The organism is Kiloniella sp., from assembly GCF_048259265.1.
Taxonomy (GTDB): Bacteria; Pseudomonadota; Alphaproteobacteria; order Kiloniellales; family Kiloniellaceae; genus Kiloniella.
The window spans coordinates 1-114444 of record NZ_JBLXHT010000007.1 but is presented as its reverse complement, the minus strand read 5'-3'; the positions used below and the strand labels follow the sequence as shown (position 1 = coordinate 114444).

The window sequence follows — 114444 nt, the reverse complement described above, 5'->3', positions numbered from 1 at the left end:
TCACGTTCCAAATCGCGGATAGCTTGCTGGACGTAAGCAAGGTGATCTTGCGATGCCTTTTGGGCTTCGTCGGGGTTGCCAGCCATAACAGTGTCATAGATGGCGTGATGTTGGGCGAGCAGACGTTCACGTGACCCTTGATGGGTATAGAGCTGCTTTCGACTTAGGAAGACGCCCTTTTTCAGAACTTCTACGAGGGAACGGATAACGTGCAAGAGCACGACGTTGTGCGCTGCTTCGGCGATGTTCAGGTGAAAATCAGCGTCGATACTGGCTTCCAGTTCCAAATCCCCTTTTTCATGGGCCGCATCCATGGCCGCTATACAGGCGGTGAGTATTTCCCGGTCGGCATCGGTGGCGCGCACTGCGGCATAATAGGCGGCATTACCTTCGGAAATAGCCCGGAATTCCATAAAATCATTTACGGTGTCAGGGTGGTTTTGAAAGATCGCGGTCAAAGGGTTGGTGAGGGATGGCCCTAGAAAGTTTTTAACCAGGGTGCCACCACCCTGATGGGTTTCCAGCAATCCCTGAGCTTCGAGCTTTTGCAGGGCATCGCGGAGAGAGGGGCGGGAAACATCCAATTGTTTTGCCAGATCACGTTCAGCCGGCAGGTACTCACCCGGCGGCAGTACGCCTTCGAGAATATAGTTCTCTAGTTGTTTTGCCACAGTATCCGATAGTTTTTCAGATCGTATTTTGTTCAGTGCCATCTTGCCCAAATATTTATTGAGATATTTTGGTAATAATAATTTACCACTTTACATAATTGGTAAAATTATTTATCCAATATGTCAATATTTCATCTGGTCCCAAGAAGATGGCCCCAAAAATGGCCATCAGCAAAGGGGAAAAGGGATAAGGAAAGCGTGTCATGGTTCAGGTTCTGGAAATTGGCGATCTAAAAAAACTGGCGCAACGTCGTGTGCCAAAGATGTTTTTTGACTATGCAGATTCAGGGTCCTGGACCGAAGGAACCTATCACGCTAATGAAAGCGATTTTCAAAAAATAAAGTTCCGTCAACGGGTTGCCGTGGATATGACCAATCGCACCCTCGCCAGTGAGATGGTCGGGCAGGATGTGTCTATGCCTGTTGCGATTGCCCCGACGGGGCTGACAGGCATGCAGCGCGCAGATGGCGAAATTTTGGCGGCGCAAGCCTGTGAAGAGGCTGGGGTGCCCTTTACGCTTTCGACCATGTCAGTTTGTTCTATTGAGGCCGTTGCCGAGAAAACAACTAAGCCTTTCTGGTTTCAGCTTTATGTCATGCGCGACAAGGATTTCGCCGGGCGTTTGATTGACCGCGCAAAGGCTGCGGGCTGTTCGGCGTTGGTCCTGACCCTCGATTTGCAAATTCTGGGACAGCGTCACAAGGATTTACGAAACGGTCTGTCCACGCCGCCCAAGTTTACGCCTCACCATGTCTGGCAGATGGCAACACGACCGGGCTGGTGTCTTGGAATGTTGGGTACAAAGAACCGTACCTTTGGTAATATCGTTGGTCATGCACAGGGCGTTGAAGATCTTAGTTCTCTGTCGTCATGGACGGCAGAACAGTTTGATCCCAAGCTTTCTTGGGATGACGTGGCGTGGATTAAGGAACGCTGGGGTGGGAAGTTGATCCTTAAAGGTATTCTTGATCCGGAAGACGCCAAGATGTCCCTGAAAACCGGGGCCGATGCTATCATTGTCTCCAATCATGGTGGCCGTCAACTCGACGGAGCGATTTCTTCTATCGAAGCATTACCAGAAATTGTCGAGGCCGTTGGCGATAAAGTCGAAGTGCACATGGATGGCGGTATTAGGTCCGGGCAGGATGTGTTGAAAGCCGTGGCCCTTGGCGCAAAGGGAACCTACATCGGCCGACCGTTCCTTTATGGTCTGGGCGCGATGGGCAAAGAAGGTGTGACCAAGTCGATAGAAATTATCCGCAATGAAATGGATATCACTATGGCCCTGTGCGGCAAGCGCGATATCAAGGACGTGGATCGGTCAATCTTGCGGTAATGCTTGTGTGTTGAAAACGAGCTCACAACACAAGCATTACAACTGGTTTATAAATCAGGTTTATCGTGACTAAGGCAGCCTTATGAAGCAGGCTCATCAACCAGGTCTGTCAGGATGTGGTTGCCGCTGTTGTCAAATTTGAAAACGCCGTATTTCGCATTTTGATAACGGTCTGCGTGGCCTTCTTGAAAAAAGAAAGAGTCCGGAACGATCTTTAAACCGTTATAGGATCGATGGTAATAAAGCCGCTTTTCATTCTCAGCTAGTGGGGTTTCATCATCAAACCTGACAAAGCTGGCTATGTGTTGTTCATTGACGCTGACGATCATGTAACCACTTTCGACATCAGGTGCTGCACTGGCTTCGTCGGCAACTCTTTCTATAACATAGCGCAGACGCATATAATCCCCTTGGATTAGTGAGCGCGGGTCAACCGGGGCTAATTCAAGCAAGACGGACTCGCCCTTGTCGATAATTTCTTCCTTTTGATAAATGCTATAGTTCAGGACCAGAAGGATAACAACGGTCAGGCCTATCATGATTTTCAGGCGCATGATGTGTCTCCTTGTTCTGTAGCCTTGTTGTTCAAGGTTACGTCTTCATTTGAGAATTGTGGCGCTGTCCGATCCCACCCCCTAAATTTAAGATAAAATTTCCCGGCAATCATAACGCCACCGCTAGCGACCAGAATGATTGATTTTTGAAGCAGGGTAATGTCGAGATTATAGTAATAAAGCCAGAGGAAAACAGGCAGAAGTAAGAAGCCAAGCAAGGTAAAGAGCTTGTCATGGCGCGCGTAGCCAAAAATCATCAAGCCGAGGGACAACAGGATACCGGGTGCAGATAACAAGGCGAGTAGTATTGTCCCGATAATGGCGACAATAATTGGTTCTCGTTTTATGTGTTCTTTCCCGCCAGCGGCCCAGATAATCAAGAAGATAAGGGCTGCCGCAAATAAGATGTTACTAGTGGATGAAGAGATAAAGAGCGGATTGTCCAGATAGTTAAATTCGGTGTGTGATGACAGAAAAAGGACCGAGATTGCGAGGCCAGTAATGAGGGCCTGTGCCACGGGCTGAAAGAAAGCGGCTACTTTGGGGTGGAGCAAAAGACAGCCCGCGGCGACAAGCTGAATCAGTATAAACAGGTTGAAGGCTATGTCGGTTGGCAGGCCGAGTTCATCTTCCCAAAGAATGTTGAGCAGGATAACGATCAAGACCCCCGTACAGGACATGAAGCGTTCGACATGCAGCCGATAAAAAGGATAGGTCAGTGCCGTGATGAGTAAAGAGGACAGGGCAATCGCAAACAGGTTTTCGCCAAAAGCTTCCAAGGTTGCAAAGACAAAAAGGAACTTACCCGTACCCATCAGGGCAAAGGAAACCTGGAGAAAGAAGTTTTTTTCCGTGGAGTTATCATCTGACGTAGCGGTGTACAGCCCGATTGCTACAACAATGAAAATAACGCTGGTGGTTAGTGCACCCACGGCGTTGTTAAAGCTAATGACTTCGATCAGGATCAAAAAACCAACAAAACAGATAGAGGCAATAAAGGCCCCGATGCCCGATAGAATTTTGAGGTAGATTGGAATGTCCGGCGTTTGTTGCTGTGCTTGAATGAAGCTGTTAATACCGTTTGGATCAGTAATCAGGTTCTGGTTTGACAGATGATCAACAAGATCTGCTGCAGACATTTTCTTTGGGTGTTGTTCCGTCTTTACGTTAATCATTTGAGGGCCCCGTGTCTTCTGTGGTTACACTTGTTGCTGTATTCTTTGCGGGGAGCGTTGTGACGGATACTTTATTTTCGTGCTGCAGCGTACGGGTAAGGTACCGCAGATACATGGTAAATCCCGTGATAATGCCGATGGTAACAATGCCCATCAGTAAAACGCCAAGCTCTTCTTCGTCCATGAGTATTTCAAATAGCACCCGGATTGTGAGGATTTCGACAATGATCAGGGCCGAAATGGTGATTGCAGCCAGTGACCAGATATCCTTTACGATTTTGCGGTAATAGACATAAACACAAATATGTCCAATTGCCCCGACAAAAGAGCCAATGAAAACGCCTTCATAAGCCAGATCAGGAGAAACAATTAATAGAAGGATGGGAATATTTAACAGGGTGAGGATCGGGATCAGAATGATCCAGCGGGTCCATTTTGCGCTCAACCAGTCATAGGCAGAGGCTGATCTTTGCGATAAGAGTTCACGTGTACAGAGAACAAGGCCGTTGAAACAGGCAAGAAGCGGTAATATCAATGGCGACCAGTCTGGTCCAATCCATGATCTTGCAGTCGGGACCTGTTCCCACCAAAGACCCAAAAAGACATTAAAAACAACAAGCCATAACACCCAATGAGCCGCAAATCTGGAGAGGATCGTCCAGCCCAGTATCAACAATGACCAGACCATGAAAAGCTGATAGGCGTCGGCCCCGGTTTGATAAATTTGTCCAAAAACAGCCAGAAAAACCCCGACAAAAACACTTGCAGATATAAGCGCAAGCTGCCCGGAAAGACGGTTCAGTCCGCAAACACAGGCGGCGATAATGCTGGCGATAATCGCAAACTGGATGCCCCCCAGCTTATGGGCGGGTAACAATTTAGCCCAGTTAAAGGCAAAGAAATATATGACGCCGGAAAGGACCAAACAAACCCCAAGCCCCAACAGTAACCTAGATGCCCAAATGCCCCATTGGGTATGAGGGATCAGGTGTTGCAAAGCTGCGTTACGGGTCTGCCGATTGATTTTGCCACAGCTATAGAGCTGATCAATCAAGGCGCGCGTAGCTGGAATTTGATCCAGCGACTGCTGGGGATCTTCAATTTGATCTGTGATGCTCATATGCTTCTCAAGCTTTGATAATCTATCAAGGGCTGTACCCAGTATTTCGTTGGTATATGTTGTTATTAAGTCGCTTTAACTTGATGACACTAGTTTATATAGATAACTCTTTTATCATCGGTGGTTGCAGAAGGAAGGTCAATTTTCTTTTTGTATCAATGTTGTCTGTTGTTTCTGAGAGGGAAAATGAAACGTAATAGGTCTTTGTTTGTTTTGTATATGCTATTTATCGGCGGGTTCTTGTCCGCTTGCTCTCAACCTAAGAGTTTTTTGTCGGATATTTGGTATTCTTCGCTAACAAGCACTCCAATACCGACCTATTCTAAAGACAACAGCTCTTCACAGTTTGCAACTTTCAGAGACAATCAATTATTAAAGGCAGAACAAAAGCTTGAAACAAAAATTACATTGCTTATTGAGCAGTATGATTTTCAAAGTGTAATTCTCAATTTAAAAGAAAACTCTTTTGTTTGTGAAGAGTATGAAACAGAAATAGCTGATACAGAATACACAGGTTTTGCGGTTTGTGTCGCATTATACTCTTCGGGATATGATCCTAAAAGTGATTGGAGAAGGCGCACTCCGCCAGCTATGATTTATGGAATTGGACCTCTAATTGTATCTAATGACGTTGAGTGGTCAGTTATATTGTTTAAGCGTAAAAATGGAATTGATCAGTACGTTTCTGTGAAAGATCTTGCTGTTGATGAATTTCATGAAGCATTAGATGCTAAAAAGAAAAAGCGATAATGTACTTCGATGCGAAGTGGTGTTGAGAATATGTATAAATAATTTCGATCAGTATTTTTAACGTGTAATTTTTATCGTAGATTAATTTATGTAAATGTTAGGAATTAAATTTTGGCGTGTGTTTATTTGATTGTCGGAAACACGGGGGCAGGGAAAAGCACCTATGCGGCGAAGTTGGCCGAGCGGGAAAATGCGATTATCTTTTCCGTAGATGAGTGGATGAAGACCCTGTTTTTTATGGATATGCCGGACCCGCCGCTTTATTCTTGGGCGCTGGAGCGAACGCAGCGGTGTGAAAGCCAACAGCTGACTGAAACGCGTAAGGTCGTGAGTAAAGGCGTTCCGGTTATTCTCGACTTGGGTTTTTTCGGTAAAAGTCAGCGCGAAAGGGTTGCTGACTTTCTGAAAGATCATGGCTGTGATTATCAGGTGCACTATCTGGATGTGGATAAAGAAACCCGCTGGGATCGTGTGAGCCATCGCAACGAAGCGCAGACGGAAACCTTTCAGTTCGAAGTCTCTCGCGAGATCTTTGATTTCTGTGAGACGATTTTCGAGTCTATGGATGACGAAGAGCGCAAATCGGCCGTTATCGTAGGGTGAACTCTGGGATCAAAACCAAGCGATATAGGGTGAATAAGGACTTCTGGAAAAATAAAGATAGAGGCCAATTACAACAAGACCTGCCCAGAATTGAAGGCCGTTATTTTCCCGATGAGCAATCGTGGTGTTTAGGCTTTTATCCCATGAGGTTGCTTTATCCATCGTCAGATCAAAATAGCCGTACATTTGGGTGATGAGGGACAAGACGGGCAGACCAAGCGCAAAACCTTTGGTGTACACTAAGGCCTCACGTTTGGCTGTCTGCTTCATGGAAAGTCGTAATCCGTCTTTAGAAAGAACTTTTATCCCAAGAAGGTACTTGCCAATTGTTGTACCGAATATTCCGGTTAAAACCGTGTTTATGATGGCAACAGAGCTAAAAAAGAGAACAGGTATCCCAATCAGGATTGCGACTAAATCAATAATGGAAAGCTGTTGCATATATTGGTTAAGGTCGTTCGGGGTAAAGTGAGCCATTGCGGGGGAAAAAATCAGATTGGCATAGATTGATATATCAACCCAGCGGGCAAAATATCTCCGCCAGGGATGTGGGGAGAGATCATTCCAGATGCCTTTTCGGTTGTTGTTATCTTGTGCCCTTGAAGCTGTTTCGGAAGCTGTTGATTGTTTGGGGGCATCTTCACTTGAGGCTTCGTCATTTAACTCTGAATTATCTAGCTCTGCCCCGTTTAATTCATCCCAAGTGAAATCACTTCTACGGATCTTGAGTTCTTTATAGGCAAGCCATGTGTCGCTGTCCTGTGTTTCTGGGGCATGCGGACGTACAAAGCTGTAGCCCGCAATAACATTGGCTTTGAAAAGCTTATAGAGTTCCAATTTCGTTACAGGGCCAAATTCCTGATTATCTGCCCAGTAGTACCATGTTTCCATAAACAAGCCTGGTGTTGAACGTTAGTGTAATCGTTACATGTGATGGGGTGATTTATGACGGATATTTGCCATTTTGACCAGCGTTAGAGATTTGCGACATCCTTTGAAGCATCGACGTTAAATATTTTGACGCTTATAACTTTCTTGATGGCATCAATGTTTTAGTATGCCCTGATTAAAGGCTTGGTAAGCTGGGTCAGATTCCATGGCCAGATAGTCGGCTTCGGGCACAAGATCCAAAATGTTTAAAAAATATTTGCAAAATTGCCATTGTTTTGCGTTTTAGAAGGCACCTAATATCGCAGTTGTTTCCCTGTTTTACAGCTAGCCAGCGCACGTGGATAGGCGCGCTCTATGCTTCTATAAGCGACGTTGAGCTTCGCAGACAGATTCTTTGTCGCGCAATCACATGCTTCTACTGATTGAGTATCTAAACATCTTTTATGATGACGATCCATTTTGTCTTGATAGTCTAAAGCCGTTAAGCCCAAGCGCACAGAAGGTGAAACACCCTGCGTCTTTGCAACTATTTCCATGACTTCTTTATGGGATGTATTGCATGCCTCAACAGTGCGCTTAACCTCTTCTTTTGATGGTGGCGTGCCGTTCATAGATCGCAGATAATAAGTATCTGATGCGGAACAAGAATGTATGCACGTTTTATAAGCCGGCACCTCAAGGTCTTCAATTATATAACGCTTAGCGCGACACTCATCACTCTTACGCTTCATCTCATTCACTGTTGTTTCACCGCCGTTTGATTGTGCCTGTACAGGCGTACCAAACAAGACCAGACCTGTAATTAAAACACTGAATAAAACGCGCATAATATAGCTTCTCTATAATAAATTTTCATTATAGAGATTAGACAAACCTTCAAGATTGTTCCAGTCTAAAAAAACAGCATGTGTTCTTTAATTGGCGCATGAAATTTTCATTCATATACCCGTTTTGATTGTTTTGCTATTTGCCATGCCAAAAATGGTCTTCCATTTTCTCTACCAGATTTTTGTTGAATGGAGGGCACATTTACACCCGCAGGTTAACTTGAGATCAAGCGAAGTAGGTGGTCCCGCCATAGAGCAACGATTTTAAATGAAAAATAAGAGTAGAGAGAAGTACCATGCTGAGAGATCTACAGGGAAATTTCAAAGCATGGCATCAGTAATTGAGACACCGTGAGTTCGGGGCCTTTGAGTTTTGATCCTGTGTTTGGGGCTTGTGGGATCAGGCTAGTTTGAACCAGAAGTCCAGATCGACGCTTTCTGGATCAAAAATATCCAAAAGTTCCAGACAGGTATCATCCTGAACATAGCCGTTACAAATGCGTCGTGCCATGCCGAGGTTCTCAACAAAGGCTATTTCGGAATAGGTGGTTTCATCAACCTTACTCATGAAATGAGCCCGTGGTTCGTCAAACTTGCTCAGGTATTTTTGTTCAATCCGGGCAGATATTTCCAGCATGGATTTCTCATCAAACTGCTCAGGTGATTTGGGGCTGAAGGTGCCAAATTCAATACAGGAAAAATCTGTCGGCACACCCACATTTTCCTTGAGGATCATATTGGGGGTGAGACGAATGCTGTCTGGCTTGAGTAACGCCATGAACTCTTGAGAACTTTTGGCTTTGGGGTGGGCTTCGCACATCGACATAAAAGACTGATGGTCGTTTGCCATAATGGCATCGGCAAAATGCCCTTTGTCATTCCCCAGAAAACAATGCATGGCGATGCCTTTCTGGGTGGACAGAAAATCCTGTCGCCAGTTCAGGGCCGCTTCGATGATTTCGGCGGTTTCGACACCGTCGCGTTTTTCATAGCGGGCAAAGCCCATTGCTTTGAGGGGGCCAAGATCTTTTTTGAACATGCCGTTTCTTCCATTTCTATCGCTATAAATTTTATATCCGTGGCTGAATTGCCTGTGTTTCTTGCAGCCATATGCGAACAGAAGTTTGAGCACAGAAGTTGGCATATGGGCTTACAATCCGACTTATACTGGATACTCCTGACAATTTATGTCAGGGTGGTTTGGCTACGTTGGAAAAAATGATGCGTGTTCAAAGACTCTTCTCCATTCTCGATCGCTTGCGGGCAAGGCGACAGCCTGTCTCGGCTGAAAGTCTTGCCGAAGAACTGGGTGTTTCGTTGAGGACAATCTATCGTGACATGGTGACTTTACAATCCATGGGGGCACCAGTGCGCGGTGAAGGAGGCATCGGGTATCAGATAGAAAAGGGATATTTTCTGCCGCCCCTGCATTTTGATGCGGATGAACTGGATGCGATCATTATTGGAATGCGGCTGGTTGCAGCACGCGGGGACAAGCCGCTGGCAGATGCGGCAACACGGGCATCCGCGAAAATATCGGCAGTGCTGCCCGAAGATATGGAAGACAGCTATTACGATGCGCCATTGCTGGCCTATTCCGTGCAGCCAAAGTCCGAAGAAGAAACCATTGATTTTCTTAGCCCCGTAAGGACAGCCGTTCGCGACAGAGCTTTGTTGGATATCAAGTATCTGGATTTAAAAGATCAATCGAGTGAACGGGTTATTCGCCCGCTTGGTCTAACAGCCTTTGACAAGGTATGGTTATTAACCGCGTGGTGTGAAAAAAGCGATGATTTCAGATCCTTCCGTATCGACCGTTTGCAAAGTGTCGGGCGAACAGGGGAGAACTTCCGCAGAGAAGCAGGCAAGGAATTCCGTGATTACCTCAAACAGTTATGATTTATTTAATGGGCATTTCATGGCTCTCGGCTTAGTGATTATCTCTCTGTTTCCAAAAGGGATATTTGTGGATAGCATGCTAAACAATTCAAATGTTGTATGACGATAAGCGAAAGAAAATGGGATGAAATATTTACACACCATGGTCCGGGTCACTGACCTTGATGCTTCTATGGATTTTTATTGCAACAAACTGGGCCTAGTCGAAACCCGGCGTTTTGATAATCCCGAAGGGCGTTTTACCATTGTCATGCTAGCGGCACCGGGGCAACCAGAAGCAGAGCTGGAGCTGACTTACAATTACGACCCAGAAGAGCTGTCAGGTGCCCGGAATTTTGGTCATCTAGCCTATGCCGTCGATAATATCTATGATTTTTGCCAGAAACTCATGGATCAAGGGGTGACAATCAACCGTCCGCCACGGGATGGACGTATGGCCTTTATCAAATCACCTGACGGAATTTCTATTGAGCTTTTGCATGTCGATGGATCTCTACCTGCTCAAGAGCCTTGGGCATCTATGGAAAATATTGGCAGTTGGTAAGTCTTGGCTCGTCAGACAAAGGGTAGTGACCTTATTCTTGATATCTAAACTTTCTACCTGAAAGCCCCGGTATGGGCTTTTTCTTTCGGCGCAGATATTTGTCTCTCGAGATTCCATGTTGATCGCGATGATATGAAGCGTGGTGTTTTTGTTTATGAGGTACTTGACTTCCTTTCTTTTTGGGTTCTTTGCTTAGGTATGAAAATCTGACAAGAAAGTGTGAAGGTATGTTTGATATCGCGATAAACCTAAACCTGTGGTTGGCTTTTGTTTTGGCTACAGCAGTATTGGCAATTATTCCGGGACCTATTGTGACGCTGGTTATTGCGAACAGTCTTAATCAAGGAACACGTGCGGGTGTCGCCAATGTCATGGGCACCGTTTTAGGGAATGTGGTGCTTTTCCTTATCGGCGGTTTGGGGATGGCGTGGGTGCTAAGTGCGTTGTCGAACTGGTTTGATGTTCTGCGGCTTGCGGGGGCGCTTTATCTCATATATCTCGGTATTAAGTCGTGGCGCAGCAAAGGGCAGGGACTGGAAGATCAGGTTGCAACAAAGCGGGGAAAATCGTTATTTTTACAAGGGGTTGTTGTCGCGATCACGAACCCGAAGACAATTATTTTTTATGCTGCCTTTTTCCCTCAGTTTATGGATCCGGCCTTACCGGCACCCGGACAACTTTTTGTTTTGAGCATTACCTTTCTTGTCGTTGCAGCCTTTTTGGATACGACCTACGCTTTTCTGGCGGGCAGTTTACGGCCCTATCTTTTGGGCGCGCGTCGCGCCGCCATTAGAAATAAAATAACAGGTGCCTTGCTTGTTATTACCGGGGTAGCGTTAGCGATGACTAAACGAACATGAGCGTAGGTTTACTAGATTGTTTCTAAACATCATAGGGATGTAAAAGCCTATTACACCAAATATAAATTACAAACTGGCATAATACATTTGTGAATTGATACATCAGGACAAAACTATTGATTGACCACATAGACTCGCTTAGCACCCATGCTGGCTATGATGCTAAGAAATACGCCTAATATAAGTATAATTACACCAAAATATGCCAAAACACTGAATACTGAAATTTGCACAATACTGCCACCAAAACCATAAAGAAAATTTGTTGCTCTAAAGTTTTGGATAATTAAAAAGAGGCCTATGCATATCCCTATAATCATAAGAATAATACCATTTAAAATATCGCCATTTTCTGCAATTGAATTTAAGCGCCATTCATTACCAATCAATAATAAACCAACAGCAATTCCAACTATTATAAATGAAAGCTTTGTGAAAAATTGGTATCCGAATTTCTCAGTACAGTGATTATTAAAAGTTAGAAAAGCCCATAAAACTCCAATGAAAACTGCTAACCCACCAAGTATTTGCAATACAAGCATATTCATCTCTCCGCTAGAATAAATGCGAAACTTCTTTTTATTGAAAAACATATAAATAATTAAATTAAAAGTTGCAAATTCAAATTTGTAAGGTCAGTAGGTTGGGTACGTATTCGGCCTTGCCAAATACACATTTGATAAACCTGTGTTATTTGCAATGTTACTTTGCGGAGATAGCATGTCCGTATATTATATGACGAAAAACCAAAAGGCCCGAGCAAAGATCTGCTCGGGCCTTTTGATTTTAGATTTACGCAAACTGTTTGAATGGCTCGTCTAATGGTGTCTCTGCCAAGTGGTTTGTGTAGTTGCTGATCACTTTTTGAGAAATACCAAGTACAATTTCCAGAAGCTGTTTGTTTTCATAGCCAACGGTTTTGAATGCCTGAACATCTGATGGAGCAAGACGACCACGGTTTTTTACAAGGGCCAGTGTTGTTCTGCGCAGGACCTGAAGCTTTTCCGTCGGCAAGTCTGTTTTGTTTCGCAGGGCATCAATAATGCCGGCATCGACCTTCATCATGTGGGCAATCGCTGTGTGCGCAGGCACGCAATAGTGACATTCGTGCTCAACATTGATGGTCTGCCAGACAACGGTTAGCTCTTCGGCATCAAAGCTTGTCTGCTGAAAAAGAGAATGTAGGGTTTGGTAAGCTTCCAAAGTGGCCGGAGCCTCAGCCATAACCGCAATTAAATTTGGCACCATGCCAAATGCTTCAATTGCATTATCAAGAAGTGGTTGGCTTTGTTCAGAGGCAGTTTCTTTGGTGTGCAGGGTAAAGCTCATCTTTTTTGTCCTTAGAAAATAGTAATATTTGTATTCGATTTTTAAATTAGTACCAATCGGTTTTAAACATATTTAGACCGATTGTTCTATTTTCAATGGGGGGCTTTTAAATAAATCAATGCCTCACACTTTTGTGAACACACACTGCCAAAACTGAATAGCGAACAGAGAAAAAGACGTGGGTAAATAAGGATGTCGTATTTTTTTGAGAACTATCATTTTTAGGGCATACATGGTTTTATACTTTGGATAGAAATATGCCAATTGTGAAGAATGCTATGTGCAGTAATGTGCTGGATATTTGGGAAACAACCGCAGTCAGCAATGACCAGAGCCTTATTATTCCCGACGGCTGTTGTGACCTTATTTTTAAATTTCGAGAGGGGCAGGCACCTGTATGGTTTCTGTCTGATTTATCCGATACCAGTCAAATTGTGCCTGTCTTCAAGGGGGACTATTTTACGGGGTATCGATTACGACCGGGGACAAGGGTTCAAGCCGCGCAGCTTTTGAAATCTGTTAGGGGACATTTGCCGGGTGGCAAGGTCCTTGATTTGATTGATCATTATACAACCCATCACCTTCGGACCGAGGATGCTTTAAAATGCTTGGCTTCTGGCGTTGTAACCGTCAATCATGCTGCGTCTGATCTGGGGGTGTCTCCCAGAACGTTGCAACGCTTTATTGTAAATGAAACCGGAAAGTCCCCGGTTTTCTGGCACAGGTTGGCCCGTGTGCGCAGGGCCGGACGGGATATAATAAACGCAGGATCGCTTGCAGAATTTGCTTTTGATTACGGCTTTTCAGATCAGGCGCATATGACCCGTGAATTCCGGCAGTGGTTTGACCTTAGCCCACGCACCTTTGCCAAGGTATCCCGGCATCAGGAAATTTTTCAAACAGGTTATGGGTGATATTTGTGCCTAATGGGTTGTTCCTGCTGGTACATTTTGGGAGGATGTCATCTTATTGAGGTGGCTAAATTAACCCTTTAAAAATATCAATTGTTATTGATATTTTGCATGAATTTTGTCGTAAGTTCCATCCGCTTTAATTGCAGCCAGCCCCTTGTTGAACTTTGTTAGTAAAAAATTGGATGACGGCCAACCTTGACTAAAGCAGAGATGATATGATGTTTGCTTCACGTCAAAATATTGTATTTGTGACGCGATTATTTTACCCGATGTTATGTATTGGATGAATTCTCGGGTTGTGTAGAAAAAATCAAAATCTCTTTTTAACAAAACATTGAGAGCAGCTGCATCATTTATCACCGCGTGATAGGGAATTCCGGCATTTTTAAGTTGTAGCTTGGTCGTGTACCCGTCAACAACAGTAATTTTTTTGCCGCGGGCATCCTGCAAACTTCGAGGGGCTTTTCCCTCATAGTTTTTTTTTGCAACGAAGCTGTGGGTTGCGCTGCTGATGGGGGGTGAATAGGAAATGAAATGGCCTCTTTTTTTTGCTTTGGCGCAAGATAATGCCGCAGCTATTTTACCTTGTTCAGCCCTCAACATAATTCTGGCCCATGGCATATATTCGACGGCGGCGTTGATGCTAACCCTTTCAAAAGCTTCTACGACGACCTCTGCATCAAAACCCCTTAGTCCGTCTTGCTTTGGGGTTTCAATAGAATAGGGGGGATAGTTCACAGCATAGATTGTGATTGTTTCTTGTTCAGCAAAAACGGCGGTAACAAACAGCCCTTGTAAGAGGGCTACTATAAAAAAGGTTTAAAAAAAACGTGATCTAATCTGCATTATATCCGGGTGACAGATATAAAAACTGTGCACCCTGTTTATCCTTTCCCCTTAAACGATATTTCGCAATGAACTTTATACGGGAAGTATTGATAATTGCTAAATTTGTGCTGGATTTTTGATTCCAATAAAATCAACAAGTTATTAATGAATGTTTAGAACTTGGTAAGGTAAAATTTTGTAACCACAAAAAGCTTTAGGTATTTGAACAGGAGCATTAATGTTTAATCGATTAAGTTTTCGAATATGTATTTTCCTGTTCATGATGAGTGGTGCGATCGGGAAAAGCCAGGCATCTGAAAATTTTGTTTGGTTGGATGATTCCGATTATGAACCCTTTATATACAATGGAGAAGATAATCGTCCAAAAGGTTTGTTTATAGAGGTTATTTCAGAAGTTTTCAATCGGATCGATAAACCGTTGACTATTGAATTGTACCCCTGGAAACGGACGCAATCATTGGTTAAGAGCAAGAAGGGGGACGCAATGTTGACAATAGCAACTCCTGAACGCTTATCGTATCTGTCCGCTAGTGATCCGGTCTTTACATTTACCTGGCGGTTGTTCGCAAATAAAAAAAATCCAAATAAAAATATTTTGTTGAAAGCGCGAACGGCAGCTGATCTTCGGGGCTATAGGATTTTGTCCTATTTGGGAAATGGTTGGGCGGAAGAAAATTTAAAAAATCTGAAAGTGACCTATGCGCCCAAATTTACACAGGCCTTAATTATGTTGGTTCAAAGAGACACATCTTTTGATGGGATGATCGAGCACGACTTTATCTTGAAATATAATATAAATCGCCTGATCAAAGAGGGGAAGCTTAACCAGGAACACAGTGAAATACTCGAAGAGGGCACCTATCCCTTTGACGAAGTTGAATTCAGATTTCTTATTCGAAAAGATTCTTCTTATGCTGACATTTTACCCGCTTTTAATGCGGCGTTGTCCGAGATGCGTGAAGACGGAACGTATCATCGTATCTATAATAAGTACCTGCAATAAGAGATACTTATTATAGATGATAAGAATTGAAATTTTTGTCGCAGATTAAAATATTCTGATTTAAGTCGGTGTTTGTGATTACTACATTATTATTGGCGTACAGATTTCCACCAGAAACCCGTTAAGATCGCTTACGTAGGCTGTTGTTTGCCCCCATGGCATTTCTGTTGGTTCTTGAACGGATACTGCACCAGATTTCAAAGCGCGATCAAATGCTTCTGGGACATTATCCGTGGTGAACGCAACCTCAAAACAGGGATGTTCTTTTTGTGGGGATGACGGGTTCTTACCCAATTCCTTCATGAGGGAAAGAGACGAGAAAGACAGGGTTGTCTGCCCCGTATCAAGTTCGCCGTAATCATTACTTTCGTGAAGCATTTTCTGCTTAAAGCCAAAGGCTTTTTGGTAAAATACCAATGTTGCGGGAACGTCCTGAACATAAAGAATAGTATAGGCGAGTTGCACTTGTTTCTCCTTTGATCTGATGTTTTCAAATAATGAACAAGCAGATTAAGGGCGTGTTTTCTTTCGGTCTTGAATATTTCGGACAGGTTTTCGTTTTAATGATTAGCGGGTAAAGCCGTCAAGGCAACATCAATAAAGTTGCTCAACTCTTTTTCGTTGGTACCTGTTCGTCCCATAACACCCAGAGCAAGGGACTGAGCCGCAAAAAAATCTGCGAGTGCTTGGGCATTCACTTGGGTCGGGATTTCGCCGTTCTTCTGGGCATCAGCAAATCGTTGGGAAAAAACATCCCGGCGTCTTTGATCGTATTCTTTCCCAATTGCTTTTAATGCGGGATGTTGCGAGGCACCTTCGATAAGACTGTTCACAACAAAGCAGCCGCTTGGGCAGCTCTCATCCAGCATTGAATGGGCGACAGTTTCCAAAAAGCGACGGACGACTAGGGGTAAGGGATCGGTCGAGTGTTCCAGATCATCGAGCAGCGGCGTGCCGAGATTATTAAAATATCGAGTTAAAGATTTTTTATAGAGAGTCTCTTTATCACCAAAACAGGCGTAAAGTCCCGGTTTTGCCATACCGGTCGCGCAGACCAAGTCGCTCATCGATGTGCCTTCGAAGCCTTTGTTCCAAAAGACTTTCATCGCTGTGTCGAGCGCTTGTTCCGGATCTGTTTTGCGTGGTCGGCCGCGTCCCATTGTCATCTCGATCAAATATATATACCGAATGGTATTTTATCAGGTAAATTTATTTCTTCAAGTCACAAATAGAGCGAACCAAGACGAATCTCAGAGTCGCCGCAGGCGCGCTATAACGTTGCGATTAAAATTAATACCGCTTGGTATTTTAATTTGACATTTAGTTGTGTGTTCTTATTTTAATACTTATCGGTATTTAATTTGACCTATATAATAGGCATCGTTTTTGAGGAAGAGATAATGAGTAATATTAAGGGTAAAGTTGCGTTTGTAACCGGTGCTAACCGTGGCATTGGCCGTGCTTTTGTCGAAGAATTGATTACTGCCGGGGCTTCCAAGATTTATGCCGCAGCGCGTGACGTAGATAAGTTGTCAGATCTAGTGAAGCAAAGTGAAGGCAAAGTTATTCCGGTTACTTTGGATGTGAACCAACCTGATGCAATCAAGTCCATAGCGAATGATTTTAAAGATATTTCTTTGCTGATTAACAATGCAGGGATTGCTCGTTTTACCAGCTTTATGACCGCACCGTCGCTTGATGATGCGCGGGATGAAATGGAAACAAATTACTTTGCACCTTTGAATATGATCCGTGCCTTTGCACCTGTTTTGAAGGCAAATGGCGGTGGCGCAATTGTTAATATTTCATCCGTTGCAGGGTATCTTAATTTTCCTGCTCTTGGGTCTTATTCAGCTTCGAAAGCGGCTGTTCACTCTCTTACTCAAGGGGTGCGCGCAGAACTGGCGGCACATGGAACCCATGTTGTTGGTGTATATCCCGGACCGATTGATACGGATATGACGGCTGGTTTACCATTGGATAAAACGGCCCCGAGTTCAGTCGTTAAGGCGGTTCTTGAAGCTGTAGAAAACAATATTGAAGATGTTTATCCCGATCCGATGGCTGTTGAATTCCATGCTGGCTTCTTGAGCGATCCAAAGGCGTTGGAAAAACAGGTTGGCGAGATGTTGCCAGAGTAAGTAAATTCTCTTGGGAATTATGCTTTTAAGTTCCTGCTAAAATTTTGGAGTGGTGGACTGCGTAGATCCGTCCATCACTTCATTTCATTCCGACTGATGTATACGCTTTTATCCTGCCTGCGTTTGCCCCTCTGGTTTCGATCTTTTCCGGTTCAGTCCTCGCGGTTTCGACGATCGACTTGGTTCCAGTCCTTCAGAGCACTAGGGATCATCAGGTCCATTAGCTCGAAAGAGTTAAGACAAGCGCGGTGCAGGTTGGCTTCGAAATCTTCGCTGGCACTGTCGGAAGAGGAATCAGATAAAGCCCGGATAACAACAAATGGCAGGCCGTTAAGGCGGCAGGTCTGTCCAAAGGCTGCTCCTTCCATTTCTGTCGCAAGTGCTGCAAATTCACGTTGGAGCCAACGGAGTTTGTCGCGGTCCTGCACAAAGGTATCGCCGGACGCAATCGTGCCGAGCATAAGGTTCGGGGCGTCTTCGACATCTTCAAATGCAGTATCAAAAGCTGTGGTAGCTTTGCCGACAAGATCGGGATCACATTCTATCAGCCTTTCACGCCCGGGGGTTTCGCCGTGTCGGCGTCCAAAAGCCGTCAAATTCATATCGTATTCCACGACATGACTGGCAATGATAATATCACCGGCTTGCATATTGGGAAGCAACCCACCTGCTACGCCACTGAAAACCAGTTTCTCAGGCTTAAAGAGATCAATTATCATTTGGGTACAGATCGTGGCATTGACCTTGCCAATGCCCGATTGTGCTAGGGCTATATCTGTTCCCTTGTAATTTCCCATGGTTACGGTAATCCCGGCATGGATACTTTCGCTTTTATCGTTAAGTTGACCTAGTAAAAGGCGGACCTCTTCGCTCATTGCGCCAATAACGCCTAACATGGTGATCTCCTTATACGGACGGATTGCTGATTCCCCGGAAAATAGGCCAATAAAAAGGCCTATAAACACACACACCAAACTAGGGATGAAGAGAGTCTAAGATATCAACCTAAAGGAATAGTAAAGCAGCGAGTGCTTGAAAGCTTGTAGAACGACAGGGGGTGTACCGTTTTGACCTTTTGTTCAGGAAACTTGAATGGGGGGGATGATAAAAAGGGAGCGGCGATCATAATAAGTCGTTATTTGCTAACAGGGGATGGAAAAAATAATTAGCATAATTCTATCGGATCACTGGTGCGGCGTTAATGGTTTCTTTGACACTTCCTACCTGTATTATCTTTGGACAAGGATAGGTGGTTCGGTGCTATTTACTGTTGTGTTTTAAGTTTCTGAGGGAGATTTGATATGTCACCAACACAAGAAGAAAAATACCTGGCATTTAAAAAGCTTCATGAAAGACCGGGGGCCTTTGTTATTCCCAACCCATGGAACGCGGGGACAGCAAAGATTTTATCTTCTCTGGGGTTTGAAGCGCTTGCAACAACATCTGCCGGGATGGCTTTTGCGACGGGACGCAAAGACGGCCTTGCAGCCCTTAATCTTAAAGAAACACTTGCGAATTGTCGTGAAATTGTTGCTGCGACGGATCTTCCGGTGTCTGCTGATCTGGAAGATGGTTTTGGCGCGGCACCGGAAAACTGTGTGGAAACGATAAAGGGCGGCATAGGGGCCGGGCTCGTGGGTGGTTCTATCGAAGATGCCACGGGCGATCCTGAAAATCCGATTTATGATTTTGATCTGGCTGTTGAGCGTATTCATGCAGCCAGTGAAGCCTGTCGAGGGCAGCCATTTTTGCTTACCGCGCGGAGTGAAAACTTTATCCGTGGACGGCTTGATCTGGATGATACCATCCGACGGTTACAGGCCTTTGAACGTGCGGGGGCAGATGTTCTCTTTGCGCCGGGATTACCCGATCTGGACGCGATTAATACTGTTTGTGAGGCTGTATCAAAACCTGTGAATGTGGTGATGGGGCTTGTCGGGGCGACCTTTAGCGTAGACGAACTTGCAGATGTCGGGGTGAAAAGAATATCGACGGGTGGCTCAATGGCCCGTGCTGCACTGGGCGGCTTTATGCAGGCCGCAACCGAAATAAAAGAGCAGGGTACATTTACCTATGGCGAGAGAGCCTTGTCGAACAAGGTGGCGAATGATTTGATGTCCTAGCCCTTAGGGTAGGGGGGATGGCTGACTTGCTCGTTGGCTGTAAATCACAGCGACCATAATCACAGTGCCCCCGATCATAGCATGAACAGTTGGGGTTTCAAAAAGGATCAACCAGGCGAGTAAGGGGGCAATGGGTGTTTCAAGCGAACTGACCAGTGCGGCTTGACCCGATGGAATTAGCTTGGCGCCTTCGGTCAAGGAAATAGCCGCAATTGCAAAGATTAACCCAAAAACGGCAAGCAAAAGCAGTTCGGAAAAATCAATGTGCTGGGGGGATCCAAAATAAAAGCATACGGGAATTAACAATAACGACGACAAAGCTGTTGGTCCGGCGGATGGCGTATCGGGATAGCGGCGATAAATCACCATAATCAGAGCAAGTGAGCAGGTCATGACAAGGGCAAGCAGGTCACCTTCTAAATTTATTTGTCCTAGCGACCCACTGACCACAATCAGAACCCCGGTAATAGCACCCAAGCACCCCCACGCAACAGGCTTGGTAATTTTCTCTTTGAGCCATATCCAAGCAATCATGGCTGCGAGTAAGGGTGCGGCGGCATAGATCAGGGAAACATTGGCGACAGAAGTTAGCTTGAATGCGGATAGAAAAGCTGCTGTTCCTAGTGCACCGATTATAGCGACCGAAAGCCCGTTTCGGCCCATTCGCAGGAAGCTGCGGGTAAAGCTTTTTTGATAGCCGATCCAAAGAAAGAGAAAAAGAGCTGCGAAAATACCGCGCCACGCTATGATAGACCACGTTTCTGCCTGAATACTTTTGGTGAAAATACCAGCCAGACTGAAAAGGGTAGCGGATAAAACAACAAGAAGAATGCCCCTTTTAATACGAGCGGTATTTTCCTGATCTACTGCGCCGCTGTTGTCTGCTTTTCCGGTGTATTGATTGGAAATGGTCCGAGGTTTTGAAGTCGTTGCTTCTGACGTGTTTTGAGTTGTCATAGGTGGGTGCTTTTCTATGCGATGGTTGTTTAATGTAAACACCATATCACTTGCTTTGTCGATATGTTTTGGATAAAACCGAAATATGGATGTGGAACCTTCTATGGCCTCTATCGGGGCGTTGATCGGATCGCCAGCACGATCGGCAATGTTGGCGCTGCTTTTTGACGGGCGCGCCTTGACAGCGACAGAGTTATCGCAAGCTGCGGGTGTTTCTGCTGCAACGGCAAGTGAACATCTGTCCAAGCTTGTTTCTGGTGGCTTACTGCTTTGTGAAAAACACGGACGCCATCGGTATTATAAACTGGCTGGGGACGAAGTTGCCGAAGCGTTGGAACCGCTGATACATCTGGTTCGTCATAAGCCTGTACCCATCCGGCAAGTATCAGTAGAACAGAAACAGGCCAGATGCGCACGGCTGTGTTATGACCATATAGCGGGTGAATTAGGCGTTTCAATAACGACAGCGTTGGTTGATCTGGGGTATCTGATCGAAGATGACCGCCACTATGATGTGACGAAAAAGGGTGAAAACTTCTTTGATCAACTGGGCATTGATCTAGAGGACTTACGGAAAACACGCCGCCAATTTGCGCCGCAATGTCTGGATTGGAGTGAGCGAAAGCCCCATGTGGCCGGGGCATTGGGGGCTGCGATATCGGAACTGGCTTTTAGGTCGAAGTGGATAGAGCGAACCAAACATCGCAGAATTATCAAGCTAACGGCTTTAGGTCGTCAACAGTTTGAGCATAAGCTTGGGGTGAAACTATGACCGTGACAAACCCTGATGTCATTATTGTCGGGGCCGGAATAGCAGGGGTGACAGCCGCCAGAACGCTGATGCAACACGGGGTGTCGGTGCTCGTTCTTGAAGCACGGGATCGTATCGGGGGCAGGGCTTATACGGAACAGGAAACCTTTGGTGTGCCCTATGATCATGGCTGTACCTGGTTGCACTCTGCTGATGAAAATCCTTTGTCTTCTTTGATCCGGGATCAGACGGGATATGATACCTTTGACTTTGGGGCTAGGGAGCCAATTTATTTTGTGCAGGGGCAAGGCGAGGGCGGCAGAGGCGCGCGCCGAGCAACTGAACAGGAAATTCAGGAGATCGAGAAGGCCGAGGACGCGCTTTATGATGATCTCTGGGCTTATGATGTTGTTACACACGGTGATACTTCTATCCACAATCTGCGTCCGCCAAAGAATAAGTGGGATGAGTTGGCACAACTTCGGAAAGGCCCGTTTGAGGCCGGTGTGCATTCTGATCGCTTGTCGGTGATCGATTATCAAACACAGTATGAAACCGGAACAGAGTGGATGGTTCCGCAAGGCTTTGCCGCAGGAATTTTTAAAGCTCTTGGGTCTGTGCCCGTAAAACTGGGAACTGTTGTCGAGAAAATTGATTGGCAGGGGCAGGAAGTTAAAGTGCGATCCAATCAAGGGACGATGACTTGTCGTGCTGTTGTCGTAACGGTACCGACTGAAATTATTGCCGATGAAACACTGAAATTTTCCCCGGGATTACCACAAGACAAGATGGCTGCTTTTCACGCGTTGCCGATGGCTTTATTGGATAAAATCAGCCTTCAGTTTGATTTGGGCTTTAAAGCACTTATCCCTGATGCGGATACAAATGAAGCCTATATCGAAGCACCGCAAGGCATGGACCAGATCGACAGTTGGCACAGTCATCTTCTGTGCCCCTTTGGGCAGGCCATGAGCACGATGTTTGTTGGTGGACAACTGGCGCGCGATCTCACGGAAAGTAACCAAGAGGCGGTACAGGATTTTGCTGTGTCGTCGCTGGCGTCTGTTTTGGGAAATGATGTCAAAAAGCTTGTTGGCAAAGGACATGCAACAAAATGGTTGGCTGATCCTTTTGCACGCGGGGGATACGCCTATTCAAGTATTGGTAAAAACCATCTAAGGGAAGTCGCACGTCAATCTGTGGCTAATCGTTTATTCTTTGCTGGTGAAGCGTTGCACGGTAAATGGGCAACCATGGCACCGGGGGCCTATCTGACAGGGCAACAGGCTGCACATGAAATTATGGATCATGTGATATTATAAATATTAACACCGATATTATCACCAGGTGATTTGGGGAATGTCGTGGACTTTTTTTGATAGAGAGCTTATGACTAAGAGACTTGTTTTAAGCTATTGAAAGTTCTGGAAAATGTCCTGGTTCGTAGAAGGTATTCACCCTGAAATTCGGCAATCTATCCGCCGGGATCAGGTTCTTTTCGAAGGGAAAACAGACTTTCAGCAGGTCGAAATTTTCGCAAATGATCTGTTGGGGCGCGTGCTTGTACTTGATGATGCTGTTCAGATTACAGAACACGATGAAGAGATCTATAGCGAGAGCATTACCCATGTACCGTTGCTATCCCACCCAGATCCAAAATCCGTTTTGATTATTGGGGCAGGGGACGGCACCGTTTTACGGGAAGTATTAAAGCACAAAACAGTACAACAGGTGACAATGGTGGAACTGGACGGTGTCTTGGTCCAGGTTTGCCGGGATCATCTGGCAACGCTTCTTGATGGGGCATATGACGATCCCCGGTTGAATTTTATTATCGGGGACGGCGCAGAATATTTGTCATCCAGTCAAAATCAGTACGATATTATTATCATTGATTCCACAGATCCTGATGACAATTCAACCAGCCTGTTTACAGATAATTTTTACCAAAGCTGCAAGGGCCGACTGGCCGAAGGCGGAGTTATGGTTGCTCAAGCGGGGTGCCCGTCTTACCAGCCTTCTATTCTAAAACATATGCACGAGCGCATGCTGTCTTTGTTTGGCTTTGGTGGTTTTTATCATGCTGCAATCCCAACCTATGTGGGGGGGCTTCATGCTTTTGCTTGGGCGAGTGACAGAAGTGATCTGTCAAAACTGGCCGAACAAGATGATCCGGGTTTTCGGAAAGCAGAATTCCCCACACGCTATTACAGCGATCGGATGCACAAAGCTTCTTTTTATCTAGAGCCAGCTAAAGCCTAAGTTTGATGGTTTTAAGGGGCTATTTTGGTGCCCCAATCGTTTGCCCCAATCGTTTGCCCCAATCGTTTGCCAGTGACCTGCCCAGCAATTTGGCCCAGTAATCTGACCCAGTAATTTGATCCAGTAATTTAGTCTGTAATCTTTATCAGTATTTGGGGTGGTTTTGGCCCTTTTAAATCGATGTAAGGGCTATTGCGTTTCGGCATTACCTTCGTTATTGGCAATCCAGTCCTTAGCTGCTTTTTCAGCTTGTTCTATTTCCTCGGGTGTCATTTCTTTGGCAATGTCATTTCGCATCTGTTTGGCAAAGAGCTGTAGTTTCTTTGCGCCTTCAATTTTTCGTAAGGTAATCACATTTAACCATTTGTGGGCTTTGACTAATTCATTGGTGATCAGGAAATAGATACGTCCGACTTGAACTTGAGAAAGCAAGTGCCCCTGATCCGCTGCTTTTTCGTACCAGCTTGCCGCCGTTTTAACATTCTGCTCTGTGCCCAGACCTTTGCTATACATTTGCCCTAAAGCATACTGAGCTTCTTGGTTTTCCTCTTCCGCAAGGGGAAGATAGAGGCTAAACGCGGTATTGTAGTCGCGCTGTTTAACCGCTGTTTCTGCGTCTTCCAAGTTATCTGCAAACGCAGGAAATACCAATGTTAGCACCATCACTAGCGATAATATAAAACGTGCAAATAAGCGGCCCAAGTCGGCTCTCCAGTAGTTCTTTTATGTCGTTTCCTAATTTGATTAGGCGTTTATAAGGGGATCTTGCCTTTATCTTTGGTAGAGATCAAATACTCTTTTTCCAACCCTTCTTAAGAAGCTACACGATGCTCTTTGAACCTAGTCCTTGGATGTGGCTTGAAGATAAGGCGGTCGAGAAGAAGAGATAAATTGTTGTTATGCAGGATAAAAATTCGACGAAAATCATATACGAAAATGATATGATGTAAAACGAATCGATACATGTTTTGTTTGACATAATTAATGTAAAACGATAATTAGTTTTATATTAAATGAATATGGAATGTGAGTATCATGATGTTTTTAACAAAATTATTAGCACCTTTGTCCCGCGTGCTGGCGATACTGTTTCTAGCAATAAATATCGCGCTGTGGATGAGCCCGGACCTTGTCGAATTTCCTGCGCGTGCTTATTCGGGCATGGTCGAGACTGAATTCAATGTTGCCATCAGCAATCGGTTGTTCGGCGGCCTTATTTCGACAATTCATCTGGGGATATTGGCTGTAGGTTTGTTGGCCGTGGCGCGGATCTTTAAACAAATTAACATGGGGGAATGGCATCTACCTTCTTTCAGCCAATCGCTAAGGCGGTTTGGATTGTCACTGGTGGTCTTTACGCTTCTTATCCCCGTGGTTCAGGCGTTGATGAGCATTGCGTTAACTTACAATAATCCCGTGGGGCAGCGGATGATTACATTAGATCTGGATGCTGCGACGGCCCCAATCGCTTTTGTTCTGTTGTTGGTTGGTGTTCTTTTGTCCCTTATGGCATCTGTTATGATCCGGGCGGGAGAAATTGCCGAAGAATATGAAAAGATTGTGTAAGAAGATGGATAATGAACACAAAAGTACGGATGGCTCGCAAATAGAAATCCAAAAAGAAATAATTGTGACCTTGGATGTGATGCTGGCGAGGCGAAAGATGCGATCAAATGAACTGGCCGCGGCCGTTGGCATCACAGTACAAAATCTATCTCTTTTAAAGTCTGGGAAAGTCAAAGGGATACGGTTTAATACCTTGCAAAAAATCTGTGAGGTTCTCGACTGTAAGCCCGGTGACATTCTGGACTATGGGTAATGGTATATCCTTGTACACTAAATTAGAAGCAACAGTTCATGGTATGTTTATGTGTTAATTTTCTCGCATAAGTGGCTGTTTTCTGTTATGGTACGTATTCATTTACGCCTCATCGTTTAGTGTAAAGGTCAAATCTGTTACGAGGCCTGTTTTTAGAATATTACGGGACTGTTGTAAGAATTGAAGGCGGTATACATGTGTTTGGGGTATTGCCGATTACAGAATTCAGTATTAAGGCTTTGGGATAAAGTATTTCTGAAATTTTTCCTTTGCCTATTTCTGGTTATAGGGTTTTCAGCAGGGTTACTGGGGCTTTCTTCCTCGGCACTCTGGGCGCAAACATCAATTTCCCCTAAAAGCAAAAAAGTTGTTCATATCAGTGTCGGGTTTTCGGTGCCGCCCTATGTTATTGCAAGTGAAAACCGTGGGGCCGAGCTAGATATCGTTCGAGAAGCCATGGCCTTGGAGGGATACAATATTATTCCGTTCTATGTCTCGAACAAACGCCGAAATGCTGAATTTCTTGACGGGGTGACTGACGGGGCCATAACCGTTTCTTCGCAGGAAGAATTGGATGGGTTTTATTCCAAGAGCTATATCACTTATCAAAACGTTGCGATATCGTTGGCCGCTAATAATCTGAGGGTTAACCGCCTTACGGATCTGAAAGGAATGCGGGTTGTCGCTTTTCAAACTGCTTCAAAGGTTCTGGGGCAAGAGTTTGCACCGCTGATCACGACGTTTGAGTTCTATCAGGAAGTTGCCAAACAACGGGAACAGATTACCCGACTGTATGCCGGGGATGTTGATTTGGTTATCGGAGATAAAAATATCCTGGCATGGTTTGTCAAAAATGCCCGCTTTCCCACCGGGATTGATACTTCACAAGCTATTGCTATTCATCAGGTGTTTTTGCCGGGCCATAAATATGCCGTTTTTCGAGAACATGAACTGACCTTAGCTTTTGATCGGGGTGTTGAGATTCTGAAGGAAAGTGGTCGATACGATGAAATTCTTTCGGAGTATGGTTTTAATAATTCGAAAAATAACGACCCGAGTTAATTTTTAAGAGCTAGTTCTTAACTTATTTACACCCAGACTTGATCACATATTTTAGTATTAATAAGTCATATCAGCGTTTTACATGTTGGATCGTTATCTTTGATTCACTGTTTTTTCAAGATCGCGTCTATGGCATTTTGTCTATTCTTCCTTTTGTTGGTCTCGCCCCTTTTGTCACAGGCTTGAAAGGGCCGTGACAGAAGCTTTGTGCTTTATTATAACAGCAGGTGAATCCGATCTTTTACTAATAAAATGATGACTGTTTGAACATGATCAAAATCTTTGGCCATTTGGCACCTGACACAGATGCGACATGCTCGGCCCTGATCTGGGCTTGGTATCTTAAAGAAATCAAGGGGCAAGCGGCGCAAGCCTTTGTTCTGGAAACGCCGAATACAGAGGCGCAGTTCGTTGTTAAGCGCTGGGGCTTTGATGTGCCGGCCCTATTGGGTGATCTGGATGCAGGTCAGGACGTGGTTATCGTTGATACCAACAACCCGGCTGAACTCCCGGCCAATGTCAATGATGCCAATATTATTGAAATTATCGACCATCACCTGTTGGTTGGCGGCATTAAAACAAAACAACCGATCAATATTACCATTAAACCCTTGGCATCTACCGCAACGATTATGATCGGTATGATGGGTGAAGATATTACAAAAGCGCCAGAGGGCATTAAGGGGTTGATGCTGTCATGTATTCTGTCTGATACATTGGAATTCAGAAGCCCGACAACCACAGATGTGGATCGGAAGCTTGCGGCTGACCTTGCGAGTGATCTCGGGCTGGACATCCCGACCTATGCTGGGGAAATGTTCGCGGCAAAGTCGGATGTTTCACATTTTTCGGATGCTGAACTACTTCGCCTTGATAGTAAAAAGTATGAAATTGGCGATACCAAATTCCGCGTTTCTGTGTTGGAAACCACGAGCCCTGAAACGATTTTTGCCCGTAAAGACAGCCTTATGTCTTCTATGGGGGCGGTTGCCACCGAAGATGAGATTGATCAGGTTCTTCTTTTTGTCGTGAATATTCTAAAAGAAGAAGCGACTTTGTTGATCGCGAATGACTTGGTGAAACAGGTTGCTGAAAAATCTTTTGGGGTAAAGGTGTCTGGCGATAGTGTTGTCTTGCCGGGGGTTGTATCCCGTAAAAAACAGATTATTCCAAATCTAGCAATTTGAAATCCTGTTGATTGATGAATATGAAAGGGTGTTGGTCAGGCACCCTTTTTTTGTGGCTAATAGTAAAGTTAGCCTGACATCTTGAGGTCAGAGCGTTACTTTGGGACGCAGGATCGTGTTGGCGACCAAAAGCCCCGCGGCAATTGCCAGCGCTACAACGAACATTTGAATGAATTGATCAATACCCTGATCTGTTTGTCCCGCAGCGACAACGACCAATCCGCGAAAGCCGATAGAGCCACTGACGAGAACAGTAATCGAGGGGATAAGAACAATGGATGTTGGTCGTCCGGTTGTTCTGGCCCAAAGATTAGCAAAGAGACCTGCGGCTAAAGCCCCAAAAAGAGTACCAAGGTTTGCAGATAACAAAGTGCTACTTAAGTTTACGGCACCAAAAGATAAGGCGCAGCTGATCACAACCCAGGTAAAATCCCTCAGCAGCGTTTGATAAGCAAAACACAGACCTAGAAAAAGCATGGCAATATAAAGCCAGATCTCGTTGCCAATATTGTAAGAGCCGCTGGCCCCATTTTCAGAGGACCAGAGCAACCCAATTGTCGCAATACCAAGCCATGCCCCTGTGAACTGTTTAATCAGATAAACCAGCCCCCCCATCAAACGCGCGGACCCTGCGACAACATGGTTTTCGACAATTTCAATGATACCGGCCGAGACCATAAAACCAGGAATAAGAATAACGATCGCGGAAAGGGTGACGACTGTGTGGTTGAGTTCGGGTAAAAATAGCTTGATGGCGGCGGCACTAACCCCGGCGAAGTAGGCGGAAACAAAAGGTAAGGCGTCGGCAAAACGTCCCCCGATTTTATCGGCGATCACGACAATAATATAAACGGCCAGACTGAGAAGGCCGGATATCGCAACATCCCATAAATTACCCTGAACAAGTCCGGCAAAGCCAAACCCGACGAGAACAAAGCTTAGGGCATAGGTCGTAACACCCCAAGGATTGGACATGTTTTCGATTTCGTCCAACCTGTCATAGGCTTCTGATAGGTTATATTCTCCGGATACCAGTTTTTCGACCAGATCGCCAACGTAGGCGAGTTTGGCCATATTATATCCACCCACTGGCACGGGAGCGATATGTGTTCTTTGCCAAAGTTGACCGGGTTTAGAAAAGGCAAAGGTTATTTCCGAAGGCGTAGATCGGAAGACCCCCTGATACCCCAAAGTTTCTGTAACGCCATTGAGGTAAGCTTCAAGACGCGCCGCAGAGGGACCATAACTATGAACCGCTGTGCCCAGCTTGATGATAAAACGACAGGCATCATTATAGGCGGGATCATCATCCCGGCGTCTGGTCATCGTATTGTCTTGGTATGGTTTGGGAACAGAAGGTATTTCTATGGTCACGGTTTTCGTTTGCCTGTTCGATCATTATTCACACAGGATAACAGATTTTATCAGTTCTGTGATGCGCTAAACATTTTTGGTTATTTTGTTAAAGCCCGCCAATCCAACATAGCCGCGCAACAGAGGCAAGCAAAACCCAGTAGTTCCAGGGTTAAGTAGTAATCAAAATGCATTACATAGTTTACAAGCCCACAGCCAAGACCACCCATTACCACTGGCAAGACATGTTTATGACGGTAAAGGTTAGCAAGCAAACCAAGAATAGCTAACAAAGAGGCAAAAGTAATGGCGCCAGCCCAGAGGGTTTCGTTGACAGTGATGTCAAAACCCATTTGCCCTAAAAGGTTAATGAGCATCAAGGTACCGTAACAGAGAATAATGGAGCAGGTCGTCGCTGTTGAAGCAATAAGGTTTATTCGGGGACGTTTATGCCCTGTATATGCCGGGGTATATGCCGGAGGTTGAGAGAGTGTCTGTTGCGCAACATCATTAATTGATTTGCTCGTTAAAGCAGTATGTTGGTCGCTGCTGTTATCAGGGCTCACGATAACCTATCCCCCGGGTTGATCTGGTCTGAGTATCAAAAAGTATGTATAGGCAAATAGCCCTAGAAATCGTTATGATTTCAAGAGCTTGTCAAAAACTGTTCTTGGTGGTGCTTTTATTATGTGCCTTTGAAAACAAGCTTTTAGTTGCGTTATGTTTCGCAGTAGTTTTCTGGCTTCTTATATTGTGGCGGGGATATTACAGTTAGAATAAGAGAAAAGTAAATCCCATTATTCAACTATGACCTTAAAATATTTTAGAAAATTAGAACGTTTGATTTTAAGTCAATGATAAATAATGAGTTTATGGTGATTATGAAAGTTTCATAAGCATTATTTTATGATCTTTGTTCGCGCTAATTGGAAGGGGTTTCTGTGTTGGCTAGGGTTGGGGCCTATGGGACTAATATGATTCTAACGTTACGATGATAATTGATGAGAAAGTTAACATTGTTGTGAAATAAGCTTTCTACAGATCGAAACAAGAGGAGTATTGTTAGGAAAACGACGGTTTTCTTTCAACTGGATGGGTGAAAACACAATGCGATTAACAGCGATATGTGTCTGGGTAAGCCTCTGCCTAATGTTAAGCAGTCATATAGCCCAAAGTGGCGATGGCCCGATAGAACGTTATGTGAGATATGAATTTAAAGGACAGGCACACTACGGGATGCTAACTGGACAGATGATCACACGGTTAGAGAAAGGGCTCTTTCCTTTGTCTGGACTGTCGAATGATACGGTGGCCTTAAAAGATGTTTTGTTATTGCCGCCGTCAGAACCTGAAAAGGTTTTTGCTGTGGGAATGAATTTTGCCAGCCATATGTCTTCTTCTACTGATGCGCCGCCACCACTGTTTTTGAAATTGCCGTCTTCTCTTATCGGTCATGGTCAGGACGTGTTTGTGCCTGATGATGCTAGGAATGTTCATTTTGAAGGGGAGCTGGTTGTCGTTATCGGTAAAGAAGCTAAAAATATTTCAGAAGGAAAAGCCAAAGAGTATATCTTTGGGATTACTGCTGGAAATGATCTGACTGAAAGATCGTGGCAAGGTCGTGATCTTCAGTGGATGCGATCAAAGGCAAGTGACGGTTTTGGTCCGGTAGGCCCTGTTCTTGTTACGGGGCTTGATTGGAATAATCTTTTGCTGACAACCAGATTGAACGGTGAAATCGTTCAACAGGAAAAAACAGCCAATATGATCCACAAACCTGCAAAAGTCGTTAGTTATCTCAGCAATTATTTCACCCTTAAGCCCGGTGATCTGATTTTTATGGGCACGCCGGGAAGAACATCTGCCGTTGTTTCTGGTGATGAAATCTCTGTTGAAATCGAAGGGGTGGGGTTATTGCGTAACAAGATCAAGTGGCCTTGATTTGCGTTAAGGTAATGGATAAGAAAGAAATTTATATGGATAATATTGTTGTTTTTGGTGGTTCAGGGGCTATTGGCGCAGCGTTGGTGCAGCAGCTTTCAAAAGAAAATCCATCAGCACAGGTACATGTATTTTCAAGGCGTGTGCCTGACTATTCTTTACCTCAAATGACATACTATTCATTGAATTTTTCGAACGAAGCGCAGCTTGAAGAGCACGCTCGCATGATTAAACAGCCTATTGATCTTCTTATTGTTGCGACGGGCACACTTCATGACAACGATCATAAACCTGAAAAATCCTTACGTGATCTGACACCTAAAAACCTGATGGAGCTCTATACCGTGAATACGATAGGGCCTGCGATGATTGCCAAACATTTCTTGCCAAAGTTAAATCAAAAGTCACGGTCAGTTTTTGCTGCGATATCTGCACGTGTTGGGTCCATCGAAGATAATCGTTTAGGGGGCTGGTATGCTTATCGAATGTCAAAATCAGCACTGAATATGTTTCTTAAAACGGCGAGTATTGAGCTGAAGCGAACACATAAGAATGCGGTGGTTATTGGTCTGCATCCTGGAACGGTTGATAGCGACCTTTCAAAGCCCTTTCAATCAAATGTCCCAAAGGGCAAGTTATTTACGCCGGACTATTCCGCAAAAAAACTACTGTCAGTTCTTAAAGGCGTAACATCGTCAGATAGTGGTCAAATCTTTGCGTGGGATGGGCAGGTTATTCCCTATTGAGTTTATAAGCCTCCTTTAATCACCTTCAAAAATGCCGGTGGGGTGACCGTCAATGCTTTTGACATTTTTGCGCCCCCAATACTTTGCCACTCCCTCTGATCCCATTTCTTCGTAAAAGGGGAGTAGTTCTTTTTCTGCACGGCTTTTGACAAAAGACATTTCCGGGACACCAGTTCCGCATGATGTCTGCACAAGATCAATGGTCATGTCAAAAATCTGGCGACTGCCGGCAACCTTGGGGAAAAGAGCAAGTACTTCGTCCCATTGGTCGTCGCGGGGGTGAATTATCTTGGCCTGACCATAAACGCGTAAAATCAATGCATCGCCTTCGAAGGCACAAAACATCAGGGTCATTCGATTGATATCACGCAGATGCGCCGCTGTTTCGTTGCCGCTGCCGCTGACATTAAGCCAGATAATACGATTTGAATTTATGATTCGAAGACTATCCAGACCCTTGGGGGAGACATTAACGCGACTGTCTTTCCCTGCGGTTGCGACAAAGAAAAGAGGTTGTTGCAGGATGAACTCTTTATGTTTTTTTGAAAGGGTGTGCATTTTAGCCATATCATATCCCATAAACGAGCTTGCGTTGAACGGATTGGAACATATAGTGAACGTAGTAAGTGGCTTTAGCAACTTAAATGTAAGTACTTGGGGGTAACTATAATTAATACACCTAAAATGACGCGTGGTAATACTTGCGATGTTGTGGTGGATATTATGCAGTGCTTATATAGGGTGACTAGTCCCTACATGAGGGATTGTTTCGGGTATAGCCGAGTTTAATTTATAATTAATGTTCAGGTTTTAAATAATGTCGTCTGAAAGTATCTCTATTTTGTGGTTTCGCCAGGACCTTAGGCTGGAAGATAATCCTGCTTTGTGTGCGGCGGTCAAATCAGGGCGATTTTATCCCATTTATATTTTAGACGATGACAGTGCCGAGGACTGGGCCATGGGGGCCGCCAGTCGTGTCTGGCTGAATAACTCGTTACAGAAACTGGACCAGTCGCTCGATGGTAAGCTCTCTCTTTACCATGGAAAAGCAGAAGAGGTGTTGCCGGAACTGGTGAAGCGGTTGGGAGTAAAAAGTGTTTATTGGAACAGATGTTATGAACCCTGGCGCATAAATCGTGACAGAAACATCAAAGAAATTCTGACTGATGTAGATGCCGCGGTTAAAAGCTTTAATGGGTCTTTGCTGTGGGAACCCTGGGAAGTTCTAAAAAAAGATGGCACACCCTATAAAGTTTTTACACCTTATTTTCGGGCCTGCCGTGCGGCAACGTTGCCCGCTAAACCTGTTCCTGTTCCCGAAGGAATAGACGCCATAAAGGATAATGGATCGTTAAATTTGGCAGAGTTGCCTTTACTGCCCAAACAGAAGAGCTGGGTAGAACAGATGTGCTCTTATTGGTCTATGGGGGAAAAGGCTGCACACCTTGCGTTGGATGAATTTATCTCGAACGGCTTGAGTAGATATAAAAAGGGGCGGGACTTTCCATCCGAAAGAAGTGTTTCCAGAATGTCGCCCCATTTGCACTTTGGGGAGGTTTCGCCAAATTATGTTCTGAACGTGATTTTGGAACAAAGCGCTGGGGAAAATAGGGATCATTTTTATTCCGAGCTCGCTTGGCGTGAGTTCTCTTACTACTTGCTGTATCATTTTCCAAAGCTTCCAGATCAGAATTTTCAGCCTAAGTTTGATGGCTTTGAATGGTTTGGATCTGATACTGATCTGAAGGCCTGGCAACGGGGAATGACCGGGGTTCCCATTGTCGATGCTGGCATGCGTGAGTTATGGCAAACTGGTTACATGCACAATCGGGTAAGAATGATTGTCGCGTCCTTTTTGACCAAGAACCTAGGCGTTCACTGGCGCGAAGGGGCAAGGTGGTTTTGGGATACCTTGGTTGATGCCGATCTCGCCAGCAATAGTGCCAGTTGGCAATGGGTGGCGGGGTCAGGTGCAGATGCTGCCCCTTATTTTCGAATTTTTAATCCGGTCACACAAAGTAAACGTTTTGATGGGGATGCGGATTATATATGTACGTATGTTCCCGAACTTGCCAAGCTACCAGTACGTTATATTTTCGCCCCTTGGGAGGCCCCGGAAGAGGCCCTTGATGCTACTGGGTTTAAGCTGGGTCGGGATTACCCGAATGTGATTACCAGCCTTAAGTCATCAAGGGAAAAAGCACTGTTAACATATAAGAATTTAGGCAAGAACTTAGGCGAGGGATTGGGGTGATTTTTTCTATTTGATGAAAATGATGTGCATTTCTTCATTCTTTTTAAAGTCCTATGTCATAAAATTTCGAAGTGTGTTTTGGGTTTTCTCAAGGGGGCAAGAGTAAATATCGGAGAGCAGCTTTTTGGCAGAAAAAAGTAATGCGGCTGAACAAGATAAGGCCGGATATAAAACAAGATATGATACCCTGAAAACGCAGATACAAACCGTTTTCAGGACGGGATATTTACGCGGAATATTTATCGTCTCCCTTTTAATCGCGGTCACCTTTCCTATGGCGGATTATTTTATTGTACTGCCAATGTTTTCCGGGTTTGTTACACAGCATACGGAAGAAGAGGCTATACGCGCTGCTAATCATCTGGCCGATGATCTTATCATACCGAATAATGAAGATTTTTCTTCGGGCTCTTTATCGCAAGACATGCATCAAAATGCCTTAATTGTTGCGAAGGGTATGGGGCTTTTGAAGTTCAAGCTGTTTGCCCCGGATGGGACAACTGTTTATTCAACGGATGCAGAAGACATCGGAAAAATTAACAAAAATGATTACTTTCATAATATTGTGGCCAAGGGAGGTATTTATACGCATCTGGTCCGCGATAATAAGATAAACCATGAAAATGAAGTTGTTGTTCAGGATGTCGTTGAAACCTATGTTCCTTTGATGGAGGTTGACGACCAAGGGCATTTCCGTGGTGCTTTTGAAATACATTATGATGTTACAGAGCGAATAGCAGAGATTGATCGCCTCATTCTGTTGTCGACACTTGTTTTAGGCAGCGTAGCTCTTGGGTTACTGTTTATTGTTTTCCTGACGCTTCGATCTGCGGTTCTGGTTAGTATTCAACGGGATATTTCTTCACAAGCCTTGCTTGATATTAATAAGAACTTGGAAGCTCGGGTCGCAGAGCGTACCGAAGAGCTTATGCTTGAAAAGGACCGTGCGGAAATGGCCAGCCGTGCCAAATCTGAGTTTTTGGCGAACATGAGCCATGAATTGCGAACGCCCCTTAATTCAATCATCGGTTTTTCAGAAACCCTGAGCCATGAGATTTTTGGCCCGTTGGGTAGCAGCAAAAATATAGAATACGTGGATGATATCCAGAAATCGGGTAAGTTTTTATTAGAACTGATTAACGATATCCTTGATATTTCTCGTATCGAAGCTGGCGAGCTGGAATTGGATGAAGAGATCATTCCCGTAGAGAAAACTATCGAAAAGGTTCTTTTCCTCGTCAAAGATCGGGCGGAATCTGGCAGAATAAAGATTGTTACCGAGAATAAAACAACTGATCTTTATGCTTTGTTGGATAGACGACAATTCAAACAAATTCTGCTTAACCTGTTAACCAATGCCATTAAATTTACCGACCCCGGCGGGAAGGTGTTTGTGCGTCTGGAATGCAATTCACAGGGCTTTCGTGTGCAGGTAGAAGATACGGGGATTGGTATTTCCCCCGAATATATCGAACGTGTGCAAGAAGCTTTTGGGCAGGTTGCTGAAAGTATGACGCGTAACCACGAGGGTACGGGGCTGGGCTTATCAATTGTCAAAGCCTTGATTGCCAATCACGACGGGCAATTTAACCTGGAAAGTAAGCTGAATAAAGGAACAGTTGCTACTGTAACTTTCCCGGTGGAAAGAATTGTTCCTAAACCAGATAATTGAAGCTGTTCAGTCAATTAAGAGAAAAGCCAATCTAGTATAAAAAGAGAGAGAAGATCCCGGCTAGATAAGGCGTCGATATCTTCTCTCTTCGAAATTTCTATTTTGCCGAAATTGAGGTCAAAAATTTCATTGCTTCATCTGACGTATAAAGGTCGCCTGTTTTTGAACGACAGAGAAAACCTCGTAGAACACCGTTTTTATTTCCATGACCGGATAGACGGCCAGTTTTGTTTAGATTTCGATCAAACCATAAACATTCTGCAAAATCATCTGGCATTTTAAAAGAAAAGCAAGTGTGGTCTTTACAAGATATTTCCGTAATATCACTCAATTCAACCTTCTCAAAAATTGTCCAGTTCTTTACATGCTTTTTTTCAATTTTTGGCCTTTTTGTCCAGTATTGATTGCCGCCGATTGGCTGATAATAAATACTGCTAAAAAGGGATTCTTCTTTGGATACCCATGAACTGAGGTAATAGTGACTTTTATTATCACTTGCCGTATGTTTTACGCAGGATTGACGTGATTTTTTTTCTACAAATTTGCTGTCTACCTGAACCGGGCAATCAGCCGGCGAAATCTCATTCGCACTTGATGTCGCGGCATTGCCAATAGTTGCGATGCCAAAAAAGATGAGTGCAAGAACTGGAATATGGTTTTGAATTTTTATCATGATTTTCCGTAAATAAGTTCAACTTCAATGTTGCGAGTGCTTTCTCTGTCTTGGTCATACTTTATGTAATAAAATCAATCAATAGTATTGTTTGTTCACTTGTTTTTGTTGTGTGAATACTATGGTATTCGTTTTGAAAATTACTCTTTTTCTTTGAAGTCGTTACGGCAGTATTTAATGAAAGAAGTAAGGATTTCAGGCTGTAATATATTTTGTTTGTGGGCAATCACAATTTCGGTCGGATTGATGCTTTCTTTAATTTTAATTGGAACGACAAGGTGACCATCATAGGTTTGTTTCGTTTGTGGACGCATTGTAAGAAGGGAAAATCCCAAGCCATGTCCGACAGCACTGCGGACAGATTCCAGTGACGTTGATTTAAAAGCAACTTTTGGGGTGATTTTATGTGCTGAAAAAATAGCAAAGAAATATTCGCGACTACCAGGAGCGTCGAATAGTACGTAGGGTTCATCTGCTAAATTTTGTAAGCTTAACGATGATTGGTAGGCCAGTGGATGATCTTCTGGTAATAGAATATAGGGTTGTGGTCTAGTAAGAACGTGCCAAGACAGTTCAGAAGGGTCTAGATCTAGATTATAGAGGATAGCCAAATCTATTTTTTCTTCCAATATTCCAGAAATAAGTTCTTCTTGTAAATGCTCTTGGGCATCAATCCTTATTTGGGGCATATGTTTGCTATAACGACTGACCAGTCGGGCGATGTGGAATGGGGCAATTGATTGAAAGCAACCTAACCTGATCGTGCCTTGTAAATTTGAGGCAATGTTTTCAGTACTTCGATTAAGAGCTTCGGCATGTTTGAGGAAACCGTGAATTTCTTTAAGGAAACTCCGCCCGGCGATGGTTAGTGACATGCCCTTTGCATGTTGTCTGTCAAACAATTGAAGTCCGGTAATTTCTTCTAATTTGTCAATTGCTTGGGCGATTGCCGGTTGCGAGATATTTAGGACACGGGCAGCTTGGGCAATACCACCTTGTTCTGCGACGATCGCAAAATAATGACATTGTTTGATTGTATATCTAACCATATTTTTCTTTCTTTTTGGTAAGATTATACAATGTTTTTCTTATTCATAAAATGCAATAGGGTAATGCAATAACACTAAATAAAGGAACGCAGGATGAGTGTGGCAAATATAATCGATTTACAAAAACACCCAATTTCGGATCAGGCTTTTGTAAAGTCCTGCAGAGAAACGCTTGATCAGGATGGGGCCTTGGTTCTGGAAGGTTTTTTGTTACCTGATGCTGTTACTCAGATAAAATCAGAGGGCGAGCGAAGCGAAGGGCAAGCTTATTTTTGCGAGCAAAAACATACTGTATATCTGAGCCCTCAAGACCCGAATTTTGCGAATGATCACCCTCGAAATCGTCTGGTTACTTCCTCTAAGGGGTGTATTACAGATGACCAAATTCCCCCGAACTCGCCTTTGCAGACGCTTTATCATGATACGGAATTTCAAAAGTTTCTGTGTACTGTATTAAAAGAAAAGGCGTTGTATGAATACGCTGATCCTCTGTCGTCGATTAATCTGCATTATGCCCGGAAAGGTCAGGAGTTGGGGTGGCATTTCGACAATTCGTCTTTTGCGACAACCCTTATGATACAAGAACCCGAAGCCGGTGGTGCTTTTGAGTATGTAGAGAATTTACGCGATGCCGATCGTGGGGAAATGAATTTTGATGGTGTTGGGAACGTTCTTGACGGAGAAACGCCCGTTAGCCGGCTTTCGATGGGGGCCGGTGCACTTGTTCTGTTTCGTGGTCGAAATGCTATTCATCGGGTTGCCCCGGTCGAAGGTAGTCGTACCCGTATGTTAGTGGTATTGGCCTATAATTCTGAGCCGGGAATAGCACTTTCAGAGTCCGCGCGATTAACCTTTTATGGCCGCCTTGGGTGAGAAGCGACCCAGTCGATTAGTTAAATTGCCAAATTCAAAAGGCCACCAGTTCATTAGGTTTTGGGGGTAAGCTAAAATCAGTAGATCACGTGGGGGAGAAAGCGGGAGCTATCTTTGGTAATGGGGGAATTGTCTTCACGTATGCCCATGCCGCAAGGTTTACTCGCGACAAGCCAGGACCCGATCACAGTGTGATTGCCTTCAAATACTGGCAGGGGGTGCAACGCTTGGACGATGTGGCCTTCTTCCCCATATGGGCCTTCTATTTTTAGGGGCTGTTCTCCCTCGCGCACCATTTCTATATTGCTGCCTTCGCGGGAAAATAGTGGTTTTTTGACGTAGCCACCATCAAGATCTACAGCGCGGGGGTCGTTGGCGAAAAAAGCTGGCAAAAGGTTAGGGTGATCTTCGAACATTTCCCATAACAGCGGAAGCAGACCTTTGTTCGATAGAATTGATTTCCATGCTGGTTCGATAAAGGTCACACCGCTTTTGGGAACAGCCTTACCGAAGTCATCGGTCATAATCCATTCCCATGGATACAGCTTGAACAGGGTTCGGATGCCCATATCGTCAAGGTCGGTGAAGTGGCCGTTTTCATCTATGCCGATTTCTTCCATATGAAGGAAGCTGGTTTCAAGTCCAGCCTGGACGGCGCATTCCTCAAGGTAACGAACAGTTCCTTCATCTTCAGGTGCGTCCTGGCAGGACGCGAGATGTAACTTTCCATCAATGTCTTTGTTGCGGTGAAGATTTTGGAAAGCCTCGACAAGTTGTTCATGAATGGAATTGTACTGATCACAGCCCTTGGGAATCAGATCAAGCTCCATTGCCTGTTCAAGCCAAAGCCATTGAAAGGCAGAGCTTTCATAAAGTGATGTTGGCGTATCGGCGTTATATTCCAAAAGCTTGGCGGGGCCTTTCCCATCATAGGAAAAATCTAGACGACCATAGAGGTTCTTTTCCTGATTAAACCAGCTTGCACGTATGTAGTCCCAAAAGTTTTCAGGAATGGCCAGCTTGGTCAGTATTTCTTCTGAATTGATGGCTCTTTGAACAACTTCGAAACAGAGGTTTTCAATCTCTTCGCTTGGATCTTCGATGTCGTTTTCTATTTGCTCTAGACTAAAGCGATAGCAGGCGCCCTCATCCCAATAGGGTGCATCGTCAATTGTGTGGAAGTTAAAACCAAGACTTTCCGCTTGTGTTTTCCAGTCTTCGCGTTGTTCCAGCGAAATGCGTTGCATTTATTCTATCCCTAAAATTTGGGGGCCTAAAATTGGGTGTGCCTAGTGATGTGCCTAGTATCGGACGTTTTGTACAAGGCGAGAGTAGTCGGGTCTAAGAGCTTTAAGACCCGAAAATATTAGAGTCGAGGGTGCTGAGGCGCGAAAAGCCTTAGCCACCAAAGCTGCGGCGTGAAGATGACATCTTGGGGGCACTGGCACCAAATCCGCCACGTCTGACTGTACTTGTCTTCGTTGTGGGGGCTTTTGCAACATTGGCAGGAACTTTTGAAATGCCTGTTTTCCCGGCAACTTTTTGGTTATCACCTGTTCTGAAGCTTTTCGGGTCATCCGCAGATCTATAAAGGGGTTGTGTTGCAACACGGGACCCGCCGCTGAGCATGTTGCCCATCATATAGCCCATCATTAACGGCATAAATACTGAACCGCCGCTTGATGTCTGTACGGGTGCAATTTCACACTGTGTTGAGCCAAAATCGGCTTCGCAATCTTCTACGGATGTATATTTAGGCGAAACTCTCAGGTGTTCGTCTTGGGCCAATTTCATGTTTTCTTCGCAAGCAGAGCGATCAAAACCATCTTGCTGAGAACATTGGTCGACGTTCTCAAAGATAGCGACATCCTGGGGTTCTTCACAGGCACTTAGAGCCAGAACGCTTGCTCCCATCAGGGCAAGTTTTAAGGATTTTGATCTTTTCATGAAATGAAATTCCGCAAAGTTATTTATTGAGAGTTATTCGTTGTTGTTTATGCCTGTCAATGTAGGATTTACAGCCGTAGTTGCAAGGATAAAATCACATAATTCCCTGTGAGATATTCGGGCAAATGTGAAATATTCAGATAAATTCGTCTTAAGCGGCTACTTTGTTACGATATTAGTGTTTTCCCGCATTAATTCTTTGCGCTTGATCTTGTTTCCGAATGTGTTCAGGGCATGAAATTTTACATTTTTACATAGGGGCAAAGTGTTACTGACTTTGTGCCTAAGTCTCAGTAGAGGCTGTTCGTTGGTGGCACACAAATTGCTTGTTACGTGGTGTGTATTTTCTATTCATACTGATGGATAAGAGCAATGCTGCTAAGTAGAACAGACGCTGTGATAGAGGCAAACCGCAGGGTTAGCCAAGTCGAAGAGCAATTGAAGTTAACAAAGGTTCAAGCCGCCAGAGATTATAACCTGGCAAAAACTGCCTACTCTTCGAATAAGAGTGCGGCAGAAAGTGTAGCTGAATCTTATAAAGATCTTACCGCGCAGAACATTGTGGGGGGTAAAAATGACCCGGTTGCGACAACAACCGATGCCATTAACCTTGCCGGAACACAGACGTCGCAAACTCTTTTCTATGCCCAGCAAATTGCATCGGCTGTGCCGGATGCCGATGTGAGCCAATATCTAAACCCAGCGGCACCGGACGAAGGGCAGTACGAACAATCAGTAGCGGCTTTTAAAGATATCATCGGGCAGACACCGGGTGAGCGAATGCGTGCCCAGGTATTAAGGTCTCTTGGATTGACCGAAGAAGATCTCAAAAATATGTCACCGGAAGACCGTAAAAAGATCGAAGAGAAAATTGCCAAGCTCATAGATGAAAATGTTAAGAATTCAGTCGCAGAAAACTTTACGCCAGCAAATGAGACTGATGTTGAAAACGGTGATAGCAGTCAGTTACAGGCGAACCTTAATCTGGGTAATGAATTGAGTGACAAAAGCTTAGCAGGCGGCGAAACCAAGAACCTTTCAGTTGATGAGCAGCAAAGGGACGGTATTCGTAAAGCTATTTTACAAAATATTATCTAAGGTCGGGGTGGAGTACGATACCTGACCTTTATTTAATAATAGCGATGCTATTTAATAATAGTGATGCAACCCTATAGTTGAATTTTAACTTTTATAAAATCCAAATATTACCTATATTATTCAAAAAGTGGTTCTGTTTTTTTTGGGTGGCATGGGATTTCATTGTGGAACAATTCGCTGATCTTGATAATTTGGCACCTCCGGTTCTTGGAATGTACAAGTACTGGCTGTCTTTGCCAAAATGCGCAGAATTACCGTTAAAGTCTTGTCTCGATCCTGTTGATATACCAACAAAACTTTTACCCCATGTCTTTCTTGTTCAGTTAGAAGCAAACCCTTTTGCCGCTTTAATACGTTTGCAAGGTACTTATATTAATCATTCTCTTGGGGAATACTTCACCGATAGATATATTGATGAAAGTACCTTTGGTGATAGCGCCTCAGCTATTTTGGCGGGGTACGAGGAAGCAGCACAAAAACGTGTGGCCTATGTATCCCACGAAGAGGTTTATGGTTTATCCGGGCAAACCATGCTCATCGAAGCCATTCATTTGCCTATGGTTGATGAAGAAGGGCACGTTAATTATTTTCTTGGGGCTTTATCTCGGATTTCCGGGGTGACAAACCATGATCATGAATTTAGAGGGCGTCGTTGGGACGTCAAGGCGATTAGTAACATCGCATAATCCCTGAGTTATTAAACTTTATTATTGTAGACGCCAAATGAACCTTGAGGCTAACCCTTAAAGGGGTGAGGGCTATGTTTACTTTAAGTTTCGTAATATCAATCGCTTATTTCTAAAATGTTACTTTTGGGTAGAAATCTTATTTATAGTTAATACTATATTGTAGTATACTGTCACATCGCCCGAAACGAAAAGTGATTGCAGGACGTTGCTTCGTGGAAAACCCCAATAATATCCTTAAACTGACGCCCCCTGTGAAGGGTATTTATGATTATTGGCGATCTTTACCGACCTGTGAAGGCTTACCCCTGAAATCTGCGCTTGATCCCGTTAGGATACCGTCGGGATTTTTGCCACATATTTTTCTTGTACAGCTGGAATATAATCCCTTCGCTGCTTTTGTGCGGTTGCAGGGGACTTATCTGAATTATTCTCTGGGACAGTATTTTACAGATAAATACGTTGATGAGAGTACTTTCGGGGATAGTGCTGCAATCATTCTTGCCAGCTATGAAGAGGCAGCAGCCAAGCGTATGGCTTATGTTTCTCAAGAAGAAATTCAGTCATCTAAGTATCAGTCAATTTTGATTGAAGCTATTCATCTGCCAATGGTTGATGACGTTGGTGACGTTAAGTTCATACTTGGGGCCTTATCCCGCATTTCAGGGGCAGATAGTACTGACTTGGAATTCAGAGGACGTCATTGGGATATTAAAGCCAGAAGCCAGATTGCTTGATGATTTTAGCGTGACCTACTTAGATAATAGGCTCGTATGCACATGTCCTGGGGATATGACATTTGATTTGATGCTGGTCGACGTTATGGTTAGTTCTAATTGTAGCTAAATTTGCTATTCAGCAAGTGTTCACAAACATTAAAATGAGTATGAGAAGTAAGCGAGTAAAGCAAAATGAAGAAGACTTCTGCCCGTCCAGAGATAAATCAATCTATTGTTTTTACCTATTGTGATGATCTTGATATTGCATCGAAATTCTTTCGCGAAACGATGGAACTGGAATTTGTCGTTGATCAGGGGGCATGTCATATCTATCGGCTGACTGATTTAAGTTTTCTGGGGGTCTGTTGTTTGCCTGATCGACCGCGTTCTCAGGTAGGAGTTATGATTACGATTGTGTCCAGCGATGTGGATGGCTGGCATGAGTTCCTGACCTCAAAGGGCGTTAAATATATCAAAGACCCCGGACATTCAGAGAAATTTTCAGTTTATAGTTCTTTGTTCGAAAGCCCCCATGGTTACAAAATTGAAATTCAGAATTTTGATGATAAAAATTGGCACAAAAGAAATATTGGTTTGTAAGTTTGAATAGACTGATCTGACCTTACTCGAAAGCAATTGCTTCAATTATTGTTGAGACAGGTTTCTTAAATTCCTTTCTCGTTTTTTTGTCTCGGGCCTTTGTCTAGGGCTTTTTTCAAGTTTTGTTGCCAAATCTTTCTTCCAAGTCTTTTTCCAAGGCTTTTGCAGTGGGGGTCATTGCCAAGCCACCTTTGCCCGTACAACGCAGCTCGCAGGGCAGGGACTGTCCGACCTTGTGCATTGCGATGATGACTTCATCAAGGGGGATAAGATGATCAAATCCTGCCAGCGCCATGTTGGCTGCGGATAAAGCGTTGCCAGACATCATTACATTTTTACCAAGACAAGGGGCTTCGACGCGATTTGCAACGGGGTCACATATAAGACCAAATGTATTTTGCAAAGCCATGGACGCAGCAGCAATACATTGTTCCAGAGAACCATCGAGCAAAGTGACCAATCCAGCCGCTGCCATGCCAGACCCGGACCCTGTTTCAGCCTGACAACCGCTGATTTCAGCAGAAAACGTGGCCATGCGAGCAATGAAAACACCAATAAGCCCTGCGGATAGCATGGCTTTGACCTTTTGGTCTTCGTTCATGTTCAGGGCTGTGGCGATGCCAAGACAAGTACCGGGAAGAGTGCCGCAAGATCCTGCGGTTGGTGCCGCTACAATAACACCCATAGAACTTTTAACATCCATCAAGGCTGTAACCGCAAGAATTGCATCATTGTACAGACCCATATTGAGGAAGCTGTTACTTGATTGTTTTTCTTTGAAAGCGGGGGCCTGTGCGGGATAAATCCGATCCATGTATTGTGTGCCCTTGATACCGTCCGCGATGGATTTTTCGAGTATGCGAACAATGTCGCGCATTTTCTCGAATACTTCTTCTTCAGGTATATTGCCCCGGGCACTTTCATACTTTAGGGCCAGTTCCCAAAGTGAGAGATTTTTATCTTTGTTGTAGGACATCATCTCTTCACTGATTGTGAAGGGAAGATCCATTTTAGTGGAGCTACCAACAGGCAGAATAGGTTTGAGATTTTTTAAGGCTTTTATATCTGTTCCGACGGGTAAATCTTGTGCTGAAACGCCTCTTTGTCCTTTTATTTGCAGGACACGACCTTGCAGTCCTTGGTGCGTGTGAACACTATCTACATAGGGCAAGTCGTTTAGATATTGATCAAGGGTCGTATCTTCGGTCCAGATAAAGGTTTCATGGTAATCGCCATAGAGCGAAAGTTTGATATTATCAATGGCAATAATTTCAATAATGCCGCCGCCGATTGAAATCGCCAAAATACAACAGCTTTCAGTATCATTTATCAGCGTGAGTTTGTAGGTGTTGGGGTGTGTTGCGCCATAGTCTGTTATGGCGATTTCAACATCTGTACCTGTAGATTCAAGATGTTTTCTGGCATCAACCATGCGGTCATCGGTAATGTCCCAGCCCATCAATCCGGTAAAGAGCCCCATATCAGAGCCTTGACTGTCATGGGTGGGTTCCAGGGAACCGTTAGGGTCGTATTCAATTAGGACTTTGGATAAATCGCCATTCATATAATCGCGGCCCAGCCGGCCAATTCTATAGGCTGCGGCAACGTGGGAACTGGATGCGCCGCGCATAACAGGGCCGATGGCGTCATTGAGAATAGAGGGAAAATAATTATCCATGATATGACCTGTCTCTGACCTGATTATGCGTGTGGGTTTCTCACGAACCCTTGGCAAATGGAGCGATTTTATATATCCGCGTTTTGTTATGTCGTTATTGTATCTGAATTGCGTCTTTTTTTTATACTGATTTATATAAAAAGGTGCTGGACGAGACAGCAGAACTCGCCCAGCCAAGTTACTCTCAACAAGTTACCTCAAGTGATAGGGGGACCTTGAGAATAGATATTTATGCGAGAGAAGGAAGTTCCGGACGGCAAGCAATAGCATCGCGGATAATCTTTTCTGCTCGTTCACGCTGTGCGCCAATCAATGGCATACGTGGCATACGACAACGATCGTTAGAGCCGAGTTCAATCTGTTCAGCGAGCTTGATGTTCTGAACAAGGTACGTGGAAACATCAAGATCAAGCAGAGGACGGAACCAACGATAAATTTCAAGCGCTTCCTGATTACGGCCAGCCTGCATCAAGCGGTAGATCGCAACTGTTTCTTTCGGGAAGGCAACCACAAGTCCGGCAACCCAACCGATTGCACCAACACTGAGAGCTTCGTAGCCAAGGTTATCAACACCTGTGAAAACATCAAAACGGTCACCGAACTTATTGATGATTTCAGTCGTGCGACGAATGTCATCAGAGCTTTCTTTGATCGCAACAAAACGCTTTTCATCTGCCAGCTCTTCCATGATTTCCGGCGTTACATCAACACGGTAAGCAACACGGTTTGAATAGATCATGATCGGCAGATCGCTTGCTTCGGCAACCTGACGCATGCTTGCAACGGTTTCGCGCGGGTCTGTGTGGTAGATCGGGCTCGGGACAAGCATAATGCCATCTGCACCAGCTTCCTGCGATGCTTGAGCCATAGCACAGGCGTCACGGGTTGCAGCTTCGTTGATGGTCATAATCGCGGGCTTGTCACCTGTGGACGCTTTTGCTGTTTTTAGAACGGCAATTTTTTCGTCCTTGGAAAGCATAGAGCCTTCGCCAAGAGATCCTGCGACGATCAGGCCATCACAACCTGCATCCATTTGATAATCAAAGCAGCGTTTCATTTCTGCATGATCTAGATTATCGTTTTCGTCAAATTTTGTCGTGACGGCTGGGATAACGCCTTTCCACATGGTCTTATTCCTGTACTGATTATAAAAACTGTTAATGGGTGGTGTGTCCGAAAGAAGAATACTCCCTATCGGACGTTCGCTAAAAACTTTTGTGTATGAACTGATTGGGGGCCAGCAAAAATCTGTTCTGGTGAACCCACTTCTTCCATGACGCCCTGATGGAAATAGGCAACACGATCAGACACATCACGGGCAAAGCCCATTTCGTGCGTGACACAAATCATGGTCATACCTTCTTCGGCCAGAAGTCGCATGGTATCCAGAACTTCACCTACCAATTCGGGGTCCAATGCCGACGTTGCTTCGTCAAACAACATGTATTCTGGTTCCATAGCCAAGGCACGGGCAATGGCCAAACGTTGCTGCTGTCCGCCAGATAAAGCAGAGGGATAAACATCCAGCTTATCACCCAGACCAACATGCTTGAGTTGTTTTTCAGCAATGGATTTTGCTTGGTCTTTTGATACTTTCTTGACGATCTTGGGGGCCAACGCAACGTTTTCCAAAGCGGTGAGGTGAGGGAACGAATTCCATTGCTGGAAAACCATGCCCAAGCGTTGGCGTAGCTTGTTTATGTCGGTTTTTTTGTCATGAACGGTGGTTCCGTCAACGACAACCTGACCTTGCTGGATTTCTTCCAAGCCATTGATACAATAGAGCAGGGTTGATTTTCCAGACCCGGAAGATCCGATAATGCTCAGAACTTCGCCTTTGCTGACATTCAGGTCGATCCCCTGTAGGACATGGAGAGCCCCGAAATATTTATGGAGTTGTTTGATCTCTATCATGAGGTCCAACCTTCTTCGAGCTTTTTGGAGTATTTGGATAGCGGGTAAGACAAGGCAAAGTAAAATGCCCCGGCACATGCCAAAATTATAAAAGGTTCTTGAGTTCTGGTGATCAAAATTTGGGATGCGCGCAGCAATTCCAGATATCCAAGAACAGATACCAACGCACTATCCTTGATTACGCTTAACGCAACGCCAACCCAAGATGGGAAGACGGCCCGTAATCCAATGGGCCAGACCACATATCTCAAATCCTGCCAATAGGACATACCCAGTGATCTTGCCGCACGACGCATGGGGATACCAACGGCATCAATGCCACCGCGAACAACATTGGCAACAAGGGCTGCGGTGTAGAGGCTCAAAACAAAAGCACCAGCCGCAAAGGGACCCATTTTCCACCCAATGATGGGGAAGAAGTTGTAAAACAGGATTAATTGAATAATCAAAGGGACGGATCTGAATACGTCCAGAATAGTTCCAATAGTTGCCTGGGCAAACCATCTTGATGCTTGAAGCGCCCAGCCAAAGATACAACCAAGTATTGTGCCGATAGTGATTGATACGGCTGAAATGCCCAGTGTGCGACCTGCGGCTTCTCCGAGGAATAGTAGGTCTGTTGCCTGGAAGTCAGTGAAAAAGGATGCAGAGTTACTCATCTATTTGTCCTTTCTCAATATTTGAACAGACGTCGGGCAACGAGGTTTGATGCCAGAAGAATGATTTTGACGATGACGTAGTAAATTACGGCCGTCACGGCGAAGTATTCGAAAATGCGATAGGTCTTAGAAGCAAAGAACTGCGTTTCCCCAGATAGTTCGCGGAAGCCAACCAGCATTCCAAGCGAGCTCATCAACACAGCCCAAACCATTTGGTTTGTCATGGGGTGATAAACTATTTTCAAAACCTGTGGGATGATGATGCGTACGTACGTCTGTACCGCGGTCATACCCAATGATCTTGCCGCGCGAACCTGTGTTTCCGGTACGGCAAGAAAGCCACCGCGAAAGTTTTCTGCCAGATACCCGGCATTGTTAAAGGTCAATCCCGCCAAGACAATTAAATAGGGGGAGAGGTGTAGGCCAAATGCGCCCAAGCCAAAGCCAAAGAAAAACAGCTGAAAAAGGGCCGGTGTATTTCTGGCGATCTCAACCCAGGTTGTTGCAATCTGGCGCAGCGGAGTTGGTCCTTTCATACGAAGAAGTGCTAATCCTAGCCCGATCGTGATGCCGAGCACCATTGATAGAACTGCGACTTCCAACGTTAAGAGGCCAGCTTCTAGCAATTCCGGTAGTTTTCTGAATACCGGACGCCAGTGAAAATTATAATCCACAAGTATTACTCCGACTATTTCCGGGGCGATTATCGGGGCCAATCCCGGCAAAATACCGATCAATCACACTCAATCTTGTTTTTCCTGAATGTGAGCCAAAATCTGGGCCGAAAAGAAAGTCAAGAAGAGGGATGTCTGGTGTGTAATCAGATATTGTCATGATAGCCAAACATCCCCTTAGATCACATATGTCAGATATAAACAGGTTTAGTACAGAACGCCGGGGATGCGGAGTTCTGGTGCTTCGCCACCGACATAAGTGTTCCACAATTCCTGATAACGGCCTGAACGTACCTGATGGGTCACAAAAAGGTTCAGATAGTTAAGCCATGTAACGTCCTTGCGGGGGCCAACAACCGATGTGTAGTCCGTGGTCCACGGCATACGCGGTCCTGCGGAAATTGTGTCATACTTTTCAACAATGGGCTTAACCGCCGTATTTGTTGTGATGCCAACGTCTGCTTTACCCTGGGCGACAGCCAGAAAAACTTCGTTTTCGCTTTGGTATCCCTGATAAAGATCTTCTGTTCCCCATTCTTTTGCAATTTTGAGGAATTCCTGTTCCGGAACCGTACCAACCGCAGCGGCAACACGTTTGCCCTTCATGTCTTCGAAAGTTTTGATGCCGGTGTCTTTACCTACAACAGCCTGTGCAAAGTAAATTGCATAGGGAATAGAGAAGCCAACGGTTTTGGCACGGGCGAGGGAATCAGATGTACCACCAAAAACAACATCAGCAGAGTTGGTTACGATAACAGGCAAACGTTCTGCCCATGTTACCGGTAAGATTTCGTGTTCAACTTCCAACGCAGCGGCGAGGTCTTTGCAGTATTCAACATCGAAGCCAGCTGGTTCGTTATTGGCATCGCGGTATCCAATTGGTGGAAAGTCTAGAACAACACCACAGCGCAGAACGCCTTCGTCGATCACGTCATCCAGTTTGTCTGCGAGTGCCGCGGGTTGAGCAACAAATGCAGCCAGGCAGCCGCCGAGCGCAAGTGTCTTCATCATATTTTTAATCATTTCTTTCTCCAACTGTTGAGCTTGTTTCTTGTCGTTATCTTTTTAAGTCCGGTTAAATCCGGGGCCTTTAAATTCCGAGTTAAGGCCCCGTGTGTCTGTTGAACTTCCTTAGTAAGGCCGGGGCCAAAATAAGGGAGAGGCCTGATCCAGATCTTTTTGGCTGGTTTTGGTGACCTACACATTGTATAATGCAGATTGTATACAATATTCAATATAAATTTTTATATTGTCCTTCAGGTTTGAATAAATTTGGCCAAGATTTGACCAAAATTTGGTGGGTGAAAATGAGAAAAATAAAAATATGCCTTTGTTAAAAAAGAGATTTTTGGCGGCACAAAAAATAATTTCTGGAGAGGAAAAAAGATGAAAATTTTTGCGACTAATTTGGCAAAAACAGCGTCTTCGTCGGATATTATTTACGATGCATTGCGGGATTCCATTATTAGCGGACAGATTCAGGCCGGGGAGTCGATGCGACAGGCGCATATCGCAGAACTGTTCAATGTATCGCGTATTCCGGTTCGTGAAGCATTAAAGCGATTAGAAGCACAGGGGCTTGTGCAATCGCTTCGGTATAAGGGCTATGTCGTATCTCCGTTATCCCACGCTGAAATGGAAGAGATTTACGAGATCAGGGCCAATCTGGAGCCAATAGTGATCGAAAAGTCCGTTGCCAATATGAGCGAGGAAACACTGGAAGAGGCTAAGGAGTATTGTGATAGTTTCTCAACCGAAACAGATGCATCAAAATGGGGAGAGTGGAACCGTCTGTTTCATGAAACTTTGTATAGAGATGCCGAACGTCCTTATCATCTAAAGCTGGTTGGCGAGGCGATTGATCGGGTTGATTCCTATTTACGTGCGCAATTGGTTCTGACCAATGGGATGGAGGTCGCCAGACGTGAACACAATGATATTCTGGAAGCTTGTTTACAAAGGGATGGCGCTTTGGCGGCCAAAAGAACCAGAGAACATATTCTTGGATCTTACCGTGTCCTGATGGATTACCTTGGAAAACAATCTAAATAAACATAGGATAAGCAGTCCCAATTCCGAAAGTTTCAAAGGCGCCTTAATTTTAGGGTAATAAAATTCAAAGATTTTGATTACCAGCCTAACTGGGGTAATTAGGCTAAAGTATATCCAGACCTATGACGAACCTTTGGTTTGTAGAACAACGCTGAGAAGTAGGCGGTCAACATTAATTCCATTTTCCGACAAGGGCAGCATCAGGCGTGAATATTTGATGTAATCCTTGTCTAGCCAGTTCGCATCAAGGTCGTGCAATGTTGGCTCTTTGTTATTTACAATATGTCTGAACTGTTCCGTGACTTGATCATAAACGGGGCCGAGAAGGACATCTTCGACAAATTTTCCTGTGTAATCTACGCCCCATATTTCCACGACTCTTGTCCCCATTAACGTAACTTCATATCGTAAAGGGTTTCTGTGAATTTTATAAATGCAAAGATTGGGAAGAAGGTGAGGGAAGTCGATGGGATCGATGTCTCCTCTGCTTGGGGCAAAGCGATCCTCGCGTTTTGAATTCCAGTAATCATAGAGTTGTTGTTGTTCGGGGTAAGAAAACTCTAGCATCTGTATCCTAAATATGAAGTACAGTCATAATAACTGTAAGGCTTGATAATGACACAAATGATTTGAATTGGAAATTCAGTTTGTGTCAGATCTATACAAGAACTTGTGATCAGGCATTAGGGGTGATATTTAAGCCAAATCATAACCGGGATCTGATGTGGTGACACAGATACCCTGTGCAAGAATACAATCTGTAGGGATATCATCGCGATGGGTGACAAAAATCGGGACTTTCAACAGGCGCTAGTAAATAGGCTTACTGACGCGACTTACCCTGAGCTTCCAAAGCACTATCAAGGCAAGGTACGTGATGCTTATGATCTGCCGGATGGTCGCCGTATTATGATTGCGACGGACAGACAGTCTGCTTTTGATCGTATTCTTGCGGCAGTACCCCACAAAGGGCAGGTTCTTAATCAGACGGCCCGTTTCTGGTTTGAACAAACTGAAGATATTTGCCCTAACCATGTGATTAGCTTTCCAGATCCTAATGTTGTGATTGGTCGCAATTTGGAAATGTTGCCGATTGAGATGGTTGTACGCGATTACATGACGGGGTCCACCGAAACGTCTATTTGGCCCATGTATCAACGCGGCGAACGCAAGCTTTACGGGCATGATTTTCCTGAAGGCCTTAAAAAGAACCTGAAGCTGCCGAAAACCATTATTACCCCGACAACAAAAGCCGCGCAGGGTGATCATGATGCCCCGATTACGGCGACTCAAATTGTTGAACAGGGGATTTTATCCAAAGATGTTTGGGACGAGCTGGCGCGTTTATCCCTTGCTCTTTTTGCGCGTGGTCGCGAAGTCGCCGCGAAAAACGGATTGATTTTGGTCGATACAAAGTATGAATTTGGCGTTGATCAGGATGGCCGCATTACTTTGGCGGATGAAATCCACACGCCGGATTCAAGTCGTTACTGGATTGCAGAAAGCTATCAGGAGCGGATGGATAGCGGGCACGAGCCGGAAAGCCTTGATAAAGAGTTTCTGCGTTTATGGGTTAGTCAACGTTGTGACCCTTATAAAGATGATATCCCTGCAATTCCCGACGATACGTTGGAAATTTTCAGTGAAAAATACATCAATTTGTTTGAGCGTGTAACTGGTCAGGCATTCAAGCGTGAAAGCTTTGATCAGCCTTTACGGGAACGCATCCGGGATAATTTGGCCAAGATTTTGCCCGAATATTTCTAGAATACAGGAAATCATTTAAACTATTTTGAAGGCTGGGGTTTTTGTCTATGCCCAACAGGTATCAGAGATTCCAGACAAGTATAGAGTTTGTTGCGCCATTCTACGGTGAAGGGGGCGTATGATGCCCGAGCAGTCATATTGTTATATATGGGAATTTATCGTCAAAGATGGCGCGAATAACCATTTTGAAGATTTTTACGGTGATGAAGGGGATTGGGTACAGCTCTTTACCATGGGCGCTGGCTATATCCGAACAGAGCTGGTTCAGGATCAAACAGACCCTCAGCGGTATCTGACGGTGGATTATTGGAATACGGAAGAAGATTTCCACGAGTTCAAAAAAATCTTTGGTAAGGAATACCTGGCCCTTGATAAGGAATGCAATGGCCTGATCCTAAAGGAACGAAAAATTGGCGAGTTCGCTAATCTGAACACTGCTTTTCATTAAATATCTCGCTAATCTGTAACGGTTTGCAAACATCATAGCTTGGGCCTGAGTTTATTCACTAACCTTGTCATCTTGTGTATTACATCTATTTGTTTTGGAACTAGTGCAGCAACTGCACGGGGCAAAGTGTAACCTCGTCCTGTGCAATCGTTGTTAATTGTTAGGTTCTAAGCAGCTTTTACCTGATCAATGAAACTTGAGACATAAGAATTAAGCTTGCCTGATTCTCCCGACAGTTCGACCGATGCCTGTTTGACTTGATTAGCGGCGACTTCACTTTCTTTGGCGGTGTTACTGACATTGTTGATATTATGGGTCACAGTTTCAGTTCCACTTGCTGCTCTTTCAACATTGCGGGCAATTTCCTGGGTCGCAGCCATTTGTTGTTCAACTGCCGCAGCAATAGCCGAAGCAATTTCATCCATATTCCCAATGGTTTTACCTATAGAGCCGATGGCTGCAACGGCATCACTGGTGGCATTTTGAATACCCGTTATTTGAGTACCAATCTCGTCCGTTGCCTTGGATGTTTGGCTGGCAAGATTTTTAACTTCAGATGCAACAACGGCAAAACCTTTGCCAGCTTCGCCAGCACGCGCAGCTTCGATTGTTGCGTTCAGCGCTAAAAGGTTAGTTTGTTCTGCGATATCGTTAATAAGGGAAAGAACTTCGCCAATTTTTTGAGCAGATTGGTCCAGTCCCTGAATCACAGTATTTGTCTCGTTGGCCTGGGTAACTGCATCTGAAGCAACTTGGGTTGATTTGCTGACCTGCATGCCGATTTCTTTAATGGAGGCTGCCAACTGTTCTGATGCCGAGGCAACGGTCTGTACATTTGCAGATGCTTCGTTGGCGGCATTGGCCACGGCAGTGGATTGTTGACTGACCTGATCCGCGGAATTGTTCATTGAACTTGCCGTATCTTCCATTTGATGAACCGCACCATCAACAGATCCAAGTATCGCTTTTATTTGGGCTTCAAAGTCTTCGGTCAACTGGTTAATACTATTGGATCGTTTCAACCGCTCTGCTTGATCTGCAGCCTGGGCAATCGCAAGTTCTTCGGCTTTAATCATATTCTCTTTGAAAATAAGAACAGCTCGGCCCATTTCGCCCAACTCATTTGTTCTTTCTGTTATGGGAACGTCTGTTTCTTTATCGCCGCCGGCCAACTTTGTCATGCTATCTGTTAACAATTGAAGTGGTGTCGTGATGCCTTTGCCGATAATCATTCCAACTGCAAATACGATTAAAGTAATGACAACGATCATTGACAGGGTTTGGAATTGACTGTCGGAAATTGCGGTTGTTCCTTCTTTCACAGCTTGATGAAAATTTTCTTGGGTGTAGTTGAATACGATATCAAAGTGCGGGGCCATTTCCGCGAAAATCGCACTGAGTACTTTAATGTCAGCCTCTGTTTGTAATCGTGTTGCAGCCAATTCTTTAAAGTCAGTAATGTATGATGAAATGAGCTCTGTTAGCTCTGTTTTGGCATTAGCAGGGATATCTGCTTTTGCCAGATCGGCGCTGAATTCTTCGAAACGTGTATCCATACGGCCGATGTATTTATCTTCTAAACGCAATAGAAAATCTTTTTCATGACGTCGCATCATCAACATGGTTACAAGCAAGAGATCGTTTTTAAATTCTTGTAGTTTGGTTTCGACATTACTTACCGAATTTCTAAGCTTTCCGCGTAGCCCTTCTTCTTCGGTGAGGCCCATTTTTTTCCAGTCGTGGGTGACCGTTTCGAACTGTGTTTGATATTTTTCGATGCCCTCTTGGGTTTTGTCGAGTTCTGTTCGTACTTCTGGTGAATTAATCAGTCCCTTAAGCTCCGCCAATTGGGTACTTGCCTTGGTAATGACCTCTGCATGCTGACCAATGTATTTTTCATCCAACCTTATCAGGAAATCTTTTTCCCGACGCCGTGCGTTCAGGAATTCATACTTAACACTGGCGACCAGTTCCATGGCATTGGATGACCGAGTTTGTGTTTCCTGTGAGGAAAGGATAGTTTGTGAACTGGTAAATAGAATGCCACCAACAATAATAAAACCGATTAAGGCAATAATTCCTGTTAAATTGACTTGGTAAGCCAGCTTTATATTTCGTAATGACAGTTTTGACAAAGACATGAAATGACCTCTTTTAAACAAATTAAAAGACAACTACGCATGTTTGTGGAAAAGTGGGGGAACAACTGTCTTCAACCCCAGTAATGAAAAAATAATACCTTTTTTTACTGGGGAATTCAATTCAAAGTGTTGATCTGCCTGACCAGAGAATATTTTTATCTAGTTGAAAATTATAAAATTGATGATTTATGGCTGTAAAATATTTTTGAAATACGATCATGGGGGGTAATAATAATGAAAGCTTCGTTTTCTAAACTTAGGGCCTGACATAAAATTTTCACGTAAATCTATTGGGGTGTCGTGTAAGTTAAATGAGTTATTCTCGAATCAGAGAGGCTTAAAGGAGAATTTGGTTATGATTAAGTCCGTAGTGGAGATTGTGACACAAGCAAAGAAGCAAGTGCCAACAATTAGTCCCGCCGGGTTAATGGAAGTATTAGGTCAAAGCAACGTTGTTGTTATTGATGTCAGGGATGCACAGGAACTGAAGGCAACAGGTATCGTGCCGGGGGCGATTAATATTTCCCGCGGCATGCTGGAATTTAAGGCCGACCCTACAACGCCGATGCATCAGAAAGAACTAACCCATGATAAAATGATCGTACTCTACTGTGCATCAGGCGGGCGATCTGCGTTGAGTGGTAAGGTGCTGATGGATATGGGGTATGAAAATGTTCGCAATTTGGGTGCGATAAAAGACTGGATCGATGCTGACGGCGAAATTGAAGTGGTTGAGTAATTTTTCCCCGATTATATCTATACAAAACCTTTGATGGTCAAAACAGGCCAAATTCATATGATTTGGCCTGTTTTCTGTTATTATTTACCTTATGAAGCTCTCAATCCTTGAATGAAGTTATCCACTTCAGATCTGAGTGTTTCTGATTGCTTTGAAAGTTCACCCGCAGCTTCGAGAACCTCGTTTGATGACGCGCCGGTCTGCTCCGCAGCTCTTTGAACGGTTGTTATATTTGTTGATACTTGTTGCGTACCAATGGCTGCTTCCTGGACATTTTTTGATATTTCCTGAGTTGCACTTGTTTGCTGATCTATTGCTGCGGAAATGGATGTCGTGTTTGTACTTATGTTCTTGATGATTTCGGTAATTCCTTCGATAGAACGTACGGTGCCATCCGTTGCATTTTGCATCTGAGTAACTTGAATTGAAATGTCTTCTGTTGCTTTTGCCGTTTGATTGGCAAGAGACTTAACTTCACTGGCAACAACGGCAAAACCTTTTCCAGATTCTCCTGCTCTTGCCGCCTCTATCGTTGCATTTAAGGCGAGTAAATTGGTCTGTTCTGCAATATCTGAAATTAACCCAACTACTTCGCCAATCTTTTGAGCTGCGTCTGAAAGCCCCTTAACATTTTCATTTGCTGTATCTGCATCATTAACCGCCTTTTGTGCAATTGTTGTTGATTCTTCTATCTGGCGATTAATTTCTCCTATCGAAGCTGAGAGTTCTTCCGTTGCAGATGCAACAGTCTGGACATTTGAAGAGGCATCCTCTGAAGCTGAACGAACAGTGTTCGACTGCGTATTTGTTTCATCGGCAGTCGAAGACATTGATTGAGCCGTATGTTGCAGCTCGGTAGCCGCAGAAGATACTGTGCTGATAATAGATCCCACACTACTTTCGAACCTATCTGCCATTTCGTTTGTTCTACGGTTATTTTCTTCTTCTATCAGTTGATCCTGCTCTATTTTTTCTGCCTGCATTTTTTTCACAGCAATGGCATTATCCTTAAACACTTGAACAGCTTCTGCCATATCGCCAATCTCGTCTTTTTGGCCGACCGCTGGAATTGCAGTTTCAAGGTCTCCGTTAGCTAGTTTGTTCATAGCAGAGGTCATGTTGTTAACTGGGCCTGCGATCATCCGTCCTGTTAAAAAGGATAGAATTATGCCGATGACAATTGCGCCAATTGAAATAATTGCAGTAATCAATACTGTTTCGTGCATGGATTTTAGCGCACGTGGTCCGAGCTCGTCTTGGAGAGCTTTGTTCTGTAATTTAAGCTGCTCAGTTTCGTCCGCAAGAGCAGGACCAATTACATCTAGAGTTCCTTTGATTATGGTATTGCGCTTGCTGATAATAACAACAGTTTCCTTGAATGTGACAAGATATTGGCTTGCTAGGTCTTTTACTTTCTGGGCTAATTTTCTTCGAGTTGGATTTTGAAGCTCTTGTAGCATTTTTTCTGCTGTGGCGTTGAAGCTTGTCAGTTCAGATATAGAACGTTCTGCACTAGCATCGGTATTATCAACGAGATAACGGGTTGCATATAGTCTCGCGAGTAATAAATGTCTTAAGGTTACGCCGGCCATATGGCTGGCAGAAGCATCCCCATCTGCATAAGCACTTTCCATGATGCTTGTCAGGCTTTTTTCTGACAGAGGCCCAATGGTGTTCATTTTTTCAACATGATTATTCCGTTTATTAACGTACTCTCTGACTTCCTGAAATGAACTTTGATAGGTGAGCATGTCTTTTTCGGCTTGCTTCATCTGCTCTAAAGCTTCAGGACGGTTGAATAGCTCGCCAGAGTCTTCGATTAAGTTTACTGTTGTCTGAATACGTTGTGAAACTTTCTCGGCAGAGGAGTCTTTGTTCGTTTTAATGTAATCTTTTGCGAAAAGCCTTGCTGTAAGGAGGTTGGCCTGAATTCGTCCCATTTGATTAGTTTGTAAGGCGTATGAACGATACTCTGAAAAATTTTTCTCAGCTTGGGATGTTCCGTAATAAGAAATGAAACCAACAACAGCGAGAAGAAAGAGGGTAAGGGCTGATCCCAATCCTATTTTCTTGCCGACTTTCATATTCACAAAAAAGTTTTTGCTGGAAGAGTGGGGAAGAGTTGATATTTCTATCTCTCTGTTTTTAACGTTATCGGTAGTCATGTATTCGCCCTAAATCAATTTCTACTAAAATTCTTACATACCATTGTATGCAGAAGTGTTAATGTAGATTTAATCTCAACAAATTTGATTTGTTTGGGTTTGTACGGCTTCTTATGAAAATATTTACGTAAACACCAGCTAGGGCCTGGACCCTAGTTATGTGCAAGTAATATTTACGGAAGTCCTATGTCTTAAAATATAAAAGTATGTTTCTGCTCAGAAGGTTTTTTTGGGATTTGATTCTCTTCATGCTGGTGAGCTGTGGCCAAGAATCATGTCCGCGAATCATGCCGGTGAAAAAACTTTTAAACCAACAATGCCTGTTACGATTAACAGCAGGCAAATGATGCGCATGATGTCGTGACTTTCACCAAAAAGCATCATTCCTAAAACGGCTACACCAACAGTACCAATACCAGTCCAAACCGCATAGGCAGTTCCAACCGGAATGGTTTTCATTGCGGCAGATAGCAGCCAAAAACTAATTGCCATGGCGATAATTGTCAGAAGAGAGGGAACCAGCTTGGTCCATCCCTCTGAGTACTTCAGGCCAATCGCCCACCCACATTCAAAAATACCGGCTAAGATCAAATAAACCCAAGGCATTTCTGCTATACTCCACAGTATTATGTACAGATTTTTATTATATTAGGTATTTCATTGCACGGTGTTATCTTTGCTTCAAGTCGATTTTTTTTGGATGTTTCTAAAGTATAGGTTTATAGAGGCATCTGTTTCAGGTAGGGCAAATCTGATACTTTATTTCATTGTTAGCAACTTGAAGCCAGCAAATCCAAATATCAACGCGGCTGTACCTTCTATCCAGCGTCTGAATGAACGATAGAGATCAATCATTCTTTGTGTGGAAAAGGCCAATGCGTAACCTCCAAAGACAAAAACGCCCAAGAAAACGCAACCCCCAACGATTATAAAGCTAAGATCCGTCGATGCGTCGGGTGTGATCCCGATAGTTATGATGGATAGCCACGCGAAGATGGATTTTGGGTTTGTCAGGTGAATACCCAGACCGAGAAGAAGATATTGTGTATTGCTCCGGTTTTTATCCGTTTTCATCGCCTGTGGTGTTTGGGACCCCAAAGCGGATTTTAATGACTTATATCCAAGCCATAACAGGTAAGTCCCGCCAACTATACGAAAGGCTGTCATCAACCAACCAAAAGACGACAGTAGTGTTGAAAGTCCAAATGCGGCGAGAAGACCCCATGTCATTGACCCGATAATAACGCCGCATGCCATCATTAGTCCCGGCGTGCGTCCTTCGCGCATAGAGGTGGACATGATTGCCAGATTGGCGGGGCCGGGGCTTATTGTCGCGATAAGATAGGCAGCATAAGAAACCGCGATGGTCGAAAGATAAGGGGGTAAGTCTTGATATGACACTACATAATCCTGCTATTGAGACATAATCCTACTATAGGGCATAAGCTTGATGATGGGTTGTTTGTTTCTTGGAAAAGCTTATTCGGTGCCACGAACATTCGCGAGTTTGGGCATGGCTGGTTCAGTTGAAACATTCTTTTGTGCAAAACGTTTGGCCCCGGCAACACATAGAACCACAGCCAGTGTTACAATCATCATTGCCAGATTAACGGTTTCGTTCAAAAGAAGCGCGGCCAAGATCAGGCTGAAAAACGGTTGCAGTAGTTGGAGTTGACCGACAGAGGCGATCCCGCCTTCGACCAGTCCGCGATACCAGAAGATAAAGCCAATCAACATGCTAAAGAGGGACACATACGCCAAACCGATCCATGCTGGTGTTGTAACACCTACAAAACTGGTGGGCATGGTGTAGAAAGTGATTGGAATCATAATTGGGAGAGAGAGCACAAGCGCCCAGGAGATTACTTGCCAGCCCCCAAGTCGCCGTGAAAGTTTTGCTCCTTCGGCATAGGCAAGCCCACAGAGAACGATTGCGGCAAACATCAGAAAATCCCAAAGGCTGAATGATCCGACACTTTCGATAAGGGCGTAACCGGCAACCAAGCCGGACCCGAGGATTGAAAACAGCCAGAATATCGCCTGTGGTTTTTCATTCCCGCGAAGAACGCCAAAGATAGCTGTGGCAAGCGGCAACAAGCCAATAAAGACAGTCGAATGTGCGGCTGTGACATGTTCCAACGCATAGGCCGTGAGCAGGGGAAAGCCAATAACAACACCAAGAGCAACAATTAACAAAGAAAGCAGGTCTTTTGCCTGTGGGCGTTTTTCCCTGAACATCAAGAGAAGGGAGAGACCGAGTAATCCTGCAATGCTTCCCCGGGCCAACGTCAGAAAGATAGGGTCAAAAGAACCAACAGCAGCACGTGTTGCAGGCAGGGAAGCACTGAAAATTGTCATGCCAATAAAGCCGTATAGCCAGCCTTTGTTTATGTTCTTCATAACCTAACATCCTAACAATTGTTGACCCATGAGGAATTGGGGGCCGAAATGCAATTAAGGGGGATAAGGGTGTTACCCGGGCCTCGGTACTTATGTAGGTTGCTAAAGAAAAGTGTACCAGATACAGTTAAGTACAGTTTGATTGAACTGTACTGGTTACAGAATAGGTACAGATATGATGTTGGTAGAAGAAACGACACTGGTTGAGCGGGTCATGGATGCGATCAGACAAAGAATTGCGGGCCGCACACTTGCGCCGGGGGCCAAGTTACCCTCTATCCGACGGTTTGCTGATGATATGCAGGTTTCCAAATCAACGGTTGTCGATGCCTATGATCGTCTTTCTGCCGAAGGAGTTATCACCTCGCGACCGGGATCAGGGTTTTATGTTGCGGGACAGTTGGCACCTTTGTCTTTGGCAGAGATCGGCCCGAAACTGGACCGTGAGGTTGATCCCCTGTGGGTATCGCGCCAGTCGCTGGATGCCGGAGGGAACTTCCTGAAACCGGGGTGCGGGTGGATGCCTGCATCGTGGATGCCGGAAACGTCTATCCGCAAGGCGCTTCGTTCGTTGTCGCGGGCAAATGATACGATCCTGACTGAATATGGATCTCCATTGGGATTGTCAGAATTGCGCCAGTTTCTTGCCAGACGGGCAGGGGGATATGGTATTGATGCCAGCCCGGATCAAATAATCCTCACAGGGTCGGGCACCCAGGCTATTGATCAACTTTGTCGTTTTTTGCTGGAACCGGGGCATTGCGTGGTTGTCGATGATCCCTGTTATTTTAACTTTCATGCACTGTTAAGGGCACATCGTGCCAAGGTGGTCTCAGTCCCCTTTACCCCAAACGGACCTGATGTGGGGGCATTTGAACAGGCGTTGATTGAACACAAGCCAAAGCTCTATATCACCAACTCTGGTCTGCATAACCCCACGGGGGCAACGTTGTCCCCTGTTGTGGCTCACCGGATTTTAAAGCTTGCTGAGCAACATGATCTCACCATTATTGAAGATGATATCTTTGCAGATCTGGAACATGAACACGCGCCGCGCTATGCTGCCTTTGACGGATTAGAACGTGTTGTTCATATTGGCAGTTTCTCTAAAACACTCTCTGCCTCTGTACGGTGTGGTTATATTATTGCGCGGCCGGACTGGATCGATGGTCTGGTGGATTTGCGTATCGCTACGTCTTTCGGTGCGGGGCATTTTTCTGCCGAGCTAGTGTTATCTGTTCTGAAAGATGGCAGTTATCGCAAACATCTGGATACTCTGAAAACAAAGTTGGCCGATACAATGGGCACCACGGCTGCCCGCCTGACCAAGTTTGGGATCAAGCCGTGGATCGAACCGCGTGGGGGCATGTTTCTCTGGTGCGAACTGCCCGAAGGTGTGAATGCAGCGGACTTGGCACAACGAGCCTTGGCCCGTGATGTCATTCTGGCACCAGGTAGTGTTTTCAGCATCACACAGTCGGCTGATAATTATATTCGTTTTAATGCAGCGCAATCTCAGAACCCAAGAATATTTGATGTACTCGAAGATTTACTTATTGATATTAAAGATTAATTGGTTTCAGGGGCTATCATATTATTTTACGTTTTATTTTCTAACGGATGTCTTTGAGTAGGCAAACTATAATTATCGTTCAAGTGGTAAATTATAGGCATGATTTTTCATAGCGACGGGTTTTTATATCGCAGACGTTTTAACTCTATACTCATAAAAAGAGAGGCGTCTTATGAAGCTCTATCAAGTTATCTTACCAGCAACCGCATTACTTTTATCCAGTCTTGTCAGTAATGTGGCAATTGCGAAGCCCGCTAAGGGCAAGCATGTCCAAAAACCTCATATTGTGAAATCTCACAAATATGCTCCGCCTGTTCAGAAGATTAAAAAGTCTCATCGTGTAAAACGAAAGCGTCCCATTAACATTATCTATACACAGAAAAAGTTAAAGCAGAGGCATTTTTATCGATTAACTTCGTTACAGCGCGCCCGTTTTGAGAGCGCCTTTATTTCAGCAGTATCTATTTCAGATGGACGAGCCTTTTACTGGAATGCGAATGGTGTATCTGGTGCGATAAGCGTGTTTAATGACTCTCATCAGAATAATGGGTGCAGATCTTATCGACACACTGTGAAAATTAATGGAAAGTTAGAGAGGATCGAAGGTCTGGCATGTAAACAGGTTAATGGCAGCTGGGAAATTATCTCGTGATAAATAGGTCACCTATAAGATCACTGCATATATAGAATCATTTTCTATCGCTACTAATTTGAGTGAAGACACATCGCCTTAATATGATAGTTGTGATGATATACTTGGCAGATTGGAACATGTGGGCAAACTTTGTTTTGTTGCAATTGTTATCAACTTTTAGAGCCACCGAATAGATTTTAGTTCTTGTATCTGGCTTTGTCGTATTCAGGAGCAAGGGATCAAGACCAGCCCCTTCGTTCTATATTATTTTTTCCATTGTGATATCCGTGGTCTGATAGCCAAGCGATGCATATAGGGCGTGTGCTGTTTTGTTAAAGGCAAAGACATGCAGACCAATCTTCTTGATGCCGAGTTTCTTTACTTCAGCCTCCAGCGCCAGCATGGTGGCTTTGCCCAGTCCTTTGCCGCGTTCAGCTAGATTGATTTCAATATCATAGATGAACGCGGTTTTTTTTCCGTAATGTTCTTTAACGGCAAACCATAGGGAACCGACGGGTTGTTCCGATGAATTCATAATTGTGAAGATGTAATTATCCGGGGTGTTTAATCCCTCTGGTAAGCCTGATGTGTATGACTCTTCTGATAGTTTTAAGGCGTTCTCGGGGCTGTATCCCGATTGTGCCTTGTCTGCGGCAAAGGCTTTTATGCCATGATCGCGCCAGGCCGGGTAATCTGCTTCTGTCATGGGGACAAGAATAGCTGTGCGGCCAGTTAAAATACTCACGTTTTTATTCCTTTATAAATATAAGTGCACTTTAGTATATAAATTTAATGCAGGTAATTAATTATAGGTTGTGTTTTTAATATGTATGGAATGCAGTAAAATGAAAAGGAGCCACAATAAAAATTGTAGCTCCTGCAGCATTTATTCAGATAATCGCACATGGCCTGATTTAAGGTTATCAGTCCTTTTTAGGTGCTTTTTTCCGTTTTAGTGTGGATGCACCTGCTTTATCACCAGCTGGTTTTCCGCCTTTCCCTTTGAAAGGTTTAGCACCCGACTTTGGGCCTTTGGCGCTATCGCGGAACGGTTTTTTACCAAATGGCTTTTTGTCACCTTCACTACGCTTGCTATCCGAACTGTCGTCAAACCAAGGCTTTTTCCCGCTATCATCTTGGGGGCCTTGGAACTTGCCATCAGCCCCAAATTTGCCTTTAACCTTGGTTTTAGCTTTGGGATTGTGATCCTTCTTTGCGTAATCCCGCTCACCCGCTTTGCGGTCACCAAATTTCTTTTTGCCGTAAGGTTTATCGCCAAATTTACGATCTTCCCGTTTTGGGCCGTCAGATTTTCGCTCACCAAATTTATCATCCCGGTCATTGGTGTCTTTCCCTTCGGCCGCGCGACGGCTGTATTCTTTGCTGCGATCGCTGCGGTTAAAGTTATCCCGAAACGGCTTTTGTTTGTGCTTTTTACTCTCGCCTTTTCTGCTTTCTCTGGGTTGGCGGTGATAACCTGGGCCGTCTTTATCGTCGAGGGTATCTTCAGGCAGGTCCGGAATACCTTCCAGACGTTTGACAGTGATGGTTTTTTCTATCCGGTCGCTGCCGCCAATGGTTTCAAAGAACTTTTCGGCACCTTTTGGGGTTAGCTCTACATGGGTTTCCGCCATGTGAATACGAATAGCACCGATTTCTTTTTTGGTAATACAGCCTGCGCGACAAACCATAGGCAATAGCCACTTGGGATCGGCAGTGTGTTTACGCCCGACGGTCATGGAAATCCAGACGCCGTCTTCGAAATCAACACGCTCTTTACGCGTGCCAGGGGAATTGTTTCGTCTGCCGCCGTATTCGTAATCTTCATCACGATCACGGCCACGATCACGATCTCTGCCGCCACGATCTCTTCCATCTCTGTCACGGTCTCTTTCCCGTGATGGTCTTTCCGGGCGGTCAATCAATTCTTCCGGTGCTGGGCGTCCGGCACTTTGGGTGCGGATCAGAGCAGCGGCAATTTGTTCTGGGCCATGCTTTTCAAGAAGTTCTTTGATGAATGCCTGTTCTTCTTCTTTTACAGGCTCGATCAAAGTCGGGTTGGCAAGGAAGCGTTCACGGTCACGTTGCAAGATTTCTTCAACAGATGGCGGTTTGGCCCAGGTTGCTTGAACCTTGGCACTTTCCAAAAGACGTTCTGTGCGTTTGCGCCAGTTAAAAGGCACAATAAGGGCTGAAACACCCTTACGACCAGCACGTCCTGTTCTGCCTGATCTATGCAACAACGGTTCACGGCTTTTTGGAATATCGGCATGAACCACAAGTTCCAGATCGGGTAAGTCGATACCGCGCGCGGCAACGTCTGTGGCAATACAGACTTGTGCCCGACCATCCCGCAGTGCCTGTATGGCATGACTACGCAGGTTCTGGCTTAGTTCACCGGACAGGGCAACGACAGAAAAACCGCGATTGGAAAAGCGGCTGGTCATGTGGTTTACAGTGGCACGAGTGGCACAGAAAACAATCGCATTCTTTGGCTCATAATACCGAACCAGATTGATGATCGCATTTTCCTTGTCGTTGGGGGCAACGGTCAGGGCGCGGTATTCAATATCGCTGTGTTGTTTTTCTTCGGCTTTGGTGCTGATCCGAACGGCATTACGCTGGTAACGTTTCGCAAGCATGGCAATAGAGCGCGGGACAGTGGCCGAGAACATCAGGGTACGACGTTCTTTTGGTGTGGTATCCAGCATGTATTCCAGATCGTCCCGGAAACCGAGATCAAGCATTTCATCCGCTTCATCCAGAACAACGGCCCGTAACGCACTAATGTTCAGGGAGCCGCGCTCAATATGATCGCGAAGACGTCCAGGTGTACCAACAACAATATGCGCGCCACGTTCCAACGCACGCCGTTCGCTGCGCATGTCCATACCACCAACACAGGTGGCTGTACGTGCGCCTGTATCGCCATAGAGCCATTCAAGCTCTCGCATGACCTGTAGGGCAAGCTCACGGGTCGGGGTAATGATCAGGGCAAAGGGCGCATCGGCGCGTTTGAAGTGATCTTGCCCTTCCAACAATGTCGGGGCGAGGGCAATACCAAAAGCAACGGTTTTACCTGAACCTGTTTGCGCAGAAACCAACGCATCCGCATCGGCCAGTTCCGGATCAAGAACGGCTTTTTGAACGGGGGTTAGTTTTGCATAGCCTTTTTTCGCCAAGGCTTTTGCCAAGGGTGCAGCTACGCCTTCAAAGGGATCATCTTGTTCTGGTTCGGCGTCTGGTTCAGCGTTTGGGGGGGTGTCAGTGTTGGCCTCTGCATCCGAACTGGTTTTTGTATCCGCGTCAGTATCGGTATTATGCGTTTCGTCTTTTTGATCTTGTGTTGAAACGTCAGGATTGTTTTCTTCAGCGCTGGTTTCTACAGGTGTATCAACGGAAGCATCTGTTGCGTCTTCTGAAATGTCTTCTGTTACGTTTTTTGGGGTGTCGTTGACGGGTGTATCCGAATTGGACATCTTTAATCTTTCTGATTATTTAGCCGTAATATCCCATATGGATATTCTGGGCAATGTTCTGGCTGCGCGGCAAGGGCCATCAAGAAGATAGCTAACGAACAGGCGCGGCAGGTGTAACGTGAATGGGGACCTCAATCTCTTTATCTGTCGGGTCCACCGTACATACTTACCGTACATACTTAACAGTAAAATACTTAAAAGCTGGCGTCCTTGTACGTTGTGTTGCACAGAAAGTAAAGCATACAGAGGTTAAACAATTGCCCTATTCTCGCTGAACAATGCTGATTTTAGGTGTCAGAGTTAATTTGCTATATAAATTAAGTATCTTTACGCCAACAAATTATAAAATTATCAAACGATTTTCTGACCTAGCGGTCTTGATAATTGTGATATCTAAACAGGGATAAATACTCAGAGCCACGTATTGCTGTTAATGCACGCCTGTTTGAATGCAGTGATATCGAGGGCATCAAAGTCCGCAAATTCGACGGAGCTGATACCTGGAGTTTTATTGATGAGTGAAATGTTTAATTTGTCGTGCAATGTTACTTGGGGAATTAGGGTAAGAGTATGAGACATTTTATATATTTAATTTGTGTATCTATAATAACTTTAAGCCTAGATATCGGTAAGGTTGATGCAAATGCGTCATCATCAGATATAGAGCAAGAGGCATTATTTAATAAAGCAATTGTGGATCTTCAAAATGGAGATAGAGATTCTGCTGTGGCAGGTTTATCCGAATTGGCAGAATTAAATCATATTGAAGCGCAATATGAACTGGCGACTATTTTTTTCAAAGAGCGAGGAGGTTCCAACGGAAAGCAAAAAGAGGCTTTTCGGTGGTATAAATCTGCTTCTAAACTTGGTCATGCTAAGGCTCAGCATAAACTCGGATTGATGTATGCAGTTGGGATACATGTGTCTATGAACACGAGGGAAGCAATAAAATGGTATCATTCTGCTGCTACGCAGGGGGTAGTTCAAGCACAACACGATCTTGGGGTTTTTTATGTTAAATACTACACTCGAAACTACATAAATTCTTATGCTTGGCTTTTAACTGCATCAATGAATAGTTTTGAGGCGGCTGATAATAAACTCAAAATTTTGAGACCCCGAATGGCTCCGCACCAAATTAAGAAGGCAGAAAGTTTAGCGGAAATTTATGCATCTACTGGTATTTGGCCAATACCTTCTGCCAAATTGCTGGATTGGCAATTTAGTAGTGGTGTGACGATGTTTCGTCAGAAAGAATATAGCACTTCATTCTCTATAATCTATCCTTTGGCACAGGAAGGATACCCACCAGCACAATACATGATCGGTATTCATTATGACACAGGATTAGGTGCGCCTACGGATCATGTAAAAGCCCTTGAGTGGTACAAGAAGTCTGCACTTAGGGGATTTCCTGCTAGCCAATATTCACTTGCGGTTAAATACGCTAAAGGCATCGGCGATAAAAAAAATTATGCTGAGGCTTATAAATGGCTATTTATATCAAAAAAGAACGGACAAAAGGGAGATAAAAAAATCATAAATGATGTTAAGAATAGGGTATCGGTTAGTCAGAAGAGACAAATCGAAGAAGAAGCTTTAGAATGGCTGGATATTCATCCCAAATATATCTCTACTAAAGAACCAAAAGCCCCACGTCGCCCTAAGTTTTGATGTTTTGAAATGCTGATAAAGCCTTGTTAATAAGTTTTATGTCCCACAAAAAGTAGCATGGACAACTTCTTCGGGCTTTGGAGGCAGTTCGTAATGGGCGTTGTCGGGTTGTTCGGTAAATGGGGCTGACAAGACGCTGTGGAGCTGCTCAAAAGGTGTGTAATCACCTGCAACGGCAGCTTGGATCATGGCTTCGACCTGATGGTTTCGGGGGATGAAGATCGGGTTTGATGTGCGCATGGCCTCAAGGCGTTTTTCGGTTGAGGTTTCATCCTGATCTTGCCGGGCTTGCCACTGTTGGAGCCATGTGGTTAGGGCCTCAGGCTCTTTGAACAGGTTTTGTAGTTTTTCTTTATGGTTTTGGTCACTTTGGTCTTCGGCACCTTGGTCTTGTCCTAAATTAGATCGGGCATAGCCCGTGAGATGGCGGAAGAAGAGAGTGAAATCGACTTCGTTATCTGACAAGAGCTTAAGGCTGTCGCCAATAAAATCTGGGTCGCTGTGCTGAAAAGTTATTAGGCCTAGTTTTTTGCCAAAGCCTTCGAAGTAATAATCGCTGAAAATATTCTGAAATTCATCGATGGTCTCTTGGCCAATACCAACGGCAACCTGAGCGTCTTCGTGTAAAATTGGCAGCAAGGACTGGGCAAACTGAGACAGGTTCCAGTGCGCCATGCCAGGTTGTTTAGCCCATGCATAACGGCCTGCATGATCAATAGAGCTAAAAACAGTGCCGGGGTGGTAGGTATCTATAAAGGCACAGGGGCCAAAGTCGATGGTCTCACCCGCAATGGACATATTATCGGTGTTCATGACGCCGTGGATAAAGCCAACTTGCATCCACTTGGCTATTAATCTGGCTTGTCTGTCCATCACCATTTCAATCAGCGCGCGATAAGGGTTTTGTGCTTGTTTGGCTTCGGGATAGTGGCGCTCAATGACATAGTTCGCCAATATACGCAGGTTGTCTTTGTTGCCTTGGGAATAGTGATATTGAAAGGTGCCGACCCGGATATGGCTTTGGGCAACACGAGTGATAATAGCACCGGGCAAAGGACCTTCTTCGCGGAGGACTTTGTTGCCCGTTTCAACGGCGGCCAGTGCACGTGTCGTCGGAATGTCCAGTGCTGCCATGGCTTCACTAATGACATATTCTCGCAGGACAGGCCCCAGCCATGCACGGCCGTCACCACCACGGGAGTAGGGGGTGCGCCCCGATCCTTTGATGTGAATGTCACGGCGAACCCCATCTGTCCCAATGGTTTCGCCAAGTAAAATCGCGCGCCCGTCGCCCAGACGTGGCGACCATCCCCCAAATTGATGCCCTGCATAAACCATTGCCAGCGGCGATGCGCCGTTGGGCACACTATTCCCCGCGAGCATTTGAACACCGTCTTCGGATTTCAACGGAGCAGGATCAATGCCCATAAGTGTGGCAAGACCTTCGTTCACCTTAATTAGTTTGGGGGCGGCAACTGGGACAGGGTCTTGCCGAGTATAGAACTGTTCGGGCAACTGAGAAAAGCTGTTATCAAAGGGAATGTTTAAAGTTGAGGTCATTGGTACCAATTTCTGAGAGCGGATCGTGCTTTAAAAATAGGGATAGTCGGCAGCATGAACAATGGGAAATGATGTTTTGGGATATTTAACAAGGCAACAGTCTGGCGTTCTCTATTGCCTGTGGAATGGAAGGATGGAATGGAAAGCTATTTTGACAAATTGAAAAGTGGTATTCAAGAATACCTATGGTGTAGGCAACGTTGACGCTTTTGGTATTGAGATTTCAACCTGAAAACCCGTTTCGTTGCTGAATTTCAAGCTGCCATTATGAAGATGGATAACTGCAGAAACGAGGGAAAGTCCCAGACCGTTACCGGGTAAATTACGGCTTGATTCCACCCGGTAAAATCGTTCCAGAACTTTTTTGTGTTCTGCTTCGGGAATGCCATTTCCTTGGTCATGGATGGACAATGTTACATGGGTATCCGAATTATCTATACGGATGGTTATTGCACTGTTATCTGGACCATATTTGATGGCGTTATCCAGTAAATTTGATATACATTGGGCGATGAGATCGCAATCGCCTGATATTAATGGCTTATCTCCGGATGAATATGAGCTTGATGAGTGTTGGTTGGGGACGGCGTCTTTAAAGATAATCTGTTGCCCCTTATCTTCGGCAAGGGGTTCGTAAATTTCAATGGTGTCTTTGACCAGATGAGACAGCCGTATCGGCTTGAAATTCGTTTCCAGTTCACCTGTTTCCAAACGCGATATACTAAGCAGGGCCGTGAAGGTCATCAAGAGTTGATCAACCTCGGCGATGGTTGATTCAACCAATTGGCGGTTTTTGTCGCCGGGTGTCAGAATAAGCAGGCTTTCGAGGCGACCATGAACGCGGGTTAAGGGGGTACGTAGATCATGGGCAATGTTGTCTGTCACATGTCGAATGCCGTCCATCAGGGTTTCAATACGATCAAGCATTGTGTTTAGTGTGTGCGCCATTACATCGATTTCATCACTTGTGCGCGAGACAGGAATTCGGTGTGAAAAACGACCCTGCATGATTTGGGTACAGGTGCCAGAAATCAGATCCAGACGGTTTTTTAGGTTGCGGTGTAGAAAGAACCCGGCTGCACAGCCTCCGGCGATACTAAACAGGACGGCACCCAGAAAAATCAAAAAGACATAATCTTCCAACTCTTCTTCTTTGAGTGTATCCAGGCCCAATAACAGGTGATATTTATCATCAAGGTTTAAGGCCAGAAACCTGTATTCATTGGGATTTTCGTCCGTGTCTTCGACTTCTGTCCATCCTGCTATTCTGGGAACGCTTTCCGGCCAGTGATTGATATTACCAGACAACTTTTGAAAATCAGCATCTGCCAGCAGGTAAATTCTGTTTTGTGAATCTGATTGTGCCGCGCGTTTTTCAATTAGCTTGGTCAGTAGATCAATACCCCCAAGTTCATAGACGCCCCGCATGTCACTTATTTTCGTCTGGAGCTTACTGTCGACCTCTTTTTCCATGAAGTATTCAGATGTTTCAGAAACGACGGCTTCGAAGACAAGGGTGCTGATGATAAAGATCGCGCCAAAGCTCAGTGCGAATTTTAAGGATAGAGAAAGGTGGGGGGGCTTGATTTTCAAAACGTCATTCCGGTCGGCATTGTTTGGGGTCAGTCTTCGCGCAGGCAGTATCCTGCCCCACGAATTGTATGTAACAACTCGTTCGGATAGCCCTTGTCTATTTTGTTACGTAATCTGGACATATGAACGTCAATTACATTTGTTTGCGGGGCAAAGTTATAATCCCACACCTGTTCCAGAAGTATGGTGCGGGTGACCACTTGCCCGGCATGACGCATCATGAATTCCAAAAGCTTGTATTCTTTTGGTTTTAGGTCAATTTCAACACCTGCGCGGCTTGCCTTTCGCGACAAAAGATCAATTTTTAATTCGCCAACAGTTAGTTCTGATTCCGCATTTGAAGGTATTGTCCGCTTTAGAAGAACCTGTACGCGAGCCAAGAGCTCCGCGACGGAAAAGGGCTTGACCATATAGTCATCACCACCAGATTTTAGCCCGTCAATGCGGTGGCGCACATCCCCCAGGGCAGAAAGAATAAGCACAGGCGTTGTGATCTCGGTTGCGCGTAAGGTTTTTAAAACGGACAAACCGTCTTTGGTCGGAAGCATACGGTCAAGAATGATGACGTCATAGTTTTCGTTCGCGGCCATAAAAAGACCATCGCGCCCATCATGTGCGGTATCTGTGACAAATCCTGCCTCTTTCAAGGCTTGCGCGACAAAGCTGGCAACCTCGTGGTCGTCTTCGATTATTAATGCCCGCATCTAAAAATTTGATCCTAGTTGTCGCTGTATCGGTATCTATGCCCGTTCAGCGGTGATGTGTTGCGCCTTGTCAAGGGGCAGATACTAACACGTTAAAAGGGGAAATAAATAACATGAACAAAAATTTAGAATTCAGACACGCTGACGATAAGTAGAAAGCCTTAGTTTAGCTCTGCCAGAAAATACAAGTTACCTCAGACAACCCTTTTTCCCGTTGATTTTATCAATGAAAGCAGAGCTTTAAGTATGTTGAGAAAACATAAATTAAAAACCGTTCTATCCTTGTCGATTATCCCTCTTGCTCTTTTGGGATGGATTAAATCGGAAGAAGTCAGGCATACCGCGCTTTTGGTCCATACGGATATCACCAAGGGGTATTTCTTATCGGGATTTTCTTTGCAAAAACCAGCTTGGTTTGTTGCAGACAAGAATGCAATGTTCACCGAAAAGTCTGAAACGCTACAGATAAATAAAGGGAATTGGGATATTTCCGAACCCCTTATCCTTGACGGGGGCCTGACGATTGAACCGGGTGCTGTGCTCAATTTTTCTAAAGATAGTTATGTGATCGTAAATGGCCCGCTTAAAGCCGTTGGCACAGACCAGATGCCGATTGTGTTTCAGGGGAAAGATAGTCAACTCTGGAAAGGGATCTATGTTCACAAAGCAAAGAGCCCATCCAGATTGGAGAATATTGTTATCTCGGATACGGATGCGATGGCAAGCGATCGTTCGGAGTTAACGGGAGGTGTAACCTTTTATCGGTCCAATGTTTCTATCAAAGACACGCACTTTCAAAATTCTCGGGCGGAAGACGGGTTGAACATCATCCTATCCGAATTTGAAATGGTGAATACGCGGTTTGATAAAATGTGGTCTGACGCGATCGATAGTGATTATTCCAATGGCGTTATAAAGGATGGTTCTTTTTCGAATATTGGGGGGGACGCGATAGATTTTTCTGAAACAAGGGGCTGGGTTGAAAACCCTCAAATTTCGGATGTGCACGATAAAGGAATTTCGGCCGGTGAAAATTCTGTCGTCAGTGTCATGGGGGGCGTTATTAAATCTGTTGGCGTTGCTGTGGCTTCGAAAGATGGAAGCGTTGTTGATATTATGGAAACTGAGATCAAGGATGCAGCGCTTTTTGGGTTAATGACTTATGTAAAAAAATCGTCTTATAACCTGCCTGAACTCAACGCCTATAACCTTTTCTGGGGGGGAGCAGGGACCAAAGCCAGCAACAATAACTGGATACGACAAAACGGGACCACCTTGACCATAAATGGACAGGGTGTACCGGAAGAATCACTGAATGTTAAAGCTCTTTACCGAGGCCCCGTTATGGCCAAGTAAAGGTTAGTTCGTAATTTTTTACCGAGAAGGAATAGAGGTTAAAGCTCTATTCCTTCTTCTTTGGAGCGTTTCGTAAGTCTTAACATTATCTTGGTATATGTGGAAAAGAAGAGATGGTCAGTTATCCAAGCTCAGTCGATATAGAGAATACGCGCAGAATAGCGCTTGAACTTCTGAAGGTTATAATGAGTAAACTGTAATCTTTTTGTTCATTGGTTTTGATTAGATTAGGAATTGACGAGGAACTGTTCTCAAGTTTTTAAAAGAGAATAAATAAATGGCACGATCTTCACACCATAGATCTGATCTGACATCGGATTTAGAGCAAACTGTCAGCCGTGCCCAGAGCGCTGGGCTTAAGCTTGCTATTACGGGACGTACGATCGCGTTAGTGATTTTGGGGGTCTGGCTTGTTTTATCCCGCTTGGACTTGCCCGGTGTTTCTTTAAAGTTTGGTATATTGGTTCTGTTTCTAATTTCCCTTGGGCTTATTCATTATCGTATTATTGGATCACGGTGGGATAAGTTCTGGGTTAAATATCTTTTTGTGGCTATTGATGTTACAATACTTTCGGTCTTGATTGCGACCCAGCCTCTCTATCAGACAGCTGATTTGCCTCAGGTTATGGTGTTTCGTAGCCCGTTGTTGACCTACTATTTTATTTTGGTGGCTGTGGTCGCGTTTAGCTTTTCTCCCCAACTTGTTTTGTGGGCCGGAGGCATTGGTGCTGCTGGGTGGCTTGCTGCCTACGCTTGGGTTGTAAAGCAGGACGGTGGCGTACTCGATTGGGGAGACGTTCCCAGTAATCCAACTGCCGAAGACGCGATAAGTGTTATTCTGGATCCTGCATTTGGTGGCACAGGCAGTCGTATTCAGGAGGCCATCATCCTTGTCGTCGTATCTGTTTTGATCGCGATTGTGATGAAAAGGGCGCAAAATACCCTACGAGATAAATTAACTGCAGAACGTGACAGGCAATCCATAACAAATATATTTGGGCGATTTGTACCGGAACCAATTGTCGAGGCAATGATTAATGATCAGGGCCTTCTTGCGCCGCTGGAGAGAGAAGCAACCATTCTCTTTGCTGATGTCGTTGGGTTCACCAGTCTGACAGAGCGACTGGGGCCGACCAAAACGGTTAATGTTCTCAATAGCTATTTTGACGAAATGACGGACATCATCATGGAGAACAGGGGGATTGTCGCCACTTTTCACGGGGATGCTATCTTGGCTATTTTTAACGTGCCGCTGGAAGATACCAAACATGCGGAACATGCTTTAAAAGCTGCCCAAGCCATGCTATCGCGTGTAAAACAAGGAAGCTTTGCCGACGAGACACTTTCTATTCGTATCGGTATTAATACCGGGTCTGTTGTCGCGGGTAATGTCGGCGGTGGTGGCCGGCAAAGTTACACTGTGTACGGCGATGCCGTGAACCTTGCTGCCCGTTTGGAAGCCTTGGCCAAAGAAAAAAATCAATCTCTTCTTGTGTCCGGGCATACACATGCAAAGCTAGGTACATCGTCGTTATCTCTGCATGGAGAAGCAACTATTCGGGGGCAAACCCAGCCTGTAAAGTATTATGGTATTCGTGACTAATGTCCGTTTAACTCCATGAACTTATTACAATAATGAATTACCCGCGACCGTCTTATCCATTCGTAACAATATTGAAAAAAAGCTGAACGTATATTTAACCACATCGTTTGCTGTTGCCGATAATACCTATGTTCTGGATTGGTTTGCCAATGGAGAGCCCGCTGAAGGCATTGAAGGGTGGCAAAAATACGCATCAAAAGTACAGCAGCGAACCAAGGCGTTTAATGTTTCTTTCGTCTCGAATGTTTCTCGAAAATACTATGACCAGAATGGTTATAACGAAGGTGCGAGTGGGGCGATTAAGTTTTGGTTTGATGCATTTATCGACAGTAATCAACCCTATGAAATGGTTTTGGATAAGAATGAAACCACTGGCAATCAATGGAAAATGTTCACGAATGTCCGGGTTGATGTGAACGGCAAGCTGGCATCGGTGGGCCTTGGCGTTGGGGCAGAAGAACTGGCTAAAGATATTGCAAACATCAAAGTCGGAAAATCTGGATTTGTTTATCTGACAACGGCTGATGGGACAATCAAGCTCCATCGAGATGCTGAGCTTATTGGTAATGAAAACATAACGAAGTCTTTGGCGATATTACGCAGTCAATGAAAGAGATTGCCCTTATCGTATTGGTTATTCTTGCTGGTGCCGTTTTTGTTGTTTTCTTAATTGCGCGTCAAATTTCATCACCAATTAACAGAATAACAGCCGTCGTTGGTCAGTTAACCCAGGGTAATACTGATGTTGAAGTTCCCGCCCAAGAAGGTAAGGACGAAGTAGGTGCAATCGCACGTGCGGTTGAAGTTTTCAGGCTCGGTATCATTCAAAATACCAAACTTGAGAATGTACAAAAGGGAGCCGCAAAAAGAAACGAAGAAGAAAAACACAAGCTTATGTCAAAAATGGCGGAAGATTTTGAGAACAGTGTTGGGTCTGTTGTTGATTTTGTTTCCAATGCGGCTGCAGATCTTAAACATACGGCACAATCAATGTCCGCAATCTCAGAGCAAACAAGGGCGCAGGCTTCTACCGTTGCCAAGGCTTCGAGTGAGGCGTCTTCTAATGTTCAGACTGTTGCTGTGGCAACGGAAGAACTAACATCGTCCAGTAACGAGATCAGTCAACAGGTTTCACAATCGGCAACCGTTGCCCGAGAGGCGGTCGAGTAGGCGACACATTCCAAGAATAATATTAGTGAACTTATTAATGCCGCGGAAAAAATTGGTGCCGTGATTAGTTTAATTACAGATATTGCCGAACAAACTAATCTGTTGGCATTGAACGCAACGATCGAAGCTGCAAGAGCTGGCGATGCAGGAAAGGGGTTCGCGGTTGTCGCCAGTGAAGTCAAAAATCTGGCTAACCAAACCGGCAAAGCAACCGAAGAAATTCGTGGGCAGGTGGAAGGCATTCAATCTTCTACCCGGCTTGCGGCTGATTCCATTGATAATATAAGTGAAACCATTCAGCAAATTGACCAAATCGCAGCCTCTGTTGCTGCTGCTGTTGAAGAACAGACCGCTGCGACACAGGAAATTGCACGAAATGTTGATCAGGCAGCGGCGGGAACGCAGGAAGTCTCTGCAAATATTGGCGGTGTTACAGAAGCTTCTGGTGAAGTTGGTAAAGTTTCAAATCAGGTTTTATCTGCCGCGGATGAATTGGGAACAAATTCAGACCGATTAAAACAAGAAGTTGAGAACTTTCTAGCCCAAATCAGAACAGCATCATAACAGCCCGTATATAGATCAACTGGCATGTTTCTTACGAATATTAGCAAGAGTTAGAAGTATGATTTCTATGATCCATTTTGGCGGTTAATTGTTAATTGGATAGGTATCTTTTAGATAGTTGTAGAGCCATTTTTTTTCTTGTTCATTAGCAGCAGTGGCTAGATTAATTCGGTTTCCATTTTGATCAATAGTTAGTCTGTTACCATTCTCAGTATTACGGAGCGTTAAAGTTGTTATATCATCAAGTGAAAAGGTGTGTTTTTGTCTTTTTTGGAAAAGCATTTGGGTCTGTTTTATTCGACTAAGTTCGTCTAAATCAAAAGGTGGCAAGCCTGTATCAAAAATTAGATAAGAGGGCCCGAGTATTAATTCTTCTGGGGTAGAAGGAGACATTACCCTTAGAAAGAGCAGTATCAGGTACAATTTACCTATTAAAATTAAGCAAAAAAATATTAGGAATATGGGGCTAGCGTTTGTACTTAAAAATTCGAGTAATGTTATTAATGCTAAAATAGTGGCACCAACAATAAGTGCACTTGAAAATGCCGCATGAAGGTATTTTTTTATCCCGAATTCTTGATAGGGAATGATGAATTTTAATGGGCCGTCTGCCATATTATTTTGTAGAGGACTATCTATAGATAAATCATATTTTATCAAATTGTTAGCGCTCATTTTTTTGCTTCTAGTTGTTACATTGAAAGTTTGAATATAAAGCTTAGGAATAGTTTTCTTTCAGGAAATTATAAAGCCATTCTTTTTGGATTTCAGTTGCACCTGTTGCAAGGTCAATTCTGTTTCCATCATGGTCAATAGTTAGTCTGTTGTTGTCGGCAGTATCGCGCAAAGCGAGTGTTTCTATTTCCTTTGGCGTAAATTGATAGTGTTTTCTTTTTATAAGAAGGCTTTTGAAAATTTTATCATAATTTTTTGAAATACGGTCAAACGGTGATGGATGCGGTGCTCTTCCACTATCAAAATTTAGATAGGGTTTGTTTAGAGTTATTTTCTCAGGAATTTGTTTCTGTAGCATTTTATAAAAGTGAGCGATCATCGTAATGCAAGCCAAGGTCCAGACAACTACCCAAGCTAGGATAAAAAAAACTATTCCTGCTTTTAGGTTAGGAAGGGCTGCAATGGCGATAATTTCTATGAAAATCCAGATAATAAGCCATAAAATTACAAAGGGGAAATGGATGTATTTCCTGATCCCAAGCGATTTATGGGGAATGATAAAGCGTAAATTGCCATAAATCATATCATTCTGTAATGGGCTATCAACTGTTAAGCGATCCTGCATAATACGACCTTGTTGTGGATATGAAATACTGTTTGGGATACTGCATATTTCGTTTGTTTGGTGCAATCGAAGAGTGAAAATAACTATTCTTATTTGATTTCCTTTGTTTCCAGTACCTCTTATTGAACTTGACATGATACTAAAAGGTATTACTATTAAATGATACCAAATAGTATTATGTTGAGGTTTGACGATGCATATACAAGAAACATTCAGGGCACTTGCAGATCCGACGCGGCGTGAAATTTTGCTACATCTCAGTCGGCAGCAAATGACGATTGGTGAGGTGACTGAGAAGTTTGATATCACCCGCGCAGCCGTGAAAAAGCACTTGAACATACTGGAAGAGGGGCAGCTGATTTCAGTGCATGTTCAAGGCCGGGAACGTATCAACCGCCTAGAAGCACAGGGGTTGTCAGCCGTTTCCGATTGGATTGGATATTTCGATCAATTCTGGGATCAGCATTTGGGAGCTTTGAAAAATGCTGTGGAAAATTCTGAAAACGCTAAGCGACAAGCAATTAAGGGAAAGATATAGATCATGACAACATCCACTATCACGAAAACGGTTTTCTTTAATGCAACCCGGGAAACTGTGTGGTCTTTCCTGACAGAGCGAGACAAGATCGGTCTTTGGTTCCATCCCCCGAAAGAGGATCTGGCCGAGGGTGAAGACTATGAACTGATCTTAACCCGTGACAATGGTGAAAAGGCAAAGGTTTGCTGGGGGCGTGTACTGGAAATGCAGTGTCCGGAAAAAATGGTTTGGTCTTTTACTGTAAATCCATTGAATGGATCGTTAACGACGGTCACTTGGGTGCTGGAAGAGGTTCTTTGTGGCACAAGACTAACGCTAACACACGAAGGTGTTGAGGCCGCTGCGGGAGAAGCAGCAATGGACCTCATTCTGTCTTTCGATGCCGGGTGGGACGAACATTTTGCTTCTATGAGAAAAGCGCTATCCTAAATTGTATGATAAATAATTAGGCCGAACAGGTTTCAAATACACGGCGTTTTATATGGGCAGGTTACTGGTTATATAAGACAGGTTAATGGGTGCTCTCTGTTACCAGAAAAGTTTAGTCTGATCAGAGAGCACATTTTTGTCTGCGTATTTTGTTCGTAAATATTGATGCGCGTTCATGTACATAGAATATCTGGTAATGCTGAACCTTGTGTTTTTTATTAGGCTGCGTTTGCCGATTTTTCATGGATAAGACGTTTAAGGGTTTTAAGAAGGTCATCCATGTTTAAAGGCTTTGAGCAAGTCGCGTTCATACCACATGCAATATATTCTTTTAAATTACTGGTTTCGATATCGGCTGTTAAAGCAATAATCGGTACAGTTGATTTGGCGGTATCAGCAAGAGCACGTATTTGCTTTGTCGCTTCTACGCCATCCATATCTGGCATGTGAATATCCATCAGGATAATATCATAATCATTCTTGGTTACTTTTTCGACGGCTTCAAAACCATTATCTGCAGTGTCCACAGACTGACCACTTTTTTCGAGTAAGGCTTTTGCCATGATTTGGTTCACCTTAATATCTTCTACGAGTAGAAGGTGAAGGTTTGTTAGATCATGCTCAGGAACCTCTTCCTGAGAACGGAAGAGGGCTTTGGTTTTGTCGAGCGTAACTTCAAACCAGAAGGTACTGCCTTTTTCTTCTTCGCTATCAACGCCGATCTGACCATCCATGGCCAGGACAAGCTGTTTGTTAATTGCTAGACCTAAGCCAGTTCCACCATAATTTCGTGTTGTTGATACATCAGCCTGAGAAAAGGCACTGAAAAGAGCTGACTGTTTCGATTTCGGGATACCAATCCCTTGGTCCGAAACTTCAAAACGTAATTTTTGAGTAAACTCATCTTCGGATTTTAGAGAGACACGAAGAGTAATTGTACCGTCAGTGGTAAACTTCACCGCATTAGAGAGAAAGTTCATCAGGATCTGGCGTAGTCTGACGCTATCGCCAAGTACCCATCGATGAATGTTATCGGGGAAGGTAACATCAAGAGTATTGTTTTTTTCCCTTGCTGCGAGAACCATCATACTGCTGGTCTCTTCAACAAGTTCTGCCAAACTCAGGGCACTTTTTTCTAATACCAGTTCACCAGCTTCGATTTTAGAGAAGTCCAGAATATCGCCGATGAGATCCATCAGATGATTACCCGAGCTGGAAATAGTTTTAATATAATTTTGTGTTTCTTGCGGAAGAGCCTGAATGTCTTTGTCACCAAGTGCCAGATCTGCATAGCCCAGTATTGAGTTAAGAGGCGACCGTAGTTCATGGCTCATATGGGCCAGGAACATGGATTTGGCTCTGTTTGCAACTTGTACTTCTTCGATCTTGTTTTTGATTGCTTCAGACATACCTTCCATATCACGGGCTAAATCACCCAGTTCATCATTTGAAGTGACGTCAATACAGTCTATGGGTTCTTGTTTTGAAATGTGTGCTGCTGCTTTTTGCAGATGGTTAATAGGTTGTATTAAAAGACGACGGGTTACGAGTGTAAGTAATCCGCCCATCAAAAGAATAGAAAGAAGGGATACACCGATTGTCACAAGCTGAATAATCGAAACCTGTTGAGTGACTTCTGCCTCGGGACGAGACACAAAAATAACCCAATTCCAGTCTGGTTTATCGAATGCTGCAGATGCATATAGTGTGCTGATGCCGTCGCTGGCCTGAAAAATTCCAAAGCTTTGCCCTTTTTGCGACTGAGCAAGTTCACGCCATTGATAGAGAACGCTTGGGTCTTTGCTATCGCTGCAGTAAATAGGAGTGCCATCTTGGCCGATGATAGAGTAGCGTCGATTGGTAATAGTCGCTAAACTACCTAATTCATTGAATACTTCTTCCTGATAAGATTCAACAAATGCTGGCATGTCTGTCAGACCAGCCTGTTCCAAAAGATCATACCGTGAAGATATAATATGGTGCACAGCTTCGTTAAGAAGCAGGTTCATATTTTCTTCTTCGCTTTTATAAAGTGCATTTCTGGAATGTGTATAAGACCAATATCCAAGAGAGCCAATACAAATCAAAATGATTGGCAGCATAGTCAAAAAGTACTTTTGGTATAATCTCATGTCAGGATTCTATCGATAAATGTTTTTGCCAGCGAGCTTTAGAAGAGCAGAGGGAATAACGGTTCCCAGTTCTGTCGCTGTTGTAATATTAATACTAACGAGGTAGCTATTTGGACGTGTCACAGGGATTTCCCCTGCGTTTTTACCTTTGAAAATTTGGTCAGCGATTTCAGCAGTTGCTATGCCATTTACTTCCGAGCTTGATATCATCGAAAGCATGACGCCAGATTTAACCGCCTCAATATTATTGGCAAAAATAACAGGTATTTTCTTTTCCTTGAGAATTTTTAAAATCTTGTCATCATTGCCCATGGGGCCCGTGGCCATCCAAAGTACATCAAAATTAGAGCGATTTTTTTCGATGATTTCCAATGCATTGTTGCGTAAGGCATTGCGGTTTTCCTGACCGGGAAGGTATTCAAAATTCAAGTCAACAAAGCTTAGTTCCTCAATATCCTTGTTTATCTCCATGATCTGGGCAGCTTCACTCAGGGCAGAAGGGTAGGTAGAGTTAAGAATTCCTATCCTCATTGGAGATTTTTTCGTTAGGGATTTGAGCGCTTGTCTCACGACCTCTACTTTTGCCTGGGGGGGGATAATGTGTGTTTTACCTGTAATATTTGTGCCACTTGCCTCTCCAATGGCACCGACAAACCCTTCTTTTTCAGGATAAGATACTAAAATAAAGACCAATGGAGTGTCTTGGTTCTTTAAAATTTTATAAGATTCTCTCGTTGCAAGGGTTGCGACAGATACAACCATGTCGGGCTTTTGATTGTTTAGCTCATTTGTCAGAATAGCGGATGATGTTTCCGGACTGCCTTCTGCATTTAGAATGACATATTCGATGTTTTTACCTTCGAGATAACCAAGATCGCTCATACCTTTGCGAAACCACTTTGTTGCATCTTGCAGAACGGGAAGAGCCATGGTTTCAATAATCACCACTCTTTTGGGCTCTTCTGCTTTTACTTGTGATATTACGCTAAGGCCAAGAATGGAAGCCAGTGCAACATATAAAGCTATAACCAGTTTAATGAATTTATGACTTACTTTGGTAATGCGAGCGGAAAACGGCAAAGCTGAGACCTCTTAAAGTCTTTATTGTTTATAAGTTAACCAGGCTGTCTGTGTGTGATTTTTTATGTTTTCAATATACAATCTGCGTCACAGTTATTCCCTTTTTACAATAACATCTGTTAACAAGGGGCTAATAAACCAGAGGTTTCTGCTTTTCTTATAATGATCAAATCGTCTGTAAGTTTATAAATAATAATATGCAACTTTTGTCTGTCTTGATTGTTGATTGACAATTAGCCAATGAAGTAGAATGTCTGGGGAGATATAATTAATTGAAAAATGGTAGCAAATTTAGGAAAGCGATTAATGATTCGTGTTTTTTTGAATCGATTATTTGGTTTATATGCTGGAAATAAAGCGAAATCGCGACTTAATTTTTTGAAAGTTATTTAAGATGAATGAAAATTTGTTTTTAGAAAATTTATCAAAAGCTCAGGTTTATGAAGATAGAATTTTACACCTTCTTGATGCTGCTGAATTATCAACTTTTTTTGGGTATTCGTTAGAGTTTGGAGTATACAAGGGGCGGACACTTAATTGTTTGTCGCATGCATATCCAACGGAAAAATTTTGGGGGTTTGATTCGTTTGATGGGTTACCAGAGCCTTGGTATCTTTCGCAGGATAAGGCCATTGTTACCCCGGAAAAATGGTTTGCGTTAGATAGAATTCCAGAAGTTCTCAATACTGTAAAACTTGAAGTCGGCTTATTTGAAAATACAATTCCTGAATGGTTAGAACGTTATTCGGGTCCGGTATCATTTATACATGTTGATTGTGATTTATATTCGTCAACGAAAACAATATTATCTCTATTAAATGATCGGATTGTTGAGGGTACCGTACTCGTTTTTGACGAGCTGGTTAATACGCCAGAAAATGAATATGAAAACTGGCGAGAGGGGGAGTGGAAAGCCCTCAACGAGTGGTGTGATCAAGACAACCGAGAGATAGAAATTCATTCCAAAACAACAAGCTGCCAAGTAACAGTTCGGGTTCTGAGATAACGTTTTCTGGGGTATGAGTGATTAATTCTAGGTAACCTTTATTCCCCCGACCCAGCGAGCTGAGGGTGTTAGATCCTGATAATCCAGAGCGCCCGATAATAGCTCTTTACCGGTGTTAGTAATACTAATTAATCGTTCAGGCCAAGGCTGAGGGGCTTGTGTTGTCTCGTACTGAATTAGGGGGATTTTGCATTTCATGATCTGGCCTAATTCGTACCAGTACATAAGATCGCCCAGATAGGGGAGAGGCTCATATTCTTTCATTAATATTGAAAATAGATCTTTGCCTTTTATCGGACCTTTGTCTGCAAGAATACGCAGTGTCAGTTCGTGTGTGAGACCAAGCCCATTATGGGGCGATGGTAATTCTTTTAGATGCCGCTTTAGGGCATTTTTCATTAAAGGAAGGGCGGGGGTACCTTCTGTAATGATTGTTGCCAACTTATCTGGTGTTTTCTGTTTTAGTGCATTCCAAATTCTTTCACCCAATAAAAGTTGATTGTCGGTTATGGGCGTACGTTGATTTTCCCACAGCCATATCAATAATTCAGGGGCGAGTTGGCCAAGACCGACGAAATCGGGAACGCCTGGAACGCTGTCTATGCAGATTAGTTCTAATCTTGGGCGCGAGGTAAGTGACGATAGATGATCGAGTAAAAAGGCAAGAATGAGTTGATCATAACTATCGTGTTCGAACCATAAAACAACACGATCATAATCCCAAAGTTGATCGAGCTTGTCGTAAGCAATAGCCTGGTTTGCCGCGACCTCATTCAACGGAATGCCGTAAGAGGAAGAGATAAACTCTGATCGTTTCTTTCGGAGTGTCGCTGTATTTCCCTTAGGGATGGGGCCTTGACAAAAGGGGTCGCTGAATTCGTGAAACTCACCAGTAAATCCAGTAATATTTAAACTGTGCTTGATGTCTGAACCACAGCGAATATGTAGGGTGTTTGCGTCATCCAGGTTTGGAATATGTCCTGAACGTATCCGGGCTTGTTTAATTCGAAGCTGATCACAATGGGCTTTGAGTTTTTGCCATGATACGAAACCATTTTCACGTGCAATACAAAGTTGGCAATCAGTAAGGATAGTGTTGTTTATATCTGCTGTTATCTTAGATGCTCGGGGGTGATAGCGTTCTATCTTTTCTAATGCCTTTTGGTCATGTTTTTTGACAGCTTTTAAAAGCTCTTTTGCTCGCTTTTTTTGCTGCCCGTAATTTAGAGAGCCATGGAACATTGTTCGGGGAAGTTGTCGCGACGCCAAGTCAGATTCAGGATGAGTATTCATACGATTATCCTCTGTCTAAAAACCTGCGTCCGCCATTCAGGTTAGGAAATCGTTTATATAAATCATAAACTTATTTTTGGGCGCAGCCCTTTCCGCGAACATGGAGGCTTAAGAAAAGCCAAGGAATTTATGCCATGTGCGAAAAGGGGCGTCAATCCTGGTTATCTTTATGGGCTAAGGGTGAGGGGGCGCCCCGCCAAAGTTTTTTGCCAGATATGCTGTGATTTCTATCGGATCAGTTATACTTTCACGTTCATTTAGAATGAGCACTGGTAGCCATTGATTTTCTTTGCCTAAGTATTGAATAATTTCTTTTCTTGGTTTCGCATGAGAAATGCGTTTGATTTCGACATGGTTGCCCCAATGCGGATTGATTGCAAGTGCGCCTTCGATCATTGCACAGTGAGTACAAAACCAGCCGTTATTATTTGGTGAAGGGATTTCTCGATCTTCAAAAGGCATCTTGAGTATAAAGAGCACAGGTTTGTCCATTGCGATCATTTTTCAAGCTCCTTTATTTTTATAATAGGTATTTTTATAATAGGTATTTTTATAATAGGTATTATTGAGGGGTTTCCCCGGCGGGTACACCGACACAGATTATATACCCATCTGGGTCTTTCAAGTAGAGTTCATACATTCCATACCATTGTTGCAAAGGGCCTTTGACAACAATGTCCCGTGAGGATTTTTTAAGAATTGTTTCAGGATCTAACCCGCGGAAATAAATCGTCCCAGATGGGGTTGGCGAACTCTTTGCGCTAAAGGAGGGGAGTTCATCTGACAGGCTCTGGGCCGTTTGTAACATAATTTGACCACCAGACTGGTTTTTGGGTTTTCCATCAGGATTTTGGGATTTCCACTCTAATGTTGCAAAGGCCGCATCTGTACCATTGCCTTCGAAGGAAACATCCCTTTGCGGGGAGACGAGAACGACAAGTTCCATCCCTAAAATCTCTCTATAAAAATTAAGGGATGCTTCTATGTCTGTGACCATAAGGTTGGGAATTATCATTTTATGCTCTGAGTAATAATTGGGGAGGAAAAGGTATTTTGAAAGAGCGTGATCATTACATCATCATACGGACGTTGCAATTTCCTGCGCACAAGAAAGTCTGTAAAACTATGCAGTCTGTCGTTGGTTCACCCAGGCGATAAATTCATCCGCGGGAACAGGGCGGCTTATATAATAACCTTGAGCAGAATGGGCCCCTTGACGCTTTAGGAACTCTAGATGATCTTTTGTTTCAACGCCTTCGCCAACAATGTGCAAGTTCAATGCTTTGCCAAGATAAATTACGGCTGTTGCTATGCCCGCGTGCTCTGGGTCGTCCATGATGTTTGCTATGAAAGAACGATCAATCTTTAGAACGTCAAATGGTAAGCGTTTTAGATAAGTTAGGGATGAATAGCCCGTTCCAAAATCATCCAGTGCAAAAGAAAACCCCATGTTTTTCAATTCACGCATTTTTACGGCGGTTTCTTCGATATCAGCCAACATAGTGCTTTCGGTTAACTCTAATTCTAGTTGTTTCGGGCTGACCTTAGTTTCTTTGGTGATTTGTTTAATCGTTTCAACAAAGTTTGGAGCATGAAATTGCTTGGCGCTGATGTTAACCGAAATTCGAGGAATGTCAGTAAAGCTATGAATTTGTTCACAGGCCATTTTGAAAATCAAAGCCCCAAGAGGATGGATAAGCCCGCTCTGTTCTGCGGATGGAATAAAATCAAGTGGGGAGATCAGCCCTTTTTCAGGGTGCATCCATCGAACAAGAGCTTCTGCGCCAATAACAGCGCCCGAATTAACGCAAACCTGTGGCTGGTAATAGAGTTCAAATTCATTTTTCGGGATAGCTTTTCGCAGATCATTTTCTAGTGCCAGCTTATATTTTACTGACTTTTCCATTTCTTCTTGGAAAAAACTGATAGTATTGCGTCCAGATGATTTTGCTTCGTACATTGCTGTGTCAGCATGTTTTAAAACCGTGTCGGCACAGGTTGAATCTTTCCCGGAAAACAGCGTTGCACCAATTGATATACCGATGTGTAATTGATGATCCCCCAGTTCAATAGGAAGTCGCAAAGCGTTTATGATGTTATCTGCAATCTGTTGCGCTTTTAATGCTGCTTCTTCTTTTTCTTTAGAAATCTCGGGAAGAAGAATGATGAACTCATCCCCCCCAGGCCTGGCGACTGAATCTGTTTCGTTTAATACGGAGCTAAGTCTTTTGGATACTTCGATTAACAGGTCATCGCCAACAGTATGCCCAAGAGAGTCATTGATTATTTTAAAACTATCCAGATCTAGAAATAGCAAAACGCTGTGACGTTGAGTGCGCGAAAATCTGATCAAGGTACGTTCAAGACGATCAAGTAGTAAATTTTTGTTAGGCAAGCCTGTAAGAGCATCGTGATAGGCGAGGTATTGTATGTGTTCTTCTGCTTTTTTGTGCTTTAGCGAATAGCGTACTGCCATTTCAAAAGAATAAGGTGTTAATTCTTCTTTCAACAGAAAATCCTGGGCGCCTGCCTCCATGGCTTTCAGATCAGCTTCACGGTTATTTTCTTCAGATAGGAAGATTACGGGAATCATAATCTTAAGATCATTTATAATGTAGTGAACAAAGTCGATCCCATCTGGGCCTGTTGATTTGTAATCCAGCAGTACAAGGTCATAATTTTGCAGCCTGATTTTTTCGGTTCCCGTGATTAAGCTGGTGACTTTGTCGTAACGGTAATTGTTATGAAAAGCCTGCTCAAGATAGCTTTTCACCAGCTTGTTTTCTTCTTGTTCGTCTTCTAGGAGCAAGATGTTGATTTGCTCTTTCATGCTGGGGCTTCCTGTGTTTTTTGTTCTATATTGTCAGAGTTGGTGCATTTTTTATGTGTAAAATTGTTATGTCAGAGACTTTTTTCTTGTTGTGTTATAATTGTTCGGGACGCCGGGAAAATTAGGGTTACTTTGGTTCCAACATTAACTTTGCTTTCAATTTTTAACTTCCCACCTAAAAGTTTCATAAAGTTGTGGCAGAGGAAAAGACCCAGCCCAGTTCCTTCATGTTTTCTGGGGTGCAAGCGGTCGGTTTGTTCAAAAGCGTTCATAGCACACTCTAAATCTTGTTCAGACATTCCGATTCCGGAATCTTCGACTGATATTTCAATCCCGTTGTTTTCGTTAGTCGTGGCGTTGACTGCAATAGTTCCCTTTTTAGGCGAATATTTGATCGCGTTGGATATCAGGTTGTTTAAAATCTGAATAATGGCACGCTTATCTCCTTTTAAATGGGGGAGGGTTGATGAGATTTCCATCTTGAGAGACTGATGGGAACTTTCGGCCATTAGTTCCAGCTGCCGAAATGATAAACCAATTAGTTCATCTATTTGCAGAGGTTCGTTGGTCAGTTCGTATTTGCCCGCCTCTATTTTTGAGAGGTCGAGTATATCATTGATGAGGCCGATTAAGAGGGTTCCGCTATTATGAATATCTCGGACATATTCATCGTATTTGGGGTGACCTAATTTACCAAAGGTTTTGTGCCGCATAATATCGCTGAAACCGATAATAGCAGTCAAAGGTGTTCGTAGATCGTGGCTCATATTTGCTAAGAAATCGGACTTGGATTTGTTGGCTGTTTCGGCTTCATCACGGGCTTTTTTTAGCTCGTGTTCTGCTTTGGTGCGTTTTGTGATGTCTGATGCTGAACCTCTGTGTCCTTTGTAGTTGCCTTCGTCATCATAGAGGGGAATTCCATTAATCAGAGCGTGGTATATTTGTCCGTTTTCACCAAGGTATTTATAGTGGAAATCTTTGATTTCTTCATGTTTGTCCAAGGCTTTTTGGTAAGTTGTCCAATCCTTTTTCTTCATAACATCCTCTGCCAGCTCTTGGCGGGTCATGCCCTGGATTTCGATGAATTTTCTACCTCTGTAACCTTGTTTCTTGCTGGCTGATTCCCAAACAATGCGTCCCTTTTCATCTGTCTCCCAAAGCCAATCGGATGCTGTTGATGCAAATTCTTTGAACCTCTCTTCACTTGTCCGAAGGCGGCGTTCAACTTTTTCCAGCTCGTTGACCATAGAGTTGAAAGAAAGGACAAGATCATTGGCTTCTTTGAGGATGAAGGACCGAAAGGTTGGTATTCTTGCGTTTAGTTTACCCTTTGCAACATCGCCGGCGGCATAGACCACGGCCTGCATGGGCATGGAAAGATAACGTGCTAGCCACCAACTAATCAGCGCAGCCGTTAATATGCCGAGAAGGGTAATAATGATGACAGCCGTTCTGACACCGCTGGCACGTTCTTCCAACTCGGATAGAGGTTGGGGGATCATAACGCCCCACCCAATTTTGGGTAGAAAAGTAAACCCCGCGATCATGTCAGTCTCTATAGCTGGCGAATAAAACGTGGTGACCCCAGTTTGCGCCGCCATCATTAGGGATACAGGTTTGATGTGGGATATGTCTTTTATTTCGTTCCGCCATGTAGAATTGGGGTGGGATAGAACATGACCTTTATGATCAACAATCGTTGCGTGCCCTAATTTACCAAAAGAAATTTTTTGCCCCATATCAACAATATAATCTGTTTCAAGTGCCCCAATAACAAGAGAACCATCAGGGGTAAATTTAATGAGGTATATTGTTGGTTTACCGTGGGAGTTATGAAGCGCAGGTGAAAAGAAAACGTGGTCAGGTAATAATTTTGCCTGTTCAATGTCGAGGGATAATTTCGATAGCAATTTGTGTGAAATTTGAGTGTTGTTTTTTATGGGTGCTTGCCCTTGCCAATCTGATTCAATACTGAAAATTCGTCCGGTTTTGTCCGTTATGTGAAGATGATTGAAGCGAACGATCTTCATTAAAGTGGCTATTTGTTCTGTTGGTTTATTGGTTTGAAGATAATGGGCTGCAACACGGAAAATTTGTTCTGCATCCTTGGCAAAGCGATCTAGTGTACCCGTTAGGTTTTTTGCTAATAATAGATGCTTATCTTCTATTGCTGTATATTCACTTTCAATGGCCGATTTCTGTGCCCAAGCGGCAAGAAAGAAAACAGGTACAGTCGAGATTAGGGTGAACCCGAGAAATAACAGATGATGAAGACGTACTTTCTTTAGACCTGACCTCTTACCACTTGATTCCATTAAGGCTCCCCGATTGTCCTTGTGGCTCGATTATCCCTTTAAAGGCAGCCTTTCGACAGCCAAGTGATAGAATGCTTTAGATATTTTATACATATTACAATCTAGGGATTTCTAATTCATTAATACGCAACCTATGATCGGAATAAGTTAGATTCCTTATTAACACCCTATAAAGAGCAATGGGTTAGTATGAAGCTAAATTGATAGGGATGTGGGGAGTTAGTGTAATTAAAACAGGGTATTATCAATGTCACTTAAGATTTTAAGTGCTTTTATTCGCAAAACACCTGCTAAGCTACTCCTCGTCTGGGTTTGCTTATCAATCGCTTTGATAATAAGGCCTGTATTTTCACACGCTGATTCAACAACAAATGATGTTAGAATGAATGCCGACCTGGTTTTTGGCATGTCGACGGCCCTGTCTGGCCAGGCTGCTGAGTTGGGGAAAAATATGTGCCTTGGTATCCAGATGCGTCTGGAAAGAGAGAATTCTTTAGGGGGCATTGATGGTCGTAAAATTAGATTGATCGCTTGGGATGATGGCTATGAACCCGATAGAACAATACCCAATATCAAGAATTTGATTAATTACGAAGATGCACTTGCAATAATTGGGAATGTGGGAACCCCCACTGCTATATCGGCTATACCGATTGTAAACGAAGAAAAAACATTGTTTTTTGCTCCCTTTACTGGTGCTGGTGTCTTAAGGAAAACTCCCCCAGATCGATACGTCATAAACTATCGAGCCAGCTATGCCGAAGAAACATCGGTTATGGTAAATGCTTTGATAGAAGAAGGGGGGCTGAAACCTGAAGAGGTGGCATTTTTTACACAAAGGGACAGTTATGGGGACGCTGGATTTACAGGTGGAATCAATGCATTAAAACGACATGGCTTGGAATCTGAAACGGCAATTGTCCACAGTCGCTATGAACGAAATACTCTGGTCGTTGAAAGTGCACTGGCGGATGTTTTATTGGCGGAGCCTACACCTAAAGCAATAATCATGGTCGGGGCCTATGCACCGTCCGCCAAGTTTATAAAGGTTGCCCGAATGGCAGGTTTGAACTCTCTTTTTCTAAATGTGTCCTTTGTTGGCAGTGCCCCGCTGGCTAAAGAGCTGGGCAAGGAAATCAAAGGAGTGATCGTGACCCAGGTTGTCCCCTATCCCGAAGATTTATCTGTACCAATTGTTCGGGCCTATCACGATGATATAAGTAAATATGCGCAGAATGGTGAAGTTTCATTTGGTAGCCTAGAGGGCTATATTGCAATGGAAATAATGATCAAAGCTTTGCACAGCATTGAGGGTGAACCCGATAGAGAGAATATAATTGATGCTCTCGAAAATTTGGGCGAATTTGATATTGGGCTAGGACAAAAGCTTTTTTATAACCGTGAACATCATCAGGCCAGTCATAAAGTTTGGCCCACAAGTCTAAGGCAAGGCGAATTTGTTCCCTTTGACTGGAAAAATATACCCTCTATGTTGGTTCCTTAAAGTATGCTCATGGATGAAGATAATCATGTCCTAAGAATAAAACGAATGCTTTGGGCTTTAATTGGTCTGAGCATTGTTATTCCTGTTGTCGTCAACCTGTTTCTGGGGTGGGGCGTCGTTAATCAACAGGAACAAAAGGATCGTTTGCTTGGGCAGGAACAAGCTTTCAATGACACGGTTTCGAACATTAATGAAAAAATTAGAACCGGTATTTTTGAAATCGAACGCTTATTAGAAACGTCCGAACGGACAGAGCCGGTTAAAGGTATTATTGCCATCAGAGGGCTGGAAGAGGCCATTAACAAGCTGCCTGTAAATGATGATGAACAACTACGACAGCTGAAGAAATCACTTCAAGGACAGTCTAAACAACTTTTGGAAATTCTGTTTGAATCAGCAGATTGGCGAGGGCGTAATGACAGAGTTTCTGAGGATATTAATAATAATGTGACGCTGAATGAGGTCCGAGAGCAACTGACCAAAATTCAGGTACTCATTAATGATGTTATCGGAAAATTACGCTTGGAGATGGTATTAAGCCTTAGAGAATATGAACAGAATAACAAGGGAATAGTTCAAAAGCAGGCCGTCGACAAAATTGTTGGTGAATATAAAAAACTGTTGAGCAGAAATGTTGGAAATCTGTTGACGGAGTTGTCTGATATACAGCGGTTGGTCGAAGTTCTTTCGGGTGAAAAGAGTTATGATCGTTTGTCAGATTTAAAAGATAATCGGTTGCTGCCAAATCTTGAAAGATTTGAGAGAGCGGTTCGATCTATCAATCTTGGCAATGAGGTTAATAAAGATCTGGAAACCGAGCTTTTTCTTCTCAAAGTCAAGCTGTTGGGACGTGAAGTGGAGAACTACCAAGATCCCGAACTGGCAAAACCTGTGGAGAGAAACCTTTTCTCGGTGGTACAAAAATATCTGGGTTTACAGGTTGAGAATCAAAAAATTAGCGGTGAATTAGATCGGCTTCTTGCCCTTTTGGATCAAGATTGGACTGCCTTTTCCAAGATCACAGTTAAATGGCATGAAACATCTGTATTACAATCTAATAAAAATCTATCCCGAACCTGGATTACAGTCTCTCTTATAAGTTTATGGGGCGGATTGATCTTTATTGTCGTGATTTGGTTGATATTCAAGGCTGTTTCCAAGCAGGTCGACACCTTGGGCGCTTTGCGTCGACGGGCCGAAGCGGCAAGTCAGTCCAAAGATAACTTCCTGGCATCGATGAGCCACGAGTTAAGGACGCCCTTAAATGCGATAATTGGGTTTTCCGATATCATGAAGATGCAAGCTTTTGGTCCTTTGGGTAATGATAAATATCTTGAATATAGTCAGGACATTAATCGTTCAGGCGCGCATCTGTTGGATATTATCAATGATATCTTGGATGTTTCTTCCATTGAATCCGGGACTTTTAAAATAAACGAAGAAGAGTTTGTTTTTGCGACAGCCTTAAATGAAGCCATGTTAATGGTTCAGCTACAGGCCGATGAGCAAAACGTCCGGTTGGAGAATGACGCTAAAGGTTCAAATCTGGTTGTCTTTGCCGATGAAAGATTAGTTCGCCAGATCATCTTGAACTTACTGGTAAACGCTGTGAAATTTACCCCAAAGGGAGGAGCGATTTGCATAAGTGATGACCTGATGTCGGATGGGGTATATTGCTTGAATATCACTGACACAGGGATTGGCATGGATGAAGAAGACGTTGAAACTGCCTTGACCCCCTTTGGTATGGTCAGAAGTGCTTATAACGATAACACCAAGGGAACAGGGCTTGGGCTGCCTTTGGCAAAGCGTATGATGGAAATGCATAACGGTACGATTGACATTAAATCTGAACCGGGATGCGGAACCAAAGTAACCCTTGTATTCCCATCTGAACGGGTTCGGGGATAACGATGAAAAGTACGGGGTACTTTGTATTGTTACCGAGCGTTCTCTGGCTTCTTTCCGATCAGAATAACCCGTTCGTTTGCGGAAGAGAGGCTTTGTAGCAGGTTGTTTCTAAAGCCCGGATCATTCTCTTTGTCCGGATTTGTATTTAGATCTTCTGAGCCTGTTAGCGGAAGTAACAGAACTGTCGCGGCAGAAAGATTATCTCGAGATTTATTGACGGGTAAGGCATAGGCTAGATTCAGGTGATCCAATTCACCAAAGGCAAAATCGTGAGTTTTACCATTGAATTCTAGGCTTACACGGCCATCGTCCACATAGGATGTACGGTTATCCGGTTGAGGTATTTCGTCCCGGGTAATATCTTTGATAAAGCCAATGTCGCCTGTCATCAAATCCCGGTCTGGATCGTTTTGTAACAGTATGACTTTGTCACCGGTTTTATATTGGGTGCCAAATTTTTGCAGGGTTAAACCTGTGTGCCCGTCGTTAAGCAAGCTTTGCAGTTGAGGTATCAGGTTCTGAGGGGCAAGCATTCCCTTTGCCATGCTGATGACCTGAATGTCTTTTATAGAATTGTATTTAAAGCTCTTGGGTAAGCGGTTTTTAATGACCTCGGCCAGTTTGCGTTGTGTATCTTGCTCATTTTCAGCTTCAATATAATAGAATGTTCCTGAGTTTTGTGTATCTGAGGTACAATCAAAACCCTGATTGTTATTTAAACTAAGCAAGTTTCCTGAGAGTTTATTATTCTGGTCTTGGGGAGATAGTTGATCAAGTAAGAGAGTATTGTTGTCACCAAGATCGAGCAGTTTATCCAGTACGCGGCCCGAACCGGGAAAAGCATTTGATGTGCTGCTTCGTATCAATACCAGACCTGAGTTTTCGGGGAGGGCATCAAGCACAGCAAGGGTTGTTGATCGATCTAACAAGTCAGCTTGATCAATGATCAAAAGCTGGCAATCCAATTGTTTTCGAGCGTTGCGTTTAAAGGTTTTTGTCTTTGAATTATATTCCAGAAGTTTGACAACCGAGACTGTATCTTCGTCCAGTGCCGCGCTGGTCTTCTTTGTCTGAGTAGAGGACGGAACGGCGATCAATGATGATATATTTTTGGCGTTGATGATTTTGGCAAAGGCTTTGATAACATCATCTTTACCGGTTCCGGCAACGCCCTTGAGGGTGGATAATTTGTTTTTTAGTAATTTGGCAACAGCAGCTTTTTGATGTTCAGACAGATCAATTTTGTCACGATTGATAACCCAATCAATTGCCTTTTGCGTATCAATTTCGCCCCAAGGAACAACCCCTTCGGACAGCACATTCATACGTTTTTTGATTTTTGAATTTGTTTGCCAGTCTTGTTTCAAAATCAGGAATTCTTGGGTGCTTCCAGTCGCATCTTTTTCTTTGTAGGCGTGTATATGCTTGGCTTCTAGCTCTGTCGTCAGAGCTTGTTCTAGTACGTCTGTCGGGATATCCAAACGTTTATTCAATAGCGTCAGTAGGTTGCTTTTTTCTCGTGCATTAGCGGCTTGTAGGAGCGCGTAATACAATGCCGCGCCAGCACGTTCCAGACAGTGCGCTTCCAATCCAAGTCGATGTGCAATGCAATCGGGTACTTCAAAGGGGACACCCTTTATATCGCGGACGATACAGTAGGGATTGTCTTTTAATTTCGCGATTGTGTCTTGCCCGTAAGTATCAAAAAGGCGATAGGATCTTGCGGGGTCAACACTATGGTTGTGTAGGAAGGCGGCAATTTCAGAATGTGTCTTCCTATCTTCGGTCCAGTCTTCCAACAGCTTGATTTTTCCCTTTGGCAGGGATGTTTCTGTTGCAAGCTTTTCCGGTGTTTCTACGATTACCTTTAGCGCATTTGCCCCAAAGCTTTCGACCAGTTGCTTTGCGGCCTTTGCCCCTAGCCCTTTGATCATGCCGTCAGAGAGTTGTTTTTCGAGGTTTGCGAGAACTTTTTCCGGGCTTGGTCCTTTACCACCAAGGTGTTCATCCAGAAATTCACGACAGACATTAAAGTCTGATGTATAGCCTTTGGGGAGTTTTACCCCCTTGTTCTGGGCAACGGACTTTGCCGTTTCCTTCATTTTATCCGTTGGTTTGCCTTTGCCAGCATTTTTGGGCATGGCCACGCCTGTATTGATCTTTGGCGCTGTAGCCGCACTGGTTTTGAGGATGCTGATAAGCCGTTCTGTATCATTCCCAATATCGTCCCAAACCTGTCGCGCGGTCTGTTTCCCTTCGAGAACGTCGTCCATGTTCATTTCCCACATGGCGGTAACACCGGGGTCAACTAATTCTGGGGCTGCTGCTTTCAAGGTTTTGTATAGGGTCAGACCTGCGTCCGTTGGAACGATATGTTTTCCGCTTTGGGCAAGAAAATTTTGTAGCTTGAGGCCCGTAATTACGGCGGCACGCGTGGCCGGGGTGCCGATACCCTTGGCTTCTTTCAGGCGTTCTTTCAGATCCTTGTTTTCAACAAATCGCCAAGCATTCTGCATGGCATCAATCAGAGTTCCTTCGTTGTAACGCGGCGGTGCTTTGGTTTTCTTGGTATCGCTTGTCACGGGGGACAGAATAGCAACGTCACCGTTCTGAATGGGGGGAAGTTCCCCAGCGTGATCTTCCTTTTTTTCCATGACATCGGTATAGACGGCTTTCCAGCCCTGTTCTTTTGGAATGTTGCCTGTCACCTTGAAATCGAGAATGCTCTCTTTTTCTTGACCAGTGTCTTCATCAGGTAGGGTTACGGGAACTTCCATAGACACACTGGTTGATTCATAGACGTAATCCGGCATCAGGATCGCGAGATAGGAACTGGCAACCAGATCGAACATGCGTTGTTCATCTTGGGTCAGGCGTGCGTAGATGACCTCTACACGGTCCATGGTGTTTTTATTGGGGACAATCGCGTGGTGCGATACACCCTTCAAACCTGCATCAGAAAAGTGGCCGGATTTTCCTTGGCGCACTTCGGGGGATGACAGGTCAATTCCCTGATATTGCGGAAGCTTGGTCAGTCCCTGAATGATTTCGCCGATGTCGTCTATTTGATTTTCTGCCAGATACCGGGATTCAGCACGGGGGTAGGTCTGAATTTTTTTACCTTCCCCATCGTAGAGTTCTTGAGCAATATTAAGCGTCTTGTCGGCGCTCCATCCCCAGCGGCGGGCGCATATTTTTTGTAATTCTGGCAGATCAAGAAGGCGCGGTGGCTTTGTTTTCTTGATCTTCTTTTCTGTTTTGAGCGGGCCTTCAAAGCCTTCGACAGCTGCGCGGAGCTGTTCTGCCTTTTCCGGGTTCAGAATACGGTCTTTGGGGGCGTGACGAAGGTCTAGTTCACCACTTTCAGCCTTGGCCGTTGCGACAAGGTGGTAATAATCCTGCGGCGTGAAATCCAGAATTTCCAATTCGCGCATACAGACAATTGCCATGGTCGGCGTTTTTACACGGCCAATACCGATTGCGCCGTATTGTCCGGGTTGTTTTAGGGCGACGGTGGCTGCGCGGGTTAGGGACAGGTTATAAACCTGATCCGCTTGCTGACGCACAACAGCGGCTTGGCCCAAATTATGATATTTATCATTGGGTTCCAGATTATCAAAAGCCTGTCGCAGGGTCTTTTCATCCTGCGCGGTGAACATGGCGCGCTGCACCTGCCCGGCAAATTTATAGTGCCGTAAAATCTCTTCACCAATAAGCTGTCCTTCGCGGTCACAGTCGGTCGCGATGATGACGCGTTCTGCGGTTTTTAGAGCCTTAGCGATTGCCTCAAGCTTGCTTTTTGCAGAAGGTGAGGCATCAGGAGCTGGACAGGTTGGATAGAAATCATCAGGCTTGAGCAAGTCAAATGACCAGCGTCCCCAACTGCTTTGAATTTGTTGTGGTTCCTGTAGGCTTAACAGGTGTCCTTCTGCTGGAAGGATTTGCCCGTATTTACTGCCGATTGCCGCTTGAACATCGCGCTTTTGCGAGGTTTTTTCCGTAATAATAATGGTGGACAATCTAAAACCCTTTACCGTTACTCAACTCTCCTATGCTTTTACCGTAAAGAAGGGCGTGGGATAAAGCCTCTCTTTTGAAAAAATGTGTTTGTTGAGAATTGGGGTGGGTTTTTCTCTCTAAATGAATTTCCTCTCAAAGTTCCTGATGAATTGTTCGGCTTGCCTGTCAGTTATAAAATAGGGGCGGGGAAGTGGGCGTGATTTCTGAATTGGATTTGTAGACATCGCTTCCCCATTTCTGTTTTATATCTGGGGGAAGAAAAATGAGTGATCCGGATCTAAAGCAGCCGTTGAGCGAACGACAAAAGAGGTTTGTCGAAGAATATCTGGTGGATCTAAATGCCACGCAAGCGGCACTTCGGGCAGGTTATAGCCCCAAGTCAGTCAAACAAAATACCAACCGAACGCTGAAAAATCCTTTGGTGCAAGCGGCCATTGAACATGCGAAGGCCGCGCGTTCCCAACGTTTACAGGTCGATGCTGATTACGTTCTGAAAGGGGCGGTGGAACTGTTTGAGCGTTGTATGCAGCGCAGCCCGGTTGCGGATGCAGATGGTGAATACAAATTCCAGCATACCGGGGCAGGAAAGGCGTTAGAGATTATCGGGCGGCATGTGTCGGTTCAGGCCTTTAAGGAAAAGGTTGAAATGTCGATTGAAAATGAACTGGTTGATCGCCTGATGCGCGGGCGCAAACGCCTAAAGAATAAGTAAATTTTCTCGTCTTCTTGTCACCATTTTTCCTATCTGATTATAGAGGTATCTAATGACCCATGGGGTTGATCTGGATCTTGCCGAAGATTGCGCGCAGTTCTATGCAAATCCGCTTGGCTTTGTTCTGTGGGCCTTTGATTGGGGACAGGGTGAATTGGTCGACTTTGAAGGCCCGCGCGACTGGCAGTTGGCCTATCTGGAAGATCTGGGCGTGCAAATCACAGAACGCGGATTTGACGGGCTGCACCCCGTTGCCCCGATGGATATGGCGACAGCTTCTGGGCATGGTATTGGTAAATCAGCAATGTCGGCGTGGCTTATTCTCTTTATTATGTCAACGCGGCCCTTTGCCAAAGGGGTTGTGACGTCGAATACAAGCGATCAGCTGCGCACGAAAACCTGGGCCGAGTTGGGGAAATGGCACAAGCGTTGTCTGACCGGGCATTGGTTTAACTATAGCGCAAGCAAAGGCAATATGGCGCTGGTCCATAAACGTCACCCCGAAAGCTGGCGGTGTGATGCGCAGACCTGTCGCGAGGAAAATTCGGAAAGCTTTGCCGGACTGCACGCCGCGAATTCCACGCCCTTTTATCTGTTCGATGAAGCATCAGCCGTGCCCGATAAAATCTGGGAAGTTTCGGATGGCGGCCTGACCGATGGCGAGCCCATGCGCTTTGTCTTTGGCAACCCGACAAGAAACTCGGGACGCTTTTTTGAATGTTTTAATCGGTTACGCCATCGTTGGAAAACCAGACAAATTGATAGCCGTTCAGTGGATGGAACCAACCAGAACCTGATGCAGCAATGGGTCGAGGATTACGGCGAAGACAGTGACTTTGTTCGTGTGCGTGTGCGCGGTGTGTTCCCAAGAGCAGGATCAACGCAGTTTATCAGTGGTGCGATTGTTAAAGCGGCCCGAAATCGCCAGCTTTCGGCGCAACCACAAGATCCCCTTGTCATTGGTGTGGACGTTGCCCGGTTTGGCGATGACCAATCGGTGATTTTGATACGGCAGGGGCGTAAGGTGCTGGAGATCAAAAAGTACCGGGTGGATACGATGACACTGGTCGGACATGTGGTTGAGGTCATATGTCAATATCGTCCTGACGGTGTACTGGTTGACGGCGTGGGTGTTGGTGGCGGCGTTGTCGATCGCCTCAAGCAATTGGGGCATGACTGCATTGATGTGAATGCCGGGGGCAGAGCGCAGGACCAGAAGACCTACATGAACAAGCGCGCTGAAATGTGGGGCAAGATGCGCGACTGGCTCAAGGGGTGTGATATTCCCGCTGATGATCAGGAACTTGAAACAGATCTCACCGCTATTGAGTACGGCTTTGATGCCAAGAACAGGCTACAACTCGAGCGCAAGGAAGACATGAAAAAGCGCGGGTTGCATTCGCCAGACGTGGCAGACGCATTGGCGTTGACCTTTGCCGAAGATATCGTGAAGTGGTCTGAGGATGACTACGGCGATATGGACGTGGCTATCTCGGATTATGAGCCGGGGGGGTGATAAGATACACTAAGGCCCTCGGGGCCTTTTTTGACTCACTCTTCACTTTTTAGATCGCTTTTTGCTAACTCAATCATTTTTTCTATGCATTTACCTATAGCTGAGAGCTCTTTACTTAGAGCAATCATCTCATCTTGCTCTTTTTGGATTGTAGTAATATTTGTTTTGTGGGCTTTAAGATGCTTTAGCGCTTCATCGGATATGTAAAACCCCCCTATGTCGATGAATAAAGAAAGTTGCTCTCTTGCATGAATGGCGTTTTCTCTAAGTTTATCTTCAAGCTCTTCATTTACCTCTCGTTTGTTTTTTATTGATTCAAGGAATTCATATGTTATGGCTTTTTCATGGTGTAAGGCTTCAAGTATATCTGTGTAAGCTTCAACCTTTTTCACCCACCACTTCTCAGAGCGGAATTTTTTCAAAGCTCGATCTGCAGTGTATTTAGCTGACAGTAATGCTATGAGCCCCGCAATGATTACTGTTGCTATCTGGCCTAAGGATATGTGCTCACCCAAGTTTCTGATCCCCCATTGTGTTCTAACTTAATATCTCGTATGATTCTCACTGGTTAGCTCGCCCAAAGGCTCTGTGTTTGCGGGGCTTTTTTGTTATGAGTTTTTACCTTCAAACCAGCAATCTTGTGACACTGTGTTGCCAAAACAGAATCTTTCAAAGGAAGCCGCCTCTTCGATAGGCACGTATCGGCAATGAGTGTTGTTTGATTTACAGACTCTTGCATTTACATCTCTTGCCAGTTTCTGCGCATCTTTACGACAGATCCAATCTGAGACGTCGGGACCTGAGCAATTTCGAAGTTTGGCGTCTTCTTGGCGTTCTACGCCTGCTATAGCAGCCCCTACTCGAATTAACTCTATTGGCGTGCAAGAAGCCAGCACTAAAGACAGTAGCAAAACACCAAGTCGAACAAACATAATCACCCCCATAATCTGCTCTTATATTGAGAGTGGGCAGGAAAAGAGTCAACTATAAGGAGTTTGTAATATGGCAGAATCAAGAGGTCGTCCGGGTTCTCACGGTCCAGGGGGAAGGAACTCCAATAATAACGGTAATGGGAACCAAGGACCTGATTTTGGCGGTGGTGGCGATAGAGATCGCGACAGACCAAGAAACACTCGTGGGTTTCAGCCATCCCCTGCGCCCGTAAGAGGAAAGACAAAAACGTTTTCCATTTCAGACGGTATCCATTCCCCAGAGGCTCAGGCTGCGGCTACAGAGGCACATCGACGCGCAAATAGAATTGGGGTGTATGCGGGTCTTGGGCCAGAGAAAATTGACTTTGATGATATGAAGGCTTTAAGCCAGTATCCGACGGGAACGCCTAAGAACATAGCCGCAAAAAAAGAACATCAAAAATCACTTGCGCGGTCCTATCGCGGGAGCATGTCTTCAACTTTAGCCAGCTTGGGGTCGAGTTTACTGAGTGGTGTGAATTCCGAATTCACTGTTGATGATGAGGGGAATATTGGTTTTCGAGATAGTTACGCACCCACCGATCAGGCTTTAAGCTTCGGGCTTAGGTCGGCCAACCCAATTATAGGTGGGCTTTCAAAGTTAAGTGACCTTGCTTCATTCGCTGGTTACTCTCCGCATCAATCGGTTTCAGGATTTCGGTCAATAGGCGAAGCTACGGACCAGCGGGTAAAAGGTGACCAGCAACGTAGAGCTGCGCGTGAGGGTGATAATGGTAGCTCCAAGCTCAAGTCACTTACAGAGCGTGCTCAACAAGTTCTTTATCCGCAGGAAGAAGACAAGCCGCAGTTTGGTGTAGGTGTGAGCCAGGGTAAGTCAAAGGTGCGGAGAGCGCCGCAGTTGTCTGCGTTGAATGTAAAGCGTAAGCAATATGGGCGGGGATGAGTTGAAGTTGATCAGTCAAGATCGTGGTGGAATATTATTTTCCAAGGTTTGCAAAGCTGCCTCTGCCTTGTTCGCACAGTTCGACGGATAGCTGTAGCGATGTTTAACGAACCATCTGTGATCAACAACGTATAGTTTGAGAACCGATTTTGTATTTTGGAATTGAAATATTCCTTGGTGACCTGTGTAACCATTGTCGACAGTTGGTTGTTCCGTGATCACTTGTGCGCCTGAATAACCGTACAGAATTTGTTTTTTGACTGTTGAATATTCCTGTTCAAGCCAGGATGCCTCTATGGAATTGATAACGTCTTGATCTGTACCGATCAATTGCATACTCGGGGTCGGGTAGAGATAAATAGTAACTGTAAGATTACAGGGATCATTTTGTAGTTTATACCCGGCACCAACGTCTAAACCCTGTTTATCAAAGCGCGTTAATGAAACCCGTTGAAAGCTTTCGACGGTAGCAGGTAATCTGAATGTACTTTCTGGATGTAGGTAAGTTTCTGAGGTTTGAATCTCAACAGGTCGATTGCTCGTCGGGTTTTCGGGGAGAGCCGTTTGGTGTTTTTGGCATCCGAAAAGGGTGATTAGTAGTAGCAAGAAGCTGATTTTAAATAGCTTATTCATGTTAAGAAGGCCCTGATGATTATTGATTGGGTCAGACTTTGAACGGTACATGGGTGTTTTCTGTGATTTTATGAACGTAAGTGGATGATATGTACGTAGAAATCGTGAAATGATGAGAAAATAATTTCCGTGATCGAAAGGTGGTTATTTTAAGTATGTCAGTGAAGGGTATTTATCAACCTTGAATATGCTTTTCTGTTTTGGGAGTAAGCGGAAAGGAAGTCTTGTGACCGCTGCGTGATGTTCCTTTTTGTATGAAGATATTTGCCAGTATTTTCTGTTTAAAACCTGTTACCACTCAGGGGAGAGTATTTTATGGAAAGGGCGTATATTCAAAGGGGGTAATTTTTATATGAACCGTTTTGGTATTTATTCCGACTAACACTATAATTCGTGATGAAATATCGTGTCGGAGGACAAAATGGGGTTTATTCTTTTTCTTACAGGTCTTGTCGGTGTCGCCTTTGGGATGTGGGGCATGTATACGGATGCTGGCCGGGTGAGGTTTGATGAAATGGATGGCCTTTACCCGATGTTCAGCGCTTTGGCTGGCGGGATCTTGATTATCATTTCCATCATCGTGATTTATTATCGTAGTCGATAAAGAATAGGCCCTTCAGGCCGCATTAGAACTTGTCAAAGCTGCGTGCGAGAAAGAACAAACAGGGCAGGGCTGCGTATACTGTTGCAACCAAAAGCCAGAATTGGGTGAGCTGATAGTAGATATCGGGCTGATTAACAAAGAGAAAGTAACAGATTCCCCCAACATAGAGAATTGTCAGGACCATACTTATGGTGGGTGTAACGCGTTCGCTAACCCAAACCGACAAGCAAAGATGGGGAAAGAGTACCAGTAAAAACAGGTCTAAGAACCGTTGTTTGGATAACATCAGAGGGGATTGCCCTGTCTTGTTTGGATTGTCTGCATCTAGGTATTTCTTATAGGGAGCTTTAACCCAAATCTCGGTTTTATCATGAGGCTGTTTCTAATTTGGGGAATAGTGGGCAAGGGCTATTATGAAGTCAAGAAATGATGAAATAGCGATTTTTTCAGAAAATGATTGAAAAGGTACCTAATTTGATTAGGGTTAGGTGCGACTGATTGATTGTACCGAGCGCCGCAAACCTTTACTAGGGGCGCGGCGTTTTGGGTTTTTGCTAGGTATTTTGATCCAGAAATCTCTGTATGATGAGTTAGCGACGCATATTTCCAAGTGCGTACCCAATGATGGAGCCAACCAGCAACAAAAACACTGTCGTAGCCCCAAAGGCACCACCGATAAAAATGATACTAAGCCAACCTATGGCGAGAGCAATTGTTGCGCCGATCAGGGCGCCAAGAAAACTATTTTTCATGGTTATTTGCCGTGATAATATGTCCTTATGGTTGTAGTTATTCTGGATTAAAAATTGATATTGGTCAAGTTATTGGTGTGATAAAAGTATGACTCTGAGGGCAAATTTTTATGGCAAAATTACCGTGTTTCGTCGGGTAAATCACTAGAAGATACTACGGTATTCCCTGTAAAGATCCATAGGTTTGAAGATACAAGCCATGGGGTCATATTCTGTTGCTGGACGAACGACATTCGTCTTTTTTTGCAGGGCTTTATTATCTTTTTCTGTAAGGGGAATGCCCTGGGCCATTTTGTTGTAAGCTGTTCTGTGTTCCGATGTCATCAGATTGTTCCAGGTGTCGTCGGTATTACAGGCGCATATACCGGATTTTTCTTTTGGCGTTAAATTCAACAGTCTGCTGATTGTTTTCCTCATGAAAGATTTCTGTTTCGCTGTGATTTGCGGGTGATCAATATAGGCGTTGAATTCTTCGACTAGGCCGCCTTTTATCAGGTTTGTTTCTATATGATTGAAACATGTCAGGTAAGGAATTGATTTTCCCGGTTGATCAAACTGCCCAATGACTTCCCCTAATTTCTCTAAATATTCTGGCGGATACTTTACAAATTCACCTTCTCTCAATTGACGGGCGAGTTCTTGTTCATCAACGGATTGAGCGTGAGAAATATTGCTTATTATGAAAGTCAGAATGCAAAATGTGACGGCAATAAAGCGCGTAGGTGTAATCCGGTTAGTTTTTATACTTTGGTTTATTTCATCTGGAGCAGAATATTGGTTTGCCGAAAAGTTTGGCACTTATCAGAACCTGAAACGCGTTTTTAACTCATTGTATAAGCCCATGGGTACAAGCGTACATTTTACTGATTTTGGTATTTTTCCATAAGGCTTTGTTGCGACCGGTGTGTGTGCGAGATTCAGTATCTCTACCGAGGTTGTGTCAATCCCCAATGCCAGTTTGTAAAATGTTTCTTTCTGATTATCAGGAAAGTCTTTCCATGTGTAATCAGCCATACAAGCGGCGGTTTTGGAAGATTCATCCGGTGTCATGTTGAGGATACGGTCTTTCAGTTTTTCAAAAAATACAATATGGGAATGGGGCGCGCCCGGTTTTGATTTTAAGTCATCAAATAACTTTGCAACCTTTTGCCGTTCAGCCGGGTCCGTGATGTCTTGATAATTATAGCGGTAGATGACGGCTTTACCGGGGGTGTCGACCTGCTCTCTGTCCAATGCCAGCATATCAAGGGTTTTTTGATCGTAGTGTTTAAATTCACCAGATGTAAGTGCATGTTTTAGCTGAAAAGTATTGGTTATGCTCTTCGCCATATGCAGAGGGTAATGCCGCGAATAGTTATAGTCAGATTTTGTCTGTATCGCGGCTTTGTCGTTATGGGGTGAGGATGTTGTCTGGCAAGCAGTTATAACAAGCAATAAAATCAGTGATGTAATGATACGCATTTTAAAGTCTTAATGTGGTGGAAGGTGGGGGATGATATTCAACTATGAATAACGGTAAAGTGTTAATGTACTGAGTTCAAATAATTTTATCCAATATTTGCAGATAAGTGAAAGAGAAGTACCATTAAATAAAGCCTGCAAAGTCCTATGATACTTTTTATTCCATCTAAATCGTAGCTAATATCGTTATGGGAAAATCCGTCTTTCAAAAAAGCTCCATAGAAAGTGGGGCTTTTTTTATGGGCAATAGGATGCGCGTTGCAAGACAGCAGCATCAAAGATAGTCGCAAACAACACGTTTGGACAAACCAAATAACCCCAATTATCTGCTCTTAGGATGAGAGTGGTTTTTTTTATATCAGCTATAAGGAGTTAAGGCGATGGCATCCAGAGCAGGACCAGCCGGTGCAGGCAATGCAGATGCGGCAAGCGGAAAAGATATGGGGCGCGATGGAGCTCGAGGAGGGTATGATAAACCTGGCAAAGGTTGGCAACACACGCCTGACCCTCCCCCTGGTTATTCTGGGAGTAGGGTTGATTGGTCCAGACAATATAATCGTGCTCATGGAATTGCGACGGCGAAGCTCAGTCCTCTCACAAAAAGTCAATTGGATAATATTCAAGCCGCTGCTTCACCTGTAGAACGCAGAGCGCTTGCCAGAACTTACGCAAAAATAAATAACCCCGGTACTTATACTTTTTCTCGGATTGCAAGCGCTTTTCTGCCGGGAATTGATGCCTATCCAACCTATTCTCTGGATACAGAAACCTTTGGCCAGCCAGCCTGGAGTAAATCATATAACCCAGGAAAACAGGCACTTTCATTTCTTTCTAGAAGTCATGGTTATGCTGGTTTAGTGGGGCAGGCTTCGAAGTTTGCTTCTTGGGCCGGGTACCCAATCGGGAAATCCTATAACAGTGAAGTTTTGGATAGTGTGCAACGACAACAGAGTGCGGTTGCCGCAGGACGACGAAGCTTACAAAGGGAAGGAGAGCAAACGAGGGGGAAATCTATTTTTGATCGAGCCTCGCAACAATTATATCCCGAAGTTTTACCCGAGGAAGATCAGTTGAATTTAGCTGTCGGGGTGACACAAGGGAAATCACCTGTTCGCAGGGCACCAAATCTTTCAGTACTAAAAGCCAGACGAGCTAATTTCGGGAGGGTGAGATAATGCAACTGACTTCGACGAATTATCGGGCGCCACGCCCAGCCAGAAAATCTGAGGCGTCTGAGGGAATTCTTGTGTCCCAAAAGGCACGACAGAATTCTGGTTGGTCATTTGGTTCCTCGCAGGGACGTTTTGAGGATACGCGGAGCTTGAGGACGATCAGGCGTTCCCCAGAGGATGTTTTGTATCCAAATGCAAACAAACCAACGTCTTTGTTATCTCCTTATACAAGCTTAACCCCATCACCTGTTCGACGAGTTCGCGGTCTGGCGACGTTGAATTTACATCGCCCTGAGTATAGCAAAATTCGATAAGAATTTTCTTCGTTATACTTTGTTTGAGTAAGTGGATAACGGTATATTCGTTCTTGGATAAATAGGTCCTCTTAACGGCGAACTCTGTGGGCAATTTAATTGCTGTCTAGTGTTTTAACGATCATGGCGGATACGTCTTGAACCCCTCGTATTAAATGCGAGGGGTTTTGTTTTGTGGGGATGAGATAACAGTGAACTGGAGATCTTATGGAGCTTGCTGAGAAGGTAATTAATCGTCAGGCTGCGCTGGCGAATGAACGATCCAAGTTTGACAAGATCTGGGTGGAAACGGCTGAACGCCTTGATCCCTTCGGTTCAATACTAGAGGGCAAACGAGGGGACATGTCAAAAATGTTCAGTTCCCGCCCTTTACAGGATTTGGCACGTTTTTCTGCCGCAATTGAAAGTCTGCTTATTCCACGGGGGTCAATCTGGCATGGGCTGGAGCCTGTGGATGACAGCTTGAGAGAAAACGATGACATTCAGGCCTGGGCAGAACAGCGCACCAAAAAGCTCTTTTCAGTGCGTTACATGGCAAAATCAGGGTTCGTTTCAAACACACAACGGATGTTTCGATCATTGGGATGTTATGGCAATCAGGTCCTGATGACGGAAGAAGTCCTTTCCAGGGGGCCGGGCGGCGAAGATTTACCGCCTATTCGATATCGTATGATCCCGATTATTGAATGCTTTTTGGCAACCACGGCCTGGGGGCAGGTGGATACCTTCTACCGTGTCTATAAACTTACCCTACGGCAGATCATTGATGAATTTGGTCTGGAAGCTTTGCCTGAGTTTTTGACGACCCGATTGGATAAACCAGATTTATTGGAAGAAAAGCTTGAAATTATCCACGCCATCGACACGACCCTGAGCGGAGATACGCAAACTTTACTTCCTTGGCCGTCTGTTCATGTGTTGAAAGGTCATCATCATGTGTTGAGGCAGTCCGGCTATTACGAGTTTCCCATTCACGCGTCATCATTCGTAGAGAGTGACGGCGAAGCCTATGGCTGGGGACCGGGCATGATGGCCTTGCCGGATATCAAACAGCTCAATGTCATGAACAAAACAACAATTGCGGCGGCTGAACAGGCGGTGTCCCCCGCTTTTGCGACGGTTCAAAAGCTTAAGCGCAGGTTGAACCTGAGTGCCAATGCGATCAACCCGGATCTGATCACGGATGATGGCCGCCTGAAAATTCAGCCTATTGTTACGGGAGCGCGGCCGGACATTGGCGAACAACTGATTGCCAAGAAGCAGCAGGATATCAGCGCTAATTTCTATGGTGATCTTTGGCAGATCCTTGTGAACAAGCCAGATATGACGGCTTATGAAGCGGCGTTGCGGGCACAGGAAAAGAACGAACTGATTGGGCCACCATTTGCCAAGCAGGAAGAAATGCTGGCGTCTATGGTGATGCGTGAAAATGCAATTCTGGAACGACAGGCAGAGGACGGCATTATTGATTTGCCTCCTCGACCGGATGGATTAGAGGGAAAAAGCCTGACCCTGAAATTTACCAGTCCCATGGCCAAATTACGTCGGGCGGCAGAAGATGTTGGTATTCAACGGACGCTGGAAACAGCGGCGCAACAGGCTCAGTTCGACCCGACGATTATGGATAACTTTGATCACGACCGGATTATTCGCGCACGCGCAGATATTAATGGCATGCCCGCAGATTTGATGCGTCCAGTCGAAGAGGTGCAGGCAAGTCGACAGGCAAAGATAGAAGCCGAACAACAGCAGTTGATGGCGGCCCAGCAAGCGCAGGATGTTGACACTGCCGGAAAAGCCTTACCGATTATGGAAGCGTTGGGGGCGGCTGGACTTACCCCCGATCAAATCCCGGAAGGAGAGGGTTAAATATGCTCAAAGGTTGGCCTTTTTCCCTGCAAAAACAACACGAACTTGTCGAAGCTTATAATCGGCTTTTTGCGTCAAGCGATGGTCAGATCGTTCTGGCTGATATTCTTGAACAAGCGCAGGCCTTTGAAGCCACGCCACCGGATGGACCGTCGATTTTTAACGACGGAAAACGGGCTGTTGCGTTCGATATTCTGCGTAAAGCGTCGGTTAGTTCTGACTTGCGCGCAGAGTTGGCAAAAGCGGCTTATCTAAAACAAGAGGAAGATACACAGTATGAGTGATGATCCCGGTTCTTCACAACCTTTACCAGATCAGCCCGCATCGCAAGATAGCGGGTTTTTTTATGCCGAAAACACAGGCGATGCTGATGGTATGAATACATCGCTTTCCGGGCAGAATGACGTTTCTGCAAACGAGGGCGGACAGGACCGTGATGGTCATTTGACGAACAGTCCAACGGGTCAGGAAACTAATCAAGGAGCTGATCAAACTACTGGGCAGGACGGATTTATCAAGTTGCCGTCATATGACGGCAATGAAGATGAAGTTGATGCCTTTTATGCGGCGTTGGGTGTGCCCGAAACACCGGACGGCTACGAGCTACAAGTTCCCGAAGAACTGAGTTCTCAACATAGCGAAGAAGACTGGAAAGCATACACGGGTGCCATTAGTGAACTATCGCACGCGCTGGGCCTTTCACCGGATCAGGCACAGGCGCTGGCCGATATGGACCTGCAAGCCAAGACACAGTCTATGGAGAACATGGAGCGTGAACAGGAACAGTATCTAAGCCAACAAATTGAGGAAACCACGCAAACGCTAAGCGATGAGTGGGGATCCAAAATGGATGTGAATGTCAGAACTGCCAATCGGGCCCTGAAGGCACTGGGTGGTTCTGAACTTGAGGGGGTGTTGTCTGAGGCCGGGGTTCTGAACGATCCCGTTGTCATTCGCGCCTTTCATAAAGCTGGCCTCTCCCTGGTAGAGGACAGCAGCCCCGGCGGTGCCGGTGCAACCAGACGCAACAAATCTGCTGCGGAAATTCTCTACCCATCATCTACTAAGGAAGGCTGATTATGGCTACACTTGGAAATACTTTTGTCGATCTTATCGATATTTATAAACAAACTGATCCAAATGGTTCTACGGCAACCATTATTGAGCTTCTCAAACAGCAAAATCCTATTTTGGATGATGCGATTGCAATGGAGTGTAACAAAGGATCAGAACACCTGCATACCATTCGTACTGGTTTGCCGTCAGTTTCCTGGGGGGCATTGTATCAGGGGATCACACAATCTAAAGCCAAGCAACAGCAGGTTACGGATACAACGGGTTATCTGGAAGCTTTGGCAACCATTGATGAACGTGTTTTGAGCCTGTCAAAAAATGAAGCAGGTGTCCGACTTAACGAGGCCATGGCGTTCATGGAATCAATGAACCAGGAAGCGGCTTCGGGTCTGTTTTATCATGACACAGCCTCTACCCCGGAAAAGTTCAAAGGGCTTTCTGCACGCTTTAACGCCATCGGTGGCGGCGGTGCTGGTGAACAGGTTATCGATGCCGGGGGAACAGGATCTGACAACACGTCGATTTGGTTCGTAACCTGGGGTGATCGTCACTGTCATCTGCTTTATCCGCAAGGCACAAAAGCTGGCTTGCAGCGTGATGATATGGGACGCCAGCGCGTTTTGGATGAAAACAGCAATCCGTATTATGTGAAGGAAGAAAAATTCACATGGCATCTTGGTCTTGCTGTGAAGGACTGGCGCTATGTATCGCGTGTTGCCAACATCGATGTGTCCGAAATGCAGGCGGGTAATGTGAAGCTGTATGATTTCATGCGCAAAGCCTATTACAAGCTACAAAGTCGCATTCGTCGCGGGGATGCGGCAGGTGGTCGTCAGGTTATTTATTGTAACCGTGATGTGCTTGAAGCACTGGATGCACTGGCGACCAATGCCGGGGCCGGAGACAACTTTGTTCGCTTGAAAGACAGTGAACTGGAAGGTCAGGAAGTTCTGACCTATCGCGGTATTCCAATTCGTGAAACCGATGCGTTGCTCAATAGCGAAGCGCGCGTTCTGTCTGCTTAATCCTTATTCAAACTTAAGGGCCAAATTTAGAGAGAGATTTAATATGATCCATAGTAAGCAACTCACCTTCTCTGATCAGCAGGCAATTACCAGTACTGCTGCATCAACCAACATTCTTGATCTTGGTACTACCGGAACTGTTGTCGGGGCATCTGCCGCGTTACCAAGTAATCCCGGTGATGGTACTGCGGTGCCGTTGAATGTACAGGTGACAGAGGATTTCAATAATCTGACGTCACTTAAGATCGGGATTGAAGTGGATAGCACATCAAGCTTCTCTTCACCACGTGAAGTGTTGTCTCAGTCTATTGTGCGGGCCGATCTAGTCGCAGGAAAGCAAACGTCTTTCCATATTCTGCCCAAAGGTCTGGATGAACGCTATATGCGTCTGCGTTATACCGTGACGGGCACAAACCCGACCAACGGTAAAATTTCAGCGGCAATCGTGGCTGGCGTGCAGAGTTAATGACGCTGAGGACAAGATCAGCAAAAGCAACTGGTGCAAAGGGATCGCGTGGTTCTGCCAAAGCAGTAACTGTTGAAAGCCTTTCTGATGCAAAAGCAACTGAGCCAAAAGCTGAAACGTTGAATGTACGCGCTATTGCTTTGGGGTATTACGGTGCCCAGCTCAGGGAAGAAGGGGATACCTTTGACTTGAGAGAGGTTGAACATTTTTCGTCCAGTTGGATGGAGAGGGTTTGATGTCATCAAGGATTGAGTTCCTTTGATGTTTGAGAAAGCGGGAGATCGGAAAGCCGATCTCTCGCTTTTTGTATTATTTCCACAATTACAGGTCAGGAAAACAGATGAGCAGCAAGGTTGAAATCTGTCGGGATGCATTGCAGATCCTGGGCGACAAATCGATTGTCAGTCTGGAAGATAGCAGTAAGGAAGCACGACAGTGCAAGATTGCCTATCCCAGAGCGGTAGAGACTGTGTTGCGAACTTATCCTTGGTCGTGTGCGATCCGACGGGTCAAGCTGGCGGCATCCGCGGAAACATCTGCCTTTGGCGAGTGGAAACGATATCGCCGTCCGGTTGATGATATTCAGGTTTTGCCGATTACAACGACAGGTGAAGCCAATGGTTTGCCCGTGACCTATCAACTAGAGGGACGGTATATTCTGTGTCATCAAAACGCACCACTTTATTACCGCTATATCAGCAGTGAAGTTGAGCCATCTGACATGCCGCCGGACTTGCGTCGTGTTGTGGCCGCTCAATTGGCGGTGAGGCTGGCTGAGGTTCTGACCGGATCGCAAACCAAACTGAATATGGCGCTTGGTCTCTATCGGAATGATTTGGCTCAGGCAAAAGCCAATGACATGATGGAAGACGGTATAAGCGATATTATATCCTCGTCTTGGGTGGAGGCGCGAAACTGATGCCGCCAAGAACCCTTCAGGCCAGCTTTGTTCGCGGTGAGATAACGCCCCGCTTACACGGGCGGGAAGATACGCAGCTTTATCAAACTGGATTGGCCCTGTGTGAAAACTGGATCGTTTTGCCGCACGGGGGTATGACGCGTCGTCCGGGAACACGATTTGTCGCAAAGGCAAAACATGCGGATAAACAATGCCGCCTTATTTCGTTCGAATATTCGACAGAAGATGCCTATATTCTGGAAATTGGTAATCTTTATATGCGGTTTTACCGTGATTTCGGGCAGATAGAAAAAGATGCTGCGCCTTATGAGATTACGACACCTTATAAGGAAGAAGAGCTGTTTGATCTGGTTTTTACCCAGACGGAAAACAGTCTTTGGATTGTGCACAAGGATCACCCGCCTAAAGAGCTGAAACGAAATGATCATGCGGATTGGGCCTTGGCGGATATTACCTTTACCGCCAAGCCGTCGGAATGGAAGGCCGGGAATTATCCCAGACGCTGTTCCTTTTACCAGCAGCGGTCTATTTTTGCCTCACCACCAGATCAACCACAAACCATCTGGACATCGAAAACATCTAATGAGAAAAATTTCACTTTAGGCACCAATGCCGACGATGCGTTCAAAGCCACGATCAAGGCCGGACAGGTCAATCACATTCAATGGATGGTCGAAGGACGTGCCCTGATGATGGGGACATCCGGGGCCACAAGAACTTTGAGCGGATCTTCGGCGAATGAAGCCCTGACCGTCACATCGGTCATCAATCGCCGCCATACTACCGAGGGGTCTGCCGCCATTCCACCCATCCAGAAGGGGGAAGTTGCCCTCTTTCTAAGCCGGAATAGAAAAAGGTTACACGAGTTTGTTTTCTCTTTTGAGCGAGACAGCTTTATTGCGCCGGATCAGACTTTTTTATCTCAACATATAACGGGAACCGGGATCAAGGATATGGACATGGTCAATGACCCTGATTCCATTATCTGGATGGTTCGGGATGACGGTCAGTTGGTTGGTGTTACCTATGAAAAATCGCAAGAAGTTGTTGCGTTTCATCGCCACAAGCTTGGTGGTTCAACAGACGAGCACGATTGGGGTGAAGTTGAAACCGTTGCTGTGACCTATGAAGCCAAGCGGGAAGTTCTGTGGCTGTCGGTCAAGCGTAAAGTCAATGGAGAAATCGTGCGCCACATTGAATTTATGGAAGCCGGGTTTGATGATGGTCGGGATAAAAAAGATGCCTTTTTTGTGGATTGCGGCGGAACCTATGAAGGGGACGCGGCCAATACGATTAACGGTTTTGATCATCTTATCGGGCAAGAGGTGGATATCCTGCACGATGGCAAGGTATCCCCACGATCAATGGTGGAAAATGATGGCAAGGTTTCGTTAAAAAATAACCGCACAGGTTTGAAAATTACCGCCGGGTTGCCTTATCAGTCTGTCGTACAGCCTCTATCCCCGATTGTCGCGCTGCAAAATGGTACCGGCAGAGGTAAGAAAAAGCGTGTTGTTTCTATGGGCGTGGATGTCATGAACACAGGAACAATTGAAGCCGGAGACAGCCTGCAAGATACGCAAACGCATATCTTCCGCGATGGATCAACACCGTTCGGCCAATCCCCGGATCTCTATACCGGATATCTGGAAATTGATCCGGAAAACGGCTTTAGCGACAAAGCACAAATTTTCATCAGAGCAAGACAGCCGCTTCCGGCCACGATCCGGTCACTCATCACTGAAGTACAATCCGAGGGGTAGTTCCTCTCTCGTTCTGCTTTTACATGGTCGTTCTAATTGAGGAATAAAATGGATAACACTCATCGTTTAGAAGAGTTTCGTCGTTCATTAAAAGTTCCTGAGAGCTCTGCTGAACTCTTAGGAAATATTAATGTGAACACTAAAGAGGGTACTAAAAGTTTCTATAAAGCTTATGCCGAAATTGCTTTAGTTCTCGAAGAAAATCCAGAAATATTAGGAGTCAACCGAGATGATCCTGACTATGATAAAACGAAAACATGGTTTGAGCGAGCAGCGGAAATTAACAGTGATGATCCTAGAAGTTCCGCGAATAAATTTATACGAGCCGTCTCAAAATATGGATTACTTTATTCAGGAAAATCTCTAAGTATTAAAGATAATACAAGAAAAGACGCCACCAAAGACCGTTTAGATGAAACAACAGAGATTATTGGTCGCGGGGTAGTCAATCACGTTATAAATAAGCTGCAAAAGCATGAAGATGAGATAAATAAGCAGCAGAGTAAAGAGAGCAGAAATACTGAAAAATATCTTAAACGTAATAGAAAATTGCCAGGTATCAGTGAAATTATTAATGCGGAAATTGATGGTGCTCTAAAAAAAGGAGAACAGGATTTAGCCGGTTGGGGAGGTGCGTTTTATTTTTGGGATCATGAGCTCGGGTCAGGTAAAACTATTGGTGACGTAATAAAGGAAGATCCTGAAAAACTTGAGAAATTTTTGGCAATTAATGCGGCTGCGACCAGATATTCTATGGGGTCGGAATTGTATGAAGACTTTGCTGAATGGGAGTTTTCTGATGGTATCTTATTTGGCATAAGCGCCCCAATACCAATGTATTTAAAGGCTGAAATTTTTGAGAGAGCTGCAACAGGTAATTATTCGGGGGCAGTGAATCAAGTTGATGGCTACGTATATAGTGATAAAGAAAAACGATGGATTAAGTATGATGGTAAATCTCTTGGTCATGAGTTTGATTCTGTATCATTCGATACTGCAGAAGGAATCAAGTTGAATCTTAGAAGGCAAGCTCGTCTAAAACATCAAAACACTGATTTTGATAGTATAGATGTGCTTGGAAACCATGATAATACAAGCAATGTTGCTCCTGTTCATAGGGATCAAAGTTATTTGGATCAAATCAATCCCGAGATTTTTTTGCCTGGATATGATGACTTTGAATTCTGGTCAGGGAAAAAGAGTGATTTGCGTCAAGGAACACAAGAAGGTGTAAATCATCTTGATCGCGATAAAGAACAAGAAAATTTGGGATTTTTAAATGGCTTTCCCCGGAATTCTTTGATGTCTTCTCAAGCGAACAGGCAATCAAAATCTATTCACTGACCCACTCTTTTGGCCTTTGAAAACAAGATAGCTGCTTAGAGATAGAGGAGTTATTACTAAAACAACGCTACCCACTAAAAAAATATAAAATAGGAAGAATGTATAATCTTCCCAATGTTTTGCGGTCGCGATGCCATGGTTTGCTCCTACTGTTTCCAAAAGAATAGGCGGGTACAGTTCAGATAGTGTGTCATAGCAAAAAACAGTAGCAAATATGAGCCATATGACAGACATAAATAGCGCTGCATATTTAAGGTAATATATGAAGTTGGGCGGTAAAGTTAACCAGTTTTTCAAAGCTTTGAAGTCGTTATTCAGTTTTCTCCTTTTTGCTAGGTAAACAGGAATTGTTATCGACAGAAGTAGGACGATTATGAGGGGGAAGATCAATACTGTTGATAAAAACATTCCCCAATATTTTCTGTAAATATAAATATCGGGGGGGCGTGCCCCAGCTGAAGTACATTGTGAAATCAGATGGTTTTGCAAACACTAGGGATATCTACAGAAGTACACAGAAGATGGTTGCAGAGACGCAAGCGAGTATACTGTAAGCCAAGCAACGGTTTTTGAATTCAGCTTCTATTTTATCGATTAGAGAATGCATAGATAATAGCACCTATTTATATAATGCACGCAATGCTAGGGTGTGGACTCAATTGATCCAACATCTAATTGAGAAAAGGAATAGCATGTTTAGGAAGTTTGCTCCCTTTTTCTCAAACCTTGTTGCCAGCCGTCTCATATCCTTCATTTTACAAAAGAAACGCTCCACAATATTTCTCATTGCATAAAGGTTCT

The 114444-nt window shown here is 44.4% G+C and carries 114 protein-coding genes (1 of these 114 only partly in view); 58 read left to right on the top strand and 56 right to left on the bottom strand.

Features of this window, described 5'->3' with window-relative positions; all coding sequences use genetic code 11:
• Positions 1 to 713 carry the 5' portion of an FCD domain-containing protein gene (locus ACN0QW_RS12605; protein ID WP_417431982.1) on the bottom strand. Its footprint begins 76 nt before the window's first position, so the window shows 713 of its 789 coding nt (coding positions 1-713); the start codon lies at positions 711 to 713; the stop codon falls past the left edge of the window.
• Between the two features lie 161 nt (positions 714 to 874).
• On the opposite strand from ACN0QW_RS12605, the gene ACN0QW_RS12600 reads away from it, so the two are divergent.
• A complete protein-coding gene (locus ACN0QW_RS12600) occupies positions 875 to 2008 on the top strand; it encodes an alpha-hydroxy acid oxidase (protein WP_417431981.1) in 1134 nt (377 codons plus the stop codon).
• Between the two features lie 80 nt (positions 2009 to 2088).
• On the opposite strand, the gene ACN0QW_RS12595 is transcribed toward ACN0QW_RS12600, so the two are convergent.
• The 3 genes from ACN0QW_RS12595 to ACN0QW_RS12585 are packed head-to-tail and all read right to left on the bottom strand — an operon-like array spanning position 2089 to position 4857.
• The gene (locus ACN0QW_RS12595) at positions 2089 to 2562 is read right to left on the bottom strand and encodes a GDYXXLXY domain-containing protein (protein ID WP_417431980.1); all 474 of its coding nucleotides are present in this window, start codon (positions 2560 to 2562) and stop codon (positions 2089 to 2091) included.
• Positions 2553 to 3737, bottom strand: coding sequence for a DUF4401 domain-containing protein (locus ACN0QW_RS12590; protein ID WP_417431979.1), 1185 nt, complete (start codon positions 3735 to 3737; stop codon positions 2553 to 2555). The genes ACN0QW_RS12595 and ACN0QW_RS12590 overlap by 10 nt, the downstream gene beginning before the upstream one ends.
• The gene (locus ACN0QW_RS12585) at positions 3730 to 4857 is read right to left on the bottom strand and encodes a DUF2157 domain-containing protein (RefSeq protein ID WP_417431978.1); all 1128 of its coding nucleotides are present in this window, start codon (positions 4855 to 4857) and stop codon (positions 3730 to 3732) included. Before ACN0QW_RS12585 ends, ACN0QW_RS12590 begins: the two co-directional genes overlap by 8 nt.
• Before the next feature lie 186 nt (positions 4858 to 5043).
• Between ACN0QW_RS12585 and ACN0QW_RS12580 the strand changes: the two genes are divergently transcribed.
• Positions 5044 to 5607, top strand: coding sequence for a hypothetical protein (locus ACN0QW_RS12580; protein WP_417431977.1), 564 nt, complete (start codon positions 5044 to 5046; stop codon positions 5605 to 5607).
• 111 nt (positions 5608 to 5718) lie between these two features.
• Entirely contained in the window at positions 5719 to 6210 is a 492-nt protein-coding gene (locus ACN0QW_RS12575) for an AAA family ATPase (protein ID WP_417431976.1), read from the top strand.
• 9 nt (positions 6211 to 6219) lie between these two features.
• On the opposite strand, the gene ACN0QW_RS12570 is transcribed toward ACN0QW_RS12575, so the two are convergent.
• The 3 genes from ACN0QW_RS12570 to ACN0QW_RS12560 form a co-directional block, all read right to left on the bottom strand.
• Entirely contained in the window at positions 6220 to 7101 is an 882-nt protein-coding gene (locus ACN0QW_RS12570; protein ID WP_417431975.1) for an RDD family protein, read from the bottom strand.
• A gap of 293 nt (positions 7102 to 7394) precedes the next feature.
• Positions 7395 to 7928, bottom strand: a complete 534-nt coding sequence (locus ACN0QW_RS12565; protein WP_417431974.1) for a hypothetical protein — start codon at positions 7926 to 7928, stop codon at positions 7395 to 7397.
• A 400-nt stretch (positions 7929 to 8328) separates the two neighbouring features.
• A complete protein-coding gene (locus tag ACN0QW_RS12560) occupies positions 8329 to 8967 on the bottom strand; it encodes a hypothetical protein (RefSeq protein ID WP_417431973.1) in 639 nt (212 codons plus the stop codon).
• A gap of 179 nt (positions 8968 to 9146) precedes the next feature.
• Between ACN0QW_RS12560 and ACN0QW_RS12555 the strand changes: the two genes are divergently transcribed.
• From ACN0QW_RS12555 to ACN0QW_RS12545, 3 genes are all read left to right on the top strand, one after another.
• On the top strand, positions 9147 to 9827 hold the full coding sequence (locus ACN0QW_RS12555) for a helix-turn-helix transcriptional regulator (RefSeq protein ID WP_417431972.1): 681 nt from the start codon (positions 9147 to 9149) through the stop codon (positions 9825 to 9827).
• Positions 9828 to 9951: 124 nt separating this feature from the next.
• Entirely contained in the window at positions 9952 to 10371 is a 420-nt protein-coding gene (locus ACN0QW_RS12550; RefSeq protein WP_417431971.1) for a VOC family protein, read from the top strand.
• Between the two features lie 227 nt (positions 10372 to 10598).
• Positions 10599 to 11231 carry a LysE family translocator gene (locus ACN0QW_RS12545; RefSeq protein ID WP_299379147.1) on the top strand — a complete coding sequence of 211 codons (633 nt, stop codon included), beginning with the start codon at positions 10599 to 10601 and terminating at the stop codon, positions 11229 to 11231.
• A 113-nt stretch (positions 11232 to 11344) separates the two neighbouring features.
• On the opposite strand, the gene ACN0QW_RS12540 is transcribed toward ACN0QW_RS12545, so the two are convergent.
• Both ACN0QW_RS12540 and ACN0QW_RS12535 read right to left on the bottom strand, forming a co-directional pair.
• A complete protein-coding gene (locus tag ACN0QW_RS12540; RefSeq protein ID WP_417431970.1) occupies positions 11345 to 11773 on the bottom strand; it encodes a hypothetical protein in 429 nt (142 codons plus the stop codon).
• Positions 11774 to 12023: 250 nt separating this feature from the next.
• Positions 12024 to 12560, bottom strand: coding sequence for a carboxymuconolactone decarboxylase family protein (locus ACN0QW_RS12535; RefSeq protein WP_417431969.1), 537 nt, complete (start codon positions 12558 to 12560; stop codon positions 12024 to 12026).
• Positions 12561 to 12817: 257 nt separating this feature from the next.
• Between ACN0QW_RS12535 and ACN0QW_RS12530 the strand changes: the two genes are divergently transcribed.
• Complete coding sequence (locus ACN0QW_RS12530) at positions 12818 to 13474, top strand: helix-turn-helix domain-containing protein (protein WP_417431968.1); 657 nt, start codon at positions 12818 to 12820, stop codon at positions 13472 to 13474.
• A gap of 93 nt (positions 13475 to 13567) precedes the next feature.
• On the opposite strand, the gene ACN0QW_RS12525 is transcribed toward ACN0QW_RS12530, so the two are convergent.
• Complete coding sequence (locus ACN0QW_RS12525) at positions 13568 to 14212, bottom strand: substrate-binding periplasmic protein (protein WP_417431967.1); 645 nt, start codon at positions 14210 to 14212, stop codon at positions 13568 to 13570.
• A gap of 328 nt (positions 14213 to 14540) precedes the next feature.
• Here ACN0QW_RS12525 and ACN0QW_RS12520 point away from each other — a divergent pair, with 328 nt between their 5' ends.
• Positions 14541 to 15326 (top strand): substrate-binding periplasmic protein, encoded by a 786-nt coding sequence (locus ACN0QW_RS12520; protein ID WP_299375918.1) that lies wholly within the window; start codon positions 14541 to 14543, stop codon positions 15324 to 15326.
• 81 nt (positions 15327 to 15407) lie between these two features.
• Here the strand turns inward: ACN0QW_RS12520 and ACN0QW_RS12515 are convergent, their stop codons facing one another.
• Both ACN0QW_RS12515 and ACN0QW_RS12510 read right to left on the bottom strand, forming a co-directional pair.
• A complete protein-coding gene (locus tag ACN0QW_RS12515; RefSeq protein WP_417431966.1) occupies positions 15408 to 15791 on the bottom strand; it encodes a VOC family protein in 384 nt (127 codons plus the stop codon).
• 95 nt (positions 15792 to 15886) lie between these two features.
• On the bottom strand, positions 15887 to 16486 hold the full coding sequence (locus ACN0QW_RS12510; protein ID WP_417431965.1) for a TetR/AcrR family transcriptional regulator: 600 nt from the start codon (positions 16484 to 16486) through the stop codon (positions 15887 to 15889).
• A gap of 240 nt (positions 16487 to 16726) precedes the next feature.
• Here ACN0QW_RS12510 and ACN0QW_RS12505 point away from each other — a divergent pair, with 240 nt between their 5' ends.
• Positions 16727 to 17467, top strand: a complete 741-nt coding sequence (locus ACN0QW_RS12505; RefSeq protein WP_417431964.1) for an SDR family oxidoreductase — start codon at positions 16727 to 16729, stop codon at positions 17465 to 17467.
• A gap of 152 nt (positions 17468 to 17619) precedes the next feature.
• Here ACN0QW_RS12505 and ACN0QW_RS12500 read toward each other — a convergent pair whose 3' ends face one another.
• A complete protein-coding gene (locus ACN0QW_RS12500) occupies positions 17620 to 18363 on the bottom strand; it encodes a 5'-methylthioadenosine/adenosylhomocysteine nucleosidase (RefSeq protein ID WP_417431963.1) in 744 nt (247 codons plus the stop codon).
• A 405-nt stretch (positions 18364 to 18768) separates the two neighbouring features.
• Here ACN0QW_RS12500 and ACN0QW_RS12495 point away from each other — a divergent pair, with 405 nt between their 5' ends.
• Positions 18769 to 19590, top strand: coding sequence for an isocitrate lyase/PEP mutase family protein (locus ACN0QW_RS12495; RefSeq protein ID WP_417431962.1), 822 nt, complete (start codon positions 18769 to 18771; stop codon positions 19588 to 19590).
• Positions 19591 to 19593: 3 nt separating this feature from the next.
• Here ACN0QW_RS12495 and ACN0QW_RS12490 read toward each other — a convergent pair whose 3' ends face one another.
• Complete coding sequence (locus ACN0QW_RS12490; protein WP_417431961.1) at positions 19594 to 20547, bottom strand: DMT family transporter; 954 nt, start codon at positions 20545 to 20547, stop codon at positions 19594 to 19596.
• A gap of 85 nt (positions 20548 to 20632) precedes the next feature.
• On the opposite strand from ACN0QW_RS12490, the gene ACN0QW_RS12485 reads away from it, so the two are divergent.
• The 3 genes from ACN0QW_RS12485 (at position 20633) to speE (ending at position 23560) form a co-directional block, all read left to right on the top strand.
• On the top strand, positions 20633 to 21319 hold the full coding sequence (locus tag ACN0QW_RS12485; RefSeq protein WP_299378181.1) for an ArsR/SmtB family transcription factor: 687 nt from the start codon (positions 20633 to 20635) through the stop codon (positions 21317 to 21319).
• On the top strand, positions 21316 to 22620 hold the full coding sequence (locus ACN0QW_RS12480) for a flavin monoamine oxidase family protein (protein WP_417431960.1): 1305 nt from the start codon (positions 21316 to 21318) through the stop codon (positions 22618 to 22620). Before ACN0QW_RS12485 ends, ACN0QW_RS12480 begins: the two co-directional genes overlap by 4 nt.
• 109 nt (positions 22621 to 22729) lie before the next feature.
• Entirely contained in the window at positions 22730 to 23560 is an 831-nt protein-coding gene (gene speE / locus ACN0QW_RS12475; protein WP_417431959.1) for a polyamine aminopropyltransferase, read from the top strand.
• 189 nt (positions 23561 to 23749) lie between these two features.
• On the opposite strand, the gene ACN0QW_RS12470 is transcribed toward speE, so the two are convergent.
• Complete coding sequence (locus tag ACN0QW_RS12470; RefSeq protein WP_417431958.1) at positions 23750 to 24262, bottom strand: tetratricopeptide repeat protein; 513 nt, start codon at positions 24260 to 24262, stop codon at positions 23750 to 23752.
• 333 nt (positions 24263 to 24595) lie between these two features.
• Here ACN0QW_RS12470 and ACN0QW_RS12465 point away from each other — a divergent pair, with 333 nt between their 5' ends.
• The 4 genes from ACN0QW_RS12465 (at position 24596) to ACN0QW_RS12450 (ending at position 27628) form a co-directional block, all read left to right on the top strand.
• Positions 24596 to 25126, top strand: coding sequence for a hypothetical protein (locus ACN0QW_RS12465; RefSeq protein WP_417431957.1), 531 nt, complete (start codon positions 24596 to 24598; stop codon positions 25124 to 25126).
• 4 nt (positions 25127 to 25130) lie between these two features.
• Positions 25131 to 25379 carry a helix-turn-helix domain-containing protein gene (locus ACN0QW_RS12460; RefSeq protein WP_417431956.1) on the top strand — a complete coding sequence of 83 codons (249 nt, stop codon included), beginning with the start codon at positions 25131 to 25133 and terminating at the stop codon, positions 25377 to 25379.
• A gap of 195 nt (positions 25380 to 25574) precedes the next feature.
• Positions 25575 to 26441: a substrate-binding periplasmic protein gene (locus ACN0QW_RS12455; RefSeq protein ID WP_417431955.1), complete on the top strand. Its 867-nt coding sequence runs from the start codon at positions 25575 to 25577 to the stop codon at positions 26439 to 26441.
• Between the two features lie 269 nt (positions 26442 to 26710).
• Entirely contained in the window at positions 26711 to 27628 is a 918-nt protein-coding gene (locus ACN0QW_RS12450) for a manganese-dependent inorganic pyrophosphatase (RefSeq protein ID WP_417431954.1), read from the top strand.
• Between the two features lie 87 nt (positions 27629 to 27715).
• Here the strand turns inward: ACN0QW_RS12450 and ACN0QW_RS12445 are convergent, their stop codons facing one another.
• Positions 27716 to 28954, bottom strand: a complete 1239-nt coding sequence (locus tag ACN0QW_RS12445) for a threonine/serine ThrE exporter family protein (protein ID WP_417431953.1) — start codon at positions 28952 to 28954, stop codon at positions 27716 to 27718.
• Between the two features lie 128 nt (positions 28955 to 29082).
• A complete protein-coding gene (locus tag ACN0QW_RS12440) occupies positions 29083 to 29547 on the bottom strand; it encodes a MerC family mercury resistance protein (protein WP_417431952.1) in 465 nt (154 codons plus the stop codon).
• Positions 29548 to 30130: 583 nt separating this feature from the next.
• On the opposite strand from ACN0QW_RS12440, the gene ACN0QW_RS12435 reads away from it, so the two are divergent.
• Complete coding sequence (locus ACN0QW_RS12435; RefSeq protein ID WP_417431951.1) at positions 30131 to 30922, top strand: fumarylacetoacetate hydrolase family protein; 792 nt, start codon at positions 30131 to 30133, stop codon at positions 30920 to 30922.
• A 35-nt stretch (positions 30923 to 30957) separates the two neighbouring features.
• Positions 30958 to 31668, top strand: coding sequence for an SDR family NAD(P)-dependent oxidoreductase (locus tag ACN0QW_RS12430; protein ID WP_417431950.1), 711 nt, complete (start codon positions 30958 to 30960; stop codon positions 31666 to 31668).
• Between the two features lie 15 nt (positions 31669 to 31683).
• On the opposite strand, the gene ACN0QW_RS12425 is transcribed toward ACN0QW_RS12430, so the two are convergent.
• Positions 31684 to 32235: a pyridoxamine 5'-phosphate oxidase family protein gene (locus tag ACN0QW_RS12425; RefSeq protein ID WP_417431949.1), complete on the bottom strand. Its 552-nt coding sequence runs from the start codon at positions 32233 to 32235 to the stop codon at positions 31684 to 31686.
• 250 nt (positions 32236 to 32485) lie between these two features.
• On the opposite strand from ACN0QW_RS12425, the gene ACN0QW_RS12420 reads away from it, so the two are divergent.
• The gene (locus tag ACN0QW_RS12420) at positions 32486 to 33922 is read left to right on the top strand and encodes a cryptochrome/photolyase family protein (protein ID WP_417431948.1); all 1437 of its coding nucleotides are present in this window, start codon (positions 32486 to 32488) and stop codon (positions 33920 to 33922) included.
• Positions 33923 to 34046: 124 nt separating this feature from the next.
• Positions 34047 to 35594 carry a sensor histidine kinase gene (locus ACN0QW_RS12415; protein ID WP_417431947.1) on the top strand — a complete coding sequence of 516 codons (1548 nt, stop codon included), beginning with the start codon at positions 34047 to 34049 and terminating at the stop codon, positions 35592 to 35594.
• A 97-nt stretch (positions 35595 to 35691) separates the two neighbouring features.
• On the opposite strand, the gene ACN0QW_RS12410 is transcribed toward ACN0QW_RS12415, so the two are convergent.
• Both ACN0QW_RS12410 and ACN0QW_RS12405 read right to left on the bottom strand, forming a co-directional pair.
• Positions 35692 to 36267, bottom strand: coding sequence for a hypothetical protein (locus tag ACN0QW_RS12410; protein ID WP_417431945.1), 576 nt, complete (start codon positions 36265 to 36267; stop codon positions 35692 to 35694).
• Positions 36268 to 36407: 140 nt separating this feature from the next.
• Positions 36408 to 37316, bottom strand: a complete 909-nt coding sequence (locus ACN0QW_RS12405; protein WP_417431943.1) for a LysR family transcriptional regulator — start codon at positions 37314 to 37316, stop codon at positions 36408 to 36410.
• A gap of 93 nt (positions 37317 to 37409) precedes the next feature.
• On the opposite strand from ACN0QW_RS12405, the gene ACN0QW_RS12400 reads away from it, so the two are divergent.
• Positions 37410 to 38189: a 2OG-Fe(II) oxygenase gene (locus tag ACN0QW_RS12400; RefSeq protein ID WP_417431942.1), complete on the top strand. Its 780-nt coding sequence runs from the start codon at positions 37410 to 37412 to the stop codon at positions 38187 to 38189.
• A gap of 77 nt (positions 38190 to 38266) precedes the next feature.
• Here ACN0QW_RS12400 and ACN0QW_RS12395 read toward each other — a convergent pair whose 3' ends face one another.
• Positions 38267 to 39436, bottom strand: coding sequence for a glutathionylspermidine synthase family protein (locus tag ACN0QW_RS12395; protein ID WP_417431940.1), 1170 nt, complete (start codon positions 39434 to 39436; stop codon positions 38267 to 38269).
• Positions 39437 to 39587: 151 nt separating this feature from the next.
• Complete coding sequence (locus tag ACN0QW_RS12390) at positions 39588 to 40136, bottom strand: DUF1190 domain-containing protein (protein ID WP_417431938.1); 549 nt, start codon at positions 40134 to 40136, stop codon at positions 39588 to 39590.
• Between the two features lie 372 nt (positions 40137 to 40508).
• On the opposite strand from ACN0QW_RS12390, the gene ACN0QW_RS12385 reads away from it, so the two are divergent.
• From ACN0QW_RS12385 to ACN0QW_RS12370, 4 genes are all read left to right on the top strand, one after another.
• Positions 40509 to 41234, top strand: a complete 726-nt coding sequence (locus tag ACN0QW_RS12385; protein WP_417431936.1) for a hypothetical protein — start codon at positions 40509 to 40511, stop codon at positions 41232 to 41234.
• A gap of 164 nt (positions 41235 to 41398) precedes the next feature.
• Positions 41399 to 41920, top strand: a complete 522-nt coding sequence (locus tag ACN0QW_RS12380) for a PAS domain-containing protein (RefSeq protein ID WP_417431934.1) — start codon at positions 41399 to 41401, stop codon at positions 41918 to 41920.
• A gap of 215 nt (positions 41921 to 42135) precedes the next feature.
• Positions 42136 to 42657: a PAS domain-containing protein gene (locus ACN0QW_RS12375; protein ID WP_417431932.1), complete on the top strand. Its 522-nt coding sequence runs from the start codon at positions 42136 to 42138 to the stop codon at positions 42655 to 42657.
• Between the two features lie 174 nt (positions 42658 to 42831).
• Entirely contained in the window at positions 42832 to 43239 is a 408-nt protein-coding gene (locus ACN0QW_RS12370) for a VOC family protein (protein WP_417431930.1), read from the top strand.
• A gap of 115 nt (positions 43240 to 43354) precedes the next feature.
• On the opposite strand, the gene ACN0QW_RS12365 is transcribed toward ACN0QW_RS12370, so the two are convergent.
• The 7 genes from ACN0QW_RS12365 to ACN0QW_RS12335 all read right to left on the bottom strand — a co-directional run bounded on the left by ACN0QW_RS12365 (position 43355) and on the right by ACN0QW_RS12335 (position 49187).
• Positions 43355 to 44917 carry an L-serine ammonia-lyase, iron-sulfur-dependent, subunit alpha gene (locus ACN0QW_RS12365; protein WP_417431928.1) on the bottom strand — a complete coding sequence of 521 codons (1563 nt, stop codon included), beginning with the start codon at positions 44915 to 44917 and terminating at the stop codon, positions 43355 to 43357.
• 229 nt (positions 44918 to 45146) lie between these two features.
• The gene (locus tag ACN0QW_RS12360; RefSeq protein WP_417431926.1) at positions 45147 to 46043 is read right to left on the bottom strand and encodes a dihydrodipicolinate synthase family protein; all 897 of its coding nucleotides are present in this window, start codon (positions 46041 to 46043) and stop codon (positions 45147 to 45149) included.
• 65 nt (positions 46044 to 46108) lie between these two features.
• Positions 46109 to 46831, bottom strand: a complete 723-nt coding sequence (locus ACN0QW_RS12355; protein WP_417431924.1) for an amino acid ABC transporter ATP-binding protein — start codon at positions 46829 to 46831, stop codon at positions 46109 to 46111.
• Positions 46828 to 47490, bottom strand: a complete 663-nt coding sequence (locus ACN0QW_RS12350; protein ID WP_417431922.1) for an amino acid ABC transporter permease — start codon at positions 47488 to 47490, stop codon at positions 46828 to 46830. Before ACN0QW_RS12350 ends, ACN0QW_RS12355 begins: the two co-directional genes overlap by 4 nt.
• A 14-nt stretch (positions 47491 to 47504) precedes the next feature.
• Complete coding sequence (locus tag ACN0QW_RS12345) at positions 47505 to 48164, bottom strand: amino acid ABC transporter permease (protein WP_299373224.1); 660 nt, start codon at positions 48162 to 48164, stop codon at positions 47505 to 47507.
• Complete coding sequence (locus ACN0QW_RS12340) at positions 48154 to 48324, bottom strand: hypothetical protein (protein WP_417431920.1); 171 nt, start codon at positions 48322 to 48324, stop codon at positions 48154 to 48156. Before ACN0QW_RS12340 ends, ACN0QW_RS12345 begins: the two co-directional genes overlap by 11 nt.
• Positions 48325 to 48371: 47 nt before the next feature.
• A complete protein-coding gene (locus ACN0QW_RS12335; RefSeq protein ID WP_417431918.1) occupies positions 48372 to 49187 on the bottom strand; it encodes a transporter substrate-binding domain-containing protein in 816 nt (271 codons plus the stop codon).
• Between the two features lie 363 nt (positions 49188 to 49550).
• Between ACN0QW_RS12335 and ACN0QW_RS12330 the strand changes: the two genes are divergently transcribed.
• Positions 49551 to 50216, top strand: coding sequence for a GntR family transcriptional regulator (locus ACN0QW_RS12330; RefSeq protein ID WP_417431916.1), 666 nt, complete (start codon positions 49551 to 49553; stop codon positions 50214 to 50216).
• Between the two features lie 120 nt (positions 50217 to 50336).
• Here the strand turns inward: ACN0QW_RS12330 and ACN0QW_RS12325 are convergent, their stop codons facing one another.
• On the bottom strand, positions 50337 to 50783 hold the full coding sequence (locus tag ACN0QW_RS12325; RefSeq protein WP_417431914.1) for a PAS domain-containing protein: 447 nt from the start codon (positions 50781 to 50783) through the stop codon (positions 50337 to 50339).
• 210 nt (positions 50784 to 50993) lie between these two features.
• Between ACN0QW_RS12325 and ACN0QW_RS12320 the strand changes: the two genes are divergently transcribed.
• Together ACN0QW_RS12320 and ACN0QW_RS12315 are read left to right on the top strand one after the other, a co-directional pair.
• Positions 50994 to 51983 carry a phosphoribosylaminoimidazolesuccinocarboxamide synthase gene (locus ACN0QW_RS12320; RefSeq protein WP_417431912.1) on the top strand — a complete coding sequence of 330 codons (990 nt, stop codon included), beginning with the start codon at positions 50994 to 50996 and terminating at the stop codon, positions 51981 to 51983.
• A 118-nt stretch (positions 51984 to 52101) separates the two neighbouring features.
• Complete coding sequence (locus ACN0QW_RS12315) at positions 52102 to 52431, top strand: antibiotic biosynthesis monooxygenase family protein (RefSeq protein ID WP_417431910.1); 330 nt, start codon at positions 52102 to 52104, stop codon at positions 52429 to 52431.
• A 167-nt stretch (positions 52432 to 52598) separates the two neighbouring features.
• On the opposite strand, the gene ACN0QW_RS12310 is transcribed toward ACN0QW_RS12315, so the two are convergent.
• Positions 52599 to 54572 carry a methyl-accepting chemotaxis protein gene (locus ACN0QW_RS12310; RefSeq protein ID WP_417431909.1) on the bottom strand — a complete coding sequence of 658 codons (1974 nt, stop codon included), beginning with the start codon at positions 54570 to 54572 and terminating at the stop codon, positions 52599 to 52601.
• Between the two features lie 355 nt (positions 54573 to 54927).
• On the opposite strand from ACN0QW_RS12310, the gene ACN0QW_RS12305 reads away from it, so the two are divergent.
• Positions 54928 to 55311, top strand: coding sequence for a rhodanese-like domain-containing protein (locus ACN0QW_RS12305; RefSeq protein ID WP_417431907.1), 384 nt, complete (start codon positions 54928 to 54930; stop codon positions 55309 to 55311).
• 89 nt (positions 55312 to 55400) lie between these two features.
• Here ACN0QW_RS12305 and ACN0QW_RS12300 read toward each other — a convergent pair whose 3' ends face one another.
• From ACN0QW_RS12300 to ACN0QW_RS12285, 4 genes are all read right to left on the bottom strand, one after another.
• A complete protein-coding gene (locus tag ACN0QW_RS12300; RefSeq protein WP_417431905.1) occupies positions 55401 to 57476 on the bottom strand; it encodes a HAMP domain-containing methyl-accepting chemotaxis protein in 2076 nt (691 codons plus the stop codon).
• A gap of 285 nt (positions 57477 to 57761) precedes the next feature.
• Entirely contained in the window at positions 57762 to 58082 is a 321-nt protein-coding gene (sugE, locus tag ACN0QW_RS12295; protein WP_299375204.1) for a quaternary ammonium compound efflux SMR transporter SugE, read from the bottom strand.
• Positions 58083 to 58235: 153 nt separating this feature from the next.
• Positions 58236 to 58877 (bottom strand): LysE family translocator, encoded by a 642-nt coding sequence (locus ACN0QW_RS12290; protein WP_417431902.1) that lies wholly within the window; start codon positions 58875 to 58877, stop codon positions 58236 to 58238.
• A gap of 78 nt (positions 58878 to 58955) precedes the next feature.
• Entirely contained in the window at positions 58956 to 59876 is a 921-nt protein-coding gene (locus tag ACN0QW_RS12285) for a DMT family transporter (RefSeq protein ID WP_417431900.1), read from the bottom strand.
• A gap of 175 nt (positions 59877 to 60051) precedes the next feature.
• Between ACN0QW_RS12285 and ACN0QW_RS12280 the strand changes: the two genes are divergently transcribed.
• A complete protein-coding gene (locus ACN0QW_RS12280; RefSeq protein WP_417431898.1) occupies positions 60052 to 61449 on the top strand; it encodes a PLP-dependent aminotransferase family protein in 1398 nt (465 codons plus the stop codon).
• A gap of 172 nt (positions 61450 to 61621) precedes the next feature.
• Positions 61622 to 62101 carry a hypothetical protein gene (locus ACN0QW_RS12275; RefSeq protein WP_417431896.1) on the top strand — a complete coding sequence of 160 codons (480 nt, stop codon included), beginning with the start codon at positions 61622 to 61624 and terminating at the stop codon, positions 62099 to 62101.
• 241 nt (positions 62102 to 62342) lie between these two features.
• On the opposite strand, the gene ACN0QW_RS12270 is transcribed toward ACN0QW_RS12275, so the two are convergent.
• Entirely contained in the window at positions 62343 to 62828 is a 486-nt protein-coding gene (locus tag ACN0QW_RS12270; protein ID WP_417431894.1) for a GNAT family N-acetyltransferase, read from the bottom strand.
• 178 nt (positions 62829 to 63006) lie between these two features.
• Complete coding sequence (locus ACN0QW_RS12265) at positions 63007 to 65562, bottom strand: DEAD/DEAH box helicase (protein ID WP_417431892.1); 2556 nt, start codon at positions 65560 to 65562, stop codon at positions 63007 to 63009.
• A 570-nt stretch (positions 65563 to 66132) separates the two neighbouring features.
• On the opposite strand from ACN0QW_RS12265, the gene ACN0QW_RS12260 reads away from it, so the two are divergent.
• Positions 66133 to 67236, top strand: a complete 1104-nt coding sequence (locus ACN0QW_RS12260; RefSeq protein WP_417431890.1) for a tetratricopeptide repeat protein — start codon at positions 66133 to 66135, stop codon at positions 67234 to 67236.
• A gap of 36 nt (positions 67237 to 67272) precedes the next feature.
• Here the strand turns inward: ACN0QW_RS12260 and ACN0QW_RS12255 are convergent, their stop codons facing one another.
• The 3 genes from ACN0QW_RS12255 to ACN0QW_RS12245 form a co-directional block, all read right to left on the bottom strand.
• Positions 67273 to 68796 (bottom strand): protein adenylyltransferase SelO, encoded by a 1524-nt coding sequence (locus ACN0QW_RS12255; protein ID WP_417431888.1) that lies wholly within the window; start codon positions 68794 to 68796, stop codon positions 67273 to 67275.
• A 183-nt stretch (positions 68797 to 68979) separates the two neighbouring features.
• On the bottom strand, positions 68980 to 70389 hold the full coding sequence (locus tag ACN0QW_RS12250; RefSeq protein WP_417431886.1) for a sensor histidine kinase: 1410 nt from the start codon (positions 70387 to 70389) through the stop codon (positions 68980 to 68982).
• 29 nt (positions 70390 to 70418) lie between these two features.
• Positions 70419 to 71093, bottom strand: coding sequence for a winged helix-turn-helix domain-containing protein (locus tag ACN0QW_RS12245; RefSeq protein WP_417431884.1), 675 nt, complete (start codon positions 71091 to 71093; stop codon positions 70419 to 70421).
• A gap of 246 nt (positions 71094 to 71339) precedes the next feature.
• Here ACN0QW_RS12245 and ACN0QW_RS12240 point away from each other — a divergent pair, with 246 nt between their 5' ends.
• The 5 genes from ACN0QW_RS12240 to ACN0QW_RS12220 all read left to right on the top strand — a co-directional run bounded on the left by ACN0QW_RS12240 (position 71340) and on the right by ACN0QW_RS12220 (position 75786).
• On the top strand, positions 71340 to 72449 hold the full coding sequence (locus ACN0QW_RS12240) for a hypothetical protein (protein WP_417431882.1): 1110 nt from the start codon (positions 71340 to 71342) through the stop codon (positions 72447 to 72449).
• 277 nt (positions 72450 to 72726) lie between these two features.
• Entirely contained in the window at positions 72727 to 74052 is a 1326-nt protein-coding gene (locus ACN0QW_RS12235; protein WP_417431880.1) for an adenylate/guanylate cyclase domain-containing protein, read from the top strand.
• Positions 74053 to 74404: 352 nt separating this feature from the next.
• A complete protein-coding gene (locus ACN0QW_RS12230; RefSeq protein ID WP_417431878.1) occupies positions 74405 to 74662 on the top strand; it encodes a hypothetical protein in 258 nt (85 codons plus the stop codon).
• Positions 74659 to 75222, top strand: a complete 564-nt coding sequence (locus ACN0QW_RS12225; protein WP_417431876.1) for a HAMP domain-containing protein — start codon at positions 74659 to 74661, stop codon at positions 75220 to 75222. Before ACN0QW_RS12230 ends, ACN0QW_RS12225 begins: the two co-directional genes overlap by 4 nt.
• A gap of 21 nt (positions 75223 to 75243) precedes the next feature.
• Entirely contained in the window at positions 75244 to 75786 is a 543-nt protein-coding gene (locus tag ACN0QW_RS12220; protein ID WP_417432082.1) for a methyl-accepting chemotaxis protein, read from the top strand.
• An 84-nt stretch (positions 75787 to 75870) separates the two neighbouring features.
• Here ACN0QW_RS12220 and ACN0QW_RS12215 read toward each other — a convergent pair whose 3' ends face one another.
• Complete coding sequence (locus ACN0QW_RS12215; RefSeq protein WP_417431874.1) at positions 75871 to 76461, bottom strand: hypothetical protein; 591 nt, start codon at positions 76459 to 76461, stop codon at positions 75871 to 75873.
• Between the two features lie 43 nt (positions 76462 to 76504).
• Positions 76505 to 77086: a hypothetical protein gene (locus ACN0QW_RS12210; RefSeq protein WP_417431872.1), complete on the bottom strand. Its 582-nt coding sequence runs from the start codon at positions 77084 to 77086 to the stop codon at positions 76505 to 76507.
• Positions 77087 to 77279: 193 nt separating this feature from the next.
• Here ACN0QW_RS12210 and ACN0QW_RS12205 point away from each other — a divergent pair, with 193 nt between their 5' ends.
• Both ACN0QW_RS12205 and ACN0QW_RS12200 read left to right on the top strand, forming a co-directional pair.
• The gene (locus tag ACN0QW_RS12205; protein ID WP_417431870.1) at positions 77280 to 77624 is read left to right on the top strand and encodes an ArsR/SmtB family transcription factor; all 345 of its coding nucleotides are present in this window, start codon (positions 77280 to 77282) and stop codon (positions 77622 to 77624) included.
• 3 nt (positions 77625 to 77627) lie between these two features.
• The gene (locus tag ACN0QW_RS12200) at positions 77628 to 78053 is read left to right on the top strand and encodes an SRPBCC family protein (RefSeq protein ID WP_299376607.1); all 426 of its coding nucleotides are present in this window, start codon (positions 77628 to 77630) and stop codon (positions 78051 to 78053) included.
• 218 nt (positions 78054 to 78271) lie between these two features.
• Here ACN0QW_RS12200 and ACN0QW_RS12195 read toward each other — a convergent pair whose 3' ends face one another.
• Together ACN0QW_RS12195 and ACN0QW_RS12190 are read right to left on the bottom strand one after the other, a co-directional pair.
• Positions 78272 to 80155: an ATP-binding protein gene (locus tag ACN0QW_RS12195; RefSeq protein WP_417431867.1), complete on the bottom strand. Its 1884-nt coding sequence runs from the start codon at positions 80153 to 80155 to the stop codon at positions 78272 to 78274.
• A gap of 39 nt (positions 80156 to 80194) precedes the next feature.
• Positions 80195 to 81265: an ABC transporter substrate binding protein gene (locus tag ACN0QW_RS12190; RefSeq protein WP_417431865.1), complete on the bottom strand. Its 1071-nt coding sequence runs from the start codon at positions 81263 to 81265 to the stop codon at positions 80195 to 80197.
• 394 nt (positions 81266 to 81659) lie between these two features.
• Between ACN0QW_RS12190 and ACN0QW_RS12185 the strand changes: the two genes are divergently transcribed.
• A complete protein-coding gene (locus ACN0QW_RS12185; RefSeq protein ID WP_417431863.1) occupies positions 81660 to 82271 on the top strand; it encodes a TylF/MycF/NovP-related O-methyltransferase in 612 nt (203 codons plus the stop codon).
• A 27-nt stretch (positions 82272 to 82298) separates the two neighbouring features.
• Here ACN0QW_RS12185 and ACN0QW_RS12180 read toward each other — a convergent pair whose 3' ends face one another.
• The 5 genes from ACN0QW_RS12180 to ACN0QW_RS12160 all read right to left on the bottom strand — a co-directional run bounded on the left by ACN0QW_RS12180 (position 82299) and on the right by ACN0QW_RS12160 (position 88709).
• A complete protein-coding gene (locus ACN0QW_RS12180; protein ID WP_417431861.1) occupies positions 82299 to 83564 on the bottom strand; it encodes a DUF1835 domain-containing protein in 1266 nt (421 codons plus the stop codon).
• A 174-nt stretch (positions 83565 to 83738) separates the two neighbouring features.
• The gene (locus tag ACN0QW_RS12175; protein ID WP_417431859.1) at positions 83739 to 84065 is read right to left on the bottom strand and encodes a DUF3088 family protein; all 327 of its coding nucleotides are present in this window, start codon (positions 84063 to 84065) and stop codon (positions 83739 to 83741) included.
• 61 nt (positions 84066 to 84126) lie between these two features.
• Positions 84127 to 84579 carry a VOC family protein gene (locus tag ACN0QW_RS12170; protein ID WP_417431857.1) on the bottom strand — a complete coding sequence of 151 codons (453 nt, stop codon included), beginning with the start codon at positions 84577 to 84579 and terminating at the stop codon, positions 84127 to 84129.
• Between the two features lie 108 nt (positions 84580 to 84687).
• A complete protein-coding gene (locus ACN0QW_RS12165) occupies positions 84688 to 86394 on the bottom strand; it encodes an EAL domain-containing protein (RefSeq protein WP_417431855.1) in 1707 nt (568 codons plus the stop codon).
• Positions 86395 to 86465: 71 nt separating this feature from the next.
• Positions 86466 to 88709 (bottom strand): ATP-binding protein, encoded by a 2244-nt coding sequence (locus ACN0QW_RS12160; protein WP_417431853.1) that lies wholly within the window; start codon positions 88707 to 88709, stop codon positions 86466 to 86468.
• 247 nt (positions 88710 to 88956) lie between these two features.
• Here ACN0QW_RS12160 and ACN0QW_RS12155 point away from each other — a divergent pair, with 247 nt between their 5' ends.
• Together ACN0QW_RS12155 and ACN0QW_RS12150 are read left to right on the top strand one after the other, a co-directional pair.
• Positions 88957 to 90213, top strand: a complete 1257-nt coding sequence (locus tag ACN0QW_RS12155; protein ID WP_417431851.1) for an ABC transporter substrate-binding protein — start codon at positions 88957 to 88959, stop codon at positions 90211 to 90213.
• Between the two features lie 9 nt (positions 90214 to 90222).
• Positions 90223 to 92124: a sensor histidine kinase gene (locus tag ACN0QW_RS12150; RefSeq protein WP_417431849.1), complete on the top strand. Its 1902-nt coding sequence runs from the start codon at positions 90223 to 90225 to the stop codon at positions 92122 to 92124.
• Between the two features lie 29 nt (positions 92125 to 92153).
• Here the strand turns inward: ACN0QW_RS12150 and ACN0QW_RS12145 are convergent, their stop codons facing one another.
• Positions 92154 to 96143, bottom strand: a complete 3990-nt coding sequence (locus tag ACN0QW_RS12145) for a DNA topoisomerase (protein ID WP_417431847.1) — start codon at positions 96141 to 96143, stop codon at positions 92154 to 92156.
• A gap of 263 nt (positions 96144 to 96406) precedes the next feature.
• Here ACN0QW_RS12145 and ACN0QW_RS12140 point away from each other — a divergent pair, with 263 nt between their 5' ends.
• Together ACN0QW_RS12140 and ACN0QW_RS12135 are read left to right on the top strand one after the other, a co-directional pair.
• A complete protein-coding gene (locus ACN0QW_RS12140; RefSeq protein WP_417431845.1) occupies positions 96407 to 96856 on the top strand; it encodes a terminase small subunit in 450 nt (149 codons plus the stop codon).
• Between the two features lie 52 nt (positions 96857 to 96908).
• A complete protein-coding gene (locus tag ACN0QW_RS12135; RefSeq protein WP_417431843.1) occupies positions 96909 to 98372 on the top strand; it encodes a terminase in 1464 nt (487 codons plus the stop codon).
• 35 nt (positions 98373 to 98407) lie between these two features.
• On the opposite strand, the gene ACN0QW_RS12130 is transcribed toward ACN0QW_RS12135, so the two are convergent.
• Together ACN0QW_RS12130 and ACN0QW_RS12125 are read right to left on the bottom strand one after the other, a co-directional pair.
• Positions 98408 to 98887, bottom strand: coding sequence for a hypothetical protein (locus ACN0QW_RS12130; RefSeq protein WP_417431841.1), 480 nt, complete (start codon positions 98885 to 98887; stop codon positions 98408 to 98410).
• A gap of 93 nt (positions 98888 to 98980) precedes the next feature.
• Positions 98981 to 99316, bottom strand: coding sequence for a hypothetical protein (locus ACN0QW_RS12125; protein WP_417431839.1), 336 nt, complete (start codon positions 99314 to 99316; stop codon positions 98981 to 98983).
• Between the two features lie 58 nt (positions 99317 to 99374).
• Between ACN0QW_RS12125 and ACN0QW_RS12120 the strand changes: the two genes are divergently transcribed.
• Positions 99375 to 100247, top strand: coding sequence for a hypothetical protein (locus ACN0QW_RS12120; protein WP_417431837.1), 873 nt, complete (start codon positions 99375 to 99377; stop codon positions 100245 to 100247).
• 15 nt (positions 100248 to 100262) lie between these two features.
• Here the strand turns inward: ACN0QW_RS12120 and ACN0QW_RS12115 are convergent, their stop codons facing one another.
• Positions 100263 to 100880 carry a hypothetical protein gene (locus tag ACN0QW_RS12115; RefSeq protein WP_417431835.1) on the bottom strand — a complete coding sequence of 206 codons (618 nt, stop codon included), beginning with the start codon at positions 100878 to 100880 and terminating at the stop codon, positions 100263 to 100265.
• A 421-nt stretch (positions 100881 to 101301) separates the two neighbouring features.
• Here ACN0QW_RS12115 and ACN0QW_RS12110 point away from each other — a divergent pair, with 421 nt between their 5' ends.
• Positions 101302 to 101484: a hypothetical protein gene (locus ACN0QW_RS12110; protein WP_299372233.1), complete on the top strand. Its 183-nt coding sequence runs from the start codon at positions 101302 to 101304 to the stop codon at positions 101482 to 101484.
• A gap of 590 nt (positions 101485 to 102074) precedes the next feature.
• Here ACN0QW_RS12110 and ACN0QW_RS12105 read toward each other — a convergent pair.
• The 3 genes from ACN0QW_RS12105 to ACN0QW_RS12095 all read right to left on the bottom strand — a co-directional run bounded on the left by ACN0QW_RS12105 (position 102075) and on the right by ACN0QW_RS12095 (position 103697).
• Entirely contained in the window at positions 102075 to 102236 is a 162-nt protein-coding gene (locus tag ACN0QW_RS12105; protein ID WP_299372230.1) for a hypothetical protein, read from the bottom strand.
• Positions 102237 to 102380: 144 nt separating this feature from the next.
• Positions 102381 to 103034 (bottom strand): hypothetical protein, encoded by a 654-nt coding sequence (locus ACN0QW_RS12100; RefSeq protein WP_417431833.1) that lies wholly within the window; start codon positions 103032 to 103034, stop codon positions 102381 to 102383.
• A 3-nt stretch (positions 103035 to 103037) separates the two neighbouring features.
• A complete protein-coding gene (locus ACN0QW_RS12095) occupies positions 103038 to 103697 on the bottom strand; it encodes a hypothetical protein (protein ID WP_417431831.1) in 660 nt (219 codons plus the stop codon).
• 380 nt (positions 103698 to 104077) lie between these two features.
• On the opposite strand from ACN0QW_RS12095, the gene ACN0QW_RS12090 reads away from it, so the two are divergent.
• The 11 genes from ACN0QW_RS12090 (at position 104078) to ACN0QW_RS12040 (ending at position 113643) form a co-directional block, all read left to right on the top strand.
• Positions 104078 to 104872, top strand: a complete 795-nt coding sequence (locus ACN0QW_RS12090; RefSeq protein WP_417431829.1) for a hypothetical protein — start codon at positions 104078 to 104080, stop codon at positions 104870 to 104872.
• A complete protein-coding gene (locus ACN0QW_RS12085; protein WP_417431827.1) occupies positions 104872 to 105183 on the top strand; it encodes a hypothetical protein in 312 nt (103 codons plus the stop codon). The genes ACN0QW_RS12090 and ACN0QW_RS12085 overlap by 1 nt, the downstream gene beginning before the upstream one ends.
• Before the next feature lie 207 nt (positions 105184 to 105390).
• Entirely contained in the window at positions 105391 to 107052 is a 1662-nt protein-coding gene (locus tag ACN0QW_RS12080; RefSeq protein WP_417431825.1) for a portal protein, read from the top strand.
• Positions 107053 to 107054: 2 nt separating this feature from the next.
• Positions 107055 to 107336 (top strand): hypothetical protein, encoded by a 282-nt coding sequence (locus ACN0QW_RS12075; RefSeq protein ID WP_417431824.1) that lies wholly within the window; start codon positions 107055 to 107057, stop codon positions 107334 to 107336.
• Positions 107329 to 108129 (top strand): hypothetical protein, encoded by an 801-nt coding sequence (locus ACN0QW_RS12070; protein ID WP_417431823.1) that lies wholly within the window; start codon positions 107329 to 107331, stop codon positions 108127 to 108129. The genes ACN0QW_RS12075 and ACN0QW_RS12070 overlap by 8 nt, the downstream gene beginning before the upstream one ends.
• Positions 108130 to 108131: 2 nt before the next feature.
• Positions 108132 to 109151: a major capsid protein gene (locus ACN0QW_RS12065; RefSeq protein WP_417431822.1), complete on the top strand. Its 1020-nt coding sequence runs from the start codon at positions 108132 to 108134 to the stop codon at positions 109149 to 109151.
• 43 nt (positions 109152 to 109194) lie between these two features.
• On the top strand, positions 109195 to 109617 hold the full coding sequence (locus ACN0QW_RS12060) for a Bbp16 family capsid cement protein (RefSeq protein ID WP_417431820.1): 423 nt from the start codon (positions 109195 to 109197) through the stop codon (positions 109615 to 109617).
• Positions 109617 to 109853 (top strand): hypothetical protein, encoded by a 237-nt coding sequence (locus ACN0QW_RS12055; RefSeq protein WP_417431818.1) that lies wholly within the window; start codon positions 109617 to 109619, stop codon positions 109851 to 109853. The genes ACN0QW_RS12060 and ACN0QW_RS12055 overlap by 1 nt, the downstream gene beginning before the upstream one ends.
• A 104-nt stretch (positions 109854 to 109957) precedes the next feature.
• Positions 109958 to 110536 carry a hypothetical protein gene (locus ACN0QW_RS12050; RefSeq protein ID WP_417431816.1) on the top strand — a complete coding sequence of 193 codons (579 nt, stop codon included), beginning with the start codon at positions 109958 to 109960 and terminating at the stop codon, positions 110534 to 110536.
• Positions 110536 to 112299, top strand: coding sequence for a hypothetical protein (locus ACN0QW_RS12045; RefSeq protein ID WP_417431814.1), 1764 nt, complete (start codon positions 110536 to 110538; stop codon positions 112297 to 112299). Before ACN0QW_RS12050 ends, ACN0QW_RS12045 begins: the two co-directional genes overlap by 1 nt.
• Positions 112300 to 112347: 48 nt before the next feature.
• Positions 112348 to 113643 carry a hypothetical protein gene (locus ACN0QW_RS12040; RefSeq protein WP_417431812.1) on the top strand — a complete coding sequence of 432 codons (1296 nt, stop codon included), beginning with the start codon at positions 112348 to 112350 and terminating at the stop codon, positions 113641 to 113643.
• Positions 113644 to 114444: the final 801 nt, after the last annotated feature.

Coding starts and splice junctions, on each gene's coding strand:
- ACN0QW_RS12600 (WP_417431981.1), top strand. CDS start 875: ATGGTTCAGGTTCTGGAAATTGGCGATCTAAAAAAACTGGCGCAACGT.
- ACN0QW_RS12595 (WP_417431980.1), bottom strand. CDS start 2,562: ATGCGCCTGAAAATCATGATAGGCCTGACCGTTGTTATCCTTCTGGTC.
- ACN0QW_RS12590 (WP_417431979.1), bottom strand. CDS start 3,737: ATGATTAACGTAAAGACGGAACAACACCCAAAGAAAATGTCTGCAGCA.
- ACN0QW_RS12585 (WP_417431978.1), bottom strand. CDS start 4,857: ATGAGCATCACAGATCAAATTGAAGATCCCCAGCAGTCGCTGGATCAA.
- ACN0QW_RS12580 (WP_417431977.1), top strand. CDS start 5,044: ATGAAACGTAATAGGTCTTTGTTTGTTTTGTATATGCTATTTATCGGC.
- ACN0QW_RS12570 (WP_417431975.1), bottom strand. CDS start 7,101: ATGGAAACATGGTACTACTGGGCAGATAATCAGGAATTTGGCCCTGTA.
- ACN0QW_RS12565 (WP_417431974.1), bottom strand. CDS start 7,928: ATGCGCGTTTTATTCAGTGTTTTAATTACAGGTCTGGTCTTGTTTGGT.
- ACN0QW_RS12560 (WP_417431973.1), bottom strand. CDS start 8,967: ATGTTCAAAAAAGATCTTGGCCCCCTCAAAGCAATGGGCTTTGCCCGC.
- ACN0QW_RS12555 (WP_417431972.1), top strand. CDS start 9,147: ATGATGCGTGTTCAAAGACTCTTCTCCATTCTCGATCGCTTGCGGGCA.
- ACN0QW_RS12550 (WP_417431971.1), top strand. CDS start 9,952: ATGAAATATTTACACACCATGGTCCGGGTCACTGACCTTGATGCTTCT.
- ACN0QW_RS12545 (WP_299379147.1), top strand. CDS start 10,599: ATGTTTGATATCGCGATAAACCTAAACCTGTGGTTGGCTTTTGTTTTG.
- ACN0QW_RS12540 (WP_417431970.1), bottom strand. CDS start 11,773: ATGCTTGTATTGCAAATACTTGGTGGGTTAGCAGTTTTCATTGGAGTT.
- ACN0QW_RS12535 (WP_417431969.1), bottom strand. CDS start 12,560: ATGAGCTTTACCCTGCACACCAAAGAAACTGCCTCTGAACAAAGCCAA.
- ACN0QW_RS12530 (WP_417431968.1), top strand. CDS start 12,818: ATGCCAATTGTGAAGAATGCTATGTGCAGTAATGTGCTGGATATTTGG.
- ACN0QW_RS12520 (WP_299375918.1), top strand. CDS start 14,541: ATGTTTAATCGATTAAGTTTTCGAATATGTATTTTCCTGTTCATGATG.
- ACN0QW_RS12510 (WP_417431965.1), bottom strand. CDS start 16,486: ATGGGACGCGGCCGACCACGCAAAACAGATCCGGAACAAGCGCTCGAC.
- ACN0QW_RS12505 (WP_417431964.1), top strand. CDS start 16,727: ATGAGTAATATTAAGGGTAAAGTTGCGTTTGTAACCGGTGCTAACCGT.
- ACN0QW_RS12500 (WP_417431963.1), bottom strand. CDS start 18,363: ATGTTAGGCGTTATTGGCGCAATGAGCGAAGAGGTCCGCCTTTTACTA.
- ACN0QW_RS12495 (WP_417431962.1), top strand. CDS start 18,769: ATGTCACCAACACAAGAAGAAAAATACCTGGCATTTAAAAAGCTTCAT.
- ACN0QW_RS12490 (WP_417431961.1), bottom strand. CDS start 20,547: ATGACAACTCAAAACACGTCAGAAGCAACGACTTCAAAACCTCGGACC.
- ACN0QW_RS12485 (WP_299378181.1), top strand. CDS start 20,633: ATGGATGTGGAACCTTCTATGGCCTCTATCGGGGCGTTGATCGGATCG.
- ACN0QW_RS12480 (WP_417431960.1), top strand. CDS start 21,316: ATGACCGTGACAAACCCTGATGTCATTATTGTCGGGGCCGGAATAGCA.
- speE (WP_417431959.1), top strand. CDS start 22,730: ATGTCCTGGTTCGTAGAAGGTATTCACCCTGAAATTCGGCAATCTATC.
- ACN0QW_RS12465 (WP_417431957.1), top strand. CDS start 24,596: ATGATGTTTTTAACAAAATTATTAGCACCTTTGTCCCGCGTGCTGGCG.
- ACN0QW_RS12460 (WP_417431956.1), top strand. CDS start 25,131: ATGGATAATGAACACAAAAGTACGGATGGCTCGCAAATAGAAATCCAA.
- ACN0QW_RS12455 (WP_417431955.1), top strand. CDS start 25,575: ATGTGTTTGGGGTATTGCCGATTACAGAATTCAGTATTAAGGCTTTGG.
- ACN0QW_RS12450 (WP_417431954.1), top strand. CDS start 26,711: ATGATCAAAATCTTTGGCCATTTGGCACCTGACACAGATGCGACATGC.
- ACN0QW_RS12445 (WP_417431953.1), bottom strand. CDS start 28,954: ATGACCAGACGCCGGGATGATGATCCCGCCTATAATGATGCCTGTCGT.
- ACN0QW_RS12435 (WP_417431951.1), top strand. CDS start 30,131: ATGTTAAGCAGTCATATAGCCCAAAGTGGCGATGGCCCGATAGAACGT.
- ACN0QW_RS12430 (WP_417431950.1), top strand. CDS start 30,958: ATGGATAATATTGTTGTTTTTGGTGGTTCAGGGGCTATTGGCGCAGCG.
- ACN0QW_RS12425 (WP_417431949.1), bottom strand. CDS start 32,235: ATGGCTAAAATGCACACCCTTTCAAAAAAACATAAAGAGTTCATCCTG.
- ACN0QW_RS12420 (WP_417431948.1), top strand. CDS start 32,486: ATGTCGTCTGAAAGTATCTCTATTTTGTGGTTTCGCCAGGACCTTAGG.
- ACN0QW_RS12410 (WP_417431945.1), bottom strand. CDS start 36,267: ATGATAAAAATTCAAAACCATATTCCAGTTCTTGCACTCATCTTTTTT.
- ACN0QW_RS12405 (WP_417431943.1), bottom strand. CDS start 37,316: ATGGTTAGATATACAATCAAACAATGTCATTATTTTGCGATCGTCGCA.
- ACN0QW_RS12400 (WP_417431942.1), top strand. CDS start 37,410: ATGAGTGTGGCAAATATAATCGATTTACAAAAACACCCAATTTCGGAT.
- ACN0QW_RS12395 (WP_417431940.1), bottom strand. CDS start 39,436: ATGCAACGCATTTCGCTGGAACAACGCGAAGACTGGAAAACACAAGCG.
- ACN0QW_RS12390 (WP_417431938.1), bottom strand. CDS start 40,136: ATGAAAAGATCAAAATCCTTAAAACTTGCCCTGATGGGAGCAAGCGTT.
- ACN0QW_RS12385 (WP_417431936.1), top strand. CDS start 40,509: ATGCTGCTAAGTAGAACAGACGCTGTGATAGAGGCAAACCGCAGGGTT.
- ACN0QW_RS12370 (WP_417431930.1), top strand. CDS start 42,832: ATGAAGAAGACTTCTGCCCGTCCAGAGATAAATCAATCTATTGTTTTT.
- ACN0QW_RS12365 (WP_417431928.1), bottom strand. CDS start 44,917: ATGGATAATTATTTTCCCTCTATTCTCAATGACGCCATCGGCCCTGTT.
- ACN0QW_RS12360 (WP_417431926.1), bottom strand. CDS start 46,043: ATGTGGAAAGGCGTTATCCCAGCCGTCACGACAAAATTTGACGAAAAC.
- ACN0QW_RS12355 (WP_417431924.1), bottom strand. CDS start 46,831: ATGATAGAGATCAAACAACTCCATAAATATTTCGGGGCTCTCCATGTC.
- ACN0QW_RS12350 (WP_417431922.1), bottom strand. CDS start 47,490: ATGAGTAACTCTGCATCCTTTTTCACTGACTTCCAGGCAACAGACCTA.
- ACN0QW_RS12340 (WP_417431920.1), bottom strand. CDS start 48,324: ATGACAATATCTGATTACACACCAGACATCCCTCTTCTTGACTTTCTT.
- ACN0QW_RS12335 (WP_417431918.1), bottom strand. CDS start 49,187: ATGATTAAAAATATGATGAAGACACTTGCGCTCGGCGGCTGCCTGGCT.
- ACN0QW_RS12330 (WP_417431916.1), top strand. CDS start 49,551: ATGAAAATTTTTGCGACTAATTTGGCAAAAACAGCGTCTTCGTCGGAT.
- ACN0QW_RS12325 (WP_417431914.1), bottom strand. CDS start 50,783: ATGCTAGAGTTTTCTTACCCCGAACAACAACAACTCTATGATTACTGG.
- ACN0QW_RS12320 (WP_417431912.1), top strand. CDS start 50,994: ATGGGTGACAAAAATCGGGACTTTCAACAGGCGCTAGTAAATAGGCTT.
- ACN0QW_RS12315 (WP_417431910.1), top strand. CDS start 52,102: ATGATGCCCGAGCAGTCATATTGTTATATATGGGAATTTATCGTCAAA.
- ACN0QW_RS12310 (WP_417431909.1), bottom strand. CDS start 54,572: ATGTCTTTGTCAAAACTGTCATTACGAAATATAAAGCTGGCTTACCAA.
- ACN0QW_RS12305 (WP_417431907.1), top strand. CDS start 54,928: ATGATTAAGTCCGTAGTGGAGATTGTGACACAAGCAAAGAAGCAAGTG.
- ACN0QW_RS12300 (WP_417431905.1), bottom strand. CDS start 57,476: ATGACTACCGATAACGTTAAAAACAGAGAGATAGAAATATCAACTCTT.
- sugE (WP_299375204.1), bottom strand. CDS start 58,082: ATGCCTTGGGTTTATTTGATCTTAGCCGGTATTTTTGAATGTGGGTGG.
- ACN0QW_RS12285 (WP_417431900.1), bottom strand. CDS start 59,876: ATGAAGAACATAAACAAAGGCTGGCTATACGGCTTTATTGGCATGACA.
- ACN0QW_RS12280 (WP_417431898.1), top strand. CDS start 60,052: ATGATGTTGGTAGAAGAAACGACACTGGTTGAGCGGGTCATGGATGCG.
- ACN0QW_RS12275 (WP_417431896.1), top strand. CDS start 61,622: ATGAAGCTCTATCAAGTTATCTTACCAGCAACCGCATTACTTTTATCC.
- ACN0QW_RS12265 (WP_417431892.1), bottom strand. CDS start 65,562: ATGTCCAATTCGGATACACCCGTCAACGACACCCCAAAAAACGTAACA.
- ACN0QW_RS12260 (WP_417431890.1), top strand. CDS start 66,133: ATGAGACATTTTATATATTTAATTTGTGTATCTATAATAACTTTAAGC.
- ACN0QW_RS12255 (WP_417431888.1), bottom strand. CDS start 68,796: ATGACCTCAACTTTAAACATTCCCTTTGATAACAGCTTTTCTCAGTTG.
- ACN0QW_RS12245 (WP_417431884.1), bottom strand. CDS start 71,093: ATGCGGGCATTAATAATCGAAGACGACCACGAGGTTGCCAGCTTTGTC.
- ACN0QW_RS12240 (WP_417431882.1), top strand. CDS start 71,340: ATGTTGAGAAAACATAAATTAAAAACCGTTCTATCCTTGTCGATTATC.
- ACN0QW_RS12235 (WP_417431880.1), top strand. CDS start 72,727: ATGGCACGATCTTCACACCATAGATCTGATCTGACATCGGATTTAGAG.
- ACN0QW_RS12225 (WP_417431876.1), top strand. CDS start 74,659: ATGAAAGAGATTGCCCTTATCGTATTGGTTATTCTTGCTGGTGCCGTT.
- ACN0QW_RS12215 (WP_417431874.1), bottom strand. CDS start 76,461: ATGAGCGCTAACAATTTGATAAAATATGATTTATCTATAGATAGTCCT.
- ACN0QW_RS12210 (WP_417431872.1), bottom strand. CDS start 77,086: ATGCAGGATCGCTTAACAGTTGATAGCCCATTACAGAATGATATGATT.
- ACN0QW_RS12205 (WP_417431870.1), top strand. CDS start 77,280: ATGCATATACAAGAAACATTCAGGGCACTTGCAGATCCGACGCGGCGT.
- ACN0QW_RS12200 (WP_299376607.1), top strand. CDS start 77,628: ATGACAACATCCACTATCACGAAAACGGTTTTCTTTAATGCAACCCGG.
- ACN0QW_RS12195 (WP_417431867.1), bottom strand. CDS start 80,155: ATGCTGCCAATCATTTTGATTTGTATTGGCTCTCTTGGATATTGGTCT.
- ACN0QW_RS12185 (WP_417431863.1), top strand. CDS start 81,660: ATGAATGAAAATTTGTTTTTAGAAAATTTATCAAAAGCTCAGGTTTAT.
- ACN0QW_RS12180 (WP_417431861.1), bottom strand. CDS start 83,564: ATGAATACTCATCCTGAATCTGACTTGGCGTCGCGACAACTTCCCCGA.
- ACN0QW_RS12175 (WP_417431859.1), bottom strand. CDS start 84,065: ATGATCGCAATGGACAAACCTGTGCTCTTTATACTCAAGATGCCTTTT.
- ACN0QW_RS12170 (WP_417431857.1), bottom strand. CDS start 84,579: ATGATAATTCCCAACCTTATGGTCACAGACATAGAAGCATCCCTTAAT.
- ACN0QW_RS12165 (WP_417431855.1), bottom strand. CDS start 86,394: ATGAAAGAGCAAATCAACATCTTGCTCCTAGAAGACGAACAAGAAGAA.
- ACN0QW_RS12160 (WP_417431853.1), bottom strand. CDS start 88,709: ATGGAATCAAGTGGTAAGAGGTCAGGTCTAAAGAAAGTACGTCTTCAT.
- ACN0QW_RS12155 (WP_417431851.1), top strand. CDS start 88,957: ATGTCACTTAAGATTTTAAGTGCTTTTATTCGCAAAACACCTGCTAAG.
- ACN0QW_RS12150 (WP_417431849.1), top strand. CDS start 90,223: ATGGATGAAGATAATCATGTCCTAAGAATAAAACGAATGCTTTGGGCT.
- ACN0QW_RS12140 (WP_417431845.1), top strand. CDS start 96,407: ATGAGTGATCCGGATCTAAAGCAGCCGTTGAGCGAACGACAAAAGAGG.
- ACN0QW_RS12135 (WP_417431843.1), top strand. CDS start 96,909: ATGACCCATGGGGTTGATCTGGATCTTGCCGAAGATTGCGCGCAGTTC.
- ACN0QW_RS12125 (WP_417431839.1), bottom strand. CDS start 99,316: ATGGGGGTGATTATGTTTGTTCGACTTGGTGTTTTGCTACTGTCTTTA.
- ACN0QW_RS12120 (WP_417431837.1), top strand. CDS start 99,375: ATGGCAGAATCAAGAGGTCGTCCGGGTTCTCACGGTCCAGGGGGAAGG.
- ACN0QW_RS12115 (WP_417431835.1), bottom strand. CDS start 100,880: ATGAATAAGCTATTTAAAATCAGCTTCTTGCTACTACTAATCACCCTT.
- ACN0QW_RS12110 (WP_299372233.1), top strand. CDS start 101,302: ATGGGGTTTATTCTTTTTCTTACAGGTCTTGTCGGTGTCGCCTTTGGG.
- ACN0QW_RS12105 (WP_299372230.1), bottom strand. CDS start 102,236: ATGAAAAATAGTTTTCTTGGCGCCCTGATCGGCGCAACAATTGCTCTC.
- ACN0QW_RS12095 (WP_417431831.1), bottom strand. CDS start 103,697: ATGCGTATCATTACATCACTGATTTTATTGCTTGTTATAACTGCTTGC.
- ACN0QW_RS12090 (WP_417431829.1), top strand. CDS start 104,078: ATGGCATCCAGAGCAGGACCAGCCGGTGCAGGCAATGCAGATGCGGCA.
- ACN0QW_RS12085 (WP_417431827.1), top strand. CDS start 104,872: ATGCAACTGACTTCGACGAATTATCGGGCGCCACGCCCAGCCAGAAAA.
- ACN0QW_RS12080 (WP_417431825.1), top strand. CDS start 105,391: ATGGAGCTTGCTGAGAAGGTAATTAATCGTCAGGCTGCGCTGGCGAAT.
- ACN0QW_RS12075 (WP_417431824.1), top strand. CDS start 107,055: ATGCTCAAAGGTTGGCCTTTTTCCCTGCAAAAACAACACGAACTTGTC.
- ACN0QW_RS12070 (WP_417431823.1), top strand. CDS start 107,329: ATGAGTGATGATCCCGGTTCTTCACAACCTTTACCAGATCAGCCCGCA.
- ACN0QW_RS12065 (WP_417431822.1), top strand. CDS start 108,132: ATGGCTACACTTGGAAATACTTTTGTCGATCTTATCGATATTTATAAA.
- ACN0QW_RS12060 (WP_417431820.1), top strand. CDS start 109,195: ATGATCCATAGTAAGCAACTCACCTTCTCTGATCAGCAGGCAATTACC.
- ACN0QW_RS12055 (WP_417431818.1), top strand. CDS start 109,617: ATGACGCTGAGGACAAGATCAGCAAAAGCAACTGGTGCAAAGGGATCG.
- ACN0QW_RS12050 (WP_417431816.1), top strand. CDS start 109,958: ATGAGCAGCAAGGTTGAAATCTGTCGGGATGCATTGCAGATCCTGGGC.
- ACN0QW_RS12045 (WP_417431814.1), top strand. CDS start 110,536: ATGCCGCCAAGAACCCTTCAGGCCAGCTTTGTTCGCGGTGAGATAACG.
- ACN0QW_RS12040 (WP_417431812.1), top strand. CDS start 112,348: ATGGATAACACTCATCGTTTAGAAGAGTTTCGTCGTTCATTAAAAGTT.